The organism is Leucobacter japonicus (assembly GCF_001273855.1).
Lineage (GTDB): Bacteria > Actinomycetota > Actinomycetes > Actinomycetales > Microbacteriaceae > Leucobacter > Leucobacter japonicus.
The window spans coordinates 57,672-153,536 of record NZ_JHBX01000107.1; the positions used below are offsets into that span (position 1 = coordinate 57,672).

Annotated in this window: 76 protein-coding genes and 1 tRNA gene; 20 read left to right on the top strand and 57 right to left on the bottom strand. The window is 66.3% G+C overall.

What is annotated here, in order from left to right:
* Positions 1 to 34: 34 nt before the first annotated feature.
* The 3 genes from AMS67_RS09015 to AMS67_RS09025 all read right to left on the bottom strand — a co-directional run bounded on the left by AMS67_RS09015 (position 35) and on the right by AMS67_RS09025 (position 3,781).
* On the bottom strand, positions 35 to 1,111 hold the full coding sequence (locus AMS67_RS09015; RefSeq protein ID WP_053387085.1) for a substrate-binding domain-containing protein: 1,077 nt from the start codon (positions 1,109 to 1,111) through the stop codon (positions 35 to 37).
* A 74-nt stretch (positions 1,112 to 1,185) separates the two neighbouring features.
* Positions 1,186 to 2,199, bottom strand: coding sequence for an ABC transporter permease (locus AMS67_RS09020; protein WP_053387086.1), 1,014 nt, complete (start codon positions 2,197 to 2,199; stop codon positions 1,186 to 1,188).
* 1 nt (position 2,200) lies between these two features.
* Positions 2,201 to 3,781: a sugar ABC transporter ATP-binding protein gene (locus AMS67_RS09025; protein ID WP_053387087.1), complete on the bottom strand. Its 1,581-nt coding sequence runs from the start codon at positions 3,779 to 3,781 to the stop codon at positions 2,201 to 2,203.
* Between the two features lie 179 nt (positions 3,782 to 3,960).
* On the opposite strand from AMS67_RS09025, the gene AMS67_RS09030 reads away from it, so the two are divergent.
* The 5 genes from AMS67_RS09030 to AMS67_RS09050 all read left to right on the top strand — a co-directional run bounded on the left by AMS67_RS09030 (position 3,961) and on the right by AMS67_RS09050 (position 8,928).
* Positions 3,961 to 4,920: a sugar-binding transcriptional regulator gene (locus tag AMS67_RS09030; RefSeq protein WP_053387088.1), complete on the top strand. Its 960-nt coding sequence runs from the start codon at positions 3,961 to 3,963 to the stop codon at positions 4,918 to 4,920.
* Positions 4,917 to 5,687: an SDR family oxidoreductase gene (locus AMS67_RS09035; protein WP_053387089.1), complete on the top strand. Its 771-nt coding sequence runs from the start codon at positions 4,917 to 4,919 to the stop codon at positions 5,685 to 5,687. The genes AMS67_RS09030 and AMS67_RS09035 overlap by 4 nt, the downstream gene beginning before the upstream one ends.
* Positions 5,687 to 6,625, top strand: coding sequence for a carbohydrate kinase family protein (locus AMS67_RS09040; protein ID WP_053387090.1), 939 nt, complete (start codon positions 5,687 to 5,689; stop codon positions 6,623 to 6,625). Before AMS67_RS09035 ends, AMS67_RS09040 begins: the two co-directional genes overlap by 1 nt.
* Before the next feature lie 97 nt (positions 6,626 to 6,722).
* On the top strand, positions 6,723 to 7,424 hold the full coding sequence (locus AMS67_RS09045) for a response regulator transcription factor (RefSeq protein WP_053352324.1): 702 nt from the start codon (positions 6,723 to 6,725) through the stop codon (positions 7,422 to 7,424).
* A 1-nt stretch (position 7,425) separates the two neighbouring features.
* Positions 7,426 to 8,928 (top strand): sensor histidine kinase, encoded by a 1,503-nt coding sequence (locus AMS67_RS09050; protein ID WP_053352325.1) that lies wholly within the window; start codon positions 7,426 to 7,428, stop codon positions 8,926 to 8,928.
* Positions 8,929 to 9,136: 208 nt separating this feature from the next.
* On the opposite strand, the gene AMS67_RS17975 is transcribed toward AMS67_RS09050, so the two are convergent.
* From AMS67_RS17975 to AMS67_RS09110, 12 genes are all read right to left on the bottom strand, one after another.
* The gene (locus AMS67_RS17975; RefSeq protein ID WP_075201298.1) at positions 9,137 to 9,946 is read right to left on the bottom strand and encodes an endonuclease domain-containing protein; all 810 of its coding nucleotides are present in this window, start codon (positions 9,944 to 9,946) and stop codon (positions 9,137 to 9,139) included.
* Between the two features lie 318 nt (positions 9,947 to 10,264).
* Positions 10,265 to 11,887 (bottom strand): chaperonin GroEL, encoded by a 1,623-nt coding sequence (gene groL, locus AMS67_RS09060; RefSeq protein WP_053387091.1) that lies wholly within the window; start codon positions 11,885 to 11,887, stop codon positions 10,265 to 10,267.
* A 194-nt stretch (positions 11,888 to 12,081) separates the two neighbouring features.
* Positions 12,082 to 12,945, bottom strand: coding sequence for a LytR C-terminal domain-containing protein (locus AMS67_RS09065; protein WP_053387092.1), 864 nt, complete (start codon positions 12,943 to 12,945; stop codon positions 12,082 to 12,084).
* Positions 12,946 to 13,052: 107 nt separating this feature from the next.
* Complete coding sequence (locus AMS67_RS09070) at positions 13,053 to 13,862, bottom strand: heme ABC transporter ATP-binding protein (protein ID WP_053387093.1); 810 nt, start codon at positions 13,860 to 13,862, stop codon at positions 13,053 to 13,055.
* Positions 13,859 to 14,929 carry a FecCD family ABC transporter permease gene (locus tag AMS67_RS09075; protein WP_156316601.1) on the bottom strand — a complete coding sequence of 357 codons (1,071 nt, stop codon included), beginning with the start codon at positions 14,927 to 14,929 and terminating at the stop codon, positions 13,859 to 13,861. The genes AMS67_RS09070 and AMS67_RS09075 overlap by 4 nt, the downstream gene beginning before the upstream one ends.
* Positions 14,930 to 15,043: 114 nt before the next feature.
* Complete coding sequence (locus AMS67_RS09080; RefSeq protein WP_241488032.1) at positions 15,044 to 16,165, bottom strand: heme/hemin ABC transporter substrate-binding protein; 1,122 nt, start codon at positions 16,163 to 16,165, stop codon at positions 15,044 to 15,046.
* The gene (locus AMS67_RS09085; protein WP_053387094.1) at positions 16,162 to 17,100 is read right to left on the bottom strand and encodes an HtaA domain-containing protein; all 939 of its coding nucleotides are present in this window, start codon (positions 17,098 to 17,100) and stop codon (positions 16,162 to 16,164) included. The genes AMS67_RS09080 and AMS67_RS09085 overlap by 4 nt, the downstream gene beginning before the upstream one ends.
* 59 nt (positions 17,101 to 17,159) lie before the next feature.
* Positions 17,160 to 20,063 carry an HtaA domain-containing protein gene (locus AMS67_RS09090; protein WP_053387095.1) on the bottom strand — a complete coding sequence of 968 codons (2,904 nt, stop codon included), beginning with the start codon at positions 20,061 to 20,063 and terminating at the stop codon, positions 17,160 to 17,162.
* A gap of 193 nt (positions 20,064 to 20,256) precedes the next feature.
* The gene (locus tag AMS67_RS09095) at positions 20,257 to 21,768 is read right to left on the bottom strand and encodes an HtaA domain-containing protein (protein ID WP_053387096.1); all 1,512 of its coding nucleotides are present in this window, start codon (positions 21,766 to 21,768) and stop codon (positions 20,257 to 20,259) included.
* Between the two features lie 132 nt (positions 21,769 to 21,900).
* Positions 21,901 to 24,504: an HtaA domain-containing protein gene (locus tag AMS67_RS09100; protein ID WP_053387097.1), complete on the bottom strand. Its 2,604-nt coding sequence runs from the start codon at positions 24,502 to 24,504 to the stop codon at positions 21,901 to 21,903.
* A 236-nt stretch (positions 24,505 to 24,740) separates the two neighbouring features.
* Positions 24,741 to 28,655 (bottom strand): HtaA domain-containing protein, encoded by a 3,915-nt coding sequence (locus AMS67_RS09105; RefSeq protein ID WP_053387098.1) that lies wholly within the window; start codon positions 28,653 to 28,655, stop codon positions 24,741 to 24,743.
* Positions 28,656 to 28,726: 71 nt separating this feature from the next.
* Positions 28,727 to 29,191 carry a neocarzinostatin apoprotein domain-containing protein gene (locus tag AMS67_RS09110; RefSeq protein ID WP_053387099.1) on the bottom strand — a complete coding sequence of 155 codons (465 nt, stop codon included), beginning with the start codon at positions 29,189 to 29,191 and terminating at the stop codon, positions 28,727 to 28,729.
* 397 nt (positions 29,192 to 29,588) lie between these two features.
* On the opposite strand from AMS67_RS09110, the gene msrB reads away from it, so the two are divergent.
* Together msrB and AMS67_RS09120 are read left to right on the top strand one after the other, a co-directional pair.
* Positions 29,589 to 30,026 carry a peptide-methionine (R)-S-oxide reductase MsrB gene (gene msrB, locus AMS67_RS09115; RefSeq protein WP_053387100.1) on the top strand — a complete coding sequence of 146 codons (438 nt, stop codon included), beginning with the start codon at positions 29,589 to 29,591 and terminating at the stop codon, positions 30,024 to 30,026.
* Positions 30,023 to 30,580, top strand: coding sequence for a nitroreductase family protein (locus AMS67_RS09120; RefSeq protein ID WP_053387101.1), 558 nt, complete (start codon positions 30,023 to 30,025; stop codon positions 30,578 to 30,580). The genes msrB and AMS67_RS09120 overlap by 4 nt, the downstream gene beginning before the upstream one ends.
* Positions 30,581 to 30,631: 51 nt before the next feature.
* Here AMS67_RS09120 and AMS67_RS09125 read toward each other — a convergent pair whose 3' ends face one another.
* From AMS67_RS09125 to secA, 4 genes are all read right to left on the bottom strand, one after another.
* A complete protein-coding gene (locus AMS67_RS09125; protein ID WP_053387102.1) occupies positions 30,632 to 31,570 on the bottom strand; it encodes a DMT family transporter in 939 nt (312 codons plus the stop codon).
* A gap of 348 nt (positions 31,571 to 31,918) precedes the next feature.
* Positions 31,919 to 31,991, bottom strand: a tRNA-Thr gene (locus AMS67_RS09130).
* A gap of 37 nt (positions 31,992 to 32,028) precedes the next feature.
* Positions 32,029 to 32,991 (bottom strand): DsbA family protein, encoded by a 963-nt coding sequence (locus AMS67_RS09135; protein WP_053387103.1) that lies wholly within the window; start codon positions 32,989 to 32,991, stop codon positions 32,029 to 32,031.
* Between the two features lie 61 nt (positions 32,992 to 33,052).
* The gene (gene secA / locus AMS67_RS09140) at positions 33,053 to 35,788 is read right to left on the bottom strand and encodes a preprotein translocase subunit SecA (protein ID WP_053387104.1); all 2,736 of its coding nucleotides are present in this window, start codon (positions 35,786 to 35,788) and stop codon (positions 33,053 to 33,055) included.
* A gap of 198 nt (positions 35,789 to 35,986) precedes the next feature.
* Here secA and AMS67_RS09145 point away from each other — a divergent pair, with 198 nt between their 5' ends.
* The gene (locus AMS67_RS09145) at positions 35,987 to 36,727 is read left to right on the top strand and encodes a polyprenol monophosphomannose synthase (RefSeq protein ID WP_053387105.1); all 741 of its coding nucleotides are present in this window, start codon (positions 35,987 to 35,989) and stop codon (positions 36,725 to 36,727) included.
* 51 nt (positions 36,728 to 36,778) lie between these two features.
* On the opposite strand, the gene hpf is transcribed toward AMS67_RS09145, so the two are convergent.
* From hpf to truB, 11 genes are all read right to left on the bottom strand, one after another.
* Positions 36,779 to 37,405, bottom strand: coding sequence for a ribosome hibernation-promoting factor, HPF/YfiA family (gene hpf / locus AMS67_RS09150; protein ID WP_053387106.1), 627 nt, complete (start codon positions 37,403 to 37,405; stop codon positions 36,779 to 36,781).
* A gap of 96 nt (positions 37,406 to 37,501) precedes the next feature.
* A complete protein-coding gene (locus tag AMS67_RS09155; RefSeq protein ID WP_053387107.1) occupies positions 37,502 to 38,224 on the bottom strand; it encodes a ComF family protein in 723 nt (240 codons plus the stop codon).
* A gap of 142 nt (positions 38,225 to 38,366) precedes the next feature.
* Complete coding sequence (locus AMS67_RS09160; RefSeq protein WP_053387108.1) at positions 38,367 to 40,037, bottom strand: LpqB family beta-propeller domain-containing protein; 1,671 nt, start codon at positions 40,035 to 40,037, stop codon at positions 38,367 to 38,369.
* Positions 40,034 to 41,728, bottom strand: a complete 1,695-nt coding sequence (mtrB, locus tag AMS67_RS09165; RefSeq protein ID WP_053387109.1) for an MtrAB system histidine kinase MtrB — start codon at positions 41,726 to 41,728, stop codon at positions 40,034 to 40,036. The genes AMS67_RS09160 and mtrB overlap by 4 nt, the downstream gene beginning before the upstream one ends.
* Before the next feature lie 9 nt (positions 41,729 to 41,737).
* Entirely contained in the window at positions 41,738 to 42,421 is a 684-nt protein-coding gene (mtrA, locus tag AMS67_RS09170; RefSeq protein ID WP_053387110.1) for an MtrAB system response regulator MtrA, read from the bottom strand.
* Between the two features lie 112 nt (positions 42,422 to 42,533).
* Positions 42,534 to 42,986 carry a metallopeptidase family protein gene (locus AMS67_RS09175; protein ID WP_053387111.1) on the bottom strand — a complete coding sequence of 151 codons (453 nt, stop codon included), beginning with the start codon at positions 42,984 to 42,986 and terminating at the stop codon, positions 42,534 to 42,536.
* 16 nt (positions 42,987 to 43,002) lie between these two features.
* The gene (locus AMS67_RS09180) at positions 43,003 to 44,400 is read right to left on the bottom strand and encodes a DUF5719 family protein (RefSeq protein ID WP_053387112.1); all 1,398 of its coding nucleotides are present in this window, start codon (positions 44,398 to 44,400) and stop codon (positions 43,003 to 43,005) included.
* The gene (locus AMS67_RS09185) at positions 44,400 to 47,441 is read right to left on the bottom strand and encodes a glycosyltransferase (protein ID WP_241488034.1); all 3,042 of its coding nucleotides are present in this window, start codon (positions 47,439 to 47,441) and stop codon (positions 44,400 to 44,402) included. The genes AMS67_RS09180 and AMS67_RS09185 overlap by 1 nt, the downstream gene beginning before the upstream one ends.
* Positions 47,442 to 47,497: 56 nt before the next feature.
* The gene (locus AMS67_RS09190) at positions 47,498 to 47,812 is read right to left on the bottom strand and encodes a WhiB family transcriptional regulator (RefSeq protein WP_075201299.1); all 315 of its coding nucleotides are present in this window, start codon (positions 47,810 to 47,812) and stop codon (positions 47,498 to 47,500) included.
* Between the two features lie 168 nt (positions 47,813 to 47,980).
* Complete coding sequence (locus AMS67_RS09195; RefSeq protein ID WP_053387113.1) at positions 47,981 to 48,337, bottom strand: hypothetical protein; 357 nt, start codon at positions 48,335 to 48,337, stop codon at positions 47,981 to 47,983.
* A complete protein-coding gene (gene truB, locus AMS67_RS09200) occupies positions 48,334 to 49,293 on the bottom strand; it encodes a tRNA pseudouridine(55) synthase TruB (RefSeq protein ID WP_053387114.1) in 960 nt (319 codons plus the stop codon). The genes AMS67_RS09195 and truB overlap by 4 nt, the downstream gene beginning before the upstream one ends.
* 57 nt (positions 49,294 to 49,350) lie before the next feature.
* Between truB and AMS67_RS09205 the strand changes: the two genes are divergently transcribed.
* The gene (locus tag AMS67_RS09205) at positions 49,351 to 50,262 is read left to right on the top strand and encodes an iron-sulfur binding domain-containing protein (protein ID WP_053387115.1); all 912 of its coding nucleotides are present in this window, start codon (positions 49,351 to 49,353) and stop codon (positions 50,260 to 50,262) included.
* 3 nt (positions 50,263 to 50,265) lie between these two features.
* Here the strand turns inward: AMS67_RS09205 and rbfA are convergent, their stop codons facing one another.
* Positions 50,266 to 50,700, bottom strand: coding sequence for a 30S ribosome-binding factor RbfA (rbfA, locus tag AMS67_RS09210; RefSeq protein ID WP_053354137.1), 435 nt, complete (start codon positions 50,698 to 50,700; stop codon positions 50,266 to 50,268).
* Positions 50,701 to 50,803: 103 nt separating this feature from the next.
* Between rbfA and AMS67_RS09215 the strand changes: the two genes are divergently transcribed.
* The 3 genes from AMS67_RS09215 to AMS67_RS09225 all read left to right on the top strand — a co-directional run bounded on the left by AMS67_RS09215 (position 50,804) and on the right by AMS67_RS09225 (position 52,640).
* Positions 50,804 to 51,652 carry a DUF805 domain-containing protein gene (locus tag AMS67_RS09215; RefSeq protein ID WP_053387116.1) on the top strand — a complete coding sequence of 283 codons (849 nt, stop codon included), beginning with the start codon at positions 50,804 to 50,806 and terminating at the stop codon, positions 51,650 to 51,652.
* Between the two features lie 126 nt (positions 51,653 to 51,778).
* Positions 51,779 to 52,219 (top strand): helix-turn-helix transcriptional regulator, encoded by a 441-nt coding sequence (locus AMS67_RS09220; protein WP_053387117.1) that lies wholly within the window; start codon positions 51,779 to 51,781, stop codon positions 52,217 to 52,219.
* A 10-nt stretch (positions 52,220 to 52,229) separates the two neighbouring features.
* On the top strand, positions 52,230 to 52,640 hold the full coding sequence (locus AMS67_RS09225; protein WP_053387152.1) for a VOC family protein: 411 nt from the start codon (positions 52,230 to 52,232) through the stop codon (positions 52,638 to 52,640).
* A 107-nt stretch (positions 52,641 to 52,747) separates the two neighbouring features.
* Here AMS67_RS09225 and infB read toward each other — a convergent pair whose 3' ends face one another.
* The 9 genes from infB to AMS67_RS09265 all read right to left on the bottom strand — a co-directional run bounded on the left by infB (position 52,748) and on the right by AMS67_RS09265 (position 62,981).
* Positions 52,748 to 55,474, bottom strand: coding sequence for a translation initiation factor IF-2 (infB, locus tag AMS67_RS09230; protein WP_053387118.1), 2,727 nt, complete (start codon positions 55,472 to 55,474; stop codon positions 52,748 to 52,750).
* Positions 55,475 to 55,549: 75 nt separating this feature from the next.
* On the bottom strand, positions 55,550 to 55,807 hold the full coding sequence (locus AMS67_RS16870; protein WP_075201300.1) for a YlxR family protein: 258 nt from the start codon (positions 55,805 to 55,807) through the stop codon (positions 55,550 to 55,552).
* 153 nt (positions 55,808 to 55,960) lie between these two features.
* Positions 55,961 to 56,956 carry a transcription termination factor NusA gene (gene nusA / locus AMS67_RS09235; protein ID WP_053354133.1) on the bottom strand — a complete coding sequence of 332 codons (996 nt, stop codon included), beginning with the start codon at positions 56,954 to 56,956 and terminating at the stop codon, positions 55,961 to 55,963.
* A gap of 89 nt (positions 56,957 to 57,045) precedes the next feature.
* Positions 57,046 to 57,525, bottom strand: a complete 480-nt coding sequence (gene yiaA, locus AMS67_RS09240) for an inner membrane protein YiaA (protein WP_053387119.1) — start codon at positions 57,523 to 57,525, stop codon at positions 57,046 to 57,048.
* 99 nt (positions 57,526 to 57,624) lie between these two features.
* Entirely contained in the window at positions 57,625 to 58,248 is a 624-nt protein-coding gene (locus tag AMS67_RS09245) for a hypothetical protein (protein ID WP_156316602.1), read from the bottom strand.
* The gene (locus AMS67_RS09250) at positions 58,245 to 60,320 is read right to left on the bottom strand and encodes an alpha/beta hydrolase (protein ID WP_053387121.1); all 2,076 of its coding nucleotides are present in this window, start codon (positions 60,318 to 60,320) and stop codon (positions 58,245 to 58,247) included. Before AMS67_RS09250 ends, AMS67_RS09245 begins: the two co-directional genes overlap by 4 nt.
* Entirely contained in the window at positions 60,317 to 60,625 is a 309-nt protein-coding gene (locus AMS67_RS09255; protein ID WP_053387122.1) for a hypothetical protein, read from the bottom strand. Before AMS67_RS09255 ends, AMS67_RS09250 begins: the two co-directional genes overlap by 4 nt.
* Before the next feature lie 67 nt (positions 60,626 to 60,692).
* Positions 60,693 to 60,986: a WXG100 family type VII secretion target gene (locus AMS67_RS09260; RefSeq protein ID WP_053354128.1), complete on the bottom strand. Its 294-nt coding sequence runs from the start codon at positions 60,984 to 60,986 to the stop codon at positions 60,693 to 60,695.
* Between the two features lie 213 nt (positions 60,987 to 61,199).
* On the bottom strand, positions 61,200 to 62,981 hold the full coding sequence (locus tag AMS67_RS09265) for a proline--tRNA ligase (RefSeq protein ID WP_053387123.1): 1,782 nt from the start codon (positions 62,979 to 62,981) through the stop codon (positions 61,200 to 61,202).
* 54 nt (positions 62,982 to 63,035) lie between these two features.
* Here AMS67_RS09265 and AMS67_RS09270 point away from each other — a divergent pair, with 54 nt between their 5' ends.
* Entirely contained in the window at positions 63,036 to 64,682 is a 1,647-nt protein-coding gene (locus AMS67_RS09270) for a phospholipid carrier-dependent glycosyltransferase (protein WP_053387124.1), read from the top strand.
* Between the two features lie 27 nt (positions 64,683 to 64,709).
* Here the strand turns inward: AMS67_RS09270 and AMS67_RS09275 are convergent, their stop codons facing one another.
* Both AMS67_RS09275 and AMS67_RS09280 read right to left on the bottom strand, forming a co-directional pair.
* Complete coding sequence (locus AMS67_RS09275; RefSeq protein WP_053387125.1) at positions 64,710 to 65,375, bottom strand: response regulator; 666 nt, start codon at positions 65,373 to 65,375, stop codon at positions 64,710 to 64,712.
* Positions 65,372 to 66,799, bottom strand: coding sequence for an ATP-binding protein (locus AMS67_RS09280; protein WP_053387126.1), 1,428 nt, complete (start codon positions 66,797 to 66,799; stop codon positions 65,372 to 65,374). The genes AMS67_RS09275 and AMS67_RS09280 overlap by 4 nt, the downstream gene beginning before the upstream one ends.
* A 113-nt stretch (positions 66,800 to 66,912) precedes the next feature.
* Between AMS67_RS09280 and AMS67_RS09285 the strand changes: the two genes are divergently transcribed.
* Together AMS67_RS09285 and AMS67_RS09290 are read left to right on the top strand one after the other, a co-directional pair.
* The gene (locus AMS67_RS09285) at positions 66,913 to 68,646 is read left to right on the top strand and encodes a PspC domain-containing protein (RefSeq protein ID WP_053387127.1); all 1,734 of its coding nucleotides are present in this window, start codon (positions 66,913 to 66,915) and stop codon (positions 68,644 to 68,646) included.
* Positions 68,643 to 69,089, top strand: coding sequence for a hypothetical protein (locus tag AMS67_RS09290; RefSeq protein ID WP_053387128.1), 447 nt, complete (start codon positions 68,643 to 68,645; stop codon positions 69,087 to 69,089). The genes AMS67_RS09285 and AMS67_RS09290 overlap by 4 nt, the downstream gene beginning before the upstream one ends.
* Positions 69,090 to 69,120: 31 nt before the next feature.
* On the opposite strand, the gene AMS67_RS09295 is transcribed toward AMS67_RS09290, so the two are convergent.
* Positions 69,121 to 70,632, bottom strand: a complete 1,512-nt coding sequence (locus AMS67_RS09295; protein WP_053387129.1) for a sensor histidine kinase — start codon at positions 70,630 to 70,632, stop codon at positions 69,121 to 69,123.
* 212 nt (positions 70,633 to 70,844) lie between these two features.
* Between AMS67_RS09295 and AMS67_RS09300 the strand changes: the two genes are divergently transcribed.
* On the top strand, positions 70,845 to 71,381 hold the full coding sequence (locus AMS67_RS09300; RefSeq protein ID WP_053387130.1) for an Rv3235 family protein: 537 nt from the start codon (positions 70,845 to 70,847) through the stop codon (positions 71,379 to 71,381).
* An 8-nt stretch (positions 71,382 to 71,389) separates the two neighbouring features.
* Here AMS67_RS09300 and AMS67_RS09305 read toward each other — a convergent pair whose 3' ends face one another.
* Genes AMS67_RS09305 through galE form a run of 4 tightly spaced genes read right to left on the bottom strand, consistent with a single transcriptional unit; the run spans position 71,390 to position 76,479 of the window.
* The gene (locus tag AMS67_RS09305; protein WP_053387131.1) at positions 71,390 to 72,370 is read right to left on the bottom strand and encodes a glycosyltransferase; all 981 of its coding nucleotides are present in this window, start codon (positions 72,368 to 72,370) and stop codon (positions 71,390 to 71,392) included.
* A gap of 32 nt (positions 72,371 to 72,402) precedes the next feature.
* The gene (locus AMS67_RS09310; protein ID WP_053387132.1) at positions 72,403 to 74,031 is read right to left on the bottom strand and encodes an LTA synthase family protein; all 1,629 of its coding nucleotides are present in this window, start codon (positions 74,029 to 74,031) and stop codon (positions 72,403 to 72,405) included.
* A gap of 7 nt (positions 74,032 to 74,038) precedes the next feature.
* Complete coding sequence (locus AMS67_RS09315) at positions 74,039 to 75,502, bottom strand: LCP family protein (RefSeq protein WP_306455246.1); 1,464 nt, start codon at positions 75,500 to 75,502, stop codon at positions 74,039 to 74,041.
* On the bottom strand, positions 75,466 to 76,479 hold the full coding sequence (galE, locus tag AMS67_RS09320; RefSeq protein ID WP_053387153.1) for a UDP-glucose 4-epimerase GalE: 1,014 nt from the start codon (positions 76,477 to 76,479) through the stop codon (positions 75,466 to 75,468). Before galE ends, AMS67_RS09315 begins: the two co-directional genes overlap by 37 nt.
* Before the next feature lie 208 nt (positions 76,480 to 76,687).
* On the opposite strand from galE, the gene AMS67_RS09325 reads away from it, so the two are divergent.
* Positions 76,688 to 77,818 carry a glycosyltransferase family protein gene (locus AMS67_RS09325; RefSeq protein WP_053387134.1) on the top strand — a complete coding sequence of 377 codons (1,131 nt, stop codon included), beginning with the start codon at positions 76,688 to 76,690 and terminating at the stop codon, positions 77,816 to 77,818.
* Here AMS67_RS09325 and AMS67_RS09330 read toward each other — a convergent pair whose 3' ends face one another.
* From AMS67_RS09330 to AMS67_RS09340, 3 genes are read right to left on the bottom strand one after another with little or no spacing between them, the layout of a single operon-like run.
* Positions 77,819 to 79,063: an MFS transporter gene (locus AMS67_RS09330; RefSeq protein ID WP_277619557.1), complete on the bottom strand. Its 1,245-nt coding sequence runs from the start codon at positions 79,061 to 79,063 to the stop codon at positions 77,819 to 77,821.
* 21 nt (positions 79,064 to 79,084) lie between these two features.
* A complete protein-coding gene (gene purE, locus AMS67_RS09335; RefSeq protein WP_053387135.1) occupies positions 79,085 to 79,597 on the bottom strand; it encodes a 5-(carboxyamino)imidazole ribonucleotide mutase in 513 nt (170 codons plus the stop codon).
* A gap of 26 nt (positions 79,598 to 79,623) precedes the next feature.
* On the bottom strand, positions 79,624 to 80,769 hold the full coding sequence (locus AMS67_RS09340; RefSeq protein ID WP_075201301.1) for a 5-(carboxyamino)imidazole ribonucleotide synthase: 1,146 nt from the start codon (positions 80,767 to 80,769) through the stop codon (positions 79,624 to 79,626).
* Positions 80,770 to 80,986: 217 nt separating this feature from the next.
* Here AMS67_RS09340 and AMS67_RS09345 point away from each other — a divergent pair, with 217 nt between their 5' ends.
* The 3 genes from AMS67_RS09345 (at position 80,987) to AMS67_RS09355 (ending at position 84,104) form a co-directional block, all read left to right on the top strand.
* Positions 80,987 to 82,624: a DHA2 family efflux MFS transporter permease subunit gene (locus AMS67_RS09345; RefSeq protein WP_082305413.1), complete on the top strand. Its 1,638-nt coding sequence runs from the start codon at positions 80,987 to 80,989 to the stop codon at positions 82,622 to 82,624.
* 5 nt (positions 82,625 to 82,629) lie between these two features.
* Positions 82,630 to 83,214, top strand: a complete 585-nt coding sequence (locus AMS67_RS09350) for a MarR family winged helix-turn-helix transcriptional regulator (protein ID WP_053387136.1) — start codon at positions 82,630 to 82,632, stop codon at positions 83,212 to 83,214.
* Between the two features lie 98 nt (positions 83,215 to 83,312).
* Positions 83,313 to 84,104 (top strand): GntR family transcriptional regulator, encoded by a 792-nt coding sequence (locus tag AMS67_RS09355; protein WP_053387137.1) that lies wholly within the window; start codon positions 83,313 to 83,315, stop codon positions 84,102 to 84,104.
* A 39-nt stretch (positions 84,105 to 84,143) separates the two neighbouring features.
* On the opposite strand, the gene AMS67_RS09360 is transcribed toward AMS67_RS09355, so the two are convergent.
* The 7 genes from AMS67_RS09360 to AMS67_RS09390 form a co-directional block, all read right to left on the bottom strand.
* A complete protein-coding gene (locus AMS67_RS09360) occupies positions 84,144 to 84,842 on the bottom strand; it encodes an endonuclease/exonuclease/phosphatase family protein (protein WP_053354113.1) in 699 nt (232 codons plus the stop codon).
* A gap of 149 nt (positions 84,843 to 84,991) precedes the next feature.
* Positions 84,992 to 86,677: a DUF5684 domain-containing protein gene (locus AMS67_RS18110; protein WP_053387138.1), complete on the bottom strand. Its 1,686-nt coding sequence runs from the start codon at positions 86,675 to 86,677 to the stop codon at positions 84,992 to 84,994.
* A gap of 112 nt (positions 86,678 to 86,789) precedes the next feature.
* The gene (eccCa, locus tag AMS67_RS09370; RefSeq protein WP_053387139.1) at positions 86,790 to 90,788 is read right to left on the bottom strand and encodes a type VII secretion protein EccCa; all 3,999 of its coding nucleotides are present in this window, start codon (positions 90,786 to 90,788) and stop codon (positions 86,790 to 86,792) included.
* Positions 90,789 to 91,055: 267 nt separating this feature from the next.
* Positions 91,056 to 92,465 (bottom strand): S8 family peptidase, encoded by a 1,410-nt coding sequence (locus tag AMS67_RS09375; protein WP_162230842.1) that lies wholly within the window; start codon positions 92,463 to 92,465, stop codon positions 91,056 to 91,058.
* Positions 92,466 to 92,582: 117 nt separating this feature from the next.
* Complete coding sequence (locus tag AMS67_RS17335; protein ID WP_156316603.1) at positions 92,583 to 93,872, bottom strand: hypothetical protein; 1,290 nt, start codon at positions 93,870 to 93,872, stop codon at positions 92,583 to 92,585.
* Positions 93,869 to 95,338, bottom strand: a complete 1,470-nt coding sequence (locus tag AMS67_RS09385; protein ID WP_053387142.1) for a S8 family serine peptidase — start codon at positions 95,336 to 95,338, stop codon at positions 93,869 to 93,871. Before AMS67_RS09385 ends, AMS67_RS17335 begins: the two co-directional genes overlap by 4 nt.
* Positions 95,332 to 95,709, bottom strand: a complete 378-nt coding sequence (locus tag AMS67_RS09390) for a hypothetical protein (RefSeq protein WP_053387143.1) — start codon at positions 95,707 to 95,709, stop codon at positions 95,332 to 95,334. The genes AMS67_RS09385 and AMS67_RS09390 overlap by 7 nt, the downstream gene beginning before the upstream one ends.
* Positions 95,710 to 95,865 lie beyond the last annotated feature (156 nt).

A 95,865-nucleotide genomic window follows, 5' to 3' on the forward strand; every position in this document is an offset into this window, starting at 1 on the left:
CCCTGCCCGGGAGCGAACCGCCGCTGATCATGTGTTACTTCTCCTGGCCGGGAAGACCCTCGTAGGCGATATCGCCAGTCTTGAGGTTCTCGGCAATCAGGTCGCTCAGTCCGTCAAGGAAGGCCGGGCGGTCGTTGACCACGTGGTCGAGCGCGTCGTCGACGTTCTCCTTCGTGATGGGAGGCATGGTGTAGACGAGGTTGTTGTCCACGTCCTCGCCACGCGCGATCGCCGCGCCGACCGCAACGCCGGTCGCGAGCTGCACGGTGCCGTTCTGCAACGAGGTGCCGATGAAGTCACCGCTCTTGACAGCGTTCAGGCCATCCTCGATGCCGTCGATGCCGACGACCGGAACATCGTCCATGCCGGCTTCGCGCAGCGCCTGCTTGGCACCGAGACCCATGTCGTCGTTCTGCGAGATCACGCCGTCGATGTCATCGCCGAATGCCGAGATCCAGTTCTTGACCTTGTTGACGGCCTCGTCGCGGCTCCAGTTCGCGGTGTCCTTGGCGAGCACCTTGACGTCGGGGTTCTTCTCGAGCACCTGGTCGATACCGGCGCCGCGGTTGATCTCGCCCGAGCCGCCGAGGGGGCCCTGCAGAATGACCACGTTGCCCTTGCCACCGAGCTCGTCCATCATCATCTCGGCTTCCTGAGCACCTGCGGCCACGTCATCGGGCTGCACGCTGCCGGCGACGTCCTCGTTGTTGAGGGTCGCGTTGACGTCGAGGAAGGGGATGCCGGCTTCCTTCGCCGCGGCAACCTGGGGCTGCAGCGTGTCGGCCTGCACCGGCACGACCATGATCGCGTCGACCTTGGCCTGGATGAACTGATCGACCTGGGTCGCCTGCGTGGAAACGTCCATCTTCGCGACGTTCCAGAGGATCTCGATGTTGTTGTCTTCGGCGTAGCGGTCGATGCCTTCCTTGCCTTCGGTGATGAAGGAAGACATGTCGTAGACGCTGACACCGATGGTGACGCGCTCCTTGCCGCTGTCATCCGCGCCCTGCTGCGCTGCAGGATCGCCGGCGCCACAAGCCGCGAGCGACAGCGCTGCTGCGCCGGCCACGACGACCGCGAAGCTGCGGGTCATTCGGGAGGTGAACTTCATGGGGAACTCCATTTCAGTGTTGGGTAGTGCGGTGAGAGGGAGCGCCGTGCCTCATCCGCGAGGCACGGCGACGTTCAGGATCGCCGTCGTTTACTGGCCCAGACGTCAACCGCCACGGCGGCCACGATCAGCACGCCCTTGATCACGTCCTGCCAATATGCGGGGACGGTCAGGATGTCGAGGCCGTTGTTGAGCGTCTGGATCAGCAGCAGGCCGAGCGCGGTACCCCAGACGGTGCCGCGACCGCCCATGAGGCTGGCGCCGCCGATGACGACGGCCGCGATCGCGTCGAGCTCGTAGCCCTGACCGAGGTTCGGCGATCCGCTGATGACGCGCGACGAGAGCATGATGCCCGAGAGTCCGGCGAGCGCACCGCTGATCGCGTAGACGCTGAACAGCACGCGGCCCGTCTTGACACCGGCGATCTGCGCGGCAAGTGGGTTGCCGCCGACGGCGTACACGCGCAGACCGTAGCTCGTGCGGCGCATGATGAGACCGAAGCCGAGGATCGCAATGATCATCAGGATCACGGGGATGGTGAGGCCGAAGACGCGGGTGTTGGCGAACTGGCCGTACTCCGCGGGGAGTCCGTTGATGGGCGCACCGTCGCCGAGCACGAAGGCCAGGCCGCTGGCGAGCGTGAGCATGCCGAGTGTTGCGATGAACGGCGGCACCTTCATCACCGAGACGACGAAACCGTTGACCGACCCTGCGGCGAACCCCACCGCCACGGCGACGACCGGGGCCAACCAGAGCTGATCGGGCGCGGCCTTCGCCGTGACAGCCGCGGCCATGGCGCTCAGCGCGATCACGCTGCCGACCGACAGGTCGATGCCGCCCGTGAGAATCACGAGCGTCTGCCCCAGCGCGATCAGCGCGAACGGTGCGGCGGCGATCAGAATCGTCGTCACGTTGTCCACGGTGCCGAAGCGCGCACTGCGGTAGAGGAAGAAGGCGATGATGAGCAGCATCACGATCACCATCGCGTACCGGATGGCGAGTTCGCGGAACCAAGGGCCCGAGAATCGGCGCAGATCGCCGCTCTCGGACACCGTCCGCATCACTTCAGTCTTCGTCGGGTTCGACATGTCATGCGTCCTTTCGCGGGGCCTCGGCGGCCATTCCCGCTTCAGTGGCTTCGAGTCCGCTGGCGAGGCGGAAGATTCGGTCCTGCACCTCGGCGCGGGAGAGGTCGTCGGCGGAGAGTTCCCCGGCAACCGCGCCGTCTCGCAGCACGAGCGCGCGGTGCGACAGGCTGAGGATCTCGGGCATATCGCTCGACGCCATCAGCACGGCCATACCGCTCGCCGCCAGGTCGACGATGATGCGGTAGATCTCGCTGCGCGCGCCGACGTCAACGCCGCGCGTCGGCTCGTCGAGCAACAACACGTCGACGTCGTCGGTGAGCCACCGGGCGAGCACGACCTTTTGCTGGTTGCCGCCCGACAGTGTTTCGAGCGACTGATCAAGACCGCGGCTGCGCAGGCGCACCGAGTCCATGACCTCCGAGATCTTCGCCCGGCGCGCCCGCTGGCGCAAGAAGCCGGCGATCGAGAACTGGCCGAGGCCCGGCAGTGTGCCGTTGTCGAGCACCGACATCGGCAGTACGGCTCCGGCCCCCTTGCGGTCCTCAGGTACGAGGGCCATCTTGGCGTTGATCGCGGCTGACGGCTCGCCCGGCTTCACCTTCGCGCCGCGCACACGCACCTGGCCGCTTTCGGAGCGGCGCACACCGAATACGGTCTCCATGAGCTCGGTGCGGCCGGCTCCGACGAGCCCGGCCAGGCCCACGATTTCTCCGCGGCGCACGCTCAGCGTGATGGGCTCGGCGGCGCCCGCGACCTGAAGCGCGTCGAGTTCGAGCAGCACTTCATCGGAGGGAACGCCCCGGTCAGGGAAGAGGTCTTCGAGCTCGCGACCGATCATGGCCGTCACGATGTCGTCATCGGAGAGGTTCGCGAGCGGCTGGTCCTCGACCAGGTCCCCGTCACGCAGCACGATCACCCGATCGGCGATCGCACGGATCTCCTCCATCTTGTGCGTCGTGAAGAGGAGTGCCACGCCGCGCTTCCGCAGCATGTCCATGACTTCGAGCAAGCGGCCGACCTCGCGCTCGGAGATCGCACTCGACGGCTCATCGAGGAGGATCACACTCGCGCCCGTGTTGGTCGCTTTGACAATCTCGATGATCTGACGGATGCCCACGGGCAGATCACCCATGCGCTTGCGCGGGTCGACGGCGAGCCCGAAGACCGCCAGCTGATCCCGGGCCGCATCGATCATCGCGCCTCGGCGCAGCCCCAATGGGCCGCGCAATTCGCGGCCGATGAAGAGGTTCTCGTAGACCGAGAGCTCAAGGATCGAGGCGAGCTCCTGCGGCACGATGGCGACGCCGAGCCTGTGGGCGGCCTGCGCGTTGCCTGCGGGAAGGGGCGTGCCCTGCACGTGCACCGTGCCGGCGTCCGGTCGGTACTGGCCCGAAGCAATTTTCATGAGCGTCGATTTGCCGGCGCCGTTCTCGCCGGCGAGTGCGGTGATGGTGCCCGCCTCGAGGGTCAGGGAGATGCCTCGCAGCACCGGCACACCACCGAACCCCTTGATGATGCCCGCGCACTCGAGCAGCGCGCCCGCAGGTGCGGTCGCAGGCTCGTTCGCTTGCAAGTCACTCATGATGCATGCACCTCTCTCCACGGCGAGCGGAGGTTTCTCGTCGTTCCAACTCTGGGTCGCAGCGTTCGCGACCCGTATAGGTTTCTACCACGAGTTGTAACATCTGAGAAACACTCGCGCACATTTGAGCGATGATACAGTCATCATGACCCGCACCACCAGCCCAACGAAAGTGCCCGATGAGCGAATCCGAGCGACGCATGGCCCTGGTGGCGACGCGCCACTACATTGATGGGCTTTCGCGCATTGAAATCGCTGATGAGCTGGGCATTTCGAGGTTCGTCGTCGCCCGGCTGCTCGAGCAGGCGCGAGAGCGCGGGGTCGTCCGATTCGAGATCGCGTCGCCCGACGATATCGACCTGACGCTCTCCGCACAGCTGCGAAGCGCGTTCTCACTTCGTCACGCAATTGTTGTACACGCACCCAGCGGCGCAGACATCACCATGAAGGAGAGACTCGGTACTGCCGCTGCTCGACTCCTCGAGGAGGTACTCCGTCCGGGTGAGGTGCTCGGACTCGCAGCCGGCCGCACACTGCGGCAAATGGTGCGGGCCTGTGAACAGCTGCCGCTGGTAGACGTGGTGCAGCTCGAGGGAGTCGCAGCAGGGTTGCACGAGAGCGGCGTCGAACTCGTTCGTCGTGCCGCACGCGTCTCCGGCGGCACCCCACACGCCCTCCTCGCCCCGCTGCTCACCCGCACGGCAGAATCGGCTGCGCTGCTGCGCGATGAACCTGCGGCCCGCGACACCTTCTCGCGTTTCGCCGATGTCACCACCGCCGTCGTCGGCATCGGGAGTTGGAACCCCGAAGACTCGCAGGTGTCGATGCTCGCCGATCAACTCGGAATCAGGGATTCGCTGCTCGAGGCCGGCGTCCGCGCCGACCTGGGTGCCGTGCTCCTCGACGTCGATGGCCAGGTCATCGAGCAAGCCACGGCGCAGAGCATCGGCATCGACGCTGACGGGCTCCGCCGCGTCCCCCATGTTCTCGCCGTCGCAGGCGGCCCGCTCAAATTCGTCGCCGTGCGGGCAGCGCTGCGGAGCGGCCTTATCCATTCCCTCGCCTGCGACGCGATCATGGCCCAAGCACTGATCGCCGACGCCACCCCAACCGATTCCGCACAGAGGAGCGATTCATGATGTTCGAGGACCTGCGCGGGCGCACCGCCGTTATCACCGGCGGAGGGCGCGGCCTCGGCTTCTCTCTCGCAGAAGCCCTCGCTGGTCAGGGCGTTCACGTCGCCCTGCTCGACATACTCCCAGAGGTATCCGCGCACGCAGAGGAACTGGCCGAGAAGTTTGGCGTGCGCGCGATCGGCATCCCCACCGACGTGACCGATCCCGACCAGATCGAGGCGGCCTTCGACCGTGTCACCGCGGAGATCGGAACACCGCAGATTCTGCTCACCGCTGCAGGAATCACCCTGCTCGAGGCAGCGGTCGACATCGACGCGACCCAGTGGCGACGACTGCAGTCCATCAACGTCGACGGCACGTTCTTCGTCGCTCAGGTGTTCGCTCGGCGCCTGATCGCTGCGAACCTCGCAGGTTCGGCGATCCTCGTCTCATCGATGTCGGCCAAAGTCGTCAACGTGCCGCAGCAGCAAACCGCCTACAACACGTCAAAGGCAGCAGTCGACCATCTCACCCGGTCACTCGCCGTCGAGTGGGCGGGCAACGGCATTCGCGTCAATGCAATCGCGCCGGGGTATTTCCTCTCGGACATGACGAAGCAGTTCACCGAGTCGAACCCCGAGCTCGCCGCCGACTGGACGTCGCGCATCCCGCTCGGCCGCATGGGCGACCCCGGCGACCTCCACGGGCTCGTCGTGTTTCTCGCCTCGGATGCCTCGTCCTACGTGACGGCGCAGTCCATCGTCATCGATGGCGGGTACACTGCGCTCTGATGAGCAATGCAGCTTCGGGCATCGCCCGACCACCCCAGAGTCCCCGCGCCGTCGTCTTCGGCGAAGCCCTCGTCGATGTGATCGACGGCACCGCGTTTCCCGGCGGATCGCCGCTCAATGTTGCCGTCGGGCTCAGCCGGCTCGGGGTCACCACGCGCCTGGCGGCTCGTTTCGGCGACGACGCGCACGGAGCATTGATTGCGGAGCATCTGCGAGCTTCTGATGTCGTGTTCCCCGAACCCGTCGCCGGCGCCACGACATCGCGGGCAGAGGTGGTGCTGAACGAGGCCGGACAGGCGCAGTACGCATTCACGCTCGACTCCGCCCTCCCCGACACCCCGCTCGATGGCGTCGAGCTGGTGCACACGGGGTCACTGGGCGCTGTTCTCGCACCGGGGTCAGACACGGTCGTGCGCGCCTTCGCGTCCGCGGCAGACACCCTGCTCACCTACGATCCGAATATCCGCCCTGCGCTCATGGTCGATCATGCCGCCACCATGCGACAGGTCGAAACCCTCGCCGCGGCGAGTCACATCGTCAAGCTGAGCGACGAAGACGCCGAGTGGCTGTACCCCGGGCGGTCGACCGACGACGTGCTCGAGCGCTTCGTGTCGCTCGGGGCGAAGCTCGCGGTACTGACGCGCGGCGCAGCGGGGTGCCTCGCGCGCACCACCTCCGACGCATTCACCGTGCCCGCCCCGAGCATTGTCGTCGCAGACACGGTGGGAGCGGGCGACTCGTTCATGGCCGCCCTGTTGTCCGCAGTGCTCGACGGCCCGCTCGCGGCGTCGCTGCGTTCGACGTCGGTGCCGGATCCCGACGACGTCACCCGCGCACTCGAGTTCGCCGTCCGCGCCGCCGGCATCACGTCGTCGCGCGTCGGGGCGAACCCGCCTTGGGCGCACGAGCTCGTCGCAGAGCGAGAGGTCGACGGATAGCGGGAGGTCGACGCGTGCGCTCAGCGCGAACACGTTCGGGCTCCGATCCGCATTCATTTCCAGCCACTTCATAGCAAACAATCAGAGACTGAGACGCATGAACACTCAGCCAAAGGGACCCCGGATTCTCATCGTCGACGACGAACCCAGCATCCGCGAGCTGCTCAGCACGAGCTTGCGCTTCGCCGGGTTCGGAGTGCGCGCGGTCGGCAACGGCGCGCAGACCATCTCGGCCGTGCTCGAAGAGGAACCCGACCTCATCGTGCTCGATGTCATGCTGCCCGACATGAACGGGTTCAGCGTGACGAAGCGGCTTCGATCTGCCGGCTACACCGCTCCCATCATCTTCCTGACGGCAAAAGACGACACGGAAGACAAAGTCGAGGGGCTCACCGTTGGTGGTGACGACTACGTCACCAAGCCGTTCAGCCTGGACGAGATTATCGCCCGCATCAAGGCCGTGCTGCGTCGCACGATCCAGGAGGACGAGGATTCGGTGCTCAGCGTCGGGCCCATCACGATGGATCAGGATACGCACGAGGTCACCGTGCAGGGCGCCTCCGTTGAGCTCTCCCCCACCGAGTTCAAGCTGCTGCGCTACCTGATGCAGAATGCGAACCGCGTGCTCTCGAAGGCACAGATCCTGGATCATGTGTGGGAGTACGACTTCAACGGCGACGCCGGCATCGTGGAGTCGTACATCTCGTATCTACGTCGCAAGCTCGATCCGCTCACCGAAGATTCACTGATCCAGACCAAGCGCGGATTCGGGTACATGCTGAAGACCGAAGCGAAGTAGCGTGGCTCGGCCCAACTGGACCGAGCGTTGGGCCGACATCTCGCTCCGCGCGAAGATCACCGGCGTTACGGTCTTCATCCTCTTTCTCGGGTTGATCGTCGCGGGGGTCGGCACGCTCGCCGTACTGCAGCCCATGCTCAGCTCGAACCAGACGCAGGCCCTTGAGCGTCTGCGCGCCGACCCGACCAATGCGCTCGGCCCGCTCGCAAATGTCAACGGTTTGCGTGCGCAAGACATCACACAGGCGCCGCAAGGCTACTACGTCGCCCAGCTCGATTCGTACGGCAACATCGTGCGCGACAACACGCTGAGCGCCGACGACAAGAGCGTGCCGGTGGTGCCCGAAGGCGTGCTCTCGACCGACGCGGTGCTGCATGAGTTGGCGAACGGCATCGTGCCGCTCTACGCGGCGGATGGCACGAAGTGGAACGGCGTCGTGAAGCCGATCACTGAGAAGGGCCAGGTCGGCGGCGCACTGCTCGTCGCCATCTCGACTGCGCCCGTCACGCAGACGGTGGCGCAGTACATCATCATCTTCACCGGGTTCGGCATCGCAGTGATTCTGCTCGGCGCCGCACTCACACGCCTGCTCGTCACGGCGACGTTCCTCCCGCTCGCCGAGGTCGAGCGCACCGCGCTCGAGATCGCCCGCGGCGACTACTCCAAGCGCATCATGATCTCGAGCCCGCACACCGAGGTCGGGCACCTCGGTCAATCGTTGAACATCATGCTCGACCGGCTCGACGGATCGCTGGAAGACCGGGCCCGCACCATCGAACGCATGCGCCGCTTCATCGGAGACGCCAGCCACGAGCTGCGCACGCCGCTGGTCTCGGTGCGCGGGTACGCCGAGCTGTATCGCATGGGCGCACTGCAAGAAGACGAGAACATCTCGCAGGCGATGGAGCGCATCGAGAAGGAAGCGATTCGCATGACCTCGCTCGTCGAAGATCTGCTCGCGCTCGCCCGTCTCGACGAGCGCCGCCCGCTCGAGCTCGCGCACCTGCCGCTGAACCAGCTGGCAACAGACGCCGCGCTCGACGCGCGCGCGCAGGCGCCCGATCGCGAGGTGACGGTGGTCGCGGACCCCGCCGAGCCGTCCGTGATCGGCGACGAGCACAAGGTTCGGCAGCTGATGACGAATCTGCTCGGCAACGCGATGCGGCACACCCCCGACGGCGGCCCCATCGAGCTCGTGGTGTCGACGCCCACTCCTGAGCCTGACGGTAAGCCCGTCGCCCGGTTCGAGATCGTGGACCACGGTGAGGGCGTGCCCGAACAGATCCGAGACAAGATCTTCGGACGCTTCTGGCGCGCCGATACGTCGCGCAACCGCGAAACCGGCGGCTCGGGTCTCGGTCTCGCCATCGTGCGGTCGATCGTCGACGCCCATGGGGGCACGGTCAGCGTCCACGAGACGCCAGGTGGCGGTGCGACGTTCCGCGTCGACCTGCCGGGTGCCCCGGCCTCCGACGACACGGTGCCCGTGCCCCGCCTCGAGTAGAGCCCCGGGCGCGAGCGAGGACGCGGAGCCCGGTGCTCGCGCCCGGGGCTCCGCGCCTTTCGTAGCACAGGAGAAATTCTATTTTGCGGTACGTTTCCCGGCACGACCTCCGCATAACGAGATTTCTCCGCTGCGACGAGGTGCGGGTTGAGCTGCCATGCCCCGACCCCACGCCCAACCTGTGGCTCCGAGCATTGTCTCCGCAGGGTCAGCACTGTGAGCACGCTGCCATGATGAGACGCTGCACCTCGGGCCAGTCTTCGAAGATTTGACGGTACGACACTCGAATAACCACATACCCGGCAAGCGTGTGGCGCACGTCTGAGACATTATCGCGATCGCGCTGGCGGCCCGTATGCGTCGCGCCATCGACTTCCAGAACAACGTTCCGCTCAATCAGGAAATCCACCCGGCGCCCGAGTACCCAAGCCTGAGGCACGACATGCAGCCGCAGCGCCCTGAGCCGGCGAAGGACGTAGCTTTCCAGGCCTGAACCGGAGAACAGCGTGCACGTTTCGAGAACGCGCCGAGCTGTGCCGCGGTACGGGAGCCTTACGAGCGCATCCTTTGACACCAATTCCTGCTGCAACGCCGACTCCCAGATTGCGAGCGCCTCTTCGTACGGCTGGCATCTTGCTATATAGTTCAACGCATTCTCGATCGAGTCGACCACAGCAAAGGGTTCCCTCCGAAACACTGGGCGCCCCCAGTGCACCGTGCCGCAGTCGGCCTGTGCGTGTGCGTGCGGTGACCGCGCCGCAAGGTGCGGTTGATCTGCGTGGCGCACCCAAAGCCCGAGCCTCTGCGCCAAAGACACGCATGTGATGGACATGCCATGTTGCAGTGCGTGCACGAGGTCGGAGTCGGCATCGGGCAATGCCACCCAGCCACGCGCAGGGCGCACCACCTGCCGTCGTGCGCAGGCGGTGCGCAACTGGTGAACGGTGATTCCGCGTTCGAAGAGTTCACGTGCGCGGATCACGCCTCCCGCACGTCGCATTTCAGCCTGGAGTTCCATCGCTCCAGCCTGCAGCCAGTCAAGCTACTCCGATCTCGATCTTCCCTGATCTGTGGAGAGAATGGCACGCGATCTATGAACCGCGCATTGGGGAGGGAAGACTGCGACTTTCGTCGCACCGGAGATATTCGATGGTGCAGGTCTATTCGCCGTCAGAAGACCGTGTGGCGCAATTTCTCCTGGGCGACGGTAAATGCCTTGGGTGCACACAAGAGCAAGCGACGAAGGCCACCCCGACAGCCAAGCTCACCCCACTCCCCCAAAACGCACTGAGGGGCCGCGCCCGCAGGCGCGACCCCTCAGGAGGGAGGATTGGACTTAGAAGTCCATGCCACCGGTCGGGTCACCGGCGGGAGCAGCCGAAGCCGGCTCCGGCTTGTCGGCGACGACGGCCTCGGTGGTGAGGAACAGACCGGCGATCGACGCGGCGTTCTGCAGCGCCGAGCGGGTGACCTTTGCCGGGTCCAGGATGCCCTGGGCCACGAGGTCGCCGTACTCGCCGGTTGCGGCGTTCAGGCCGTGGCCGATGGGCAGGTTCGCGACGCGATCGGCCACAACGCCGGGCTCGAGGCCTGCATTGAGAGCGATCTGGCGCAGCGGTGCCTCGATGGCGGTCTGCACGATCTTGGCGCCCACAGCCTCGTCACCCGAGAGCTCGAGCGTGCCGAAGACGTCCTTGCCGGCCTGGATCAGCGCGACGCCGCCACCGGCGAGCACACCCTCTTCGACGGCTGCCTTCGCGTTGCGAACGGCGTCCTCGATGCGGTGCTTGCGCTCCTTAAGCTCGACCTCGGTTGCAGCGCCAGCCTTGATGACGGCCACGCCACCGGCGAGCTTCGCGAGGCGCTCCTGGAGCTTCTCGCGATCGTAATCGCTGTCGGTGTTGTCGATCTCGCGGCGGATCTGGGTCACGCGGCCCTGGATCGCCTCTTCGTCGCCGCCACCCTGGACGATGGTGGTCTCATCCTTGGTGATGATGACCTTGCGCGCGGTGCCGAGCATGTCGAGCGTCGCGTTCTCGAGCTTGAGGCCGACCTCTTCCGAGATGACCTGGCCGCCGGTGAGGATCGCGATGTCCTGCAGCATGGCCTTGCGACGATCGCCGAAGCCGGGAGCCTTGACCGCAGCCGACTTGAAGATGCCGCGGATCTTGTTGAGCACGAGGGTGGCGAGTGCTTCGCCCTCGACGTCCTCAGCGAGGATGAGGAGCTGCTTGCCCGACTGGATCACGGGATCGACGACGGGGAGCAGGTCCTTGATGTTCGAGACCTTGCTGTTGACGATGAGGATGTAGGGATCCTCGAAGACCGCCTCCTGGCGATCGGCGTCGGTGACGAAGTACGCCGACAGGTAGCCCTTGTCGAAGCGCATGCCCTCGGTCAGCTCGAGCTCGGTGCCGAAGGTGTTCGACTCCTCGACGGTGACGACACCTTCCTTGCCGACCTTGTCGATCGCCTCGGCGATCAGCTTGCCGATCTGCTCGTCAGCGGCCGAGATCGATGCGGTCGCCGCGATCTGGTCGGTGGTCTCGATCTCCTGAGCGTTCTCGAGGAGCTTCGCCGAGACGGCTGCAACAGCCTTCTCGATGCCCTTCTTGATCGCGATGGGGTCGCTGCCGGCCGAGACGTTGCGGAGGCCTTCGCGCACGAGCGCCTGAGCGAGCACGGTCGCGGTGGTGGTGCCGTCGCCTGCGACGTCATCGGTCTTCTTCGCGACCTCCTTGACGAGCTCAGCGCCGATCTTCTCGTAGGGATCGTCGAGCTCGATCTCCTTGGCGATGGAGACGCCGTCGTTGGTGATCGTGGGAGCGCCCCACTTCTTCTCCAGTACGACGTTGCGGCCGCGCGGGCCGAGCGTCACCTTCACGGCGTCGGCGAGGATGTTCAGGCCCCGCTCGAGTCCACGACGCGCTTCCTCATCAAACGCAATGATCTTTGCCATGTATTTCGCCCCTCCCGGACGTTCGAGATGTGGTCATCACCGTGCCGACGCGAGACGCCCGCGCACAGATGTTTAGCACTCAGTCAGATCGACTGCTAAGACCAATCTTGGCACTCTCACCCAGGGAGTGCAAGCGCTCGCGCTCGCGCTGAGCGAACACTCCGAGAACAGCTCACGGGCGAGCCCGTGCGCGCTTACTGCGCAGCCGCGGCGTCAGCCATTGCGCTCGCCGTGGCATCGCTCGCGACGGCGATCGTCGACGGATCAGTCGCAAGGCCCGTCGCCGGGTCGATCGGCCATCCCGTGGCGACGTCAATGTCCCACCCCGTCGTCGGGTCGATGTCGAGGCCCGTATCTGGGTTGATCTCGTTGCCCGTCGCGGGGTTCACTTCCCGCTGGGTCGCGCCCGTCGCATCGCCCTCGACCTCTGCCTCAGCGGTGGCGTCGCCGCCATTGGCAGCGAGCTGCGCGGCCTCATCGATGCCGGGCCCCTTGTAGTCGGCACCGAGCAGCACCACGAGCCGCACGCCGTACTTCTCGTAATCGGTCGACGTGTACGTGGAGACGCCGCCGAGCTTCTCGGCCAGCCCTGCGGCGGCCGGAGCATCGGCCGGGTCGGAATAGAACACCGCGGAGATGGCCACGTCGGCGGTCGCGGCACTCCCCGAGAACTCGATCGAGCCCCACTGCTGCTCGGTCACAATCGTGTCGAGCGCGGCCGCCAGATACTGCGTGGGCGTGCCGTTCAGAATCGCCACGGTGGCTGTCGGATCGAGTTCAGGCGTAATCTTCGCGTTGGCGGATCCGGACGATTCACCGGATGGTCCGAGGGAGAGCTTGCCGGTGCCACCGATGCCCTGCACTGCGAGAATGCCGAGCGTCGTGAGCACGGCGAACCCGAGGAGCCCGGCGATGAGGTACTGCCAGATGTAGCGGGGGCGAGCGGTGACGCGATGCGCGCCCACTCGGCCCGTGCGCTTCAGCCGATCGAACCGGTCTTCCGGGTACGTCTGACGGGCACTGGGACGTGATCCATCCACACTGGTCCGTTGCGCCACTCGGGTTTCCTTTGTCTGGGTTTGTTGCTGCCGTGCTCTCCGCACGCCGTTTGCGGGGCGAGATGCCCCCACACTACCTGTCATGACCTGCCAGTTCGATGACAGGGTCAGTGATTGCGGCGCGGAATCACAATCGGTCGCCCCGTGTCGGGGTCCGGGATCACCCGCACGGGCGCACCGTAGACGTCGGCGATGCGCTGCTCGGTGAGCACTGCACCGGGCGCGCCGCGTGCGACGAGCGCACCTCCCGCGAGAATCGCCACCTCGTCAGCGTACGCACCAGCGAGCGACAGGTCGTGAAGCACCACGATGACGGCGCGACCGGCCGCGGCGAGCTGCCGCGCGATCTGCAGCACCGCCTCTTGATGTTTGAGATCGAGCGCGGCCGTCGGCTCATCGAGCAGCACGACACGGGTCTCTTGAGCGAGCACACGAGCGAGCGATACCCGCGCTTTCTCGCCACCGGAGAGATGCGGAAACCCGCGACCGGTGAGGTGGGAGACGTCGGCCGCAACCGTGGCGTCACGAATTGCGCGTTCGTCATCTTCAGACTGGGGCGTGCCGATCCACGGCGCGCGCCCCATGTCGATGACCTGCTGCGCGGTGAACGAGAACGCCACCTGGTTCGCCTGCAGCAGCACCGCGCGGGCGCGGGCCAATTCGCGGGCGGGCCACGCATGCATCGCCCGGTCGTCGAACGTCACCGACCCGGCACTCGGGGTCACATCGCCGCACAGCACACTGAGCAGCGTCGACTTCCCCGCGCCGTTCGGGCCGACGAGCGCGAGCACCTCGCCGTAGCGCACATCGAGTGTCACTTCGGAGAGGATCGCCAGCTCACCGACGTGATAACTCACACCGGTGACCTGCTGTGCGACCTCGCCGGGGCGGGGCTCCGGAGTCGTCGAGACGCTCATGCCCATCCTCCTGCGCGTTTACGGTTGCGGCGGATCAGCCAGAAGAAGAACGGCCCGCCGACGAGCGACGTGAGCATGCCGATTGGCAGGTCTGCACCGTCGACGAGGGTGCGCGCCAGCAGGTCGGCGTAGATCAGCAGTACGCCGCCGCCGAGCAATGATGCCAGCAGCAGCATACGATGCGATGGCCCCAGAATCATGCGCATCAGGTGCGGCACGACGAGACCGACGAACGAGATGACACCGACGAAGGCGACGCCGACGCCCGTCAGCAGCGACACGAGCACGATCGACACGATGCGCAGGCGCTCCACGCGCACGCCGAGGTGGGCCGCGGTGCGATCGCCGAGCGAGAGCAGGTCGTATTGGTCGGCGAGCAGGATCGCCACGAACGCGGCAATCGCGGCCACGACCGCAACGATGACGACTTCGTTCCAGCGCGATCCGTTGAGCGACCCGAGCTGCCAGAACACGATCTGCTCGCGGCTGGCGGTGTCGCCGATGAACGTAAAGAGGGCCATACCGGCCCCGGCGAACGCGTTGATCGCGACGCCGGTCAGCAGCAGCGTGACGATCTCGGTGCGCCCCTGGGCCCGCGCGGTGAGGTAGACGATGAGAGTGGCCGCGAGCCCGCCGGCAAACGCGAAGACCGCGACCGTCCAGTTGCCGAAGGCGGTGACGCCGAGCGTGATCGACGCCGAGGCGCCCAGCGCTGCGCCCGATGACACGCCGACGACGCCGGGCTCCGCGAGCGGGTTGCCGAAGATCGCCTGCATCACGGCGCCCGCAACGGCGAGTGCTGCACCGACGAGCAACGACATGACGACGCGCGGGAAGCGGATCTGCCACAGCGTACGATCCATCAGATCGTCGGTGGGCGCCCAACTGTTGGTGATCCCGAGCTTCTGCAGAATGGAGCCGATGACCTCAGCGGGTCCGATTGAGAGCTGCCCCATTCCGGCGGAGAGCACGATGCCGATCGCGAGCAGGATCGCCGCCGCGATGATGACGATGGCTCCGCGGCCCGCGCTGCGGCGACCGAGGATCCGTTGGGTGGCGTTCGTCACGTGATGCTTTCTGTGCGGTGGGAGCGGCGTGAGCCGAAAGTGCCGCTGGAGCCGCGTGGGCGCCGACACAGTGTTCTATTGTATCGACGCCGCGACGCGCAGTCGGGTGGCGGCCTATTCGGCCGCGGGCGCGTAGATCGCCCGGGCGAGGGCGTCGAGAATGTCGGCCGAGCGCGGCCCGAATGAGAGAATCGTGCCGTCTTCCATATCGACGAACCGACGGTGCTCGCCCGCGGTGGTCACGGCGATGGCCGGCTTCTCCTCGAGCAGTCCGTCGACGCCGCCGACCGACTCGATGCCCTTCGTCATCACGAGGATGAGATCGGGGTTCGCTTTCACGAGCGCCTCGTCGGTCATCGGCTTCATGCCGTCCCAGCCCATGTCGGTGGCGACATCGACCCCGCCGAGCGCTTCGATCAGCTGATCGGCCCCCGACTCCTTGCCGAAGAGGTAGTACACGCCGGCGGTGCCGCGCAGGTAGACGAACGCGATGCGCAGCTTGCCGTCGGCATTCGCCGGAGCGATCTTCGCGATCTCCGCCTTCTTCGCGTCGACCTCGCTCGCGATGCGCTGGGCGAGCTGCTCCCCGGTCTCGGGGCTGCCGTAGATCGCAGCGACCTGCCGCGCGAGATCCTCGGCGCCGGCGAACGAAGCCTCGTTCTGCACGAAGACCACCTGGATGCCCACGTCTTGGAGCTGTTCGATCACGTCGCGCGGGCCGACCGTGCCGTCGGTGATCACGAGGTCGGGGTGCAGGTCGATGATCGCTTCGGCGTTCACCGTGTGGCCCCCACTGGTCACCCGCGGCAGATCACTCAGGCTCTCGAGCGTGGTCGACTGATCGACACCGACGAGGCTGTCGGCGAAGCCGAGGCCGGCGATCGTCACGGAGATGTTGCCGCCGAGATCAGCGGCGACGACCTTGTCGGTCGACTCGATGACGACGTCGCTGCTCGACCCGTCGGTCGCGTACGACGGCACGGTGGCGGGCAGCGTCTGCACCGGGTTCTCGGCAATCGGCTCGATCTCGGAGTGCTGCAGCACCGCCGTCGAGGGCCCTTCATATGCTTTCGGGTCGTCGAGCGTCTGCAACTCGGCGAGCGGCACCGAGGGCTGCGCAGACGCGCCCGAGGCCGCATCTCCCCCACCGTTCCCGGCAGTCGAGCACCCTGCGAGCAGCAGTGCAGCGGTCAGGATCGCTGCTGCCGTTGCCGGGATGCGTCGACCGCGGATCACTGCTGGTCTCCGAACAGCTTGTCAGTCGCCTGCGGGTTCGGCTGCTGCGGCGCCTCCGACTGCGGTGCAGCGGCCGGCGCTGCAGGCTTCGGTTTGCGCCCACCGAGCAGGATGCCGCCGGTGACACCGATCACGAGGATCGCGACGCCGCCGATGATGATCGGAAGCCAGGGGATATCGTTCGACGCCTGAGCCGGTACGGGAGTCTGCGTCGCCACCGGGGCGTCGGTCGTGGCCACGGCATCGCTCGCATCCGCAGCGTCGGATGCAGCGACCTCCCCACCGGCAGAATCCGCGCAGCTCGCGAACTGCAGGTCGACCGCGATCGGGTCGAGATCGATGTCTGCCTCGTAGAATCCGGCGAACGCCTTCGCCCCTGAATTCGTAAGCTTCGTGGGCAGGTCTTGCAGCTGCAGCGCGTTGTCGCTCACGCCGAGCTGATCCGGCACCGTGACGTCGCCGACCCACTCCTGCGTCGCGTCAATCGCGACCTTGCCCTCCATGTCGTTGCTGCGCGCATCGAGCAGCAGCGCCGCCGTGCCGTCGCCTTCAAACTCGATGGTCGGGTTCGCTAACGTGAGGTCGAGCACGCCATCGTGGCCGGTGAAGTGAACGGTGCCCGTGAACGACACGGCGCCCTCTCCGGTCTCGGGATCGATGCTGCCCGTCGCACCACTCCATGAGAAGTAGGGAGTTTCGTAGGTCGCTCCGTCGGATTCCTCCCACGATCCGTTGGCGATGCTGCCGCTGATGTAAGCGCGGAAGCTCTCCTTCACTCCCCAGGTGAACGATCCGCCGGTGACCTCGCACGTGCCGGATGCGGCGTTCTCAGCGCGCACCGGCTGCGCCTGGGCGGCGGTCGGGGCGAGCAGCAGCCCACCGATCATTGCGGCCCCGGCGAGGAGGGCGCCGGAGCGACGAATTCGGGCGTTCACGGATGGATCTCCTGTGTTCTGAAGTACGGAAAGAGGGTGTGGGGCGCTCCAGCGGAGCGTCATCGCGCACTCCGACGTTGGCGGATCGCGAGGAGTGTCATGCAGGCAGCGATCGCGACGAGACCACCGGCACTCGCCCACCACTCCCAGAGTGCCATGCCGCCCGCGGTCGGGAGGAACCCGGCAGACATGGCGCGATCCTGCACCGCCTGCGTCTCAAGCTGCGTGCCCTGCTGCGCCCGCGACTGCGAAGCCTTTTTCTTCTTCTCGGGTTCGACGATGTCGATGACGGCGCCCGCATTCGTGCTGCCCTGGATCGTGATCGTATGCGTGCCGGTCACGTCTTTCGGCAGGGTTCCCGACCAGCGCACCACACCGTTCTCGTCGGCCTGCGCTGCATCGTCGAGCACGATCGGATCGGAATAGAGCACGACCAGCACGCCCTCGTCGTCTTTGTCGAACCCGGAGGCCTCGATCTCGATGCGCCCGCCAGGCTTGATCTTCTCCGCGTCGGTGAGCACCGTGACGCCAGTCGTCGCCGGAGCCGTGGCCGCCGGGGTGTAGGTCTTCTTGTCTTTCGCGCCTTCGCCCGCCGAGGCGGACCCGTAGCTGACCTGCGCGGCAGAGCCGACAGTGAAGCTCAGGTTGTCGAAGCCGATCACCTGACTGTCGGAGATGCCCATCATTGATCCCTCAACAGTGACTCCGCTCCAGGTCACCTCACCGCTGGCGCCGACCGACTTCGCAGCGCTCGCGAGGTTCAGCTGCACCGACTGGGGGCCGTAGCGGGTACTGTTACCGGTCGAAAGCGTCGCCGAACTTGCGCTGTTCACCGTGATCGAGGGGTTCACGACCTGGAACATGGTCTGCCCGTAGCCCTTGAACAGCACCGAACCCGAGTACTGCACGGTGCCCGTCTGCGCAGCCGTGTTCCAACTGGAACTCACGGCCTGCGGGAACGACCAGCCCGACCCGGCGTCGCCGCCCACACCGGACTGATCAATGGAGCCACCGGCGCAGTGCTTGCCCGCGGTCGGGCACGACGGGCCCGACTTCTGCGTGGTGTAGCCGACGAAGTACGAGGAAACTCCCCAATTCATCGACCCGGCAGCCGCACCATCGGTCGCGACGGGTGCGGTGGGGGTCGCGGGATCGTTCTTCGACGGGGTCGTCGGCTTCGACGGGTTCGTCGTGGGCTCGGACGGCTTCGCCCCACTGTCGGCCCCGATGATGAACGTCATATCGTCAAGTTGCTGACCGGGCTTGTAGAACTCGGTCAGTTCACCCGGTTCGAACTCGTAGCTGAAGAACTTGCTCGAACCGTCGTTGGTCAGCGTCGCCTTCGCGTTCTCGAACTTGACCGCACCGCCGGCGAGCGCGCTGCGCGTTGCCTTGCTCAGGTCGATCGTCGCCACGGTCAAGGTCTGATTCGTGCCGAATGGAATGCGCAATTCAGCGGACTTCTCGTTCTTCACGATGATCTCCGGATTGCGAACATCAACATTGAGGATGCCACCGTGGCCCGTGAAATTCACCGTTCCGGCGTACTTCACCGAACCAGTCTTCCCGTTCCACTTCTCAGTGGACGCCTGCGGGAAGGTGAAGACACCATTGCCGTTCGCCTGCTTCGCGCCGCCGCTCGCCAGAATCTCACCATGCGCAATGTTGCCGGTGATGTAGGAGCGGAAGGACTCCTTGACGCCCCACTGCAGGGTGCCCTTCGTGCCGGTGACCTCTTCGGTGAGACTCACCGTGACAGGATCGACGGACTTCGATGCCAAGAACTGATTCGTATCCGTCGGCGTGAACGACGCACGGTACTCGAAGTTGCCCGCCTTCGTCGGCTTCACCGTGTACTTCGCGCTTCCGCGTTGCACGGCCACCGGCGCTCCGATCGCGATGCCGTTCTCGGTGAACTGCACCGTACCCAGCGCTTCGGCCGGCGTCACCTTCGCCTCGAGCGCAACATCTGCCCCGACGAACTTCGAGGACTGAGTGCCGGAGAGTGCGAGCTTCGTCTCCGCTCCCTTCGGCCCTTCGACCGGGGTTTCAATGTCGGCGCTGAAAGTGATCGGGTCCAGGCCCGCGGTGGTCGCGTTGTAGAAACCGCCGAACGCTTCAAGCCCATCTGCGGTCATCGTTGCGTCGGCGTTGGCCCACGTGTACGTCGAGCCGCTCTGTGTGTAAGCCGGCAGAGTGACATCGGCGAAGTGCACGTCGTCGAGCGAGTAATAGTCGCCCACCGTCGTAGTGTCGACGAATTCGCGACCATCCACGTCCAGATACAACTCGGCCGTTGTCGAGGAGGTCACCTTGATCTTCGGGTGCGTGAAGGCAAGATCGAGGATGAAGTCGTCGCCGCTGGCGTGTCCCTGGAAATGCACGCCGTCCGCAGCACCGAATTCGATTTCGAGTCCGGTGGCATCATTGCCCACTGGTTCCACAACCGATCCGCGGGTCCACGAGAAGGTGTCAGTCCCTGTCGTCGCGCCAAGTGTGGTGATCGTTCCCTTGGCAATCGGGCTCGTGATGTAGTTGCGGAACGACGTTTTCCCGCCCCACTGCAACGTCGCGGTGTCGGCCGCGTTCGGAGCAGGTACGTCCAGTACCGCCGCGGCATCGACGGGCTCGGTCACGTCGGTTGATTCAGGGAGCACGGTCGCCTCGGGCGCCGGGGCCACCTCGACCGGGGCCGCGTCCGCGACCGGCGCGGGGGCTGCGGGCGCCTCAATCTCAGTTGCGCCATTGGCAACCGACGCCGGGTCCGACGCATCGGCCGCGGGGTCGTTCGTCACCTCGCTGGCCGACGACGCCTCGTCGACCGATTCGATTGCGCCGATCGAGCCTCCGACTGATCCATCGACGGCGTACGCCGCCGATCCGCCGCTGTACACCGCACCAGCTACGAGCAGTCCAATGATCCCGAGGGAGCTGGTTCTGATGAAGCGCGTGCGAGCAGACACGAATAATCCTTTGTGAGACGACGTCGACCGGATCCTTCGCTCCTCACTCACTCGGCGCAATGTCTGCCCAAGGTGAGGTTCACCTAAGTAATCCAACTTCTAGTCTGGTCCGCCTCATCAGATGATGCAAGTTTTCCGGCTGTTCGCACGACTGAAATTGCACTCGAGCAGCAGGCCGCCCGGGCGCAAGCGATTACTTCTTCACCGTCAGCGTTGCGACCGCACTGTACGCAGCGTTGAGGTTCGCGCTGCCGACGAACTTCACTTTCACCTTGTGCGAGCCGGCAGACAACTTCGGCAAGTTCACCGCTGCCGTTCCCGCAGAGCTCAGCGTCGACGTCGCGATCTTCTTCGACCCGTCATACACCTCAACGCGCAGCTTCGAGGCCTGCGCCTTGAGGACCCCTGGCACCTTCACCCCCACAGTGACCTGCGCGGCCTGCTTCGTCGTTACTGATGGCTTGGCAAACTTCGCCGTGACCGATGGCGTGACTTTCGTGACCTTGAGCTGTGCCGAAGCTGCCGAAGCGAGCGCATACGACCCCGTCGCCGGAGCGAATGATGCGGTCACGGTCTGGGCACCCACCGAAACTGGCGCATTCACTCTGAACACGGCAGCGCCATTCTGCACGGAGGCGGAGTAGCGTTTCCCAGCGACCGTCACGGTTGCGATGCCGGTAGCGACCGCCCCACTCGCCGAGGGTTTCACACCTACGGTGATGGTCTCAGCCCCGTTGTACGCAACCGTGCTCGGGCTCAGTTTAATGGTCGTTGTCGTCTTCGCATTGGCTGAAGCCGACGCCTGCGCCGATGAGCCTGCGACACTCAGCGAGTTGCTCGGCACGAAGACTGCACCGAGCGTGCGTGCGCCCGCTGTGCTGAACGAGAGTGACTTCGTGGCGATACCGTTCGTCACGACGACCGGCGTTCCGACGGGCTTGCCCTGCTCAGTGAATTGCACCGTGCCCGAGGCCCCCGCGGGCAGCACGGTGGCACGCGCCGTCACCGCAGTTCCCACCGTTGACGTCACCGGCGAAGCGCTGAGTTGGGTACTCGTGGCGGCGACCGGCACCCGCACCGAGAAGGTCACGGGATCCATTGCGGTTCCCGCCGTGTAGAAGTTCGCGAAGACCGGAACACCCTCGGGCGCCAGAACCGTCGGCGCCGCCGACCAGGTTGCGGTGCCCGAAGCGATGACGGGCTGGTTTAACGTCATCGTGGCAACCCGCATCGCGTGCAGATCATAGGCCTCGCCGCTGAGCGCGACACCCGCCGCATCTGCCACCAAGACAGCTTTCGTCGGAGATTCGATCTGGATTGCCAGGTGTGAAAGCGTCACGTCGAGTGCTCCCCCATGACCGAGGAAGTGGATCGACGCCTCAGCGGGGAACTGAATCTGCGCAGTGTCCAGAGCGTCCGAAATCACGCCCGAACCGGCGTTCCAGTGAAAGTTCGAGCCGTCGAACGTCGCCCCGCCTGACGCGCTGATCGAACCGTGCGCGATCGGGCCGGTGAGGTAGCTCCGGAACGACTCTTTCACACCCCAGTTCAGGCCGCCGTCGGAGATCACAACGCCGGAGGCGAGCGGAGCCACGGTCGAGTCATCGGCCGAGGCGACGGATGACACGGCGCTGACACCAGTCAACCCGATCGTGCCGGTGGCAATAATCGCGAGTGCGACACGGAGACGGGATCGCAGAGACATGAGCGGGCTCCTGGTGAGGTCGAGGGATCACCCAAGCGGGTTCGTCCTCATCGATTGTAGATGCAGCGAAACAGTTGCGGCCCTGCCGCACTCCGAAGAGCATGGCAGGGCCGCAACTGCGTGGCGTTCGCGTTACGCAGTTGCGCGTCGGCGTCCGATCATCAGACCGGCACCGAGCAGCAGCACGAAGGCGCCGCCGACGAGCAGGCCGGTGAAGTCACCGCCACCAGTGGTCGCGAGACCCTTGGCGCCGGCAACGGCCGGCTTGGTGACCACTGAGTCGACCGTGCCGCCGGTGTTGCCGGAGCCCGAGCCGTTCGCGCCGGTGCCAGCACCGTTCGCGCCTCCATCAGCCGCACCGTTCGAGCCGGAACCCGCGGTGCCGTCGGTGATGGTCACGTTGATTTCGAGCGAATTCGACACCGAGCCGGCAACCGACTCGTCGTTCGATGCGAAGGACGCAACGATGACGTTGTTGCCGTTGACGAGGTCGGTGGTCACCTTCGCGATGCCGGCCTCGACCGGGACAGTGCCGATCGATGCACCGTTGTTCGTGAAGGTCACGGTGCCGGTCGCGGTGGACGGTGCGATCGTCGCGGTGAACTCCACACCCTTCGGGCTGCCGCCCACCGTGGCTGAAGTGGTCAGCGTGGTGGTCGATTCAGTGATCTGAGGAGCGGCCTCAGAAACGGTGAAGTTCGCGCGCAGAGTCGCGGGAACGTTCAGGCCTCGCACCTCGATGACGTGATCGCCAAGCGCGAAGTCGGCGGGAACGTCCCACTTCACTGCGGCCACGCCCGAGCTATCGACCACGACGTTCTCGAGCTGGATCGGCTCGTTCGCTGCGGGCGCATCGGCTGCCGCGGCAACACGTGCCGCCGGAACGGCAGGATCGATCCAGACCTCGAACTCGTTGCCCTCGGCGTACGGCCCGACGGCGAACTCCACGGCTTCGCCCTGACGCACCTGAGCCGCACCAGGCTCCTGACCACCGATGGTGATCGCGGGCTTGACGGCAACGGTCACCTCGATGGCGTTGGAGGTCGAGTTGATCACATTCGCGGCGTCAGCCGGGGTGAACTTCGCGGTGATCTCGTTCGTGCCCACGGGCAGCTGAGCGGTGGTCAGCGTCGCAACGCCGCCCTGCACCTGCGCGGGCGCGCCGAGTGCGACGGAACCGTTCAAGAACTGCACGGTGCCTGCCTGATCAGCCGGGGAGATTTCGGCACGCAGCTCGACATCATCACCCTGCAACACGCTGGCAGCGTTCGACGACAACGTGGTCGTGGTCGCGACGAGCGGAGCGCCGTAGTTGACGCGCACGGCCTGCTCCTGCGAGGCGTTGTTCACGCCACCGGCGCCATAGGTGAAGACACCGTAGCTGCCATTGGTCGTCGCTGGCTTGGACGCGTCGCGATTCTGCAGCGTCGCCGTCCATTCGAACGAGCCATCAGCGTTCAACTCGACCCACTGACCGCGCACCGCTGACTGGAAGTTGGTCGGAATCTGGTCGACGGTGTTTTCCGTCAATACCCAGCCCTGAGCCGCCACCACGCGCTCCGTCGAAGCTGCGTTCTTGGACGGCTGCCAGTTCTCGCCGAACTCGCCGAACACGACGTAGGTGCCCTGGGGCAAGGTGTTCGGAATCGGCACACCACGACCACCAACGTTGGCCTCAGGATCAAAGCCCGACCCCTTGACGACCAGCTTGTCGCCAGCCGAGACGCGCGTGTTGCCTACGGGGGTCACACCATCGGCCTGGAAGACCTCGATCTTCGGTGCCCACACCTTCTTCTCGGTGACCGTGACCACCGAGCTGGACGACGTCGACGCGGCGTACGACGCGGCATCAGTGGGGGTGAACGTCGCGGTAATAGCGTTCTCACCGACCGGAAGATCGCTGGTGGAGAGCTTCGCGACACCGTTCGAAACGGGGACGGCCGATCCGATTGCGGTCGCGCCGTTGCTAAAGGTCACAGCGCCTGCGGCAGCTGCGGGAGCCACCGTCGCGGTCAGTTCGACTGCGTCACCGGCGGTGGCGGTCGGCGTGCTCGCGCTCAGCGTGGTCGTGGTCTCCGTCGCCGGAACCGCCGCGATCGGAGCCGTGAAGGTGATCGGGTCGAGTCCCGCAGTCGTAGCGTTGTAGAAGCCGCCGAAGGCTGCGAGGCCCTCAGGGGTCATCGTCGCTGCAGCGTTGGTCCAGGTGTAGGACGATCCGCTGACCGTGGGGGCGGGAAGCACGACGTCGGCGAAGTGCACGTCGTCGAGCGAGTAGGTGTCGCCCACCGTGGTCGTATCCACGTACTCGCGACCGTCGACGTCGAGGTAGAACTCGGCCGTCGTCGGCGAGGTGATCTTGATCTGCGGCTGCGTGAACGCGAGGTCGAGGATGAAGTCGTCACCGCTCGCGTGGCCCTGGAAGTGCACGCCGTCGTTTTCGCCGAACGCGATGTCGAGGTCGGAACCATCGAGGTTCGCGGAACCCGTTCCGCCTGTCCAGGAGTAGGGCCCGTCACCGGTCGTCGCGCCGAGCACCGTGGCCGTGCCCTTGGCGATCGGGCTCGTGATGTAGTTGCGGAACGACGTCTTGACGCCCCAGCTCAGGGTCGCATCTGCAACGACGCCCTCACCCGGTGCGGCGTTCGCTGCTGCGGGCACCAGTACTGCGCCACCGGCGACGAGCAGACCTGCCGTCGCAGTCGCGAGCAGGCGGCGCCAACTCTTCTGTGCAGTCATGAAGAAAGCACTCCTTTTCTGATCAAGAATCGGCCGCCGCGCATGCAGCAACACACTCATCGGACTGAGCTGAGGCTCACCTAACCCACAGCACCGCGTCTAGTCTGACGATTTTCATCGGATGTTGCAACTCGCACGTGGCGTTCGGCGTCCGTGCAGCACTCGCACAGTCGACGAAACAGCCGTGGCCGATGCAGAGCGCGTTCGGCTCCCGCATCGGCCACGGCTCGTGGCGATCAGTGCTGTTCGTGCCGGATCGCGTCTCGTTCCGCACCCGAGCGTCGACGCGCCAGCACAACGACTCCGCTCCCGAGTAGCAATGCGAGCACCGCAGCTGTGGTCAACGTGCCCACTTCCGACCCGCCCGTTCGGGCGAGGTCGCCCGAACCGCCCTGGGAGTCAGCCTGAGTGCTCCGTGTACCAGTGCTCTCCGACGAGCCCGGCTGCGGCGAACCCCCACTCGTGCCCGAGGCTTCAGCGGCACTTCCGCTCGCATTGCCGACGCCGTTCGCACTCGCGCCTGCCGTGACGCCGCCCTCGCTTCCGCCTGCGGTGCCGGCACCGGCATCCGCCGACCCGGCTGCCCCGGAATCTGCTTCGGCGTCGCTCTCCGCATCGATGGCTGCGACGGACAGCGACGCAGCATCAGTCGCGGTGCTGCCCTCGCTATTGGTGAACACCGCGCGGAACTCCCACGCCCCCACATCCTCGGGGACGAGGAACGGCGTCGTGTATTCCGCACCGGTCGCACCGGTGATGTCCGTCCAGCCGTCATCGGCTGCGGCGAGCGCAGTCGCTCGTGAAGCCTCGGGTACGGCAGTCGCGGCTCGCTTCTGCCACTGCACGGTCGGGCTCGGCTCCCCCGAAGCCGCCGCGGTGAACTCAGCGCGACCCCCCACCTGCGCGGTCGTGGACTGCGGCTGCTGGGTGATCCGGGGCGCCGAGACCGAAATGACCGGCAGTTCTGCCTTCGCCGATGAGAAGTCGACGATGAAAGGATTCGCCACCTTGTTGGCATCCGCGGAGCCTCCCGAGGAGTACCAGTACGACGAGAGGCCGGTCGCGAGTTGGAAGTTCACGAATGACTGCGGCCAGGCTCCCCAATCAGCCCCGGTGCGCGACTGCGCCGCGGCGACACCTGATGGGATCTCAACGGAGACACCGCGATAGTCGGGCGTCACTGTATCGGCATTCAGTGTGTCGAGAGTCATCCCGGTGAACGTCGCGATCGTTGCGCCGGCAACCGGCTCGAGCGGCGTCTTCTGATCGGGGTTCGCCATGTCGCCGGCGTACCCCGCCAGATCACCGCTGAGCGTGCCGGTACCGTCGGCCGCTACTTCGAGCACCGGGTCGGACACCGTGAATGGCACGAGTCCGCCGTACATGTTGACCGACCAAGAACCTTCCCAACGCACGACGGCAGAGCCGTCCGCCTGTACCAGCGCACTCCCGTTCGACAGTTCCACGAGCTGCCGACCACCCGCGGCAATGAACGACTCGCGATTGTCGTACTGCGCTTCGAGTCGTTGACCCGCCGTTTCGTGCACGATGCGCACGTTTCCCTCGGAGCTGCGATACGACGCGGCGGTGCCGTCGGAGACACCCGCACTGAAGTGGTTCGCCACGCGCGTCGGAGCGAGGTGCTGCAACTCAGCATTTCCGTCCCACTCGAACCCGACCCCGGTGTACGTCAATCCGCCCTCGGGAATCGTTCCCTTCGGCACGACCGTGAGCGTCACGGTGTCCGAGATGTTTTCGCCGACCTCGTTCGTCAGCACGGAGCGGAACCGCTGGCCCGAGATCGCGTCTGACGCCACAACCGAGAGCTTCGAGCCATCGGGCTGGTAGGTCGCGTCCTCCACGATTTCGGCCCACTCCTCACCTTCCAGCCGTTCCCAGCGCTGCGAGCCGTCTGCCGCGTTCACCGGCGTCGCAGTGAACACCGCAGTGTCACCGTCAAAGACGGAGAGCGACACCGGCTGCTGCAAGAACTGCGGAGCGGTGCGCACGGTGACCGTTGCCGCCTCGCTGGCGATCGCTCCAGCGCGGTTCGCAACGACCGCCCGATATTCCGCCCCGTGGTCGTGTGCACCGACAACTGTCTCCAGCTCGGCGCCACGAGCGTCGGGGATGGTGAGGAACGACTCCGCTCCCGCGGCACGACGTTGCCAAGTGATATCGGCCTCAGGCACCGACTCCGCACCGACACGGAACGTCGCGATTCCCTCTGTCTCGCCGAAGGCGAGTGTCACGGTCTGCGCCTGCGGCTGCTCGGTGATCGTCGGCGAAACGTTCAATTGGTAACGCACCAACCCGTAGTCACCCTGCGCGTCGCGAATGGTCGTGTATACGCTCAGATCATCGGCAACGGCGAACATGCCGCTCGTCGCCATGCCCTCGATGGCAATGCGCTTGGCAATACCTGCATCATCGAATTCGAGCACGGTCGATCGATCGCCGGCCGCACCGAAGACTCGATTGCGCTGCTCGTCGTATGCAAGCGCGTTCACCGAGTACGTTCCGATATCGGGCGCGTGGTCCGCCTGAACCAGTTCGCCGTCTTTCCAGGTCAGCACAGCACTGTTCGGGCCGCCGTTCGCCGCCGTGCGCACGCCGAAGACACCGGTCTGAGTCACGATGAACGGGTCGAGCCCGACGTAATTTCGACCGTTGATGTAGCGAGGCGCAGCGATGTCAGCCACGTCGACCCCGGCATCGGTGAACGACAGTCGCCACATCGAGGTGAAGTTGGGTTCGCGGTCGGTCCGTGCGGATGCGAGTTTTCGGGAGATCAATGACCCGTCCGCCTCGACCTGCATGGCCGCATAGGCCGCCGTGTTGTTGCTCGCGCTCGGCAGAGTTTCGACCGGAGATGCAATCCACGAATCGTCATCGTTCTGGTGGAAACTGTGCAGCTCGTTCTGCTTCAGCGATTCGCTCGCGAGATCGGATCCTCGCAGCGCTACGTGCACTTCGTTGCGCACCGGGTTCCAGACGATGCTCTGGACGCTGGCGGTTGCGAGCGCGACATCTGCGATCCATACCGCGTCGTTCGGGAGCGCTCCGACTTCGGTGACGACAAACGCTCGTGCCGCTTCATCCCACGCCGCGACGCGCAGCGAATTGTCGATGATGGTGCTGGAGTCACTGCTCGTTACCGAGAAGAAGATCCTCTCTGCATCCGCGTCGAATCCGGAGCGCATGCGACTATCCATCGCAGGGAACTCGATCTGGTCGATCGTCTCTAGCGTCGTTGTATCGCGCATCGCGATGCGCATGGTTCCGGTACCCGTGGCTCCAGTGGGGGAATGGAATTCGACCGTTGCGACACGCGTGCCACCGCGGAGGGGATACACGCGTTCGAAGCTCGAGGCCAATACGTCGCTCCCCAGTGACGTCACGTTTCCGGCGGTGTAGAGCTCAGTGCCGGGCTCCGTCCACGTTTCGGCTCCGGGGTGCGCCCCCGGGCCGGCGTACTCGAACGCGATGGAATCGAGCACCGTGCCCGCCTCGTAATAGCCGGCGAACGCCTGAGCACCCGTCTCCGTGAGAGCGGCGCTGATACCGCTCCAGCGCGTCGTCGTCCCGTCGGTGTCGAGTTGGGCGGTCTCGAGCGACAAGTCTGCGAACGCGATGCGCCCGTAATCCACGATCTCGCCGGTGACCGCGCTCTTGCTCGTAAGGTTGCCGAGCAGGGTGCGCGCCTCGGGACCGAGCACGATCTCGAGATCCGAGATCGAGATGTTGAGCGTGCACGTCTCGGCTGTTGCGCCGCTGCAGTAGCCCAACATGCGCACCTCACCCGCAAACGCGACCGAGGTACCCGCGTCTTCCGAGAACGAACCTTCACGAAGTGGGAACGTAAACGAGTTCTGCTCGTCGAAAGCTGCCCCGCCGCTGACGTGCGTGCCGGCGAGCTGCCCCTCGGGGGCCGGCCCACCGACATAATTCCTCAGCGAGGCTTTGATCCCCCACTCGAGCGTTCCCGAGTCAATGCTCACTGCGCCGGATTCCGCAGGCGCTTCGGGCTCGGCGTGCGCAGCGCTGATACCGAGGCTTCCCAGCGTTCCGAAAGCGAGGAGGAGCGACACGGCAGCCGCGGTGAAACGGTTCGTGCGCGCTCTGGGACGATGGGCGATGGCGGGGTGCATATGCGTGCTTTCGAGTCGATGCAGGATGCGCCGCCCGTCATGAAGACCGAGCGGCGCATCACCGGAGCTGATTAGAAATCGATGCTCTGCAGGTTGTACGAGTAGGTGCTTGAGGCGGGATCGTGGCGGAAGAACACGACCGCGCAATTGTCGACCGCGCAGTCAACGGTGTAGGGCGCCCCCGCATGCGAACCGCTGAAGCTCTCCTTCACCTTGAGTGTCCCGGTGAGGCTCGTTGCACCGGCGCTGCTCGCAGCGAAGTAGCCTGCGGCGATGTAGCAACGTGCTTCGGCGTTATTCACCCAGGCGTCTTCGTCGCAGACCGCGGCACGAATGGCACCGGATCCACCGTCGGTGAAGCCCGATGCTGAGACGGCAACGGTCTGGTCATCCACGAGTCCGCTGCTGGGGGTCACCGATGCGGTACCGACCAGCGAAAGCGTCGCAGCCTGCGCGCCTGAAGCACCAGCGAACAGCAGTGCACCTGCGGCGACAACGGCGAGAGCCGAGCGAACGAAGGGGGTCTTCAGCGTCATATTCTTGTCCTCACTTCACTTTGGGGTTACAGTGCGGAGTGGCCGGGTGACCGTTCCGCGTGCACATGGCAGCTCGATTTCGAGCGCCATGCTCAAGGTCCTCGGCCATCGGAGCGAGCGTTCAACACTTCACCGGAGAACGCTCGCTCCTCCGACTCGATCGCCTCAAGAGTGAACACGAATAGGCAGTTCGCGGTAACCGAACGGCTCCATCGTTGCCAACCAACCCAGTCTTATTAGGTCAGCCTTACCAAGATCAGACTAAACAGTTCTCACGGTGCCCGTCAAGCAATTTCCCAGGTTTCGCTCGCGGCGCTCGCCCATGAGTTCAGCCACCAGCATTCGGGCACCCCAGCGGCGTACACTGGGCGGGCGCAATCAACCCTCGGAGGTCGCCATGAGCAAGCCGATCGACTCGGCCGATTACCCGTTCCAGCTCAGCGAAAGCGAGTGGCGCGAACGGCTTTCCGCAGAGGAGTACGCGGTACTCCGCAATCAGGGCACCGAACGCGCCGGCACGGGCGAGCTGCTCGATGAGGAACGCGACGGCCTCTACCGCTGCCGCGCCTGCGGCAACGAGCTCTTCGTCGCCGGCACCAAGTTCGACTCGGGATGCGGCTGGCCGAGCTTCTACGAGAGCGTGCGCCCCGGCGCCGTCGAGCTGCTCGAAGATCGCAGCCTCGGCATGGTGCGCACCGAAGTGCGCTGCGCCGAATGCGGTTCGCATCTGGGCCACGTCTTCCCCGACGGCTTCGGCACCCCGACGGGTGACCGATACTGCATGAATTCGCTCTCGCTCAGCTTCGAGCCCGGCGCCTCCGCCGACCCCGCATGAGCGAGTTCGGCGGCCCGGCCTACCGCGCGCTCAAACGACGCCGCTCCCACTCCCGAGTCACCGATGAGGCACCGAGCCACGAGGAACTCGCGGAGTACATCGGCGCGATGACGAGCGTCGCCGACCATTCGCGGCTGCGCCCGTGGCGCGTGATCGAATTGCGCGGCAAGGCGAGGAAGAAGCTCGCGAAGGGGCTCGCCAAGGCATCAGGCGAGGATCGCGGCAAGCAGATCGCCAAGATGACTCGGGCGCCACTCATTCTCGTCTTCGTCGTCAGCCCGCGCGAGAGCCGCAAGGTGCCCCTGTGGGAGCAGGAGTCCGTCGCGAACGGCGTCGCTCACTTCCTCGGGCTCCTGCTGCACGAGTCGGGTTGGGGGTCGATCTGGAAGAGCGGCACGCACACGCGCAGCAAGGCCGTGCGCAAGGCGCTCGGGGTCAAGAAGCCTGAGTACCTGCTCGGCTGGATGCACGTCGGCGGCATCCCGGAGCGTGATCGCAAGGAGAAGCCGCGCAAGCCGCTCGATGTCTCGAAGCACCTGAGCGCTCCAAAGTAGCGGCGCCGGGCAGCCCGGCCACTCGGCTGCGCGGCCCGCCCATGCCGACGCTCAGGCCGCGGAGCTTCGCCGGCCGGGAAGCGCGGCAATGACGACCGCGAGGAGCGCCACCGCTGATCCGGCAATCATGCCCTGCGTCAGCCCGCCCGCGAGCGGAACCCCGGCCTCGAACGCGACCGACGCCAGAAGCTGGCCCGCGACATTCGACATGCTGAGCAGCAGCACACCCGCGGTGCGCACCAGCATCGCCGCGATGGCGATGAAGAGCGTGCCGATAATGCCGCCGATGTAGAAGTACGGTGCCGTGGGCCACTCCGTCGGCCAGCCGGTGACCCCCACTGATACGACTGCCATGACGACGAGGATCGTTGTGCCCACGACGAAATTCACGAAGGTCGACGTGATCGCGCTCTGAGCCGCTGCGCGCACCAACCCGTTCACCATCGACTGCGCGGAGACGAGCGCACCGATGACCACCGGGAAGACCATCAGCCAGACGCCGTGCACGCCGCTCAGACCGACCGACAGTGCGACTGCAACGATCGCGAGTGCGGTGCCCGCGATACGCATCGGGGTGGGATCAATGCGACCACCCGGCCCCAGACCCACACGATCGAGCACCAGCCCGCCGAGCACCTGGCCGGCAACGATGCCGACGGTGAACAGCGCGAGCCCCGTGATCGGCGCGACCAGCCCCTGGGCCAGCACGAAAAACGCGCCGCCCGCGCCGCCGAAGAGCGTCCAGAGCGGCAGTGACCCGGAACGCACCTCGGTACGTATCTGGCGCAGGCCCGCTCGGCCGCGGCGCGAAATGAGCATCGCAAGACACATCACGACGAGCCCCGAACCGAAAGACGCCGCAGCGGTCACGTACCCGTTGCCGAGCTCCTGGCTCAGCCCGCCGTTGATACGGGATTGCAGGGCGACGAGCACGCCTGCGAGCCCCGACCCGACCAGAGCAGCCCACACGGGCAGTTTCGATTGCGACACTCCCCCAACAGTACTCCGGTGCGCGGGCGGGCCGGTGGCACCTGCGAGCCCAGCCCCGTCCGTTCCGCTTCCCAGCCCGTCGAGCCCCTCTGATGTCGCCGAACGCCCCCAAAGTGTGCGCGCAGATCGCAGGGACTCGGCGAGAAGAGGGGCGCTCGGCAGGGCGAGCGCCGCAGCCGTCTCGGCTGCGGACACCGACAGGCACCGACGCGAAAGGCCCCGCATTGCGGGGCCTTTTCTGAGTTGCGCCGCCGGCTCTGCGCCCCCACGCGATGCGTGGTGCCTTGCGAGTTGCGGCGCCGTGTGCGCCGCCGGCTCTGCGTCACCACGCGATGCGTGGTGCCTTTGAGCCGCCTGTCGGACTCGAACCGACCACCTGCGCTTTACAAGGGCGCTGCTCTACCGGATGAGCTAAGGCGGCAATGGGGGCGGCCGACGAACGGCCGCCCCGGTCTAGCTTACTTGGCGTCGTCCTCGTCGGATGACGCGTTCTTCTGATTCTGCTCCAGCTCGCCCTTCACCTTCAACAGGTACGACTCGAGGTCGCCGTCGCGGCTCTGGCTCCACTGCTGACCGTTCACGATCACCGTGGGGGTGCTGACGAGTCGCTGCGGCTGGTCGGCGTCCTGCGGCGTCACGCCGTCTGCGCTGAGCAGCTGGGCGCCCTTGGCGAGGCCGAGGATGCCCACTTCGCTGACCTGCTTGTAGTTCGCAGCGATGAAGCTGCCGAACTGGCGGTCTTTCACGCACTGGCGCAGCTCGGTGGTGTCTTCAGCGCCCGCGGCCACAGCCTGCTCGACGAGCTGATCGTCGGTGAGACCCGTGGTGCTTTCAGCCGGCTGCACGTCGGCGCTGAGCAGCGTGTTGTGCAGCTTGAATGCGTAGTCGGGCTGCTGATCGACCACGCAGGCGAAGAGGTTCGCCGCGCGGGTCGAGTACTTCGTGCCAAGCGACGCGTTGTCGAGGAAGTTGAGCGGGTAGATCTCGAGGTTCACGTCGCCTGAGCCGACGTAGTTCTCAAACATGGTGCCGTACTGCTGCTCGAACTGGCCGCAGTAGGGGCACATGTAGTCGGCGTAGAGCGTCACGTTGACCGGCAGCTCATCGGTGTTGGTCTCGGGTGCCACGCGGTCTCCGCCGGCTTCGAGCGCCGGGCCCGACACGACCTTGAGGTCTTTGGTGATGACCGCGCCGCCCGATGCCATGTTCTCGGGCCCGGGGCCCGCCGGCTTGATCGACTGGGTGAGCACGAGCGCCACGATCGCGAGCACGGCGAGCACACCGACGGCGATGCCACCCTGCAGGAAGATGCGGTTGCGCTTCTCCCGCTTCTTCTCCTGCACGCGCGCAGCAGCTGCCTGTTCGCGCGCCTGAGCGCGACGCTCATTCTTCGTGGGACGGGGATTCGTCTCGTTTGCCATGAATATCTCTCAGTTGGTCCGCCGCAGCGGATCACGGATCAGTGTGGAGGGCGCGAGCGCCTTACTTCTTCTTGCCGGAGCGGCGCTCCGCGCGATTCGATGTACCGTTTCCGGTCTGCTGACCGAATGCTCCGCGAGCCTGCTGAGCGGGCTTCCCCGACGCGGAGTTCTTTGCCTCAGCACCGCTGACCGCGGGCGCGCCGTCTTCGTCGGGAGCGCTGTAGCTGAGCTTCGACTGGTCAGTGGTCTGCTCGGCTTCGAGTCCGCCACCCTCCAAGTGCACATGATCCTGCGGGCCTTCGGCGGGGCGCACCTTGACCTCGAGGTTGTAGAGCAGCCCCATGGACTCCTCCTTGATCTGGCCCATCATGCCCTCGAACATGTTGTAGCCTTCGCGCTGGTACTCGACCAGCGGATCGCGCTGCGCCATTGCGCGGAGGCCGATGCCCTCCTTGAGGTATTCCATCTCGTAAAGGTGGTCGCGCCAGCGGCGATCAATCGTGGCGAGCACGACGCGACGCTCGAGCTCGCGCATCGCCTCGCCTCCGAGCGCCTGTTCGCGCGTCTCGTAGGCGACCTCGGCGTCCGAGAGAATCTCGCGACGGAGGAACGCCCGATCGACGCGCCGCGAACCGCCTGCCTCGGCGAGCAGCTCGTCGATGGTGAGCCCGACCGGGTAGACCTGGCGCAGATCGCTGAAGAGAGCGTCGAAGTCCCAGTCGTCATCGCGCCCGTGCGAATCGAGGATCGCATCGATCGTCTGCTCGCGGAACGCGTCGATGCGCGGTTCGATCTCTTCGCCGTCGAGAATCTGCTGGCGATCGCTGTAGATCGCCTTGCGCTGGCGGTCCAGAACGTCGTCATACTTCAGCACGTTCTTGCGAATCTCGGCATTGCGCTGCTCGACCTGGCTCTGCGCGCTCTGAATCGCGCGCGTGACGACCTTCGACTCGATCGCGAGATCGTCGGGGAAGCTGCCGCGGTTCATCAGCGCTGCCGCTGCACCCGAGTTGAAGAGGCGCATGAGATCGTCGCCGAGCGAGAGATAGAAGCGGCTCTCACCCGGGTCGCCCTGACGGCCCGAACGACCGCGGAGCTGGTTGTCGATGCGGCGCGATTCGTGACGCTCGGTGCCGAGCACGTAGAGCCCGCCCACATCGATGACCTTCGCGGCTTCGCCCGACACGGTCTCCTTGACCGCGGCGAACACGTCGTCCCACGCAGCCTCGTAGGCCTCCGGATCTTCGTCGGTCGACAGACCGCGTGCGGCCATCTCCTGCACCGCGAGGAATTCAGCGTTGCCGCCGAGCATGATGTCGGTACCGCGACCGGCCATGTTCGTCGCAACGGTGACCGAACCGAGACGGCCGGCCTGGGCGATGATCGCCGCTTCGCGCGCGTGGTTCTTGGCGTTGAGCACCTCGTGGCGCACGCCGGCCTTGGCGAGCAGACGCGACAGGTACTCGCTCTTCTCGACACTCGTCGTGCCGACGAGCACCGGCTGGCCCTTCTCGTGGCGCTCGGCGATGTCGACGACGACCTGCGCGAACTTCGCCTCCTCGTTCTTGTAGACGAGGTCGGGCTGATCCTTGCGCTGCATGCCGCGGTTCGTCGGAATCGGTACGACGCCGAGCTTGTACGTCGACATGAACTCGCTGGCCTCGGTCTCGGCGGTACCCGTCATGCCCGAGAGCTTCTCGTAGAGACGGAAGTAGTTCTGCAGCGTGACCGTCGCCAGCATCTGGTTCTCGGCCTTGACCTGCACGCCTTCCTTGGCCTCGATGGCCTGGTGCATGCCCTCGTTGTAGCGGCGCCCGGCGAGAATACGACCGGTGTGCTCGTCGACGATCAGCACCTCGCCGTTGAGCACGACATAATCTTTGTCGCGCGTGAACAGCGCGTTTGCCTTGATCGAGTTGTTCAGGAACGAGATCAGCGGGGTGTTCACCGACTCGTACAGGTTCGTGATGCCGAGGTGATCCTCGACCTTCTCGATACCGGGCTCGAGCACACCGACGGTGCGCTTCTTCTCATCGACTTCGAAGTCGACGCCGGCCTCGAGCTTGCGGGCGATGCGTGCGAACTCGCCGAACCAGCGGTTCGCCTCACCCGATGCCGGGCCCGAGATGATGAGCGGGGTACGCGCCTCGTCGATGAGGATCGAGTCGACCTCATCGATGACGGCGAAGAAGTGACCGCGCTGCACGCGCTCCTCAGCACTCGACGCCATATTGTCGCGGAGGTAGTCGAAGCCGAACTCATTGTTCGTGCCGTAGGTGATGTCGGCGTTGTACTGCTCACGGCGCGTCGCGGGGTCTTGGCCCGACACGATGCAGCCAGTGGTCATGCCGAGCGCGCGGAACACGCGGCCCATCAGATCGCTCTGGTAGCTGGCGAGGTAGTCGTTCACGGTGACGACGTGCACGCCCTTGCCCGCGAGCGCGTTCAGGTACGACGGCATGGTCGCGACGAGCGTCTTGCCCTCACCCGTTTTCATCTCGGAGATGTTGCCGAGGTGCAGGTTCGCGCCGCCCATGATCTGCACGGGGAACGGGTTGAGGCCGATCGTGCGCTTCGCAGCCTCGCGCACCGCGGCGAACGCTTCAGGGAGCAGATCGTCGAGCGTCTCGCCCTTTTCCAGGCGTTCGCGGAACTCTGTGGTCTCCTCGCGCAGCTCCTCATCGCTGAGGTCTGCAAAGGTGCTCTCCAGATTCGCTACGAGCTTTGCCTGCCGCTCGAGCTTCTTCAGGATGCGCCCTTCGCCGACGCGAAGAAGCTTTTCGAGAACTGTCGCCACGTTGTCTCTCCTGTACGTTCTGCACGGTGGAAGTCACCTCGGATGAGGTGCACCGCCGTTGCCAAATTGTGACAACTCCTCAGCTTAGCAATGGCTTGCCGCGTCGCGGCTGGGGAGATGCCAAGATGGGGCAACGGAGTTTTCCGTGACGCACCCGATCCGAGCACGCCTGGACGCACGCTTCGCAGGAAGGATGACATGCCGCATCGAGCGCACGAGCTCCTCGTCATCCTGCCGACCTACAACGAAATCGCGTCTCTCGCGGCGGCCGTTTCGAGCGTGCACGGGCATCTCCCGCAAGCCGACATCGTCATCATCGATGATGCGAGCCCCGATGGGACTGGTGCGCTGGCGGATCGCCTCGCCAGCGCTGACCCGCGCGTGCGCGTGCAGCACCGCGCGGGCAAACTGGGGCTGGGCACGGCATACGTGCTGGGTTTCTCGACCGCGCTTGCGGAGGGCTACCGCACGGTCGTGGCAATGGATTCGGATGGGTCGCACCTCGCCTCGGATCTCCCCGCGTTGGTCGCGGCGGTGCACGATGGAGCCGGGTTGGCGATCGGCACGCGTTGGATCGTCGGCGGACGCATCGTGAACTGGCCCGTCTACCGGCGCTGGATCTCACGCATGGGCACAGCCTTCGCACGAAAGCTTCTGCGCTCGGAGCTGCACGACCTGACGAGCGGCTTCCGCGCGATCGACGCGCAGTGGCTCGCACGGCTCGATCTCACCGGCATCGACTCCGAGGGGTACGGCTTCCAAATTGAGACCGCCTGGCAGCTCGAACGTCTGGGCTGCCCCATCACCGAGGTTCCGATCACGTTCGTCGAGCGTGCCGATGGTCGTTCGAAAATGTCGCTGGGCATCGTGATTGAAGCATTCGTCAATGTTGTGCGCTGGGGTGTGCAGGCGCGCCGCTCACACAGGTCCGCCGGCTGATCGACGCGAAGACGCGCGAACAGCCGGCGGAGGGTCATGCGAGCGAGCGAGCTACTCCTCGCTGAGCGAAATCACACCGTAGTTCCAGCCCTTGCGCCGGTAGACGACGCTCGGATGCCCGGTCTCTTCGGAGATGAAGAGGAAGAAGTCGTGGCCGACGAGCTCCATGCGGTCGACAGCGTCTTCGACGCACATGCGCTCGGCAGGGAACTCCTTGGTGCGAATGACCACGGGCGTGTAGTCGGGCTCTTCCGCCTCGACGACGGGCACGCTGCCGGTCGCAACGGATTCCAGCACCTCAAGCGGAGCAGGGGTCACATCGACCGTTTCGAAGTCGTTCGCAGCGGCATCGGCGAGCGAGGTGCGCCCGCGACCACGGCGATCTTGCCGCTTGTCTTTCATGCGGCGAATGCGCTCAAGCACGCGCCCATAGGCGATGTCGAACGCGGAGTACTTGTCTCCACCCGCGGATTCCGCTCGGATCACCGGGCCCGGCCCGATCAACGTGATCTCGACGTGGTCGCCGTTCTGAGGGCTCCGGTCGCTCTGCCTGGAGACTCTCACTTCGAACGCCTGGGCCCGGGGCAGCAGCCCCTCGACTTTGTCGGTTTTCGACCCGACATAGTTCTCGAACCGATCGGTGATCCCGACGTTCTTGCCGCGGATGTTCACGTCCATGGTGACCTCCCTGGAGCCTCGGGCGGGTGTGCCATTTGGCGCACCGTTACGCCTTTCTCGAACTCTACTCCACCCATCGTCGGCGATTCCACCTCCTCAGAGATTCGGCGACATCTTTGCGGAATCTCCAAGGGAATCCCGGCGCACAGCAACGCAGACGACGGCGATACCGACCACTCGCGCCCCCGCGGACTCAAGCACGTCTCGCGCCGCACGCACGCTGGCGCCCGTCGTCACAATGTCGTCCACGAGCACGATCGGGCGCCCACGCACTCGAGCCGCCATCGAACGGCGCACGCTGATGCGACGCGCATTGCGCTCGCGATCAGCAGAGCTGAGGCCCACTTGACCGCTGCGTCCCCGTGTCGTGCGCAGCGCGCGCAGGCGCGGTGCGCACACCGGTGACCGCCGGAGCGCAGCATCGATCAGTACTTCGAGATGGTGGTACCCGCGACGGCGCACACTGCGCGGACGCGACGGCATCGGAACGATGAATGGCGCCTCCGGCGATCGCAGCATTGCGGCCCGTAGCGCAGGCGCGAATCGCTCCGCGATTCGCCGTCGGCAGCCGTACCTGCCGTCGTGCTTGAACGCGACGAGCACGGCACGCAGTGCTCCGTCGTACCGGTCGCAGGCGATGCCGGGCACACCGGCGATGTCGAATTCCTGCGGCGAGCGCCACTCTCGCACTTCTCGATCGCAGGCATCGCAGCAATCGCGGTCGGCGGCACCGCATGCCATGCAGGCGGTCGGCCAAACGAGTGCGGCGAGGTCCAGGCTGAGTTCACGGAGGGCGGAGCGGAGCGGGGTGCGCGACATGAGTCGATCGTGCCCCTCGAGCAGTGCGCGATCGCCGTCAGGCGATCCCGAGCCCGAACAACTCGTTGATTGCACCGCGAACGATGCGGTGTGCGCGCATCATTTCGACCGGCGGCACGCAGCAATCGCCGCATCGCCCCCACTACCCGCGTTTGGCCAGTACCGCGATATCCGTCGCCGTGCGCTGCCACCCGCTCGCCTGCGACGCGTAGAGGTCGCCCCGCTGTCCGAGCACGCGCAGCTGTGTGCGCGCCGAACCACCCATGAGGTGAACTCCGCCCTGCACAGACCCCTGATCGATCGGCAACAGCCCGACTCCCCCGAGAGTCACGCGACTCGTCGAATCGCCCTTCGTGAGCACGGCGAATCGCGTCTGGCCGACCCAGTCGAGATCGACGGGGGCGCCCGTTGCCCAGAGTTGCACGTCGGCCTCATCGGTGGTGCGCACCGGCACACCGTTCTCGTCGCGCACCACTCCAGCTACGAGTACCTGGGAGCCGTGCTCGTCTGAGAGGAGCGCTGCAATGCGACTGCCATCGGGCGAGAGGCGCACGGCAACGGGCGACCGCCCCGCGAGCCACGGGGCGGCGACCTGCACGGACGCACCGTCGCGGGTCGTCGCCTGCAGCGTCTGCGCCGAGCTCGACTGCAGCGTCCAGATGTATCCGAAGCGATCGAACATGGGCGGGAGCAGCCCGGTGCGCTCGTCGATCGCGACCACCCCGAGTGCGTCGACCCGGGTCACGCCACCACTGCTGAGCAGCGCGGCCGCGTCTCCTGCCGGGTTCAGCGTGATCGCGCTCGGATCGTAGTCTCCCAGTGTGTTCTCAAACCCTCCAGCCGCGATGAACTCTCCCGACACGATCGTGCCGAACTGGTCGCCGCTCAACACTGCAGCGTCGGTGACGTCGTTCACCAGTTGCGGCTCCGCAGTGCCTTCGGCGCTGTCGAACCGCACCGCCGTGCCCTCGGCGGTCAAGTCGAAGCCGCTCACATTTTGCACAGTCTGCAGGCTGAGACGCAGTTGCTGCCGAATCTCGCCCATCGCCGTCGGGCTCGCCTCGAGCACGTTGCCGGTCAGGTCGATACGAGCGCGTCCGTCAGTCACCGGCACCGAATTCATCACGAGGGCGGTGCCCGTCGGAAAGCCGCTGTGCACGACTTCGGAAAGACGCTCGCCCGGCCCCGCGAGCAGCGCCCCCACGATCTCGGTCGGGAGCGCGGCCCGGGTCATGAACCAGCGGGTTTCGGGCACGAGCGTCTCACCCGGGCCGACGAAGTAGAGCTGGTGCTGCGACCAGATCGTGGTGAACATCGTGGTGTCGAGAATGATGCCGTTCGGCGCCGACGAGATACGCCATTCATCATCGACCCGTTCGAGTTCGAAGCGCAGATTCGTGCTCTCCCCCGGCTCGATCGGCAGCATGAAGCCGTCGACATCGAGCTTCGCGGATGCCGCTACCGCGAGGGTCCCGGAGCCGTCCTCATTCGCGGTGAAGGGGCGGCTCCCATCATCGATCAGCACATCGGAGTCGGGGTTCCACTGCGAGGCGTAGTTCGGCGCGAGGAACTCGCGGGCCACGGCGTAGTTGTCTTCACTGGAGGTCGCCGCCTGAACGAAGCCGCGGACGATATCTTCCTGCGACGCCCCGGCAGCGGGTCCGTCCGGGTTGTACTGCACCTGCTGCTCCGCCTGCTGCAGATTGTCGAGACCGACCTGCACCGGGCCCGAGCCGGGAATCGCATTGCACCCGGTCAGCGCGAGCGCCGCACCGATGATCACGGCGATCGCACCGCATCGTGTTCGCTTCACCGCTTCTCCTTCCGAATTCTGCGCCCCGGGCGTCGCAACCACCCACCGGTCGCGGTCGGATCCCCCGCCGCTGCGACGTCTTCCGGTACGAGGGGCAGGGGCGACATGAAGCTGACGGCTTCACCTCTCGGCAGCGTCAGCCTGAAGTTCGTGCCCTCGCCGAGACGCGACCAGGCCTCGATGATGCCGCCGTGCACAGCCGCATCCTCCTGCGCGATGGCCAGCCCCAACCCGGTGCCACCCAATGTCCGCTTTCGCGACGGGTCCGCGCGCCAAAATCGGTCGAACACGTGCTCCAGGTCTTCCGCTTGCATGCCGATGCCCCAGTCGCGCACCGACAACGCGATCGCCGCAGCGTTGGAATCGATGGCGACGACGATCTGACGCCCTTCACCGTGCTCGATCGCGTTGCCGACAAGATTCGAGACGATGCGACGGATGCGACGAGCGTCGACGTCGATGGGCGCATAGCCCCCGAGCGGACGCACTTCGATGATGCCTTTCGAGAGCGGCTGCAGCCCAGCCACCACCTCGCTTGCGAGGGTCACGAGATTGGTCGGCTCGGTTTCCAAGGTCACTCGACCTGCGTCATATCGCGAAATCTCGAGCAGGTCTTCGAGCAATGATTCGAAGCGATCGATCTGGTCGCCGAGCACTTCGACCGCGCGCTGCTGGCCGGCTTCGAGCCCCTTCGCGCTGCTCTGCAACACTTGACTCGCGAGGCGCACGGTGGTCAGCGGTGTACGCAACTCGTGCGACACGTCGGAGACGAACCGCTGCTGCATCTCGGAGAGCTGATCGAGCTCCTGAATGCGCATCTGCAGGGTTTCGGCCATGTCGTTGAAGCCCTCCGAGAGCACGTCGAAGTGTTCGTCGTTCTGCAACGGCATGCGCGCATCGCTCTCTCCGGCTGCCAGCCTGCGGCTCGCCGCCGCCGCCGAGCGGATGGGTCGGAAGACGATGCGCGACATGATCCACACCAGAATGCCGATGAACGCCATCATCGCCGCCGCCGTGATCAAGAGGGTGCGCTGCACGAACGCCAGCGTGTCTTGGGTATCGGCGAGGTTGTAGCCGATGAACAGGTCGTAAGTGCCGGCACCCGACGGGAATGTCAGGCTCGACGCAACGACGATTCCTGATGAGATCGCCCCATTCTCGGCAGTGAACGTGACCGCCTGCCAGTGCTGCGCCTCCGTCGTCGACTGCACGGCGCGCGAGAGTTCCGGGCTCACCGCGTCGGGCAGCATGGTGCTCGTGAAGGAGGGCGGCGGCGCATCGGCGAAGCTCTCTTGCCCCGCTTGCCTGCGCAGATAGACCATTTGGCTCGACGAGGTGTCTTGCACCGTGCGACGCACCGAGGCGGCGAGCGTCGACAGACCCCCGCGATCGGTCGCATCCGAAGCATCGATCTGCCGCTGGGCCGCGACGGTCGCTCTCGCGGAGTCTTGCAGCGCCTGCTCCATGCGCGATGAGTACAGGTCGTCGGCGACGCTCGTCAAGATGAAGATGCCCGCCACCAGCACGATGAACCCCGTGACCATGCCGGTGATGGTCATGGTCCGCAGCATGAGCGAGCGCCGCCAACGCGCACGGAAGCGGCCCAGTACCGGTTCCGAGAAGCGGAGCCACTTCAAACGAGCGCGCCGCACCGCGGTGATGATCGCTGATCGGCGCGCGCGCGACGACATCACGCCCGCCTAGTCGACGGGGGTACCGGCACGGTACCCGACCCCGCGCACCGTCGTGACGATGGTCGGGTGATCCGGATCTTGCTCGATCTTCGCGCGCAGACGCTGCACGTGCACATTCACCAGGCGGGTGTCGGCCTTGTACTGGTACCCCCACACCTTCTCGAGCAGCACCTCGCGCGTGAACACCTGCTGCGGCTTGCGGGCAAGAATCGCGAGCAGGTCGAACTCCAAGGGGGTCAACGGAATCGGCTGCGAGCCGCGTCGCACCTCATGCGCGGAAACATCGATCGTCAGATCGCCGATGCGCAGCGTCTCGACCGAGTCGGGCTGCGGTTCGCGCAGCCGTGCCCGGATGCGCGCGATGAGCTCGGCGGGGTTGAACGGTTTCACGACGTAGTCATCGGCACCGGCCTCGAGCCCGCGCACCACATCGCGGGTGTCGGTGCGAGCGGTGAGCATGATGATCGGCGTACCCGACTCGGCGCGGATCTTCTCGGCCACCTCGATGCCGTCGAGCCCGGGCAGCATGACGTCGAGCAGCACCAGGTCGGGCCGCATCTCGCGAAACTTCTCGACCGCTTCCGCGCCATCGACGGAGTGCTCAGTGACGAATCCTTCGCCCTGCAGCACCATCCCCAGCATCTCCGCCAGAGCCCTGTCGTCGTCAACCACCAAGATGCGCGCGATCATGGTTCCCATTATGTCTGCAAAGCATCAAGAACTGCGGAATGCGCGGCCCTCATCAGCGCGACGCGGCGACCGCACTCAGTCGAGAACGGCGTTGAAGCGGTGCGAGTGGCCCTCAGTAGTGGTCGAACCGACCGGGAATCAAATCCCACGGGTCGGCGCCGAGATACTCGCACACCGCACGGTACACGCAGTACTCCAGGAACGACCGTCGGTGCTCGGCATCGTCGACGTGCAGCCCCTTCGCCCGCTGAATCGGCATGCGATAGAGCACGATGCTGCGCGACGCGCGATCGATCGTGTACAGCAGCGGCAGTTGGCTCTCGCCCGGAGCCTGCGATGGAGCCGTCTGAAACCCGAACCGCACTCCGCGCAACTCATCGGGCAGATACCCCTGCAACACCTCTACGGCGGCGCGGGCGTCGGCCTCGAATCGGCGGAATCGGCTCTCGGGGTCGGGCAGCGTCGGCCCTGAGAGCGACGAGCGGATCGGCCGCCGCCCGTGCCGTGAACCACGACCGCGAGACGGCACCTGCGGGGCCTGCGGCTCCCTGCGACGACCGAACATGCCTCGAGTCTACGCGTTAGCGCGGGTAGACCGTGAGCGTACCGTCGCGGGGGTCGGGAGCGATGATCGGGTATCCCGCGATCGACGATCCCGATACGATGCGCACGCCGGCGAAGACGGGTGCCGAGCTCGTCAGCACGGCGTCGGCAGGGGCCTCGACGGCGAGAGCCGCACCGGGTTCGACGGTAGCCGTCGACGGCTTGCCCGACCCGTTCGAGCTTGCGATTTCGATCTTCGCCTCGTCGGTACCGGGGTTGACCACCACGAGTCGGCCGCCCTTCGCGACCGGCACGGCGACCTCGGTGTCTGCGGCGATCGCGGACGCGGGGGTGAACCATTCGAAATCGTGCGCTTCATCGGTACCAGCCGAGCCCATGGCGCTCGCGACGATCGGCACATCAGCGTCGATCTCGATCGCGTTCGCCCCGGCCGGCAGCGCGGCGACGCTGAGTTCGCCCACGGTGTTCGGCAGGAGGTCGATGGTTCCGAGGTCGGTCGCCTTGCCCGCACGATCGACCGCGCGCACCGCCGCGGTGCCGCCGGATTCACCGGGAGCGAGCGCCCGCACGACGACCGGATACGCGTCGCCCTCACCCGAGTCGTTCGGCCCACGATCGTCGCCGTCCGCGTTCTCGAATGCCGGAATGACGAGCGAGGTCTGAGGTTCGACCTGCGAGGTGACCGCAGACGCGCCGAACGGTGTGATCCCCGAGCTCTGCGCCACGCCGAGATGGGCAGTGACCGGCGCTCCAGTACTCTCGACGCGCACCGCGAGGCGTTCACGATCAGGGGCGTATCCGTTCACCGACACGATCTGCTGCGTTCCGGGCGCAACGAGTACGCCCGCTGTCTGCACCGAATCGACCGCACCGTTCTCGTCGTACACGCTGATTGTCACCGTCGCCGGCACCGAGCCGGGATTGCCCAGGCTCAAGGTCGTCGAGATGCCGAGCGACGTCGCTCCTCCAATGAGCCACTGCTCGTTGACGGGTTCGGTGCAGCTGCTCGCGACGGTGCCGCGCAGGCTGTCGGAGTTCACCGTTTGGGTCTGCACCGTCGCGAGCGGGTCAGATGCCGAGGCGGTGATGACCCCGGGCAATCCGCTGTCTCCCGAAGACCGAGCGAGCACTGAGGTGCCCGAGGCCGTGCCCGAGACCGCAAGCGTCGGTTCACCCGCGGGAATCGCTACTCCGGGCTGCGAGGTGTCGGCTCCGAGTTCGGCGAATGCGCCGGCGCACACGAGCGTGCGCGTGGTGTTCTGCGTGGTGTCAACGGTGATCGCAAGAGGCTCCACGGTGACCGAGGGGAGCTCGACGGTGCCGGCGAGCACCGCGGTCGCACCTGCTGCGGCGACGATGAGCAGGCCGGTAACGGCGCGGGCGCCGCCGCGCAGCAGTCGTGATCGATCGGTCATCAGCGCGTCCCCTCGGTTGACTCGGTGTCGTCGCCTGCGGGCGCATCGATCGTCGGTGATGCAGACGGTGCCGGATCGCCCGACGTTTCGCTGTCTGCGACCTCGGGGGCGGTGACGGGCTCGAGGTTGGGCTTGGACTCCGCCTCGGGGGCACCCGCGTCGCCACTGTCGATAACCGGGTCGGTGTGCACGGTGGCCGGCGTCGAGTCTGCGGCGACGGCGGCGCGTTCGCGACCCGCGCGCGCCTTGCGACGCGACGGCTTCTTTCGACGCTCCGGTCGGTAGGTCACTTCGGCGGTCGGCAGTGCGAGCAGCAAGACCCCGAGCAGCACGACGATCTGAATTGCCCAGATCGTCGATCCGCTGAGCGAGGTGCCTCCCAACCGGGTCCCCGCGTCACCGGGGTCCGTGGCGGCGGCTTCGGGCTGCTGCACTCTCCAGAGCAATCCCTGCTCGGTGAGCCCGGCGCTCGAGAGCGCCTGATGCTGATCGAAGACGCGCTGCAGCTCCGAGCGCTCGAGATCGTCGCCGCCCGCGGGCAGCAGCACGAACCCGACACCGGCTTCATGCAGAGCGTCGGTCACGTCGGCGCCGCCCACACTGGCCAGACCGCCGACGAGGTCGGCGAGCTGCTGATCCTCAGCGCTCGCCTCTGGCGTGGTGACCGAGGTGCGGATCTCGTCGAGTCGCAGGCCGCTGCCGGTCACGAGCTCGGCGCGCACCGAATGCGCGCTCTCCGCGGAAATCACCAGGGTACGCACGCCGGGGTCGGTCTCGCCCGCCGCTTGCACGAGCGCCGGCATCTGGTCGCTCGCGGGCGCGAAGCCGACTCGATCGAGCACGAGCTGTGTGGCGACCGGGCCGACCGCCACGATCGCGGCGATGAGCGCGACCGACACCACCGGTGCAGCACCGCGTCGCAGGGCGTGGGCGCCCACGGCGGCGAGGCCGACCAGTGCGATCCAATACAGCGCCAGGCCTGATCCCGTCCAGACCGAAATCACCGTGTCGCCGGCAACCGTCAGCTGCAGCTGCGCCGCGGCGACCGCTGTGGCGAGGCCCAGACCGCCGAGAGCGGCATGCAGCAGGGTGACGGCGACTCGACCGGTGAAGAGTCCCAGGAGCGCGAGCAGGGCGAGCGGCAGCATGAGCACGCCGACGAGCAGCGTCGCCGGGGGCCCGCCGAGTCCGATGCCATCGAGAATTCCGGCCCATCCCTCCAGACCGAACTCAGGGAAACCGAGCATCAGGTGCCAGGTGTTCCCCGGCTGGAACGGTGAAACGATGCCCGGGTCGACGAGAATGTCGAGAGGTCGCCCCGCGATCAGGCTCGTCACGATCTTCGGCGCGAACAGAATCGCCGGCACCAGCGCCGTCTTCAGCACTCGAGCGGCTCCCCGCAGCGTCGTGCAGAGTCCGATGACCAGCATGACCAGCGCGGCAGGAATCAGGATCGGTGCGGAGGCGAGCGCGGCAGCTGCAAGCAGCGACGCCGTGCCCGCCCAACTCCACGATTCTCGGCAGCGAGAGGCAGCGAGCAGCAACCACGGAAGAACGACGGCGAGCACGAGCGTCTGCAAGCGCCCCCCGGCCAGCGACCCGAGCAGCACGGGGCTCAGGCTGAACCCGAGCGCGAGCAGTGCACGCCCCGCCTTCGACTCGGTGAGCTGTGCTCCCCAGATCCAGGCGCCGAGCGCCGTCAGCGGAATCGACACCACCATGAGCAGCACAATGATGTGCGAGGGGTTCCAGAACGTCAGCGACCCGAGCAGTGCGAGCACCCAGGTGAACGGATCAGCGGGGTTGCCGTCGATGGGCCGGGTATTCGACCAGAGCTGATCGATCGGGCTCAGCGGTGCCAGGCCTCCCCCGAAGAGGCTGGTCTGCGGCAGCGCCCACCACAGCAGTACGACGGCAGCGACCGCGGATCCGGCGAGCACGGCGAGGCCACCCGACGAGATGAAGTGCATCTCGCGACGCTGCTGCCCCGTCGAGGCGAGAATCGCCTCGCGATCGATCATCCGCGCCGTGCGCACGGTCTTCGGGTCGATGCGCAGCTGCCGCACGGCTGCCCACCCGGCGGTCGAATGAGCTCGAATGCGTCGGCGCGACGCGAGAATCGCATGCGGGGTGAAGAATACGGAGAACGTCGCGATCAATTCGCCGAGCATATTGCCGGGCTGTTCGCGGATCAGCGCCCAGAGCACGCGCAGGAGCGCGTAGATCGGCAGACCCAACCATTCGAAGAACGCGAAGAATGCCGGGGCGTAGGAGATCCGACGATGCAGGTGCGACGCCCGTGCCTGACGATGGGCTTGCCGCATCACCGAGCGGCGTCGATCGATGCGCGGGCCAGCGATACCGCTCTGCGCAAAACGCACGCGCGAGGCCGGCGCGACCTCGACACGATGCCCGGCGAGTCGTGCGCGCACACTGAAATCGAGGCCGTCATCGTAGACGGGCAGTGCGGGATCGAACCCGCCGAGCTGCTCCCAGACGTCGCGTCGCACAAGCATGCCGACCGGGCCGACACCCAGCACGTCTTGCATGTGGTCGTATTGCTGCTGGTCGAGTTCCTGGCGACGCAATGTCCATCGAGCGCCGTAGCGCGTCAGGCTCTGGCCCAGCTCGATGATGCGCTCGGGATGATCCCAGTCGACGATCTTCGGGCCGGCGACCACCACCGAGGGGGCGCGCTGCACACTGCTGAGAATGTGCTCGAGTGCTTCGGGTTCGGGGCATGAGTCTTCGCTGAGCAGCCAGATCCAGTCTGCCTCGGCCGCCGCACCATCTGCTGCGGCCGGCGCCAAAGCCTCGACTCCACGCGCAACCGCTTGGCCGAACGAGACGCGAGTCGGAATGCCGACCACTCGCTCCGCACCGCTCGCGAGCAGTTGCTCGCGCACCGAATCGGCACCGCCGTTGTTGACCGCGATGACGTTCGCGGGCGCCAGCGTCTGGCCGGTAATGCCGGCGATGGTCTGGTCGAGCCATTCGCCGCCCCGATGGGCGACCAGGATGGCGGTTACTCGCGTGCGCATCACTCGGTCAGTTTAGGTGCGGAAATTGTGCGCACCGTGGAGCCATGCCGTGCGGGTCAGATCGCGTCGCGGCGCAGCTTGCGGCGCTCACGCTCGGAGAGGCCGCCCCAGATACCGAAGCGCTCATCGTTCTCGAGCGCGTACTCCAGGCAATCCGAACGCACTTCGCAGCCCTCGCAGATGCGCTTGGCTTCTCGCGTCGAGCCGCCCTTCTCAGGGAAGAAAGCTTCGGGGTCCGTCTGCGCACACAGCGCATCCGTCTGCCACGCGAGTGCTTCGTCGTCGCCCTCGCGACGAATACCCGGGGTGCCGAGGAAAACCGGATCAACGAACCAGTTGCCGGGTACCGGCGTGTGCGATGTGTCGCTCAACAGACCGTCCCTTCCTCGACGTCAGCGATGCGGGTTCGCGATCGCACTCCCATAATTACACCGTTGTGATTCGTTCAAGTCAAGCTGAGGATTTTAAACCCTCGACAACGCATTGAGGGTGGTGGACACGCTGGCGTGTCGCAACTGTGCTCCGATCTGTCGGATGCGTCATCCCCAGATGACGAGCATGCGGTAGGTCATGACCGCGACGGAGAGATGCACCACCGCGAGCACGAGATTGGCCCATCGCGTGCGATCCACCAGCGCCCAAAACCCCGCACACAGTGGCAGCAGCAGCGCCACGATCAAGTACATCCAGAATTCGAGCGGATCGCCCACCGGCGAGTTGCCCGACGCCGGAGCGGCGATCGAGACCACGACCTGCGCCACCAGCAGCAGCGCGACGAGCAGCGTCGCGCCCATGGTGTAATCGTTCGGTGCACGTTTGCGCAGCGCCTCCACGGAGCACAGGCCGGCTGCCAGCAGCGCGATGGCAATGATCGCAATGGCGAACCACAGAATCACTGCGCGGCCTCCTGTACGACCGGGAAGTTCGTGACCGCCCGCAAGCGCCCCCGCTTCACCTCGACCAGCCCCACAAGACGCTCTCCGGGACCGACTGCTGCGACCAGCGGGGCATCGTGGCCAGTGCCGCCTTCGGCATCGATCACCACTTTCTTGCCGTTGCCGAGATCAACGGACTGCGACTCCGTGAGGTCGACGCGGGGAAACAGCGCCGTCGCGACCGCCGTGGGGTGCAGCAGCGGGAGCGGCCCGCCATCCGCGAGCTCCGCCGTAGCTGCAGCGCCACTCACGTCGAACGGTCCGACGTGCGTGCGGCGCAGCGCAGTGAGGTGGCCACCGACGTCGAGCAGTGCCCCCAGGTCGCGCGCGAGCGCCCGAATGTAGGTTCCCGACGAGCAGCGCACGGTCGCGTCGATGTCGACGACGTCCGCACCTGACTCATCAGTCGTGCGCACCGGATCGCCGAGCTCGAAGGCGTACACAGTCACGGGCCGCTTCTTCAACTCGACCGTCTCACCCGAGCGCACGCGGTCGTACGCCCGACGGCCGTCGACCTTGATGGCGCTCACCGCGCTCGGCGCCTGCTCGATGTCGCCGGTCAACGTGGCTGCTGCGGCAATGATGCGCTCGCGCGTGACCGCTGCGATCTGTTCGGGAGTCGCCACGCTGATGCGCTCGCCCTCGCGATCATCGGTCACGGTGGCGGACCCAAGGCGAATCGTCGTGACGTATGTTTTCTCGAGGCCCACGAGGTGCGTGAGCAGACGCGTCGACGGCCCGGCGCCCAGCACGAGCAGCCCGGTCGCCATCGGATCGAGGGTGCCGGCGTGCCCGACCTTGCGTGTGCCCAACGCACGACGCGACTTCGCGACCACGTCGTGACTCGTCCACCCCTCCGCCTTGTCGATGAGCAGAATGGCACCCTGGGCGGGCAGCGGAGCGGGGTCGTTCGTCACCCTGACAGCCTACGCGGTCGCACCTCGCAGTCGGCCTGCGCGCCTACACTGGAGCCGATGAGCGCAGCAGAAGGAACCGGTGGCCCGGCGGCATCGGCCCTCGCCGAAGCCTTGAACGCCTGGTACCTGCGTTCGGCTCGCGACCTGCCCTGGCGGGCGCCCGATCTCTCGGCCTGGGCGATCCTCGTCTCTGAATTCATGCTGCAGCAGACGCAGGTCGACCGCGTGCTCCCACGCTGGGTGACTTGGCTGGAGCGCTGGCCGACGCCATCGGCTCTCGCCGCGGAAGAACCCGGAGAAGCTGTACGGGCGTGGGATCGCCTCGGCTATCCGCGCCGCGCGCTCTGGCTGCACCGCGCCGCCGTCGAAATCGCCGAGCAGCACGGCGATGTCGTGCCCAGCGATGTCGACGAATTGCTCGCGCTCACCGGTGTCGGCCCCTATACGGCGCGCGCCGTCGCCGCATTCGCCTACGGTGAGCGCCACCCCGTCGTCGATACGAATACCCGGCGCGTCATCGCGCGCGCCGTCCACGGTCGCGCCGCTGCGGGAATGCCAGCGCCCTCCGATCTCACCGATATGGAGGCGCTGCTCCCCGAAGAGCGCGCGTCAGCTGCCGTCTTCAACGCTGCGGCGATGGAACTCGGCGCCGTCGTATGCACGGCTCGCGCACCGAAGTGCGACGCCTGCCCGATCGCTGCCTGGTGCGAATGGCGGGGTGCCGGCTACCCCGACAATGCGCCGCAGAAGCGCCCCAAACAGGCTGCCTTCGCCGGCAGCGACCGCCAGGTACGCGGCCGCATCATGGCGCTGCTGCGTCGGTCTTCCGAGGCAGTCATGCGTGAAAGTGCGCTCGCAGCTGCCGCCGACGGGGGCGTCCGCGATCCGGAACAGCCGCTTCGCGCCTACGACTCGCTCATCGCCGATGGCTTGATGGTCGAGTTCGAGGGGCGCGCTCGGCTGCCGTAGCGACTACTCGCGCTCGTCGTCCTCGCGCGGCTTCACGTACGGATCGGCCTCGCCCGCATACTGCGCACCTGATGCCAGTGCCGCCGACTCCTCGTCGCGACGCTTCGCCTCGGCGAGCAGGTCGTTGAGGTGCTGAGCACTCTCGGGCAGCTCATCGTGGATGAACTCGAGCGTCGGAGTCAACCGCGTGCCGAGCTGCTTGCCCACTTCCGTGCGCAGCATGCCGGTCGCCGCTTTCAGCGCGGCCGCCGTGTCCGTCTGCTCCTGCTCATCGCCGTACACGGTGTAGAAAATGCTCGCGTGCTGCAAATCGCCCGTCACGCGAACGTCGGTGATCGTGACAAAGCCGAGGCGCGGATCGCGCAGCCCCTTTTCGAGGCGCCGCGCGATGATCTGCTGAATGCGCTCGGCGACTTTACCCGCCCGTGGATTACTCATGCGCCCAGCCTACCGCTGACACTTTCCGAGATCGTGCCGACACTTCCCTCTACGATAGAGAGCAGTCGGAACGTACGCGACCGTCGCTTGAGGAGGCGCTTTCATGACTTATCCGCCCAACCCTGAGAACTCCGGAGCTCCCGAGGAGCAGCCGGTACCGGGCTCGGAGTCCACGCAGGATCCCGCGGCGCCCCAGCCGCCGGCCGCTCCGCAGTGGGAGTCGCCCGCACAGCAGACGCCGCCGACCTTCGAGCCGCCGCAGTACGGGGCTCCCCAGTACGAGGCGCCGCAGTACGGTGCGCCTCAGTACGGCGCCCCGCAGCAGCCGCCGCCCCCGTACACGCCCCCGGCCGCCTCGCTGTACCCGAACCAGCCGCAGCCCCAGTACGCCTCGGCCCCGGCCTACGCCGCAGGCGTCACGGGAGTGCCCGGGCCCGGCGAGCCGTTCAACGGTGCGGTCGATCCCGAAGATCTCCTTCGCCCGCTCTACGGCGCGACGTTCGGGCAGTCGGTGCGTCGCTTCTTCAAGAACTACGCCAACTTCTCGGGCCGCGCTTCGCGCAGCGAATACTGGTGGATCGCGCTATTCTCGTTCCTGGTGAGCCTCATTCCGCTGGTGCTCTACATCATCGGCATCGTCATGCTGGCGAGCGCGAGCGCAACGTCGTCCTACTACGATGACGACTTCGGCAGCGGGTACGGATCGGCAACAGCCGCACCTGCCGCGGGTGTCGGCATCGGCCTGGTCATCATCGGCGCGATCCTGCTGCTCGTCATCGGCCTCGCAACGATCGTGCCGGGTCTCGCCATCTCGTGGCGACGATTCCACGACGCCAACTTCGCCGGGCCGTTCTACTTCCTGTCGTTCATTCCGTACCTGGGCGGCCTGGTCGTTCTCGTCTTCATGTGCCTGCCCCCCAGCCCCCTCGGGCGACGCTTCGACCGCGTCTGAGCACGGCAGCACCGGCTGGGGCCCGCACATCTTCTTCGAGGAGGTGCGGGCCCCGGTCGTTTCCGGGTTGCGGTGGGCCGCAGGTTGCACGCGCGCTCACAGGCGCCAGGTCGATACAGTGAGGGCATGGATCCCGACCGCGCCGAGCAACGCCTCCGTGATCTGGAACGCATGCGCCGGGTGCGCGATCGTATCGACCGCGACTATGCAGCGCCGCTCGATGTCGGCTCGCTGGCCGCTGACATCGGATACTCGGCGGGTCACCTGAGTCGCGAGTTTCGCGCCGCGTATGGCGAGTCACCCTACAGCTATCTGATGACGCGGCGCATCGAGCGGGCGATGACACTGCTGCGGCGGGGTGATCTCAGCGTCACGGAGGTGTGCTTCGCCGTCGGTTACGGTTCGCTCGGTACATTCACGACCCGCTTCACCGAGCTCGTCGGGGTATCACCCGGCCGGTACCGGCGCGAAGGCGCCGCTCCCCTGACCGGTCTTCCGGGTATCGTCACCCTTCGGGTCACCAAACCGGTCAGGAATCGAGAAGTTCCACCGAGCTCACCTGACTAGCGTGATGTTCATGAAGATCAACATTCACGTCACGTTCCTCCCCCACCTCAACCCCGATGCCTCAGCCGCGTTCTATCGCGATGTGCTGGGCTTCGAGATCCGCAATGATGTCGGCTACGAGCAGATGCGTTGGATCACCGTTGGGCACCCTGCCCAGCCCGACACGTCGATCGTGCTGACTCCGCCCGCCGTCGATCCGGGCCTCACCGACGCCGAGCGACAGACGATCAACGAGCTCATCGCAAAGGGCTCGTACGCCTCGGTCGTGTTCGCGACCGACGATCTCGACGGGCTGTTCGAGCGTGTCGAAGCGTCAACGGTCGAGGTGCTGCAGGAGCCGATGGAGCAGGATTGGGGCACGCGCGATTTCGCGTTCCGCGACCCGGCCGGCAATACGGTGCGCGTGCAGCAGCTCGGCTGACGCCTCGGTGCGCCTCGGGCCGCACCGAGTTGCCGTGGTAAGCCAGAGGGCGGGCAGGATCACCATTCCGTGATCCTGCCCGCCCTCTGGCGTGGAGTGGCCGGCGACTAGTCGCGCGGCTTCTCGACCATTTCGGTGGTCTCGATCTCATCGCCGATCTGGATGTCGTTGAACTTGCCGAGACCGATACCGGCCTCGAAGTCCGTCTTCACCTCGGTGACGTCGTCCTTGAAGCGACGCAGCGATTCGATGGCGAGGCCATCGGCGATGACGACACCCTCGCGGATGACGCGCGCCTTGGCATTGCGGGTGATCGTACCGCTGCGCACGATGACACCAGCGATGTTGCCGAACTTCGAGGAGCGGAACACCTCGCGGATCTCGGCGACGCCCGACTGGACCTCTTCGTACTCCGGCTTGAGCATGCCCTTGAGCGAGTTCTCGATGTCATCCAGCGCGTTGTAGATGACGTTGTAGAACCGGATGTCGATGCCTTCGCGAGCAGCACGCTCGCGGGCCTTGACGTCGGGGCGCACGTTGAAGCCGATGACGATCGCGTTGTCGATCGTGGCGAGATCCACGTCCGACTCGGTGATCGCGCCGACGCCGCGGTGCAGAATGCGCAGCTGCACCGAATCGTCGACCTCGATCTTCATGAGCGATTCCTCGAGTGCCTCAACGGCACCCGACACGTCACCCTTGATGATGAGGTTGAGCGACTCGACCTTGCCGTCTTCAAGCGCCTTCGTGAACTCTTCGAGGCTGATGCGCTTGCGGGCCTTCGCCAGCATGGCGTTGCGCTCGGCGGCTTCACGCTTCTCAGCGATCTGACGCGCCGTGCGGTCCTCGGAGGTGACGATGAAGTTGTCACCCGCGCGCGGAACGCTCGAGAGACCCTGCACCTGCACCGGACGCGAGGGCAGTGCCTCGGCGACCGCGTCACCGTTCTCGTCGGTCATCGCACGGACACGGCCGTACGCGGTGCCGGCGACGATCGCGTCACCGACGCGCAGCGTACCCGACTGAATGAGCACGGTTGCGACCGAGCCACGACCCTTGTCGAGCTTCGCTTCGATCGCGACACCGCGGGCGTCCTTGTCAGGATTCGCGCGGAGGTCGAGACCGGCATCAGCGGTCAGCAGCACCGCGTCGAGCAGGTCGTTGATGCCGACGTTGTTCTTCGCCGAGACATCGACGAACATGACGTCGCCGCCCCACTCTTCGGAGACGAGACCGAACTCGGTGAGCTGCTGACGCACCTTCTCCGGGTTCGCGCCCTCCTTATCGATCTTGTTGACCGCGACAACGATCGGCACGTTCGCCGACTGCGCGTGGTTCAACGCCTCGATCGTCTGGGGCATGATGCCGTCGTCTGCAGCGACCACGAGGATCGCGATGTCGGTGACCTGCGCACCACGAGCACGCATGGCGGTGAACGCCTCGTGACCCGGGGTATCGATGAAGGTCAGCGCGCGTTCGCGGCCGTCGTGCTGGGTGTGCACCTGGTACGCACCGATGTGCTGCGTGATGCCGCCGGCCTCGCCGCCACCCACGTCTGCCTTGCGGATCGCGTCGAGCAGTCGCGTCTTACCGTGATCGACGTGGCCCATGACCGTGACGACCGGAGGACGGGGCAGCAGAACGTCATCGCCCTCTTCCTCGAGCTCGGCTTCGATATCGATGTCGAAGCCTTCGAGCAGCTCGCGATCCTCGTCTTCAGGAGAGACGACCTGGATCTTGTAGCCGAGCTCGTCGCCGAGAATCTCGAACGTGGCCTCATCGAGCGACTCGGTCGCCGTCGCCATCTCGCCCAGGTGGAAGAGGATGGTGATGAGGTTCGAGGCACTGGTGTCGATCTTGTCGGCGAAGTCTGAGAGCGACGCACCGCGACGCAGACGGATCGGAGTCGATCCGTTGCCGCGAGGTACGCTCACGCCGCCCAGCGACGGCGCCTCCCGCATTTCGAACTCTTGCCGCTTCGCCCGCTTCGACTTGCGTGCCTTGCTCTTGGAACCGCCACGACCGAACGCGCCCGCCGTGCCGGCGCCACGGCCACCACGGCCACGGCCGGCGAATCCGCCTGCCGGGCGAGGTGCGCCGAAGCCACCTGCACCGGGTGCGCCACCGCCGCCACCGGGACGGTTGAAGCCGCCGCCGCCGCCACCGGGGCGGTTGCCGCCGGCACCGGGGCGGCCGCCACCGGGGCGACCGCCACCGGCTGCGCCACCCTGGGGGCGCGCTGCCGGGCGAGGAATGTTGCCCGGGTTGGGGCGGCCTGCGCCGCCACCGGGACGACCCATGCCCTGGCTGGGAGCGAACGGGTTGTTGCCCGGACGCGGCGGACGGGGAATGCCCATGCCCTGGCTGGAGGCGAACGGGTTGTTGCCCGGACGCGGGCCGGCGGGCTTCGGAGCACCGGGCTTCGCACCCGAGTTGCCGTCAGCGGAGCCACCGGGCTTGGACGAAGCAGGCTTCGGAGCGCCGGGCTTGGAAGCGCTGGGCTTCGAAGCGCTGGGCTTCTTGTCGGCGGCCGGAGCTGCGGCGGGTGCCTCAGCTGCGGGCGCGGCAGGCTCTGCCTGGGGTGCCGGCTTGGGGCCGGGCTTGGGTGCGGCGCCGGGCTTCTTCGGCGCAGGCTTGGGGGCGGCGGCGCTGTCGCTCTGCGACTGCGTCACGCCGTCGGCAGCGAGTGCTGCCTTGACTTTGCGCGCCACCGGGGGCGCGATGCTTGACGAGGACGCCTTGACGAACTCGCCCATATCTTTGAGCTTGGCCAGAACGACCTTGCTATCGACACCGATCTCCGCAGCGATCTCGTGTACGCGTGGGTTTGCCACTTTTCTCCTGTCTGGGTTCACGCCAGACAGGCGAGAACCATTGATTAGCGGACGGGCTTCATCGTGAGCCGCTCATTAGTTGTCCATGAGTGTTTTCAGCCTGTTCTCTAAAGGGCTTGCATCGAGCTTCCCCGATGCTCGCAGCGCTCGAGGGAACACCCCTCGGGTCACTGCGCGGTTCACACATTCGAGCGTGGGATGCACCCACGCTCCTCGCCCGGGAAGCACCGCGCGATCATCGACGTCGAGTCGATTTTCGTGTGCGACCACCCTGAGCAAGTCTGTGCGCGAGGCGCGTTGACGACACGCGACACAGGTCCGAACCGCATCCATCTTACCAGCTTCCGCATTTCAGCACGCCCGGCGGTGCCCCACCTCTCAGGTGGGGCACCGCCGGGATGAGTATTGTGCCGCGAACGTATCGCGGCGTCCTGACGCACTCCCCGATCAGCACTGTGCTTCGACGGGAGTGCGCGAGCGCTTCAGTTAGTCGTTCATGATCGAATCCGGCTGGATGTCGATCTTCGCGCCCGTGAGCTTGGCGGCAAGTCGGGCGTTCTGGCCTTCCTTGCCGATGGCGAGCGACAGCTGGAAATCGGGAACGAGCGCGCGCACCTGCTTGAGCGATTCGTTCAGCATGAAGACGTCGGTGACCTTGGCCGGCGACAGTGCGTTGGCGACGAAGGCGGGCAGCTCGGGCGCGTAGTCGACGATGTCGATCTTCTCTTCACCGAGTTCGCCCATCACGGCGCGGACTCGGCTGCCGAGTTCTCCGATGCAGGTGCCCTTGGCGTTGATGCCTGCCTGCTTCGCGCGAACCGCGACCTTAGTGCGGTGGCCGGCTTCGCGCGCGAGCGAGACGATTTCGACGAGACCTTCGGCAAGCTCAGGCACTTCCCGTTCGAAGAGCTTGCGCACCAGGCCGGGGTGCGTGCGCGACACGATGACCTGCGGCCCCTTGGTGCCCTTGGAGACGCTCGTCACGTAGACACGCAGTCGGGTGCCGTGCGCGTAGTTCTCGCCGGGCACCTGCTCTTCAGGGGGCAGAATCGCTTCGAGCTCACCGAGGTCGATGTGCACCATGCGCGGGTTCGGCCCCTGCTGCACGACGCCGGAGACAATCTGTCCTTCTTTATCTTTGAAGGTGCCGAGCACGGCATCATCGCTGAGATCGCGGAGGCGCTGGTTGATGACCTGCTTGGCTGCGCTCGATGCAACGCGACCGAATTCGTCGGTCGTCACGTAGGCTTCGCCGATGACGACTCCGTCGGCGTCAAGCTCAGGGATGAGCACGGAGATCTCACCCGTCTTGCGGTCGAGGGTCACTCGCACGTCGCTTTCGCGGGGCACGGGGAGCTTCTGGTTCTCGGCGTGACGCAAGTAGGCCGACTGGATCGCTTGTTCGATGATCTGAATCAGTTCGTCGAAGGGGATCTCTTTTTCACGTTCGATCTGTCGCAGCGTGACGAGTTCGATCTTCACGGGGCCTCCTGTGTATTGAGATGTCTATTCAGATATGGCCCGCGTTGGCGGGCGAATCACTAGGGTAACGCACTCCGGAGTGAGCCGCGTCAGCTGTTGAGGTACGCACGCAGTGGGCCTTCATCGCCGCGTTCTGCCGAAAACTCGTCTTCGGGGTGGTCGGCTTTGAACTGCGCGAGGTCGCGCACGTTCTTTTGCACGGCGACGGATGCGAACAGGCTCATGGCGAATCCGATTCCGTAGAACCCTTTCTCGCTCAAGATGAGACTCTCCGCGTTCCACAGCCCGATGGCGAGGAGCGAGAGCGAGATCACCACGGCGAACCACGCGATGCCGTAGTAAAGGCTGGTGACGGGAATGCCGTCGGTGCGATCGCGAACGGTTTTCTGGAGAGAGACCGCCGCGAACAGCCCGAACATGAGCAGGGCAAAGTAATAGCCCTTCTCGTTAAGCTCCATGTGCGAATTGACGAGGCCGATCAGATAGGTGCCCATGCCGAGAAGGAGCGCTACCCACGAAGCTCCGATGAACGCGGGGGTCGGTTTGTTGGTTCGCTGTGCGTCAGACATGGTGTGCCTTTCTCTTGTCGTACGGGGAAGCGTAGAAGCACCCGCATGCGGATTCGTGAATCTTTGCGGCATCGGCGCCCCTGTCGCAGAGCAGCCACCTCACTCCGTCGTGGCACTTTCCTCCTCGACCGAAGCCTCATCGTCACCCGCATGATCGTCTGACTGCCTCCAATGCACGAGTGAACGATGCACGGAACACGGAGAGATGACCTCAACGGACATGCGGTTCTCGTTCACCGAGAATCCGAGCAGCGCACCGTCGTCTCGGTCGGCTCGAAACTCCGGTTCCTCCTCCGACTGCGTCGAGCGAACATCGCTCACCGTCCACCCATTTGCTTCCCAGTGCGCTCGTACCTTGGCTGCGGCCAGAAGTGGGTCTGGAGCCGTGCTGTTCTGGAGCACTTCATCCAATTGCCTTGATGAATCACCGCAGTACTGTGGCGTCCATACGCCAATCATGCTCTGCATATCGGCGTCGCGCTCAAAGCGCCATTCGAAGTCGGGCTCGTACACGTCCATCCACCCGCCTTCCACACCGCTTGCACGCACCACATCGTCGAATTGATCAGCGACCCAGAGCTGTGATTCTTCGAGCGTCATAATTGAAATAGGCCTTCCATCACTGACGATTGGTCGTTCGGACATGCAACTGGTCGCACCGATTCCGATCACTCCGACGGCGGCAAGGAGTGCGAGTCGAGTTGCCAGTCGCTGCACCTTCATCGCACAACCTCGCAGTCCACTCGTCGTGGCAGTCCTACCTCGCCACGAAAGATGGGCACTTCGACACAGGCTGCTTCGCTTCGAGTCAGCGATCGCATGAGCTGGTCGCTGACGTGGCCAGTGCTGATCTCTGCCACATTCGCGAGCGATTCCGTCTGCGGATCCATATACCCTTGACCCTCTGACGCAGAGATTCCGAACACCCCGCGCCGGTCTCCGCTGCCAATCGTCGAGTGCCCGTCGGTTGGCAACAGGTTCCGCTTCTCATCACCCTCAGAGGAAAAGGAGAGCGCTCCTGCATACACCGGACTCGCCGTGTGGACCGGGAGCAGCCACGGCGCCCGCGCGTCGGGGTTCGGTTGGCCTCTCCCGGCAAGCCCTGCCCCCGCCGGCGCAAGTTCATCTTGGGATGCGTGCGTCGTATAGATTGCGCGCTGACCTGGGGTGATCTCCTGAACGTTGAGGTCGTTAAGCGTGCGCACGATTGCGGTGTCGAGGCCCGCCGACCCGAGCATGATGAACGAATCGACCGGATACTTCACCAGAGTGAGTGCAATCGAGCTGACGGTGGTGCCGTACGAGTGAGCGACCACAGAGATCACGGGCATGCGGCTCCCCTGGGTGACACGGGCATCGTGCATGCCATCGAGCTCCAGCGCGAGGCGCGCTGCCCCCTGTCTCGCAACGTCGGTGAGCAGCACCTGAAACGTATCCACGCCATCTGGCGTGTCGTATCCGAGCCACGCGACGACGGCGCGTGGAGGGTCTCCGCCCATCTCCGCTCCCTGCTTGCGATACAAGTTTCGACTCGACCGGTCCCAGCTCTCCAGAGCCATCGACGCGTCGCTGTTCATCCCGGGCACCTCCCACGTGGCAACGTCGGCCGTGTCGAGATCGCCATACCCGACGGCCGCCCGGGGTACCGATGTCGACATGTCGAACGCCACCATCTGAATGGGAGGGCGGGCAGACCCGCGATCCTTGATCTGCTCCGCCTCGTCATCGAGGATCCGGCTGACATCTGCCACGAGCCGAAGCTGGTCGGGCGAGAGCATCGACGAATGCTGTCGGTAGAACTCGACGAGTTTCCGGTTTGCCGCATCGCGAACACCATAGGGAAGCCCCGGAAGATTCCCGATCACCCACGGCGCCTCGGCGATCAACCGATTCTTGTCGGCCTCGCTCATCGCAGCCCAGCGTTGCGCGACGTCCGCTGAGTTCGGCGGCGCATCCCAGATCAACGCCCCCGACTCCGTGCCCAACAGCTGCAAGAGCAACGGATGAGTCGTGCGCACAGCAGCTTCGGTTGCGGCAACACCTCGATACTCTCCGGCTACCGCAGCAGAGATCGCGTGGACCTGCCTGCTGCTGCCCGCGCCGCCAACACTGATGAGCTGACCGAGAGTTGTGGCTCCCAGCGCAGCGGTGAAAGATTTCTCGATTGCCGACCGTTCTTCGATGAGATCGCGCCAGCGGCGCGCAGCGTCTCGAACACTCTCGATCGCTGATCGCCACTCCGCCGCCGCCAACAACCACTGCTGGGCGTACATACTCGAGAGGCTCTGCACCGCGACATCTCGCTGGTCGGCGCTCAGCGCGTCTGCGTTCGGGCCGAGAACCGGCGTCGGCATCGCACCGGGCGCCCCTTCATCCCACGCATACCGTGCCGAGATGCGAATCGCCGACGCGATGTCGTCGATGTCGTGAGCGCGGCGCCGAATAGTATCCAGGCTTTCGGCCACGGTCGAACGAACGCCACGGGCCGCCGAGTGAATACGGTCGATCTCAGATGCGTAGGTCAAACATGCACGGCGGCCATGCTCCGCGCTCTCGCGCATCGCGTTCGAGCCGGGGATCAAGCGGCCCGCGAGCTTCGCGCTCAACTGGTCGAGAGACGTGCTCTGGGCGGTTGACAGTGCGACGTGCGCTTGCCGAACGCTGAGTCCATAACGATTCGCGCCATCGGCGATCGCCGAGGCATACCTGCCCAGCGCGGCCGCTTCCGCGGGCGCACCGACGATCGGAGTGCCATCGAGCACGGCGTCTGGGCCGTTGGGAACGAAGATAGTCAACGCGCACCCCCACTCAGTGCGAACCCAGTGCCGAGAGCGCTCGCAACCTGCGCGTCAAGGGCCGAAGCATCGCGCATGAGCATCGAGATCTGATCCGTCGCGGTGCGACCGGCATCGGCGAGGGCGAGCATTCCGGTCCGCATTCCCTGTACGAATGCGCGAACGTCGTCGCCGATTCCAGAGAGACTCTCGAACTCGACCGTGGGGACACCCGTACTCTGCGCACGCGCAACGTGCGCCGCGGCGACCAGGAATGTTCCGGCCGAACTCAGTTGGTCGTCAGAGATGGTAAATCGGTCAGCCAAGCCAACCCCCTCCTTCCAGAGGCAGAGGGGGTGACGGGTGCACGCACCCGCCACCCGGAATGGCTGGCTAGTTGATCTTCGCGGCGATCTGCGAATCGAGGTCGCGCATCGCGCTCGCGGTCTGCGTCAGAAACGATTGAATCTCAGTGAGTTTCTGCACGACGGTGTTCGCGCTCGCCGTGTACTCCGTGTAGGCGCCATTGAATTTGCCCGACGCCTGGTCAGTGACGAAGCCCGACGATACGAGCGTGTTGATGTGCGACTGCATCGCACGCAGCTTCTCGGTGATGTCGTCGCGCCCGGCACCGAGCTGTGATGCCGCCTGCTCGATCTCGGCGTAGGAGACGGTGATGTTGGCCATGCGGGGTTCCCTTCGTCAAGCGATCCCCCCGGCTCGCGTGCTGATCTGTGCGTAACGCCCTCAGAGGTGGGGCGTGGACGTTCACGCTACGCGTCGAGCACAGCCGAGAACGGCGGTTCAACCGAATTGTGGATAACTCGCCGAATCGGATATCGGATACACACGAAAAATGGGGGCATCGCCAGCGGCGACACCCCCATTTCTGCGCAGGGACTACAGCCCGAACAGCGCCGGTACGTCGGCGAGCGCGACCTTCTCCTTCGTGCCCGCGGCACGATCCCAGACCTCGGCGAACCCGTCAGTTGCATCGCGCCCGACCACCACGACGCGAGGAACGCCGAGCAGCTCGGCGTCGCCGAACTTCACGCCCGGTGACACCTTGGGACGGTCATCGAAAATGACCTCGACGCCGGCGCCGTCGAGTGTCGCTGTGAGCGACTCAGCGATCTCGTACACCGCTGCATCTTTGCCCGTCGCGACCACGTGCACGTCGAACGGCGCCACTGCAGCCGGCCAGATCAAGCCACGGTCGTCGTGGTGCAGCTCCGCGAGAATCGCCATGATGCGGGTGACGCCGATCCCGTACGACCCCATGGTCACCGTGACCAGCTTGCCGTTCTCATCGAGCACCTTGAGCCCAAGCGCCTCCGCGTACTTGCGCCCCAGCTGGAAGATGTGGCCGATCTCCATGCCGCGAGCGGTCTCGATCGGGCCAGAGCCGTCGGGAGCCGGGTCACCGTCGCGCACATTGGCGATCTCGACGACGCCGTCGGCGTGAAAATCTCGGCCGAACACGAGGTGCGCCGTGTGCTTCTGGTCAACGTTCGCACCGGTCACCCACGCGGTGCCTGCCACCAACCGGGGGTCGACCAAGAACCGCAGCCCCGTCGAGCTCTCGGAGCCCAGCACGGCGGTGACATCGCCTGAGTCGCTGACCAGCGCGGGCCCGATGTACCCCTTGACCAGCGCGGGGAGCTTCGCGAGATCCGCAGCCGTTGCGGGCTCGACGTCGGCACCGGCGAAGGCAACCTCGGCGCGCTTCATGTCGGCGTCGCGGTCGCCGGGGATTCCGACGACGACGATCTCGCGTTCGCCGCCCACCGGCGTGACCGCCAGCACCAGGCACTTCAGCGTGTCTGACGCGGTCCAGGCACGTCCGTCTTCGCGGGGCAGCGCCTCGTTGGTGTGCGCGACGAGTGTTTCGATCGTCGGGGTGTTCGGTGAATCGAAGACCAATGCGGTCGGCTGCCCCTCGATCGGCAGTGCCTCAGGTGCCGGCGTGCGGTAGGCCTCGACGTTCGCCGCATAGCCCCCGGCCGAGCGTACGAAGGTGTCTTCACCGATCGGAGTCGGCAGCAGGAACTCCTCGCTGCGCGACCCGCCCATCGCACCGGCGTCGGCCGAGACGATGGCGTACTCGAGACCGAGCCGCGAGAAGATGCGCTCGTAGGCATTGCGCTGGGCTTCGTAGCTGGCGTCGAGACCGGCATCGGTCGCGTCGAAGGAGTACGCATCCTTCATCGTGAACTCGCGGCCGCGCAGCAGGCCCGCGCGGGGCCGCGCTTCGTCGCGGTACTTGTCTTGGATTTGGAAGATCGTCAGCGGCAAGTCCTTGTACGACGACACGATGTCTTTCACGAGGTTCGTGAAGACTTCTTCGTGCGTCGGCGCGAGCAGGTAGTCGGCGCCATGGCGATCCTGCAGCCGGAAGAGCGCATCGCCGTACTCGTCCCAGCGACCGCTGGCCTCGTAGGGTTCGCGCGGCAAGAGCGCCGGGAAGTGCACCTCGTGCGCGCCCGCGGCCGCCATCTCTTCACGAATGATCTGCTCGAGCTTGCCCTTGACCCGCAGGCCCAGGGGCAGCCAGGCGAAGACGCCGGGCGCCTGTCGGCGAATGTACCCCGCGCGCACGAGCAGCTTGTGGCTGGCCACCTCGGCGTCGGCGGGATCTTCACGGAGGGTCTTCAGGAAGTAGGAGCTGAGCCGCGTAATCACCTCACCATCGTATCCCGCGCATCCCGTGTCGGTGGTGCGCCGTAGTCTGGTGCCGTGACGCGATCCCGCTGGTTCCGATGGCTCGCACCGCTCCTGGTGCTCGCGGTCGCGGCCGCCCTCAGGTTCTGGGCGCTCGGGCGACCGGGCACGCTCGTCTTCGATGAGCTGTATTACGTGCGCGATGCGATCAGTCAGTTGGCGCACGGGTACCCGACGGTGTGGCCCGATGACGAACCCGATATGAGTGGTGCACGAGCGACCGCGTTTCTTGCAGACGCTTCGAATGCTGTGCACCCGCCGCTCGGCAAATGGCTGATCGGGTTCGGTATTCTCGTCTTCGGCCCGGGCAACGGGTGGGGCTGGCGCAGCGCCGTCGCGCTCGCCGGGGTGCTCACGGTGGCGGTGACGATGCGGTTGGGGTGGCGGATCACCCGGCGTCTCTCGATCGCGTGCACCGCGGGTCTGCTCCTCGCGATCGACGGGGTGCACGTGGTGCTGACGCGCGTCGGCCTGCTCGATGGGTTCTTGGCCTTGGCGATCGCGGTCGGCGCGCTCTGCACCTGGCGCGACATCGAGCAGACCGCCGCGCGAGGGGCGACCGCGTTGCGCGCGCGGCCGGGTGAGCACACGGCGCGTTTCGTACTGCCGATCATGTGGCGTCGGCCCTGGCTCCTCGCGGCCGCTGCATCGTTCGGCGCTGCAGCGGCCATCAAGTGGTCAGGTCTCTATCCGCTCGCGGCGTTCCTGATCTTCATCACCGTGCGCGATCTCGTCGTGCGATGGCGCGCCGTTCGACTCGAACGCGGAGCGGGGAGCCGCTCGAACATGCGGGCGATCGCCGGCGCCGCTCTGCAATCCGGCGCCACTGCAGTGATTGCACTCCCGATGGCGGTGCTCGTCTACCTGAGCAGTTGGATCGGCTGGATCGTCACCCCGGGTGGATGGGGGCGCAGCTTCGGAGCGTCATGGCCCGAAGCACTGCTGAAGTACCACGCCGACATGCTGGCCTGGCACAGCACCCTGAGCGCCGAGCACCCGTACGCCGCGAATCCCTTGACGTGGCCGCTCGCACTGCGACCGACCGGCATGTATGAGTCGCATTGGGGCCGTTCAGAAGGCTGCCCCTGGTCGGGGTGCGTCGCCGCGGTCACACCAATTCCGAACGCCCTGGTGACGTGGGGAGGGGTGGTCGCGCTGATTGCGCTCGTGGGCGTCGTCGTGCACCGCCTGCGGCGCGGGCCAGACCCCGTGACGACCGCGTCTGCGTTCATCGTCGTCGGGTATCTCTCGGGTTGGCTGCCCTGGGTGCTGACCGTGTCGCGCTCGGCGGTGTTCCAGTTCTATGCAGTCGTGCTGACGCCGTTTTCGGCCTTGGCGCTCGCGCTTGCCCTCGCGCTCCTCTGCCGAATTGCCATACGACCCGCACTGCCTGACGCCGTCGACGCAACGCACGCCGAGCCACGATCGCTCGAGCGCCTCTCACCGACCGGTCCGATCGCCGTGGGGCCGCATGCGGTCGCTGCACCCGAAGCTCAGCGCGCGCTCACTGCACCCGAGACAGTACTCGGCATCAGACTCGCCACGGGGCTCTTCCTCGTCGTCGCCGTCGCGGTGTCGCTGCTCTACTTCCCACTCTGGTCAGGAGCCCCGATTTCCGAGTGGTTCTGGCGGGCACATCTCTGGCTCCCGGGCTGGGACTGAACTGCAATTCGCGTCGACCCGCTTCGGTCAGAGCAGGCGCCGCTGCAGCGCCCAGGCGGTGAGTTCGTGACGGTTCGACAGCTGCAGCTTGCGCAACACCTTCGACACGTGGGTCTCGACCGTTTTCACCGAAAGAAACAGCTCGGCGGCGACCTCTTTGTACGCGTAGCCCCGAGCGATCATGCGCATGACTTCCTGCTCGCGAGCGGAGAGCCGGTCGAGCTCATCATCTTGGGCCGCGGTCTCTCCTCCGCCCGCCCCGAATGCGTCGAGCACGAAGCCCGCAAGTCGGGGCGAGAACACGGCGTCGCCGCCATGCACCCGCACGACCGCCGCCGTCACCTCGGCACCCGACGCGGTCTTGGTCAAGTAGCCGCGTGCTCCGGCGCGGATGACGCTGACGACGTCATCGGCGGCATCAGACACGCTGAGCGCGAGCACGCGCGGTGCGGCGTTCGACATCCGTGCGGCGAGTTGCTGCAGCACTTCGGCCCCGCCCCCGCCAGCACCGCCCGGCAAGTGCACGTCGAGCAGCACCACGTCGGGCGTCGAATCCACGATGACATCGATGGCCGCATCGACGGTTGCCGCCTCGGCAACCACTTCAAGCTCGTGGCCGAGTTCGGCGCGGAGCCCCGTGCGAAAGATCTGGTGGTCGTCGACGATGACAACGCGGATGGGTTCGTGGGTCATCGAGGCTCCTCAGCAGGTGCCGGATCACCCGGCGTTTCAGCGGATGCGTGTTCGTTCGCCGCGCTCGTCTTCGGCATCTCCAGGCGCACCGACGTGCCGCCACCGGGGCCCGGAACGATGCGCGCCTGTCCGTCGGCACGCACCATGCGGCCGACGATCGATTCACGCACGCCCATACGACCTTCGGGCAGCGCTTCGAGGTCGAGACCGGGGCCGCGGTCGGTCACATCGATGGCCACGCGATCCTGCGTCACTTCGATGTAGACCGTCACCTCGCCGCCGGCATGGCGCGCGGCGTTCAGCATTGCTTCCCGGGCTGCGGCCACGATCGGCCCGGGAGCGATGAATCCCTGACCGGTGCCGACGGCCACGACGTCGAAGCGTACCGCGTGCTCGGCTTCGAGTGCAGCCGCGTGTGCACGCAGTTCGGTGTCAACCGCGGCAAGCTGCGGTTCGGCTCCACCGTCCGCACCTCGGAACAGCCATTCGCGCAGCTCGCGTTCCTGACCACGGGCGATGCGCGCGATTTCGCTCCCCGGCTCCGACCGCTGTTGAATGAGCGCCAGGGTCTGCAGCACGGAGTCGTGCAGGTGCGCCGCGATATCTGACCGCTCGGCTTCTCGTGCGCGCGCCGCTCGCTCGGCGATGAGTTCGCGGTTGAGTCGCAGCAGCCAGGGCGCTGCGGCGAGCGCGACACCGGCCAGCACCGCGAAAGCCGCACCGATCACGGTCCAGGCATTGGGTTCACGGGCGGTCACGAAGAACATGAGTACCCCGACGGCCACGAGAGCCAGAGCGCCGAGTGCCCGTGGAACGGGGTTACGGTCGGGGCGGTCGCGATCCGCGATCTGCCACCAGGTGAGCCCGACACCGACGAGTACGGCGAGCGCCGGCAGCAGCACATCGAGCCGCAGATGCACGCCGGCCCGGTCGAGCACCAGACCGGTGCCGGCAACGAGCAAGCAGGCGCCGAGCAGCAGTTCAGCGATGGGCCAGCGGCCCCGGCGTGCGGCGGACTCGTCAGTCGAGTCGGCGTGTTCGGGGCGCGCTGATCCGCCCGTCGCGCGCGCTGCCGTGTGCTCCGGAGCGTCGACGAGCCGGGAAACTGCAGGCGCTGTCGGTGCTCCCGGCAAGGAAGGTGCGACAACTGCCGCTGAAGCCGGCACGTTCGGCGCCGTAGACATCGACGCCGCAGGTCGTGTAAGCGCCCGTTTGAGTGGCACGATGCCCTCGGTCTCGCCTGAGCGCGGCACGGTCAACCAGAGCCAGAGGTAGAAGAGTGCCCCTGCGCCGCCGAGCAGAGTGAGCGCGAGCAAGCCGATCCTCACGGTCTGCGACGGCAACCCGAGGTGCGCGCCCAGCCCGCCGCAGACGCCCGCGAGTACGCGATCGTCTGCGGAGCGGGTGAGCGGGGCTGCGGCCATGTCTCCATCCAATCAGGTCAGGGGCGCACTCGGGGAGCGGACGGGGCATGATCAGGGTCAGGTCAGGGTGAACCCCGATGGCTGGCAGCCCGCGACTCGGTCACACTCGAAACATGACTACTGAACCGAATGCAGAACGCCCCGAGGGGCCGCCCCCCGGGCAGGGCTTCTTCGACTGGCTGCGGGGCCTCGATATTACCCGCGGCTCCGATCGTTGGCTGGCGGGTGTCGCCGGCGGCGTCGCCGAGCGTCTGAAGCTCGACCCGATCATCGTGCGCGGCGTGTTCGTCGTACTCGCGCTGCTCGGCGGACCCGGCATCTTGATCTACCTCATCGGCTGGCTGCTCCTGCCGGATACCGACGGTCGCATCCACGTGGAGCAGATCATCCGGGGGCGAGCATCGGCCGGGATGATCACCGCCGCCGTGATTCTCACGGCGCTCGTCATCATTCCGGCATTCTTCGGACTCTTCATTCCCGGGGCATCCTTCCCCGGCTTCAGCGTGTGGAACTGGGACGTGTGGGGGGTGCTCGGCATTCCCGGATGGCTGACCGCCACCTTCGCCTGGTTGTGCTGGATCGCCATATTCGTTCTCGGCTTCATCTGGTTGAGGCGCGTGCTGTTGCAGCGCGGCCGAGCCGAGAGCGAGCGCGCGGCGGCGGCAGGCTCGTCGGACGCCGCACCTGATCGCCCCATGACCTTCGGTGACGCGAGCCTCGGTGACGCGAGCGGGAGTTCGACCGCTCCCGGTGCCGCTGATTCCACGACGGCGAACGCGCAGAGCTTCTCGGATCGCGCAGAAGCCTTCGCGAACCGCACCGCCGATTCTGCGGAGCGCGCCGGTCGAGAGGCTGCCGATTGGGGGCGCCGCGCCGGGGAGGCCGCCACTCAATGGAGTCGTGACGTCGGCAAGCAGGCGGATGAATGGAGTGCGCGATACGCCGACCACCATGACGCTCATCGCCTCGGGGCCGCGCATGCGGTGATCACGCTCGCTCTCGCCCTCCTCGCCGGTGGACTCGCGGCGCTCTGGGTCTCGGGCATCCCCGCGTCGAGCATTCCCTTTGCGGGTGTCGCACCCGCAGCACTCGTCACCGCGATCATTGCCGCACTCGCCGTGCTGGCGTGCTCGCTCATCGTGGCCGGTGTGCGTGGACGTCACACGGGGTGGGTCGGTTTCCTCTCGGCCTGCGGCGTCGTGGCGCTCCTCATCACGGTCGTGCTGCCCTGGGGCACGCGGTTCCAACCCTTCGGCAATATGCACGTCGACGCCGGCGGCGCGCCTGGCGCGGCACTCATCGCCGGGAATGTCACGGTCGATCTCACAGATCTCGGAAACGACGGCGGCCGCGATGGCGATCTCGAAGTCTGGATGGTGGCCGGCCGAACGACCATCGCGCTCCCGGAGTCCGAGCCGACCATCGTGCACGTGCGCATGCTCGCGGGGCGGGTCGACGAGAGCGACCGCACCGATCTCGACGGTGCCGGCCAGCGCATGACTGCGGGCCCCTTCATCTGGCGGGAGATCCGCTCGCACGTCGGTTCCGGTGAGGCTTCATCGGCACACGTCATCACCGTGACGCTGCTCGCCGGGAGCGTCGAGTTCACTGGAGGTGGCGACGGGTCCGACAGCAGCCGCGCCGACACCGAGCGTGAATCGGCCGAGGACCGGAGCGATCGTGACGCGCTCTCCGACCGAGCTGCTGCGCTGCAACGGGATCTCGATGAGGTGAACTGGCGACTCGACGAGCCGAACATCGACCGCGGCGACCGCCGCGACCTCATCGCACAACGCGATGACATTGACGAGCAAATCAACGCACTCGAGATGGAGATGAACCGATGAACGAGAACACTCCGGCCTCGGGCGATGCCGAGCCGACCGTGCCCCTCACTCCCCCGACGCCCGAATGGACGCCGACACCGACACCGACACCGACGCCAGAGTCGATATCGACTCCTGCGGCCCCGGCTCCCGCGGCACCGACGTCTGCGCCGGCCCCGGCAACGGCAACCGCCGCGCCCGCCGCATCGTCACCGAGTCGTCATCACGGCGACCGCAGTCGGTCGCTGCGGTCGCCGGGCCCGCGCACTGGCCCCATTGTGTGGGGTGCGCTGATCCTCGTCTTCTGCGGATACATCGCGCAGCAGGTCTTCGGTCTCGGGGGCATGGATCCCACGGTCTGGATCACCGCCACCGTCATCGGGCTCGGAGTTCTGCTGCTCGGGGTCGGCATTGCCGTGCTCGTGCGCAACCGTCGGTTGGATCGCCGCCGACCTTCCCGGTAGCGGGCGGCCTCTGCGGCACCGCCCGCAGATGCTAGGCCTGAACGCGCGGGATCTCACGCGTTTGCGTTGAGATCCAATGCAGCGGCACCTGAATCGCCACTCGGGTGCCGCCGCCGGCGTCCGGGCCCCAGGTGATGCTGCCACCGAGTTCGCCCTCGACGAGCGTGCGCACGATCTGCGTTCCGAGCCCGTCGCCGACGGTGCCACCGGGCAGACCGGTTCCCGTGTCGATGACCTCGACGCTCAAGCGCTCGTCGGTACGGTCGGCATGAATGTAGACCTCGCCTTCGCGCCCGGCAAGGCCGTGTTCGACGGCATTCGTCACGATCTCCGTGAGCGCGAGCGCGAGCGGCGTCGCGTACTCCGAGGGCAACTCACCGAACTGGCCCTCCCGGTGCGGATGCACCGTGGTGTTGTGCAGACTCGCCACCTCAGCGGCGAGCCCGAGCACGCGGTCGAAGACCTTGTCGAAGTCGACAATCTGGTCAAGACCCGACGAGAGCGTATCGTGCACTACCGCGATCGCGGCCACGCGGCGCATCGCCTGGCCGAGCACCTGCTTGGCTTCCTCGCTGCGAGCGCGACGCGCCTGCACGCGGAGCAGGGACGCGACCGTCTGCAGGTTGTTCTTTACCCGATGATGAATCTCACGGATCGTCGCGTCCTTGGTGATCAGCTCCTGCGCCTGCTGCCGCAGCTTCGTGACATCGCGGGTGAGCACAATGCCTCCCACGCGCGCACCATCGCGGAAGACTGGAATCGAGCGCAGCGTGATGGTGTGACCGCGAGCGTCGACTTCGACGCGCTTCGCGATCTTGCCCTGCGCGATCAGCGGCAAAGACTCGTTCGTGTCGAACTGCCCCTTCACCACATCGGCGAGCACTTCGCTGAAGTTCTCCCCTTCGATCTCGTCGCGATACCCGAGCGACGAGAAGGTGGTCTGGGTGTTCGGGCTCGCGAACGTGGCCATTCCCTCGAGGTCGACGCGCACCAGTCCGTCAGAGGCACGAGGGGCGCCCTGCTCGCCGCCGCGCGAGCTGCCCGGCACCGGAAAGAGCCCCTGCTGGATCATGCCGAGCAGGTCTGCTGCGACTTCGCGGAAGGCCGCTCCGATGCGCGATGCCGTCTGTGTGTCGGCGACGCTGGTGTGCACCGTGATCACGGCGAACGGCCCGTGCTCGGCACCATCATTGTCACGACGGCTCACCGTATAGGCTGCGAGCCGCATCGGGCTCTCTTCGTACCACGCGGGCGACGTCGAAATCACTGGAGCGTTGCTCGACATCGCTTCATCGACGAGTTCGCGCCAGTCGGCGCGCAACAGGTCGCCGATGACGTCTCGGTAGAACAGCGTCACCGAACCGGCTGGGCGACTGTGAGCGATGGCGAGATAGTTCTCGTCGTTCGTGGGAACCCAGAGCACGACGTCGCTCAGTGCGAGGTCGGCAAGGAGTTGTAGATCCAGGGTCAGACGTTCAAGCCATTCGATCTCCTCTTCGTCGAGGGATGAATACTTCGTCGCGAGATTACGCAGTGTAGCCACGCGTCAAGCCTAGAGCACTGTGGCTCGGAGACTGGTCACACCTCACCACGATGCGCGGACGCACCATACTCACACGCGCTGGTCTTTTTTGGCACTTGACGCATCCGAGTGCGCATTCTCTAATCTGGAGCGCACATTAGAAAATCAGACACTGCAGGGCTGCATGGGGGCGCTACAGCAGCGAAGTCTGAATACCGATTGAAGGAGCCCCCATGCCAGCCATTGCACGCTCGCGCGCATTCGACGACCCACTCGAGTCGGTACTCGCACCGCCGTCGAGGCCTGTGGCACCCCGCCACCTCCACGCCGTACCCGCGCCCGCAGCAACGCCGAGCGCGATTCGCCCGCGGCACACCGCCCAACCGGCGAAACCACTGGCCGCGCGAATCCCCTCGCAGCCAGATCAGGCCCCCGAAGCACCGCCTGCGGCGATCGTGCAAAAACTCGCGCTGTTCGCGTTCGAGGTCTTGGAAGGCATGCGATCTGCGAGTCAGATCGCTACGTGGATCACGCCGGGCGTCGTCGCGGCACTGCAGTCCCGGCGTGCGCTTCGAGCTGAGCGAGAGTGCGTCACCCGAGACCGGCGGCGGCGCGTGGCGGTACCTGGCCCCGCGCACCTGTGCCGGCCGCTCCCTCAGGTGGTCGAAGCGTCAGTCGTGCTGCATCTCGATTCCCGCTCCACCGCGGTCGCACTACGGTTCGAACATCGTGACGATCGCTGGCGTGCGACCGACATCACCGTGCTGTGAACACCGACCTACGAGCGTTCGTCCGTGCGCGTCAGCTGTTCGACCACAACCATCACATCGACCGGAACCCCGGCACCGCGCAGCACGTCGCGGCTCGACCGCGGCGATCGTCGCCAGCCGTCGTTCCAACCGCGACGCAAGCAATCGCGCAGCTGAGCGCGTTCCGTCGACGCACGGAACGTGCGGAACCAGCGGCGCGCAGTCGCGGCCGAATACAGCAGCCTTTCCCAAGGCAGCAGCGCCGCACTGCGACGAAACACCCAGAGCTTGTTGCGCACTTCGAAATAGAACCGAGGGCCCGGATCCTGATCGCTCGACCCTCGCTTGACCGTGCGGTGCGTCACCACAGAGGCAGGCACGTACAGGCCCCGGGCGCCGCGCAGCAGTCGAGCGGAGTACTCGAAATCGTCGTTCCACAGGAAGTAATCAGCGATCGGCAGGCCGAGCTCGCGCACCCGCGATGCACGAAGGAACGCCGAGACGAACGAGATCGACCGAATCTCCATCGCCCCGACCGAAGCGGCACGATCGCGTTCTGCCTGTGACGCGCGAATCTTGGCCTTGGGCGTATTCATCGGGTGATCCGCCCCATCGGTCCAGATCACACGCGACCCCATGACGGCGAGGTCATCAGGCCCCTGAGCCCGGTAGCGCTCATGGGTCTCCAGTGCCCCCGCAAGTGCGTCGGGCCCGGGCACCGTGTCATCGTCCATGACCCACACCCAGTCGGTGTCGTCTTCCACGACCGCAGCCGCGATGCCCGTCGCGAACCCGCCTGCGCCGCCCGTATTCTCGGTCAGTTGAATGTGCCGGGCGCGTTCGCCCCATGCTTCGAGCATCTCGGCGGCGACCTCGACCGAGCCGTCGTCGGAGGCATTATCGACGACGACGAGGCGATCGACGGGTCGGCTCTGCGCGGCGAGAGCCGCGAGCGATTGCTGCAGCAGTTCCCGTCGGTTGTAGGCCACCAGCACGGCGGTCACACGCATGCGATCCGACTCCTTCATGATCGTGAACCTGCCTAGTCTAGCCCCGAGGTGCGCCACAGCCTCTGGTAGAACTCACTGGATCGGGAGGTGACGAGATCGCGGTACTCCTCGGCAGACAGGTCGAGTATCGATCCGTGAGGCACGTCGGAGCCATCGGTGAGGGCTGAGACGCCGATGCCGGCCCGATGATCCTGCACCTCAAGACCCGTGAGTTCGAGCAGCGTGGGATACATGCTCATCTGATCGAGGTCATCGCGCGCCACACGCAGCCCGTCGGGGCTCCAGATGCGGTTGAAGATCGTGCGGTGATCGAGGTCTTTGAGCTCGTCCCAGAAGCTGCCGCCCTCCGCGATCATCTTCTGATGATCTCCCATGAGCACTACCGCGGTGTCGTCGAGGTACCCCTGTTCGTCGAGGTACTCGACGAACCCGGCGACCTGTTGCATCGAGCAGTACGTGATCGATGTCATCACCGCATCGGTGTCGCGCGTGCAGTAGTCGTAGAGCCGCGGCCCCTCATGCGTGTCCAGCGACAGCATCGTGAGATTGAAGGGCTGATCGCCCGCGTGCAGTTCGTCCACCTTGTCTTTTGCCTGCGCAAAGAGCCGGCGATCAGAGAGGCCCCAGTCGCCGCGCACCTCGGTCTCGCCCTCGGCTTTCCACACGTTCAGATCATCGATCTCGTCATACCCGTGGGTCGAGAGAAAGGCTCCCTTGCCGGCGAAGCTCGCGTCGGCTCCACCGAGGTACACGTTGCGGTATCCCTGATCGGCGAGCACATCTCCGAGGCAGGTCGCACCGGCGAGATACGGTGCGGTATTTCCGTCGGCCGAATCCATCTCGTTGAGTTCCGAGATGTCGGCGGTCGACGAGGCGCTGCGCAGCGGCACCCCGCACTGGGTGCTCAGAATGCCCGACATCGTCCAGCCGCCGCCCTCGTACTGCCGGTAGTCATCGATCGTCTGCCACCCGCGGGTGACGTCTTCGACGGGGGCGAGCATATCTTTCTCAAAAAGGTCGTCGTCTGAGAACGTGTTCTCCATCGACTCGAGATAGATGACGATGAGGTTGCGCGGTTGTGCGCTCCCCTCGCCAGGCGCCGCCGACACCTGCGGCGTCTCGTAGTATCGGTCGAACCCGAAGTCGGTCGTGAGATCGCGGTAGAGCGCTTGCGCGTAGTCGCCAGCGCCGATCGCGGCGCCGAGGTACGCGCCACCTGACACTAGGAGCACGAGTGCCAGCAGGGCGGCGGTCCAGCGCACGGGTCGCTGCAGGTTCGGGCGCGCACCGAACGCTGCGGCACGGTGCCACCGACGTCGGCGGCGCTCGACGAAGATCGCGATGAGCAGCACGATGCCGAGCGGGATCACGATGCCGGTCATGACTCCGCCGATCACGAGTCCGGCACCGCCTGCGCCCTCGCCGCCACCGTTCAGGTTCGAGAGCAATTGGTCGATCGAGATCGCACCGAACGTACGCCGCACCCAGAACCCGATGCCGGCGAAAGCCGCCGACACCGCGGCGAGCACCCAGAAGGCGACGATCGACGCACCCCACCAGATGCGCCGGCGCGACGTCCGTGCTGGCGCTTTTGGTGGCGGCGCGCTAGGCGTGCCAGAGGGCGGCGCGATCATCAGATCGTCCGTGTCGACTGCACTCACGATTCCGCTAGCCCGCTTCCGTTTCGGCAGGCGAGGCGGCGGCCACGCCGTCGGAGACGAGCTGACGCGTCGCGTCGAAGTCGGGTGCCTCGGGATCGATGGCCGGCGGCACGAGCTCCACGTTCACGATGTCGTGCTCACGCGCCTTCGCTGCGAGGTCGACGAAGCGCCCCAGCATCGACTCAGGAATATCCGTTTCGACGAGTTCGGTACCCGCGGCGGCAACATCCTGGAAGCGCAGCAGCACGTTCTGCGGATTCATCTGGGCGAGAATCGCGGCCTGCAGGTCGCGTTGACGCTGCATCCGCGAGTAATCGCCTTCGGCAGACCCGTAGCGGGAGCGCGCGTACCACTGAGCCGTGTATCCGTCCATGCCCTGCGTGCCGGGCTCGATCCAGCCGTCGACGCCTTCGAGTTCACCCGTGAACTCGTTGATGTGGCCGCCGATGGGCAGGCGCTCCTGCACATCGATCGTGATTCCGCCGAGCGCATTGATCAAGCTCTCGAAAGCGTCCATGTTGACGAGCACATAGAACTGCACGTCGAGACCGGTGACACCCGAGACCGCATCTTTCGTGGCCTCGATGCCGGGGGTCGACCCCTTCGAGACGGCATCGGCGTACATGCCTTCGTACGACGGCGATCCCGAATCTTCGACCTCGGTGACGAGCGAGTTCAAGGCACCCGTCGTGAAGCAGTAATACCCACCGCCATCGACGACTTCATAATTGTTGATCTCGTCGCAGTACCCCTCAGGGTAGATCGGCTGCATGGGCGAATCATCGGGGAACGGCGCGCCCTTCATGTCGCGCGGCAAGCCGACGATGACCGACTGACCGGTCTTCGCGTCAACGCTCACCAACGAGATGCTGTCGGGGCGCAGCCCCTCACGATCGGCCCCGGCATCGGTGCCGAGCAGCAGAATATTGTAGCGGCCATCGACCGGCTCGACGGCGGGAGCGCTCGGAAAGAGATCGCTGAGCAAGTTGCGGCCGGCGCCGACCGCCGTGCCCGCCCACGCCGCCCCGGCGGCCGGCACCACGGTGAGCAGCACCGAGAGCATCGCGACCGGCACTCGCCAATTGCGCTGTACCCGCACGAGCTTCGTGAGACGCAGGGTATCGATGCCGAGCGCGACCCAGATCACGGCGTAGATGAACAGCGCCCACTGCACCAGCAGCAGCACGGCACTGTTCGTGAAGATCGTGAGGGTCGCCACGCGGGCGAAGAGGAACCCAAGCCCTGCGGCAAGCGCCCCCACCACCAGCACGGTGGTGGCGATCAGACCGAACCGACCCAGTTTGCGGTTGCCCGCCACGAGCTGCGCGGTGCCTGGCAGCACGAATCCGAGGATCACTAGCCAGCGCGCGCGCTTGCTCATGAGCGGTTCCGACTGCAGGTCGGGATGGCGCAGCGGCCGCTCGAGGTCGAGCGTCATGCGCCGTACCCGCCCGGGTTCGCCGACTGCCATGCCCACGAGTCACGGCAGGCGTCGGCGAGACTGCGGGTGGTGCGCCAGTCGAGCTCGAGGTTCGCACGAGTCGGATCGGCCGACATCTCCGCGACGTCCCCCGCGCGCGCGGGTTCAATACTGAACGGAATCTCGCGTCCGGATGCGGCTTCAAAGGCGCGCACGACCTCGAGCACGCTGGAGCCGGTACCCGACCCGAGGTTGTAGGCGGAGACGCCGGGAGCGTTGTGCTCGAGCGCCGCCACGTGACCCTCAGCAAGATCCATGACGTGAATGTAATCGCGCACGCCAGTGCCGTCGGGCGTCGGATAGCTGTTGCCGAACACGCTGAGGCGCTCGCGCTTCCCCACCGCCACCTGGGTGATGAACGGCATCAGATTGTTCGGGATCCCGCTCGGATCTTCGCCGATCAGCCCCGAGGGGTGCGCGCCCACGGGATTGAAGTAGCGCAGCAGCACGGCGCCGAGTTCGGGCCAGGCGACCTGTGCGTCGCGCACGATCTGCTCGTTCATCGCCTTTGACCACCCGTAGGGGTTCGTGACCCCCACACCGGTCTGGTGATCCTCATCGATCGGCACGTATTGCGGGTCACCGTAGACCGTTGCCGACGAGCTGAAGACGAAGTTGGTGATGCCTCGCTCGCGGAGCACGTCGAGCAGCACCAGCGTGGAGTCGAGGTTGACGCGGTAGTAGCGGGTGGGCTGCGCCACCGACTCTCCCACCGCTTTCAGCCCAGCCAGGTGGATCACCGCGTCGAACTCGATCTCGGCCAGCGCCCGCTCGGCCGCTGCGCGCTCTGCCAGGTCGACCTCGACCAAGGGGATTGTCTTGCCGCTCAGCTGCTCGACACGCCGAACGGCTTCTGGACCGCTGTTCGAGAAGTCATCGAGCACGATCACATCGTGGCCGTGCTCGAGCAGCACCAATGCCGTGTGGGAGCCGATGTACCCGGCGCCGCCAGTCAACAAAACACGCATGGAGACAGGGTACTTGGCCATTCGGAGAGGTTCCCGGCAGCCGCACCGCGATGAGATGAACTCGGAGCAAGCCCCGAAAATTATTTCGATTGCATCTCAACCGCGCATTCACACTGCGGCGCACAGCAGATCTTGCTCTTGGACTCCATACAATATGGAGAACAGCCCAGTGCTGCACCGGTGTCCAGGTATTCGAGGGGAGAACGTATTGGCGACGCTCACCCTCATCGCAGACCCGTTCCCCGATTTCGAATCCGAGGTGCACGCTGCCGCTGCCCGCGACCTCGTTCAGGCGGTCGCCGAGACTGCTCCCCGCAGCTGCAGTGCGCGGTTCTTGTTGTCACGCGGCTCTGAAATGCCCGAGTTCTCCTCGGCGCGACTCACCTCAGAACTGCTCCCCCTGCGCGCGAGCATGCTGCCGCTCGTCTGGCAGAACGGCACGACGGCACGCCCCCTCGATGGCGAGTTCGTGCACGCGCTGACCCCGATGATGCCGCTGCGTTCGCGTGGTGACGATGATGGGTCGCAGACGTCGGTTACGATTCCCCACAGCATTGCGTGGGACGCACCGGCACTGATCGGCAATTCGCAGGCCCGACTCTTCCGAGCATTCACCCGGCGCGCCGTCAAGTTGGCCGACGTCATTCTGACGCCGACGCACGCCACCGCGCGCGTGCTGCAGCAGCAGTACGGCAGCGACCTGCCGGTGCAGGTCTTCCCGCTTGCTCCGCCCACCGAGCTGTCGGCACCCGCGGATGCGGCTGAGCGCCGTGCTGCTTGGGGGCTTCCGGATCGCTACGCCGTCACCACGGCACGCGCCGGCGAGCACGGCCGCCTCGAGTGGATCTTCGATGCCATGCGTCGCGACGCGGCTTTGCCGCCGCTCGTCGTGCTCGACGGCGTCGACCCGCAGGGTCCGCAGCCGCGCGACAAAGACAAGGACCGCGACGCTTCGGCTCCCACGATCGACGTTCCCGCAGATCTTCAGGGTCGCGTTCGGGTCATCGCCGTCACGCAGCTCTCCGACATCGGCGCCGCACTCGGTGGAGCTTCGGTGCTGCTGCAGCCGCAGGCGTTCGCCGGCACCGGGTATGTCGTACTCGCGTCGCTCGGTGCCGCGGTTCCCGTCGTGCACGCGGGGCACCCGGCCACCGCGGAGCTCGTGCTCGATGCCGGTGTATCAGCCGACACGGCCGACGGGTTCGCTGCCGAGTACAGCCGACTGATCGGCCAGTCGGGCGCGCTGCCCACACTGACGGTGCTCGCCTGCGATCGCAGCCGCGGTTACAGCTGGCGCTCATCGGCATGGCAGCTGTGGGAGACGCACGCCAACCTGTGATCAGATGAGCGCGTCGGCGCGAGCGATGCCTCCGTGCCGGTGCGCATAGGCCCACGCCAGGGCGGCGGCCAGCAGAATGACGACGCCGATCATCGCTGCCGTCCCGTACCAGCCGGCAGCGGTGAACGCCGAGGTTCCCGCCCAGCCGAGCAGGCTTGACCCGGCGTAGTAGCCGAGGTTGTACATCGGGGGCGCTTGACTGGCACCGATGGTTGCCGCAGCTCGACGTCCGATAAGGCCGCTCGCGATCGTGTGCGCCCCAAAGAACCCACCGGTGAAGAGCACGAGCCCGACGACGATCACCGGCAGCGGCGCCGCGAGCGTCAGCAGCAACCCGATGCCCATCACCGCGAGACTCGCGAGCAGCACAGCGGTCGGCGAGGCGTGCACGGTGAAACGCCACACGCTCGACGACGCGACCGTGCCCGCGAGGTACGCGAGAAACAACCACGACACCTGCACCAGTGTCAGCGAGTACGGCGCGAGCTCGAGTCGGAACGCGAGCGCGTTGTACGCCGCGACGAATCCGCCCATCGTGAGAAACGCGTGCGCGATCAGCACGACGACTCCCGGCTGCGTGAGCGTGCTCCGGATCGCCGCCACCACACCGCTCGACGCCGACCGCACGGGCGCGGTCGGCGGCACGAGCAGCACGAACGCGACCGTTGCCGCCGTCGCGAGCACCGCTACCGACACCATGCCGGCGCGCCAGCCGAACTCCGCCTCGACCGCACCGGCGAGCAGTCGCCCCACGAGTCCACCCAGCGTCGTGCCGGCGACGTAGATGCCGACGGCGCCGCCCAACGCCCGCGGCCGCACCGTTTCTGCAAGCGCGGTCACGGCGAGCGCGGGGATGCCCGCGAGCGCGAACCCCTCGATGCCGCGCAGCACAAGCATGGTTTCGAAGCCGGGCGCGAAGGGCACGGCGAGGCCGAGCGCCATCGCGGCGCCCGTCGCCCAGCGCATGGTGCGGACGCGGCCCCAGTGATCCGACAACTTGGCCCAGGGGAGCACGCCGACAGCGACGCCGATCGTGGTCGCGCCGACCGCCCATGACGCAGCGCCGGCGTCCACGCCAAAGGCGCGGGCGATCTCGGGGAGGAGCCCCTGCGGAGAGTACATCTGCGCGAAGGTCGCAAGACCCGCGCAGAAAAGTGCGACGAGGGCTCGCCTGTACGCGGCTGAACCGCGGTCGGCGCGGGGGTCGTCCCCGCCTCCCGCGATCCCGAGCGCCCCGTTCGTCACCGGTGGTGTGCTCGGCGCGCGCTACTCGGCCGCGATGCGCGCCTTGAGGGCGTCGTTCTTCTCGCCCACCGCGACGGTGAGCCCCTCGGCGTAGTCGGCGAGACGCTGCGCGACCTCGGGGTCGGCTGAGCCGAGGATGCGCGCGGCCAGAATGCCCGCGTTCTTCGCGCCGCCGATCGAGACGGTAGCGACCGGAATGCCGCCCGGCATCTGCACGATCGAGAGCAGCGAGTCGAGACCGTCGAGCTTCGCGAGCGGCACGGGCACGCCGATGACCGGCAGCGTCGTCATTGAGGCGACCATGCCGGGGAGGTGCGCGGCGCCACCCGCGCCCGCGATGATGACGCGGATGCCGCGGGCCGCAGCTCCGCGCGCGTAGTCGACCATCTTGTCTGGCGTGCGGTGGGCGCTGACGACCTCGACCTCGTGGGCGATACCGAACTCGCGGAGCGCCTGCACCGCATCGGCCATGACCGAGTAGTCGGAATCAGAGCCCATGATGACGCCGACGAGGGGCGCGGTGGTTTCAGCCATGCCCTCCATCGTATCGGGGCGCGGTATCAGGCGAACGCCGCCGCAGCGGCCACGGCCTCCGCACGCACCGCGGCAAGGTCGTCACCGGTGACCGTGACGTGCCCGACCTTGCGGCCCGGCCGGGGCTGCTTGTCGTAGCTGTGGATCTTGGCGGTCGGGTGCGCGGCGAGCGCCTCGGCGTAGCGCACCGGCATGGGCCCCTCGGCAGGGCCGCCGAGCACGTTCACCATTACGGCGGCGGGCGCGGTCATCGAGGTGTCGCCCAGCGGCAGATCGGCGACGGCGCGCAGGTGCTGCTCGAACTGGCTCGTGACCGACCCCTCGATGGAGAAGTGGCCCGAGTTGTGGGGGCGCATGGCGAGCTCGTTCACCAGCACGCGGCCGTCTCGGGTCTCGAACATCTCGACGGCGAGCACGCCGGTCACCGCGACGCCCTCGGCGACGACGGATCCGATGCGCGCCGCCTCGGCCAGCACCTCGGGCCGGTCGGTCGGTGCGGGGGCGAGCACCTCGGCACAGACCCCGTCGCGCTGGATGGTCTCGACGACGGGCCAGGTGCGGGTCTCGCCGCTGGGGCGACGCGCGACGAGCTGCGAGAGTTCGCGCACAAAATCGACAAGTTCTTCGACGAGCAGGAACCCGCCGTTCGCGTCTTCGGCGAGCGCGGTGAACCAGTCGCGCACCTCGGTAGCGTCGGAGATGACCCGGACGCCCTTGCCGTCGTACCCGCCACGGGCGGTCTTCACGACGGCGCGGCCGCCGTGGGCGTCGAGGAAGGTCTGGAGGGCGGCCTCGTCGGCGACGGTGCCCCAATCGGGGATGGGCACGCCGAGTTCGGTCAGCTTCTCGCGCATCACGATCTTGTCTTGCGCGTACTGCAGCGCATCGGGGCGCGGGTGCACGGCGACACCGCGGGCCTCCAGTTCGCGCAGGATCGCCTGGGGCACATGCTCGTGATCGAACGTGACCACGTCGACCGTCTCGGCGAACGCGTAGACCGTCTCGGGATCGCGGTAGTCGCCGACCGCATCGGCGGCACGCTCCGCGCTCGAGCCCTCGTTCTCGGCGAGCACGCTGATGCGCAGACCGAGGTGAATCGCGGGTGGCACCATCATGCGGGCGAGCTGCCCGCCGCCGATCACGCCGATCTTGATGCTGCCGTTTTGCGTCACGTCGCTCCCGAGTTCAGTCGCCCTGCAGTTCGGCACGTGCGCAACGCGCGTACCACCCCTCTATTCTGCCGCATCGACGGAGGGGTGATCCCGCGCCGGTGCATCGAGGTGTGGCGCGAGCAGCGTCTCGCAATAGTTGACTCCCATCAACCAATGTCGTATAGTTGACCTTCATCAACGAATATCCGACGACCTCGCGAAGGATCCCGCCCTCCGAATGACCACCAGCACTGCGCCCGCGCCGCGCACCCCCGCACCCACCACCCTGAGCACTCCCGGCGACGGCCTCCTCACGGGCCGCGCGAAGAACCTCGCCCTCACGGGCCTGTTCCTCAGCATGGCCGTCTCGATGCTGTCGATGACCGTGGTCGGCACCTCGATGCCGATCATCATCGCCGACCTCGGCGGCAGCCAGGCCGCCTACACCTGGGTGGTCACCGCGACGATGCTCGCGTCGGCGATCTCGACGCCGATCTGGGGCAAGCTCGCCGACCTGACGAGCAAGAAGGTGCTGCTGCAGGCGTCGCTGGTTATCTTCGTGGTGGGGTCGGCGCTCGCCGGCACCGCGACCGACTCGGCGTGGCTCATCGGCTTCCGCGTGCTGCAGGGGCTCGGCGCAGGCGGCTTGGGCGCACTCGGCCAGATCGTGCTCGCCGAGATCATCAGCCCGCGCGAACGCGGCAAGTACATGGGCATCATGGGCGCGATCATGGCGGTCTCGACGGTCGGCGGCCCGCTGCTCGGCGGCGCCATCACCGACGCGATCGGCTGGCGCTGGAACTTCTACGTCGCCGCCCCGATCGCCATCATCGCGATCATCGTGCTGCAGCGCACGCTGCACCTGCAGACAATCAAGCGCAAGGTCAGCATCGACTATCTCGGCGCCGCACTCATCTCGATCGGCTTCGCGAGCCTGCTCATCTGGGTCACCCTCGGCGGCACGCAGTTCGACTGGTGGTCGTGGCAGACCGTCGCAATGGTCGGCGGTGGCCTCGCGCTGCTGGTCGCGGCCGTCTTCGTCGAGCTGCGCTCCCCCGAGCCGCTGATCCCAATGCACCTGTTCGCCAACCGCACCGTCACCATGTCGGTGATCGCGTCGATGGCGGTCGGTCTCGCCATGTTCGGCACCTCGGTGTTTCTCGGGCAGTACATGCAGCTCGCCCGCGGCAAGACTCCGACCGAATCGGGCCTGCTCACCATCCCCATGATGGCGGGCGTGCTGCTTGCGTCGACCCTGGTCGGGCAGCTCATCACCCGCACCGGTAAGTGGAAGCGCTACATGGTGTCAGGCTCCGTCATCATGCTCGGTGGCCTGCTCCTGATGGGGCAGCTGCGCGCCGATACCTCGTTCTGGTACGTCGGCATCTCGATGTTCGTGCTCGGCGCGGGCGTCGGCATGTGCATGCAGAACCTAGTGCTCGTGGTACAGAACACGGTGTCGCCGAACGAACTCGGCGTCTCGAGCTCGGCGGTCACCTTCTTCCGCACCATCGGCGGCACCGCCGGCATGTCGGCGATGGGTGCCATGCTCTCGCACCAGATCGTCACCTTCATCACCGACGGTCTCAGGGCCCTCGCGAAGTCGAATCCCGAGGCGATGGCCGGCGCGAATGCGCTCGACGGCGGAGCGATTCCGAAGCTCGCCGAACTCACGGCCCCGATTCGCGAGGTCGTCGAGAACGCCTACGGTCACGGCATCGGCGACGTCTTCCTCGCCGCGGCTCCGGTCGGCATCGTCGCGATCATCGCGATCGCATTCCTGCCGAACCTGCCCCTGAACACGAAGAGCGCGGCGCAGCAGCGCGCCGATCTGCAGCGCGCCCAGCGCGAAGCCGAGCTCGGCGCGGCACACTAGAAGTTATGCACGACGCCAGCGCCCCCGCCGCGCACCCCGACGCCGCAGCGCACACCGATCAGATCTCCGACATCATTGCGGAGTTCTCCGAGGTTTTCGCGTTCGCACGCACCCGCTGGGCGCGATATGCGGAAGAGGTCGACCCCGAGCTGAAGGGTGTCGGCATCATGGTGCTGCAGCTCATTCTGCGCAAGGGACCGATCACGGCGACCGGCATCAGTCAGTTGCTCGACATGGACAAGGCGATGGTCAGCCGGCAGATCACCAAGCTGCGCGATCTCGGCCTCGTCGACACCGAGCCATCCCCCGAAGATCGCCGAGTCGTGCTGCTCACTCCGAGCCCGAAAGCGGAAGACCTGCTCGGGGCGGTTCGGGCGCAGTGGGCGCACGCGTATCACGAGCGGTTCGTCGGCTGGAGCCCCGACGAGCTCGAGCACCTGCGCGCCGCACTGCACCGCTTCAACGCGGCCTCCGCCGACAGTCTGCGAACGGACACCCCCGCCGCTCGGTGCGCACGCGATTCGCAAGCGCAATCGGGCGATGGTGGATCACCAGACCCCGCCACATCCTCCGCAACAAACGCTGAATAACCCGATCACAGCGAAAACACTCGCCGTTCGCCGATCGTTCACGCGCCCGTTACCGCCCGGGCCACCGTAACCAAGTTGTGACTTATAGGGTTGGCCACATGACCACCCAGGCGCCGCTTCACGTGCAGCTGTACGAGGAGATGATCCACCGCATCCGAACGGGCGCGTGGCAGCCCGGCGACAAGGTACCCAGCGAGAAGTCGCTCGTCGCCGAGTTCGGCACCTCCCGCGGACCGGTGCGCCAAGCCCTCGCCGCACTCCGCGCCGACGGCATGATCGTGGGAGGTCGCGGCACCCCGCCGCGCGTGCAGCACACCGCGCCGGCGCAGTCGTTCGACACCTTCATCTCATTCAGTGAGTGGGCGCGTGAACTCGGGCTCACGCCTGGCCAGCGCGTCATCGAGGCGAGCCGACGCACTGCCACCGAGGAGTGCGCCCGCGAGCTGCAGATCGCCCCCGACTCCCCCGTGGTCGGAATCATTCGCGTGCGCTACCTCGACGAGAAGCCGGCCATGCTCGAGCGCTCCCTCTTCCCGTACGAGATCGGCAAGCACCTGCTCGGCACCGACTTCCACCACGGCAGCGTGTACCAGGCGCTCGCGCACGTCGGCATTCTGCCGACACGGGCGCGCCACACCATCGATGCGATCGCCGCGCACCCGCTCGAAGTCGAGCAGTTGCACATCGCCCCGGGCAGTCCGCTGCTGCGCGTGCGCCGCCTGGCCTACAACGAATTCGGCATCGTCATCGAGAGCGCCGACGATCGCTACCTGCCGACCATGGCGACGTTCGTGATCGAGAACAGCGCGAAGCACCGCAATCCGCTCTCGCGTCAGGCGGCGAGCCCGGCGACCGGGCTGCTCGCCACCTACGATCCCGGTCTGGGGTAGTTCGCCGCACTGGGGTGCTGCGCCGCAGCGCCCGCCGCCTTAGGCCGCAGCGGGCACCGGCAGCGCGAGATCGCTCATCGCGGCGGTGACCATGATGGGCAGGTGATCCGACGTGCCGCGGTCGAGCGTGCGCACGCTCGCGATGTCGAGACCCGATGAGGTCGCGAAGTCGAAGTGCCCGCGGAACATCTTGTAGCGCGTATACGTGCGCTTGTCGCTGAGGCTGAGCTCGTAGCCGGTGTCGCGCATCTCGGTGTCGAGGCGCCCCTTGAAGACCGGGTAGTTGTAGTCGCCGACCATCAGGGCGGGCAGGCCCGGCCCGAGCTGGCGCAGCTCGGCGAGCGCGGCGTGAATCTGGTGCCGTCGCAGCGAGTTCAGCGCGGTAAGGGGTGCGGCGTGGAACGAGGCGACGACGAGGTCGCGCTGCATCTCGGAGTCGTGCAGGCGCACGCCGAGCAGACGCTCGTGCGCGGGCGCGAGCAAACGGTCGTGCAGCGACTTCTTGAGCTGGAACGTGTGCGCCGATCGCGTGTGGAAGCGCTCGTCGCGCACGTACATGGCGAGGCCCAGCCGGTTGCGCTCGGTGGCGTGCACGAGCGAGAGGTGCCCGAGGCGCGCCGGGAGCGCGACCGCTTCGGCTTCTTGCAGGCACAGCACGTCGACACCGTGATCTTCGGCGAGCGCATCGAGCTCGCAGACGGCACGGTTCTTGCGCAGGTTGTAGCTGATGACCTTCATACTCGGGCCTCCACTGGGTTGGCGCGGGCCGTTCGGCAGCCCGACAGATGCCACACTACGCCCGTCGACCTGTGGAGTCAGCGAGTTCTGGCTGACAACTCGTTCAGGTGCGTGAACGTTCGGGGTGCCGCGTCACCCAGCCTCACCGCTCAGCCGAGCTGGTGCAGACGCACCTGCAGGGTGCCGATGACCAACTGCTCGGTCGCCGGGGCGATGCGGCCGGGCTCGAGCGACGTGGTCGTGCCCCCAGCGTCGACGAGGGCGACGCCGTTGGTCGACTGCAGGTCTTCGATCGTCCATTCCTCGCCGTCGCGGCGCAGGCGCGCGTGCGACTTCGACATGGTGCGGGTCGGGTCGGTGATCTGCAGCACTGTCGCACCGTCACGGGGCTCCGGCTTGCGCCCCACGATCACGTCGTCGCCGACAAGCTCGAGGGTTTCACCGTCGGGGAGTTCGATGCCCCAGCGCGCGCGGCGGGAGACGACGACGGTGTGGTCTTCGTCGAGACCTCCCGCGTCGGGCGTCGGAGCCGGAGCGACGGGAGCGGGCGCTACCGCCGCGGCGGGTTCGAACGCTACGGGAGCCGCGGCCGGCTCCGGTGCTGCGGGGATCACCGGAGGCTCTGCAGTCACCGGCGCCGCGGGTGCGAGACCGATCGCGGGCGCCGCGGGGGTCTCACGGTCGAAGATCGACGGCTCAGGCGTCTGCGGAGTCTGCGGCGTCTGCGGCTCGGAGGCCAGCGGAGTCTGCGATTCGGGCGCGGAGCTCGCGGTGGCGAGCGTCGGGTAGCTCGGTGCGGGCGGTTCGACGGCCGGGGCCGCCGGTACCGCCGGCACCACCGAGGCGGGCGGCTCGGGCAGAATCAGCGGGCCCGATTCGCCTTCGACGTTCGATTCCTGCACGGCGGGCCAGGAGAACGGCTGGGGTGCCGCAACACCACCGAGGGGCGCGGGCGCTGCGGGGGTGTGTCCTTCAGCGGCGAGACGCGCGTAGTCGCCCTCGGTCGTGTTGCTGAAGCCCCAGTTGTTGGGCTCGGGCGCCTGCGGCTGCGCAGGTGCAGGCTCAGCCGGAGCCCCGAAGAGCCCGCCAGACGCAGGGGCACCGGGAGCCGGCGGCACCGCCGGCTGGGCTGCCTGCGCAGGCTGCGCCCAGGGGTCGGCAGTGGGTGCCGGGTACCCGGAGGCCGGCTGTTGCGGAGCCGCCGGCACCTGCGGGGCCGCCCACGGGTCAGCCGCAACCTGAGGCTGAGCCGGAGCCGGAGCCTGAGTCACCGGCGGCAGACCCTGCCAGGCAGGGTCCGGCTGCTGCGCACCGAATGCTGCAGAATCAGCCGCGCCCTGCGGCGCGAATCCCCCGTAGCCCGGGGTCGCCTCGGCGCCGTAGCCCGTCGCACCGGAAGCGGCAGCGCCGGGGTAGGCCGAGTCGTATCCGCCCACGGGGTAGCCCTGGTCGCCGTACTCGCGATCCCGCAACTGCGACCCGAAGAGTGTGGCCCACAGCGGCGGAATAAACGCACCGAGCACGGTGAAGCCGGCGCCCTTGCCGAATTCGCTGTTGATGCGGTGGATGGCGATGATCGAGACGACGAGCACGACGATGCTCAGACCCGGGATGAAGCCCAGTAGCACGAGCCAGCCCGGCAGGCCGCCGCGCTGCACGAGCTGCCACTGGTTCCACACCGGAATCCAACCCCAGCCCGACGGCAGACCGAGGTACGGGAAGAGTCGCGACAGCGCCCACAGGTACCACACGTAGAACGCGAGGCCGACGAGCGACCAGATGCCGAAGACCAGGAAGAAACCCGCGCCGAGCTGCGTCGAAGTCTCGTAATCCATCACTCACTCTTTCCCGCTGCGCGATGTCGGCCCGGGCCGGCCGAAGATGTGCCGCAGCTGCATCCCTGACAGCGTATCGGTCAGCGCCGCATTCGAGAATCCCGAGTGCGGGCTATTGCTGACCGGTGGGTTCTGTTTCCTGCGTCGTCGGAGCATACGCGAGCTGCACGATCTGGTGCCCGCGGGCACGCGACACGACCTGGGCGCGGCCCGGTGCGCTCGGGATCGCCTTGACCTTGCCGATCAGTTGCCCCTCTTCGGGGCTGCCGCTCAGCAGCACGCCGGTGACCCCGAGATCGGTCATGCCCTGCAGAATCGGATCGTAGGCCGCGCGCGAGGCGCCACCCAGACGTCGCGTCACGATGACGTGCAACCCGAGATCGCCCGCCTGTGCGAGCAACTGCGCGAGCGGCGCCGCCGGGTTGCCCTGCTGCGTGGCGACGAGGTCGTAGTCGTCGATGAGCACGAAGCCTTCCGCGCCCGTCCACCAGTTGCGCGCGCGCAGCTGGTCGGCGGTGACGTCGGGGCCGGGCAGGCGGTCGCGGAAGAACTCGACGAGCTGCGCGACGGCACCGGCGGTCTGGTCGGCCGTCGTGAGGTAGGCGCCAAGGTACTCCTCGGGAATTTCGCCGAGGTGCGCACGACGGTAGTCGATCATGAAGATGCGTGCCTGCCCGGGCTCGTAGCGGCGCGTGATCTCGTGCATGATGCCGCGGAGCATCGACGACTTGCCTGATCCCGAGTCGCCGTAGAGGTACAGGTGCTGCTCGCGATCGGGGTCGATGCCGACCGGGGCGAGCTCGGCCTCGTCGAGGCCGAGCAGCAGCTGCTTCGCGTTGGCGGCCGGGTGCTCGCGCAGCTCGGCGAGCGGCAGGCGCTCGGGCAGCAGACGCAGTTTGGGGCCGTGCTCGCGCTGCCAGGCGCTGCTGATCTTGGCGACGAGGTCGTCGACACCGTCGACGAGGGTCTCGGCGCCGGGCTCCCCGTCGATGCGCGGCAATGCCGTGAGCATCTGCAGGCCAGCGGGGTCCAGGCCGCGCCCGGGCAGCGCCGAGACGTTGGCCGCCGCGCGGCGATTGACTTCGGAGTCTGAGGCGTCGCCGAGACGCAGCTCGATGCGCCCGCCGAGCAGGTCTTTCACGTTCGAGCGAATGTCGAGCCAGCGGCTCGCGGTGAGCACGATGTGCACGCCGAAGCTCAGACCACGCGCCGCGAGCTGCTGCACGGGCACCTCGAGCGACTCGTAGTCGCTGCGCAGCGTGGCCCAGCCGTCGATGACCAGGAAGATGTCGCCGTACCCGTCGTCGACGAGCCCCTGCGCACGTCGAGTGCGATAGGTGTCGATCGAGTCGATGCCCTGCGCGCGGAAGTAGGCCTCGCGGGCGTTGAGCAGCGAGGTCACCTCGGCGACCGTGCGGCGAATCACTTCGGGTTCGCCACGGGTCGCGAGCCCTGAGAGGTGGGGCAGGTCGCGCAGACCCGCGAAGCTGCCACCGAAGTCGATGACGAACACCTGCACCTCGTGCGGGGTGTGGGTCAGGGCGAGCGCCGAGACGAGCGTGCGCGCAGCGGTGCTCTTGCCCGAGAGCGGGGCGCCGACGATGGCGACGTTGCCTGCGGCTCCCGAGAGGTCGAGGGTGAGCACGTCACGGCGCTGGTAGAGCGGCACGTCGACGATGCCGACCGGCACCGTGAGGCGGCGGTGCTCGCGCCACCGCGGCGCATGCAACCCGAGCTCGTAGCTGACGGCGAGCTTGCCGAGCAGCTGGTCGAGGGTGGCCGGCTCTTCGAGCGGCGGCAGCCAGACCTGGTGAGCGGCGGGGCCGATGCCCGACATCCGTGAGACGGCGAGTTCGAAGGTGCTTCGGGTCTCCTCGGGCTCGCTCGCGGCGAGCTCTTCGGCGCGGCGCTCGGCCTCGGCGTTCGCACGTGCGGCCTCGACTGCGGGGTCGGTGAGCTGTTGCGCCGCCGCGGTGAACGGGGTGATGCGCACGGTGCCACCCGCGGTGGCACCGGAGTCGCCGGAGGTGATGGCACGTCTGGCGGGCGGCGGCCCCGAAACGTAGGCGGCGCGGAACTGGGTCAGGTTGTCGTCGCTGCCGACCTTGAGCAGACCTCCGCCCGGCTCTTGCGGCAGGTGATACGCGTCGGGCACGCCGATGACCGTGCGCGACTCGGCGGCCGAGAACGTGCGCAGACCGATGCGGTACGAGAGGTGGGTGTCGAGGCCCTTGAGGCGCGACTCTTCGAGGCGCTGCGAGGCGAGCAGCAGGTGCACGTGCAGCGAACGACCCAGTCGGCCGATCGCGACGAACGACTCGATGAATTCAGGCTTGGCACTCAGCAGCTCCGAGAACTCATCGGCAACGATGAGCAGCGCGGGCAGCGGCGGCAGATCGGAGCGGCCGTTCCCCCGCGCTTTCTCGTATTCGCCGACGTTCACGAAGTTGCCGGCGGAGCGCAGCAGCTCCTGCCGCCGCGTCATCTCGCCCTGCAGCGCGTCTTGCATGCGGTCGACGAGGCTGATCTCTTCGCCGAGGTTGGTGATGATCGCGGAGACGTGCGGCATGTCGGCCATGCCCGCGAAGGTCGCGCCGCCCTTGAAGTCGACGAGCACGAAGTTCAGCTGCTCGGGCGAGTGGGTCAGCGCGAGCGACAGCACGAGCGTGCGCAGCACCTCAGACTTGCCGGAGCCCGTCGCACCGATGATGAGGCCGTGCGGGCCCATGCCCTGCGAGGCCGATTCTTTGAGGTCGAGGATCAGCGGGGCACCGTTCGTGTCCTGGCCGATGGGCACGCGCAACCGGTCGCGCTCCGGCAGGTACCGCCACTGCTGCTCGAGGTCGAGGTCGCGCACGTCGGGCAGGTCAAGCAGTTCGAGCAGCTCCTGCTGGCGCTTACTGGCACGGGTCGCTGATCCGCCGCCTCCACCCTCTCGGTGCAGCGGCGCGAGCCGACGGGCCACCGCTTCAGCCTCGACCACGCTCATGTGGTCGGGGGTGATCTGCTGCGAGCCGGTGCGCCCCTCGGCGACCTCCGCGGAGCCGGAGCTCACGCGAATGCGCGCCGTGTTGGGGTCGTCGTTGTCGTCCCAGGTGTTGGGGAGGTCGAGTACGGTCACGCCCTGCAATCCGCCCGCGAATACTGAATCGCTGGGCGGCACCGACGCCCCGTCGACGACCACGAGCAGATGCGGGCCGGTGGTTGCCGGGCCGTCGAGACTGAAACGCGGACGCTCACGCAGGTCGGCCGGCAACATGCGCAGCAGGGTGTCGAGATCGGAACCGATCATGCGCGCCGGCCCGAGGGAGTCGCGCAGGCGCGACGATTGCGCGTGCGGCAGCCACTTCGCCCACTCCCAGTGCGGCAGCGCTTGAGGGCTCGCCGCGATCACGATCTGCAAGTCGTCAGGGCTCTGCAGCGCAGCGGCATGGGCGATGATGCCGCGCGCCAGGCCGCGGATGCGCTCGAGGTCGTCACCGACGACTTGCACGCTGCGGTAATGAGAAAGTCGCAGATACGTGGGCAGGTCGGGTTGCGTCTCGTGGGTGACCAGGAAACGGTGCGCGGCGGTCGTGGCAACCGGATCGAGGTCGGCGATCGGAGGAAGCTCTGGGGCGACCAACGACAGGCACAACGGCTGCTCACTGGTGCCGATGCGCACGGCGAGGTGATCGTCGGTCTGCGCGTCGCGCTCCCACACGCGCGCGCCGTCTTCGACGAGGTACGTCAACGCTTCGGGAGCGGGGTACCGCCAATTGCGTTCGCGTCGCTGCGCTTTCGCCGCGGTGCGCACGGTGTCGCGAAGCTCGCGGAGGTAGGCGAGGTACTCCCTGCGTGAGCTCAGGATCGAAGCCTGACGCGTCGCACGCTGGCGCCAGCCGTTCACGAACACGAACCCCAGAGCACTGATGAGGAACATGCCACCGGTGATCCAACCCGTGGGGCCCGCATTGCTCACCGACACCATGATGATCGCGCCGACGCTGCCGAGCATGGGGAGTGCAGAGGTGAGCAGATTGCTGCCGCCCTCGGCAGGCTCGATCTCGGGCGGCGCCTGCAGTGTGACGCTGCCCGATGGCACGCGCGGTGGCGCGAGACGGCTACTCATCGACGTGCTCCCCCAGCTTCAGTGCGGCCGCGGTTCCCGCTCCGCAGCCATCGGTTCAGCGTATCAATCATGCGTGACGAGGATCGTGCGTTGTCCCTGGAACACTCAGGGATCGACTTCGCACAGCTCTTCGCCGATGCCAAGCGTCGTGGACGAATCGGAAGCCGGTGTGCCGACGCTGTTCTCACAGCACGTCAAGTTGTCTCCGCGATCATTTCATCGTCACTGTTGACCTCTTGAGCTCCGGCGCTGGGGGATTTCATACATCTACAATGATCCATCGCGATTCGTCGGTGTTCCGTCCGCCCGCTTCGACCGCCGCGTTTGCTGGCGAGAAAGAACAACAGCGATCACAACTGCGCCGAGCAACACGAGCGCGATGGATGCGATCAGTACGATGCTGCCCACCGACTGCAGGAGTTTGGCGGCTGGGGATGATTCGGTTACGTGGCCGTCTCTCTCGCCCGGCGGAAGTTGCGCCTGAACGGCATCAATCGTTGGGCCGACCGTCCATCGGCACTGCACCAATTCTCCGTTACTCGAGACTGATGCACCCGCGCCACAGCGCGGGTCATCAGGCGACGTGACAAAGAGTGGATTTTCGTCGGGAAACTGCAGCGGGTCGACACCCAGCATCGCTACCGGATTGACGATGCCGTATCCGTACTGCGGGTCGATCCACTCGGGTTCTCGCACAGTTCCTTTTCCGGTGCTGCTCATCATCGCGCGAATCACCTGATTCGCCGTCGCATCGGGAGTGCGTTCGAGCCCGAGTGCAATGGTTCCTGCAATAAGAGGTGTCGCAAGCGAAGTTCCAGACGCCAGCCCGGGCGACCAACCGCCCGATGATGAGGGAACGAGCATCTGATACCCGGGACCCGCGAACCCCATGTTCTGGAGGCCATCCGCCTCAGTGATATCGCCGAGTTCTTGATCGACGCCGAGAATCGGATTGCCATCGACATCGACGCCCCCCACTGCAACGGATCCGTTCAGACCAGCTGGGATAGTGTTCAGAGCTTCGTCCAGGGTCGCTCCCGGGTTATTCGTCCCGGCAACGATCGGGATTCCCTGTTGCAGCGCATAGATCGCGACCGGCATCCAATCGATCGAACTCCACGCTGAGGTGACAGAGGAAATATTGATGATATCCACGCCGTCTTGAATCGCTTGATAGGCCGCGAGCGCGCTCGGCACGGTCGGGAGCCCTCCGAATTCAGAGAGACGCACGTCGCTGTCCGATGTGAATTCCCCAGTCACCGGATTGTAGGCATCACAGGTCCAGTCGCCGTCAGTGCCAGCGACGCCGTCCGAGGCATAGAAGCGCACCGTCGCGTCGGGCACAATTCCCTGCGTACCTTGGCCGCCATCCGCGGCGACACCATTTCCGACGAGCATCGCGGTCACATCCGTGCCGTGCGCGCGCGCCACGTCATCAGTGGCCGCAGGCAACTCCGACCCTGATGCCTGATCGCGGCAGAACTGACCCACCACTTCGATATCGGCGCCTTGCAACTCGGCGACCTCAGGATTGATCGCGTCGTCGATCACCGCAATGGTGATCCCTTTTCCAGTCAAGCCGAGGTCGCGCACCTCAGGCAGTTTCAGCCGATCTACGTACCACAGCCCTGAGATTCTGGCGCTCGCGTCAGCTTCCGCGTGGGCAGGAACGGCCACGCTTCCCGCTCCCAACGCAGCAAGCATAACCGTCACGCAAAGGCGCGCAGCCCAATGCTGTTTCACCGCACCATCCCACGAACGCATCGGTGCGCGCACGCGTCAAACACTGTGATACTAGCCTCGGCTGCCTGCGCGAGAGGCGTCGGCCGCAGGGCCACCATCACCCTCGTCATCCAGATGAGGGGCAATGTATCCGCCCAGGCCTGATTTCTTTGCCTGCTTCTTTTCAGAGCCTCCGGCGCCGCCACCCATCATCATGCCGCCCGGGCGAGCGCCACGAGCGGCACTTGCCGCGCCTGCCGCACCAGCACCACCGCCGCCCGTACCTGCGGCAGCTGCAGCTCCGCGCAGACCGCCGGTCAAGCCCGCAAGACCCTGCCCCAAGCCACCGCTAGCGCCCGACCCACCAGCGCCAGCCGCGAGTCGGGCACCGGCCGCAAGGCCGGCCGCACCCAGGCCCGCCGCACCCAGACCACTGCGCACTGCGGAGCCATCGAGACTGCTATCAACGCTGGGACGGCTCCCTGAACCGCCGCCTGCGCCTTCGTTCCCGCCGCCGCCCCCGCTGCCCGGGTTGTTCGGATCATATGGAGGATCTACGACAGGCGGATCCCAATGGAACTCAGGAAGGTTCGGGTCAGTCCCAGTTCCTCCCCCGTCGTTGCCTCCGCCACCATTGCCGTTGTCGCCCGGACCGCCAGGCCCTCCCGGAAAATTGGGTCCCCCGGGGAATACACCGCCTGGGAATCCGGGAACGCCCCCACCGCTGCCACGGGCCCCGGACGATCCTCCGATACCTGCGAGGTCGAAAGTCTCCGGTGTGTCGAACCCGCCATCGCCGCTCGGCAATGGGTCGTAGTCGACACTCAGACTCTCAATTCGCTTTTGCTCGGCAATGATGAGATCACGCATCTGATCGAGCTTCTCCTTGGCAGCGGCTTCGCGACCCGCTCCCAAGCTGTTGGCAAGATCTTCTACACCTCGATTGAGGTCGACTGTGCCGAAGAACGGCACCTCGATGGTCTTCCCCTGATTCACCGCATCATGCACGAATTGAGGCACCACCCCAGATGGGAGTTCTTGGAGAAGCCGCTGAGCCTCTGACGCGCGCCGCGAGTTCGCACTATCAGCGCTGCAAGCGAACTCTCCCATGCCGGTGATGATGCTCTGAGCTTCGAAGAGCATCGCGCGAAACTTGCTGAGATTCGAGAGATGAACATTGAGTCGAGAAATCGCAGTCGTCGAAGCTGATCCGGTCCACTTACCAGAAAGCTGGTTCACCGTCTCGGTGATCCTCAACTGCACGCTTTCAACGGACGCGATAAGCCCGTTGAGATGCTCGAGGTTCCAGTCTTCCCCGAAAGCCAGCTCTTCCAACTGGCGTTCGTAAGATTTCCCACTCATTTCTCATACTCCGATACATTCGCTGAAGTCAACGAGGGCCGTGTGTTGCGTCGTCGCGATCGGGTGACCACAATTGGCACGATAATGGCCGTGGCAGCCACACCAAGAATTGGAAGTCCGACTACCGCGAGCATAAACATCGTGGTTCTGTCAAAGCTCGAGGGTTCATCGTCGGAGCCGTCTGGCCATACCCGGTCTGCCATGGGTACGGTTGCCCAAGCGCAGTTGGCGAGATCAGGTGTCGGCTGCGAAGTCGCACCCGACCCACACCTTGGGTCATCACTACTTTTCACAAATAGTGGGTTCTCGTCAGGATACTGAGTGGGGTCCTGTTGCAACATCGCAACTGGGTTAACAATGCCGTACCCGTACAGTCGATCCAACCACCCCGGATCCTGCAAAATACCCTTTCCGGTCGTCCGAACCATTGCCTGCAAGACTTGGTTTGCGCTGGCGTCAGGGTACTTTTCAAGCCCCAGAGCGATCGTTCCGGCAACGAGAGGAGTAGCGACGGAGCTCCCCGACACTGTCCCGGCAGCCCATGAAGTCCCATCAGAAGGGCCCAAGAGCTGATAGGCGGGACCCGAGAAGCCCATATTATCTACGCCACGCTGCGTCTGCAGGTCGCCCGTTGTCGGATCAATACCGGTGATTGGCTCACCTTGATAGTCAACCCCGCCGACCGCGACAGTGCCGTTCAACACTGCTGGCAGGAGTTGCAAAATATCCGCCGTCGTACCATCGGGGTTGAGCGTACCCGCAACAATGGGGATGCCCGCCCGAAGCGCGAGGGTTGCAACTGGAGACCAACTCAACATCGACCAGACCGATGACACCGAAGACACGCTGATGATGTCGGCTCCGTCGGCAATGGCCTGCTTTGCTGCGACCGCCATCGAATAGTCGATCGAAACGTCAGTTTCGCTATCGTAGTCTTCAGCGTTGAGATCGAACTTTTCATCGGAGCCGAACTCTTGAGTGATGGGATTGTATCCGTCACAAGTCGCGGCACCGCTCTCGTCGGTGGGCCCGTCTACCGCGTAAAACAGCACCCGCGCGTCAGGAACGATTCCCTGAGTACCTGCTCCGCCATCAGCAGCGACACCATTGCCTACGAGCATCGACACCACCGATGTTCCGTGTGCTCGCGCGGGATCGTCGGTGGTAGGTAAAAACTCTTCGCCGGTGGCACGGTCACGACAAAATTGGCCGCGAACTTCTACGTCTGCACCCTGCAGTTCCGCCGCATCGAGGTTGATCGCGTCGTCGATCACTGCAATCGTGATGCCCTCGCCGGTCAATCCCTGCTCACGAATCTGATCGAATTTGAGCCTCTCCGTGTACCAGAGTGCCGTCGCCCGCTCGTCATCTGTCATCGAAGCTTGAGCTGCACTGCTCCCCAGAAGCATCGCGCCGAACCCCATGAGAACGGCGAGTGCGGTTGCCGCGACCCGGCGAATCACCATGAATCCTTGCCATTGCCGTCGGTGCCTGACGAGTCGGCCGCGTCGCTCGGATTCGAGACCTTGGATGAAATCTGGACGTCGACCGTATTCAGTGCGGTTGCGATTTCGGCGTCGAGGGAGTGCATCGCATCGATAATCTCAGCTGACTGCGTGCAATCCGACTGTACCTTTGCCAGCAGGCGCGAAGCCTCCTGAGCGAAGGCCTGACCGGCCGTTCTCAAAATTTCAACGTACAACTGCGCAGAGGCGGCTTGCGTTCCGCTGACCGACCCCATTTCCGCGTTCGTCGGGGCATTCGGATTGTAGTTCGCGAGCGACCAGACAAGGTCTCGCGAATCGTCAGTCGCACCAATCGGATCTTGCACCGTCATGAGCAAGCGCTCCCCTTTTGCATTCCAAACAAGTCGACCACGCAGCGAGGCCTGAAACCTCGGCTCAATCTCACTGCGCTATAAAAGGCAGATGGGCGGCGAGCCGATTTCTCATCGACTCAACCGCCTCATTCCCTTAGCCTGCGAAGCGGCCGG

Bases quoted from the DNA above. Each gene is read 5' to 3' on its own strand.
- AMS67_RS09070 (WP_053387093.1), bottom strand. From the start codon at position 13,862: ATGAGCGTCTCGACGACTCCGGAGCCCCGCCCCGGCGAGGTCGCACAG.
- AMS67_RS09390 (WP_053387143.1), bottom strand. From the start codon at position 95,709: ATGACGGTGCAAGATCCGATTGGTGCGACTGACGATTCGCGAGACCTT.
- AMS67_RS09225 (WP_053387152.1), top strand. From the start codon at position 52,230: ATGAAGATCAACATTCACGTCACGTTCCTCCCCCACCTCAACCCCGAT.
- AMS67_RS09035 (WP_053387089.1), top strand. From the start codon at position 4,917: ATGATGTTCGAGGACCTGCGCGGGCGCACCGCCGTTATCACCGGCGGA.
- AMS67_RS09345 (WP_082305413.1), top strand. From the start codon at position 80,987: ATGACCACCAGCACTGCGCCCGCGCCGCGCACCCCCGCACCCACCACC.
- AMS67_RS09175 (WP_053387111.1), bottom strand. From the start codon at position 42,986: ATGTTCGGTCGTCGCAGGGAGCCGCAGGCCCCGCAGGTGCCGTCTCGC.
- AMS67_RS09245 (WP_156316602.1), bottom strand. From the start codon at position 58,248: ATGAAGGTGCAGCGACTGGCAACTCGACTCGCACTCCTTGCCGCCGTC.
- AMS67_RS09095 (WP_053387096.1), bottom strand. From the start codon at position 21,768: ATGTCTCTGCGATCCCGTCTCCGTGTCGCACTCGCGATTATTGCCACC.
- mtrB (WP_053387109.1), bottom strand. From the start codon at position 41,728: ATGTCGTCGCGCGCGCGCCGATCAGCGATCATCACCGCGGTGCGGCGC.
- groL (WP_053387091.1), bottom strand. From the start codon at position 11,887: ATGGCAAAGATCATTGCGTTTGATGAGGAAGCGCGTCGTGGACTCGAG.
- AMS67_RS09290 (WP_053387128.1), top strand. From the start codon at position 68,643: ATGAACGAGAACACTCCGGCCTCGGGCGATGCCGAGCCGACCGTGCCC.
- AMS67_RS09355 (WP_053387137.1), top strand. From the start codon at position 83,313: ATGACCACCCAGGCGCCGCTTCACGTGCAGCTGTACGAGGAGATGATC.
- galE (WP_053387153.1), bottom strand. From the start codon at position 76,479: ATGCGTGTTTTGTTGACTGGCGGCGCCGGGTACATCGGCTCCCACACG.
- AMS67_RS09015 (WP_053387085.1), bottom strand. From the start codon at position 1,111: ATGAAGTTCACCTCCCGAATGACCCGCAGCTTCGCGGTCGTCGTGGCC.
- AMS67_RS09215 (WP_053387116.1), top strand. From the start codon at position 50,804: ATGACTTATCCGCCCAACCCTGAGAACTCCGGAGCTCCCGAGGAGCAG.
- AMS67_RS09220 (WP_053387117.1), top strand. From the start codon at position 51,779: ATGGATCCCGACCGCGCCGAGCAACGCCTCCGTGATCTGGAACGCATG.
- AMS67_RS09180 (WP_053387112.1), bottom strand. From the start codon at position 44,400: ATGACCGATCGATCACGACTGCTGCGCGGCGGCGCCCGCGCCGTTACC.
- rbfA (WP_053354137.1), bottom strand. From the start codon at position 50,700: ATGAGTAATCCACGGGCGGGTAAAGTCGCCGAGCGCATTCAGCAGATC.
- AMS67_RS09135 (WP_053387103.1), bottom strand. From the start codon at position 32,991: ATGGCAAACGAGACGAATCCCCGTCCCACGAAGAATGAGCGTCGCGCT.
- AMS67_RS09040 (WP_053387090.1), top strand. From the start codon at position 5,687: ATGAGCAATGCAGCTTCGGGCATCGCCCGACCACCCCAGAGTCCCCGC.
- AMS67_RS09145 (WP_053387105.1), top strand. From the start codon at position 35,987: ATGCCGCATCGAGCGCACGAGCTCCTCGTCATCCTGCCGACCTACAAC.
- AMS67_RS09030 (WP_053387088.1), top strand. From the start codon at position 3,961: ATGAGCGAATCCGAGCGACGCATGGCCCTGGTGGCGACGCGCCACTAC.
- AMS67_RS09315 (WP_306455246.1), bottom strand. From the start codon at position 75,502: ATGGCAGTCGGCGAACCCGGGCGGGTACGGCGCATGACGCTCGACCTC.
- AMS67_RS09120 (WP_053387101.1), top strand. From the start codon at position 30,023: ATGAGCGAGTTCGGCGGCCCGGCCTACCGCGCGCTCAAACGACGCCGC.
- AMS67_RS09155 (WP_053387107.1), bottom strand. From the start codon at position 38,224: ATGTCGCGCACCCCGCTCCGCTCCGCCCTCCGTGAACTCAGCCTGGAC.
- AMS67_RS09275 (WP_053387125.1), bottom strand. From the start codon at position 65,375: ATGACCCACGAACCCATCCGCGTTGTCATCGTCGACGACCACCAGATC.
- AMS67_RS09305 (WP_053387131.1), bottom strand. From the start codon at position 72,370: ATGCGTGTGACCGCCGTGCTGGTGGCCTACAACCGACGGGAACTGCTG.
- yiaA (WP_053387119.1), bottom strand. From the start codon at position 57,525: ATGTCTGACGCACAGCGAACCAACAAACCGACCCCCGCGTTCATCGGA.
- AMS67_RS09110 (WP_053387099.1), bottom strand. From the start codon at position 29,191: ATGACGCTGAAGACCCCCTTCGTTCGCTCGGCTCTCGCCGTTGTCGCC.
- msrB (WP_053387100.1), top strand. From the start codon at position 29,589: ATGAGCAAGCCGATCGACTCGGCCGATTACCCGTTCCAGCTCAGCGAA.
- AMS67_RS09385 (WP_053387142.1), bottom strand. From the start codon at position 95,338: ATGGTGATTCGCCGGGTCGCGGCAACCGCACTCGCCGTTCTCATGGGG.
- AMS67_RS09360 (WP_053354113.1), bottom strand. From the start codon at position 84,842: ATGAAGGTCATCAGCTACAACCTGCGCAAGAACCGTGCCGTCTGCGAG.
- AMS67_RS09280 (WP_053387126.1), bottom strand. From the start codon at position 66,799: ATGGCCGCAGCCCCGCTCACCCGCTCCGCAGACGATCGCGTACTCGCG.
- hpf (WP_053387106.1), bottom strand. From the start codon at position 37,405: ATGGACGTGAACATCCGCGGCAAGAACGTCGGGATCACCGATCGGTTC.
- AMS67_RS09300 (WP_053387130.1), top strand. From the start codon at position 70,845: ATGCCAGCCATTGCACGCTCGCGCGCATTCGACGACCCACTCGAGTCG.
- purE (WP_053387135.1), bottom strand. From the start codon at position 79,597: ATGGCTGAAACCACCGCGCCCCTCGTCGGCGTCATCATGGGCTCTGAT.
- mtrA (WP_053387110.1), bottom strand. From the start codon at position 42,421: ATGATCGCGCGCATCTTGGTGGTTGACGACGACAGGGCTCTGGCGGAG.
- AMS67_RS09020 (WP_053387086.1), bottom strand. From the start codon at position 2,199: ATGTCGAACCCGACGAAGACTGAAGTGATGCGGACGGTGTCCGAGAGC.
- AMS67_RS09025 (WP_053387087.1), bottom strand. From the start codon at position 3,781: ATGAGTGACTTGCAAGCGAACGAGCCTGCGACCGCACCTGCGGGCGCG.
- AMS67_RS09285 (WP_053387127.1), top strand. From the start codon at position 66,913: ATGACTACTGAACCGAATGCAGAACGCCCCGAGGGGCCGCCCCCCGGG.
- AMS67_RS17335 (WP_156316603.1), bottom strand. From the start codon at position 93,872: ATGAGTGGGAAATCTTACGAACGCCAGTTGGAAGAGCTGGCTTTCGGG.
- AMS67_RS17975 (WP_075201298.1), bottom strand. From the start codon at position 9,946: ATGGAACTCCAGGCTGAAATGCGACGTGCGGGAGGCGTGATCCGCGCA.
- AMS67_RS09105 (WP_053387098.1), bottom strand. From the start codon at position 28,655: ATGCACCCCGCCATCGCCCATCGTCCCAGAGCGCGCACGAACCGTTTC.
- AMS67_RS09205 (WP_053387115.1), top strand. From the start codon at position 49,351: ATGAGCGCAGCAGAAGGAACCGGTGGCCCGGCGGCATCGGCCCTCGCC.
- AMS67_RS18110 (WP_053387138.1), bottom strand. From the start codon at position 86,677: ATGGATTACGAGACTTCGACGCAGCTCGGCGCGGGTTTCTTCCTGGTC.
- eccCa (WP_053387139.1), bottom strand. From the start codon at position 90,788: ATGAGTAGCCGTCTCGCGCCACCGCGCGTGCCATCGGGCAGCGTCACA.
- AMS67_RS09260 (WP_053354128.1), bottom strand. From the start codon at position 60,986: ATGGCCAACATCACCGTCTCCTACGCCGAGATCGAGCAGGCGGCATCA.
- AMS67_RS09100 (WP_053387097.1), bottom strand. From the start codon at position 24,504: ATGACTGCACAGAAGAGTTGGCGCCGCCTGCTCGCGACTGCGACGGCA.
- AMS67_RS09045 (WP_053352324.1), top strand. From the start codon at position 6,723: ATGAACACTCAGCCAAAGGGACCCCGGATTCTCATCGTCGACGACGAA.
- AMS67_RS16870 (WP_075201300.1), bottom strand. From the start codon at position 55,807: ATGGATGCGGTTCGGACCTGTGTCGCGTGTCGTCAACGCGCCTCGCGC.
- AMS67_RS09350 (WP_053387136.1), top strand. From the start codon at position 82,630: ATGCACGACGCCAGCGCCCCCGCCGCGCACCCCGACGCCGCAGCGCAC.
- AMS67_RS09185 (WP_241488034.1), bottom strand. From the start codon at position 47,441: ATGCGCACGCGAGTAACCGCCATCCTGGTCGCCCATCGGGGCGGCGAA.